The organism is [Zimmermannella] faecalis ATCC 13722, from assembly GCF_000381765.1.
GTDB lineage: Bacteria > Actinomycetota > Actinomycetes > Actinomycetales > Microbacteriaceae > Gulosibacter > Gulosibacter faecalis.
In genome coordinates this window covers 1-115,343 of record NZ_KB907075.1, presented here as the reverse complement: position 1 = coordinate 115,343, position 115,343 = coordinate 1, and the positions used below count along the sequence as shown (strand labels likewise).

Genomic DNA, 115,343 nt, shown 5'->3' with positions numbered 1-115,343 from the left:
GTCGTGTTCCTCGCTCCACGCCGGAAAATCATTGTTGATCTTGCCATCGGCGTAGAAATCCATGCTCACGGTGCGGCAGGTGTCGACGGCGGATGCGATGGCTTCGTCGCTGAGCGCCTGGCCGGGCTCGAGCGTCCTCGAACCTTGGCCAGCGCATCCCGCCAGCAACGGCAGTGCGAGAGTGAGACTGATGAGGGCAAGGATGCGGCGGCGCATGACGACAATCTATGCCGAGGCACCGACACCGTTAGAACTACCCCTCGACCCGCGCCCCAAACCGCTCGGGCAGCGTCGCCGACCGCAACGCGCGGATCTCGGCGACGGGCAGCGTGAACTGGCCCTGCACATCCAGCGTCGCGTCTTCGCCGACTCCGTCGGTCACGCCGATGCGCAGCACGGGGAACCCGCGCGCCTCGCACATGTACGTGAACTTCACGTCTTCCTCACGCGGCACCGACACGAGTACGCGGCCGGTCGACTCCGAGAACAGCGCGGCGGCGGCGTCGAGGCCCTCGCGCTTGCAGAGCTCGTCGAGCACGACGCGGGCACCGACGCCGAAGCGTGACACGCATTCGGCGAGCGCGAGCGCGAGCCCACCCTCCGAAAGGTCGTGCGACGACCCGAGCAGCCCCTGACGCGAGGCGCCATCGATGAGGTCGGCGAGCGCCTGCTCGCGCTCGAAGTCAACCTGCGGCGGCAGCCCGCCGAGGTGACCGTGCACCGCATCCGCCCACAGCGAGCCCGAAAGCTCGAGGCGCGTCTCGCCGAGCAGGTAGAGGTTGTGGCCCTCGTCTTGCCACGCGCTCGGCACGCGGCGAGCGACGTCGTCGAGCTTGCCGAGCACGGCGACGACGGGCGTCGGGTGAATCGGCACGTCGCCGGTCTGGTTGTAAAACGACACGTTGCCGCCGGTCACCGGAATCGAAAGCTCAAGGCAACCATCGGCGAGACCCTCAACGGCCTCCTTGAACTGCCACATCACCTCGGGGTTCTCGGGCGAACCGAAGTTGAGGCAGTCCGAAACCGCCATCGGCGCGGCGCCGGTCGCGGCGACATTGCGGAACGCTTCGGCGAGCGCGAGCCGCGCACCCGCCCGCGGGTCGAGCTGCGCGTACCGGCCGTTCGCATCCATCGCGAGGGCAACACCCATGCCGGTCGCCTCGTCGACGCGCACGACACCGGCGTTCTCGGGATACGCGAACGCGGTGTTCCCGAGCACGTAGCGGTCGTACTGGTCGGTGATCCAGGCCGGGTCGGCCGCGTTCGGCGACCCGAGGATCGTGCGGAACTGCGCCTCGATCTCACTCGGGTTCGCGGGGCGCGGCAGCTGCTCGGCGGTGTCGGCCTGCAGCGCATCGATCCAGGTGGGATACGCGACGGGACGGTCGTAGACGGGCGAGTCGACCGCGACGGTGCGGGGATCGACATCGACGATGCGCCCGCCCTTCCAGTCGATCGTGAGTCGGCCCGACGTGTTCACCTCGCCGAGCACCGAGGTCTCGACGGCCCACTTGTCGGTGATCGCGAGGAACGCGTCGAGCTGGTCGGGGCGCACGACCGCCATCATGCGCTCCTGCGACTCGCTCATGAGAATCTCTTCGGCGGTGAGCGACGGGTCGCGCAGCAGCACGCTGTCGAGCTCGATGTGCATGCCGCCGTCACCCGCCGCGGCGAGCTCCGACGTGGCGCACGAGATGCCGGCCGCGCCGAGGTCCTGAATACCCTCAACGACCTCGTTCGCAAACAGCTCGAGGCAGCACTCGATGAGCACCTTCTCGGCGAACGGGTCGCCGACCTGCACTGCGGGGCGCTTCGTGGGGCCGCCCTCGCTGAACGTGTCAGACGCGAGGATCGACGCACCGCCGATGCCGTCGCCACCCGTGCGGGCGCCGAACAGCACGACCTTGTTGCCGGCGCCGCGCGCGTTCGCGAGGTGCAGGTCGTCGCGCTTCAGCACGCCAACGGCGAGCGCGTTCACGAGCGGGTTCACCTGGTACGTCTTGTCGAACCAGGTCTCGCCGCCGATGTTCGGGAGGCCGAGGCAGTTGCCGTAGAACGAGATGCCGCCGACGACGCCGTGTACGACGCGGCCCGTGTCGGCGTGGTCGATGTCACCGAAGCGCAGGCCGTCCATGACGGCGACGGGGCGCGCGCCCATCGAGATGATGTCGCGCACAATGCCGCCGACGCCGGTCGCGGCGCCCTGGAACGGCTCGATGTAGCTCGGGTGGTTGTGTGACTCGACCTTGAACGTCACGGCCCAGTCGTCACCGAGGTCAAGCACACCGGCGTTCTCGCCCATGCCGACCAGCAGGTGTTCGCGCATCTTGTCGTTCACCTTTGCGCCAAACTCGCGCAGGTACTTTTTCGACGACTTATACGAGCAGTGCTCCGACCACATCACCGAATACATCGCGAGCTCACCCGACGTGGGGCGGCGGCCGAGCAGTTCGCGAATCTTCGCGTACTCGTCAGCCTTGAGCCCGAGCGCCTCGTACGGCTGCTCCCGCTCGGGGGTCGCCTCGGCGTGCTCAACAGTGTCGGGAACGTGCTCGGTGCTCAATTCACGGCTCCTACGAAGGGGATGCGGTCGGCGGAATCGCCGACATCGAGTCTAGTCGGCACCTACCGCGACGGTCGTTCGTGCCGCCGAGGAACTTCAGCCTTCCAATGCAGTTGCGATCCATGGTTCCGCGGCCAAAATTCGGGTGACGAAAAGAACTGACAAAAATGTAGACAATCTTGTCGCCCATCGTTACGGTTGGTCTCACTGGCAACGGGGACAGGAGTCATAGATGACGACATGCGGTGTAGTTGGTCTCGGAGAAGCGGGTGCGTTGTTTGCACGTGGCTTCCGAGATGCAGGCTTTGAAGTGACGGGGTATGACCCGTTCACTCGGCTTGACGAAGACGGGATACGACAGGTCGATCAGGTCGCGGATGCGGTGGCCGGAGCGGATTTCGTCGTGTCGCTCGTAGGGGCCACTGCTGCTGCCGCCGTTGCCGAGGAAATCTTCCAAGTGTCGGCACCTGGCGTCATCTACGCAGATCTCAATACGGGCTCTCCCAAGCTGAAGGCCGATCTGGCTACACGCGCATCGGAGGCGGGCGCACGGTTCGTTGATGTTGCGGTGCTCGCACCCGTGCCGCGAAGTGGCGCAAAGACACCGCTCATGGTGAGTGGCGAAGGCGCGTCCGAGTTTGCGGAGCTGTTGGCTCCGGTCGGAACTCCGGTCGAGACCGTTGCGGGCGGCGCTGGAGCTGCGGCGGCGCGAAAGCTGATCCGGAGCGTCTTCATGAAGGGCCTCGCTGCAGTTGTGATCGAGTCGGTCGGCGCGGCGCAACTGGGTGACTGCGAGGAGTGGCTGCGCGCGCAGATTGCGAACGAACTCGCAGGCGACACCGCCCTCCTCATCGACCGATTGATTACCGGATCGAAACAACACGCTGCCCGTCGTATCCACGAAACGGAAGACGCCCGGGCATACCTCGAAGAGATCGGACAACCGCACTGGGCAACCGATGCGGCGCACTCCTGGCTGACGAAGCTGCACGAAGACGCAGCGAATCACACGACCAACGAATAGAAGGACTGAAGAATGGGAACGAGACGACTGCTCGTTGTGGGCGCGCACAGCGCCGATTTCGTCTGGCGCGCTGCCGGTGTGATTGGAAAGCACACGCTGGCAGGCGGTGAAGCCAGGGTGATCGCACTGTCCTATGGAGAGCGCGGAGAATCTGGCGAGCTCTGGAAGGAACCGAATCAGACCGTCGAGAACGTCAAGCGGCACCGTCATGCGGAGGCCGAGGCTGCCGCGGCGGCGGTGGGTGCGTCATTCGAGTCCTTCGACCTCGGCGACTATCCCCTCCACGTCAACGATGCGGCGATCGACCGCCTCGCCGATGTCATGCGTGACTACCAACCCGACGTCGTGCTCACGCACCCTGATAAAGACCCGTTCAACCCAGACCACCCCGTTGCGTACACGGCAGTTTCGCGTGCTCGACTGCTGACAGCCGGCGCGGTCGTTGAGGCGGGCTTCCGAACGGCACCGCCGAGCGAGTTCCTCGTGTTCGAACCGCATCAACCCGAGTTGTGTGGATTCGTTCCCAGCGTGTTCGTGGACATCACCGAGGTCTTCGACCGAAAGCGGGAGGCCATGGCGTGCATGAAGGCACAGTCGTATCTGCAGCAGTACTACGCAGAACGAGCCGAGCACCGGGGCAACCACGCGCGGAAAGTTACCGGTAACAAGGACATCCGACAGGCGGAAGCCTTCATGCGAATTGTGCCGAACGTTGTGGGGTCACTCTGATGAGCGATGTCTACGAGGACCTCGCCCGACTCGGCTCCACGACGGTCTACGAGGCGCGCGGGAGGAAGGGTCTGCTCGACGTCGACTTGATCCCGGTGATCCCCGGCGCGAAGGTCGCGGGCCCGATCCGTACTGTGCTGTGCGGCCAGGACGACAACCGAGGCGTTCACGAACTGTGCGCCCACATTCGCCCCGGCGAAATCGCAGTCCTCGCCATGCCTGAGTCTCGCCCCGTGGCGCTGATCGGCGACCTGCTTGTGACACAGCTCCAGGCGAACGGTGCCGTTGCCATCCTCACGGGCTCAAGCGTTCGGGACGTCGACACGCTTCGAGAAATGGGGCTCCCCATTTGGGCGAGGTGGGTTCGCGCACGGGGCGCGGGGAAGGACGTCCGCGGACGCGTTGATGCGCAGGTGACGATCGGTGGTGCGTCGATGGCAACCGGCGACGTGATCGTGCTCGATGACGACGGTGGCACCGTGATCCCCGCCGCAAAGGTTGACGAGGCCGTGGAACTCGGGCTCGCGAGAGAAGAGAAGGAGCGCGGGCTCCGGGAACGCTGGCGACGTGGCGAGCTTTCCTACGACGTGTATGGATTCCGATCTCAGGACGAAGGTGAACTGCAATGGACATCACAGTAGAGGGGCTCACGCTGCAGTACGGCGACAACGTGGCCGTGCGCGACCTTGATCTGGAAATCGGCGACGGGGAGTCGCTCGTGCTCCTCGGTCAGTCGGGCTGCGGCAAGACGAGCACGATGAGGTGTATCGCGGGTCTGGAGAAACCAACATTCGGGCGTATCAAAATGGGCGACGACGTGCTCTTCGACGCCGACCTTGGTACAGACAAGCCGCCGAACAAGCGAAACATCGGCATGGTGTTCCAGTCCTACGCGATCTGGCCGCACATGACGGTGTTCGAGAACGTCGCGTTCTCGCTCACGATGAAGCGCAAGTCGAAAGAAGAGATTCGAACGCGCGTCATGGAGACCCTCGAGCTGGTTGGGCTGGAAGGATTCGCCGACCGAGGGGCATCGCGGCTGAGTGGTGGCCAGATGCAGCGCGTTGCCCTCGCGCGGAGCCTGGCAATGCAGCCGTCCGTCATGCTCCTCGACGAGCCACTGTCGAACCTCGACGCGAGGCTCAGAACCCGGCTGCGTGCCGACCTTCGAGAGCTCCAGCAGCGACTCGGTCTGACGTCGATCTACGTCACTCACGATCAAGAGGAAGCGCTTGCACTCGCGGATCGAATCGCAATGATGCAGTTCGGCCGAATCGTGCAGATCGGCTCACCGCGTGAGATCTACGCGAAACCCCGGAGCGCCTCAATCGCCGACTTCCTCGGCGTCAGCAACGTGCTCGAGGTGGAGCAACTTGACTCGACGATGGTGCGAATCTCGGGTACGGATGTGGTGCTGCAGGTGCCCGAGTACGCGCGGATCGACGAAGTGCGAGCCTGCATCCGTGCCGAAGACATCGAGCTCGGCGGCGGTACGCCCGGTGCCAACCAACTCAAGGGCCGGATCACGACTCGCGAGTTTCTCGGCCCGACTGCGGTCTACCGGATTCAGATCGGTCCAGATGTACAACTTGAGGTAACCGGGTCGAAACGGCAGCTGTTGTCGCAAATTGAAGGCGACGAGGTCGACCTGAGCATCGACGTGGAGGCAATCCAGGTGCTGCCTGTCGACGTCGACGAGCCTCGGGCGGATGTACCAACGACGACCGTCGCCCAGGTCGGTGCAAAATGACGGTGACTGGAACTCCTCGGCTCACGTCTGCGGAAGAAGCCACCGAGCCTCACCACAAAGTGCAGTCGCCGAAGGGCCGCAAAGCGAGCGCAAACGTCAAGCGTGCGGTGTTCCCTGCGGTGCTCTACGCCGTGCTTGCCGTAGTCATCCTCTTGCCAGTCGCGCTCGTCGTGCTTTCGGCCTTTACGACGACGCCACCGCGCCCCGGGAACATCTCACTGACGAATCTCACGCTCGAGAATTTCCAGACCGTGTTCGGCCCGGGAACGGGTCAGGCGGCGGTGAACTCGGTGATTGTTGGGGCCGGGGCGTCGGTACTCGCGATCCTCATCGGCGGATTCCTCGCGTTTGTCACTGCGAGGACGAATGTGCGGGCGAAGAAGTTCCTCTATTTCGTGGGACTCGTCCCGATGTTCCTGCCTTCGTATGTCGGTGCACTGGCGTGGGCCGTGCTGGGTGGCCCGAACGCCGGACTCATCAACATCCTGGCGCGTGATCTTGGCCTGCCGCAGTTGATCGACATCTTCAATATCGGCGGCCTGATCTTCGTACTAGCGCTCTACTACGCGCCCTATGCCTTCCTACTCATCCACTCGTCGTTGAGCCTCATGAGCCCGGATCTTGAAGAAGCCGCGCGGATCCATGGGGCGAAACCGGGAGCGGTGGTGCGAAAGGTGACCCTGCCGCTCGCACTCCCCGCGATCCTGGGTGCCGCGATTCTCATCTTTGTGCTCACGGTCGAGAACTTCCCGGTTTCGCAGATCATCGGCTCCGCGGGCGGGCTCGACACCCTGCCGACCTACATCTACCGGCTCATGAACTCGGCGCCGTCGCGGGCGAACGAGGCTGCTGCTGTGGCGATCACATTGGTGCTCATCGTGCTGATCGTGACGATGATTCAGCGTCGAATCGTCGCGCGCCGGAACTACACCACGGTCGCGGGCAAGGGGATGCGGCTCGGAGTAGTCGGGCTGGGCTGGTTCCGCCTGCCGGCGCTCCTCATTGGCCTCGTCTACTTCACCCTGTCGACTGTGCTCCCGATCGCGGCACTGCTATTCATCACGCTCCACGATTCACCGTACGTCGGCAGCGTCGTGGAGGCGTTCTCCGAGGGCCGCTTCTCTTTCGAGATGTTCGCGGATACGTTGACCTCCGAGCTGGTCCTCAACGCAACGATGAACTCGGTGGTGGTAGCCATCGTGGCCGCACTTGTCGGCACACTCCTCGCATTCATCGTCTCGTACGTGGTGAACCGGACGAAGCTGCCCGGCAAGGAGGGGCTTGGGTACATCTCCATGCTTCCTCTGGCGGTGCCGTCCATCGTCCTGGGCCTCGGCCTGCTCTGGACCTGGCTCATCATGCCGCTACCGGTCTACGGAACACTCCTGGTGCTGATGATCGCGTTTGTCGCGGCGCAGATGCCACAGGGGTATCAGGGCGCGAGCAGCTCGATTTTGCAGGTGCACGCCGACCTTGAAGACAGTGCAGTCATGCATGGTGCGAGCCGGTGGCGGGCGGTTGCGAAGATCACGGCACCACTGCTTCGAGTGCCGTTGACCTCAACCTTCCTGCTGCTCCTCATGCTCGCGATGCGAGAGCTCACCGTGCCGCTGTTCCTATTCACGACCGATACGCGATTGATCTCGATCGTGATCTTCGATGACTTCGAGAACGGGATTCTGCAGCGCAGCGCCGCAACGAGCCTCGTGTATTGCGTTGTCATCTTCATACTTGCCTACTTCTCGCAGAAGTTCGGCGCCAAGCAGAAAAACGACTAATTCATCCCAATCAGCACTATTCATCCAATGGAGGACGAATCATGAATCGCACATCTAAAGCGGGGATCGCGGTCGCCGCCGTCGCAACCCTATTGCTGTCGGCCTGCTCGAGTTCCGGGGGCGGCGGCAACGAAGAGTACGTCAATGAAAACGGCGACCTCGTCATCGACGGTCAGTTGATCGCCGACGCGGCTCTGCTCGAAGAAGCCCAGTCCGAAGGGTCATTGACGTTCTACACGGGCGGCAGCGAGGTGTCTGAGCAGCAAGCAGCCGACGCCTTCACCGAGGCCACCGGAATCGACGTCGAGATCGTTCGGCTCGCGCCAAACAAGCTGAACGAGCGAATCCTCTCAGAACAGGCCGCGGGCCAACTCGCCGCCGACGTGATCCGAATTTCGGGCGAGGACCTGATCAGCGGCATCTCCGAGGCCGGCACATTCACGCCGGTTGAGCTCACCGATGACGTCGCTGGCTCGCTGTTCGACACTGCGAAGTTTGAAGACGGCATGTACTACTCGAGTTTCGACCGCGTCTATAGCTTCGGCTACAACAACCAGATCATCGACGAGGCCGATGCCCCGCAGAACTGGGCAGATCTGACAGACCCTGAGTGGTCGGGGAAGATCGGCATCGTTCAGGTCGGCGCGGGTGGCAGCACCGCCGCCTTGACGCGCTTCCAGTTCGCAGAGCTGGGGGACGAGTGGATGGAAGACCTGGCGGCGAACAAGCCCCGGATCTATGACTCGTCCGCTGCCCTCACCGATGGTCTCGCCCGTGGCGAGATCTCGATCGGCGCGGTTCCCATTGCGACGGCCTACTCCGCAGAGCTCGACGGCGCCCCCATCACGATCGCGATGCCCGAAGAAGGTGCGGCCGCTTACCCGTTCTACCTTGGACAAACGGAGTCGGCCAGCCATCCCGCCGCCGCGCAGGTGTTCGTGAACTGGCTGCTGTCGAATAATGGACAGGCGCTCGCGGCGTCCCTTGGCGACTATCCGGTCAGTGAGGGCGCACCTACCCCGACGATCGGTGACGTCGAACTACCTGCCGCCGACAGTGACTTCGTATTCCGGGCATCGCTGGAAGAGTCGCTCGATAACCTTGAGTCCGACGCGGCGAAGTGGGCCGACATCTTCGGCTATACCGGCTAGGAACCGTGGCGGGGTCGGCGAGACGCCGGCCCCGCCACCACCGAGACATTACAACGGAGACAAATATGGACCTCGCGTCGAGAATTCGCGAACAGATCCTCGCCGGCGAACTCGTGCCGAAACAGCGGTTGGTTGAAGCCGACCTCTCAGAGGAATTCGGCGCTTCGAGAGCAGCAATCCGCGAGGCCCTCAGCGAACTCGCGGGCGAGGGGCTTGTAGAGCGCATCGCCAATCGCGGTGCGCGAGTGCGCGTCGTTGAGTATGCCGAAGCGATCGAAATCGCCGAGGCCCGCCGCGCGCTCGAAAGCTTGTGTGCGGGGAAGGCCGCTGAGGTCATCACAGACGACGAGATCGCGGAGCTGCGCGCAATCGGCGAAGCGATGAGCCGAGCCGTCGACGCGCACGACCGGGATTCCTATGCGGCGAGAAACAATGAACTCCACCGGCGAGTACATGAGATCTCGGGGCAGGCGACCGCGACCGGTCTGATCCGGCGCTTGCGCGGACAGAACGTGCGACAGCAGTACCGCCTGGCCCAGAAGCCGGGGCGCGCCGAGGTCTCGATCGGCGAACACCTGGAAATCATCGAAACGATCTGCCGCCGCGATGCGCGCGCGGCAGAAGCCGCGATGTCTGCGCACCTGAATAGCGTGATCGACGCGATGCGCGCGGTGCACGCGAAAGAATCTTCCGCCCGCTAACTCCCGGGCATTCTGAACATCTTGACGAAGGGAACGTATGTCTACGGGCATCCCCTGTTTCATCATTCGTGGCGGCACCTCGAAAGGTGCGTATTTCCTCGCTGAGGACCTCCCCGACAACGAGGGCGAACGCGACGATCTGCTCCTCCGGATTATGGGGTCACCAGACGCACGACAGATCGACGGAATCGGCGGTGCACACCCATTGACGAGCAAGGTCGCGGTGATCGGTGCCAACGACGGGGGAATTGACTACCTCTTTCTTCAAGTTGGCATTGACTCGGCGATCGTCAGCGACAAACAGAACTGCGGAAACTTGCTGGCAGGGGTCGGCCCGTTTGCGATCGAGCGAGGGCTGTGGCCAGCCGAGGAGGGCATCACCCGAGTGCCGATTCGGCTGCTCAACTCCGCAGGATCCGCAACCGCACAGGTGCAGACTCCCAATGGCCGCGTGGAATATGACGGCGACACTCGCATCGATGGTGTGCCAGGAACCGCCGCGGCAGTGGTTCTCGACTTCGCAGACACCGCGGGCTCATCCTGCGGCGCGTTGCTGCCGACCGGAAACCAGAGGGACGAGATCGATGGCACTCCAGTGACCTGCATCGATAACGGCATGCCCGTTGTCGTGGTCGCTGTTCAGGACCTTGGGGTCACTGGATACGAGTCGGTGGCGGAGCTCGAGTCGAATGTCGAGTTGTGTGCCCGCGTCGAGCGTCTGCGAATCGCAGCCGGCCTCCGTATGGGCCTTGGCGATGTGACTGACGCGACGGTTCCCAAGGTGTCACTCGTGGCAGCACCGAGATCGGGTGGCGCGATCAGTACACGGACGTTTATCCCCCATCGTGTGCACACCTCGATCGGAGTTTTGGGTGCGGCGAGCGTGGCCGCCGCGGCACTCCTCGATGGGAGCGTCGCGAATCCCCTGCTCGAGTACACCGGCTCTCGGATCGCCATTGAGCATCCGACGGGCGCCTTTGAAGTCGAAGTGGAGCTCAACGGAGAAACGGTGGTGCGAACGGCCGCAGTACGCACGGCGAGACCGATCTTCGACGGCACAGTGTTCCCGAGACCACGCCGGTAGCAGTCGGCATGAAGCCGGAAGGCCGACCAGCGAGGTTGCTGATCCTGCTCGTGCACGCGGTCATTGTGCAGATGATCAGTTACGCAATGCGGCCCGCGATCTCCTACGGATTGCTCGAACTCGGCGGCGGCGGAGGCTGGGTGGGCGCCGCTACGGCGTCATTCGCACTGCCGCCGCTCTTACTGGCGATACCTGCTGGCCGTCTCGTCGACAGAATCGGTGAGCGCGTCTCGCTGATCATTGGCGGCACCGCATTCGTACTCGCGTGTGTGGTGGCTTGGGCCGGGAGCCACTCAGCGATCCTTCTCATTGTCGCGACGATGCTTCTCGGCATCGGCGTGTTGTTCTCCGTCGTGGGAGAGCAGACCTGGGTTATGCGGGATGCGACTACTGGGAAGCTCGACAACCTCTTCGGCGTGTATACGTTCGCGACCTCGTCGGGGCAGATGCTTGGTCCAGTGCTCCTGATGCAGCCCGGGGCCCAGGATTCGTCACCAAATCTGCAGGTCGTTTCGCTCATCGGGGTTGGTCTCGCAGCGATTTGTACGGCGATGTCCTGGTTCATCAAACCGACTCAGCGGGGGACATCGACAGAATCCTCAACCGCAGGGATGCTGCCTGAGGCGTGGCGCCTGCTCCGCAGGAAGGGCGTCATTCGGGCGCTGATGGCGAGCAGCCTGGTGCTGACCTCCCTCGACATCCTGCTTGCCTATCTGCCGATGCTCGCGCAGGAGCGCGGCTTCAGCCCGGTCATGCTCTCGATCTTCCTCATGGTGCGAGGCCTCGCGACCATGATCTCGAGGCTCCTGCTCGGCCCGATGACGACGAGATTCGGCCGCCGCGGCACGCTCGTCTGGACGGGAGTCGCGGCAGCGATCGCACTCGTGATCGTCGCATTGCCGGTGCCCCCGGCGCTGCTCGCGGCAGCATGCGCGGTTTACGGGTTTGCCGCAGGGGCGGTCCAACCGCTCACGATGTCTTGGATGACGCTTGTGACGCCACGTGAGCAGCGCGGCACGGGGGCCTCACTGCGACTCGTGGCCAACCGTGCCGGGCAAACGGTCATTCCCATTGTCGTCGCAGGCGTGTCGGTCGCATCGAGCGCGATGGCGGTGTTCCTCGTGACGGGAACGTCCCTGTTCATCGCGTCGTGGCTCTCCCGTGCGGCTCCCAACGACACGACTGAGGAGTGACTACCGGTTCCCGAGCAGCGCGACGAGCGTGATCGTCTCGCCGTCGACGCGGTAGAGCAGGCGCACGTCGTCGCGGCTGCTCGGCAGGCCGCCGCCCGACTCCACCGAGCAGTTGGATGCGCCCGAGCAGTCGGTCTTCGAGTAGTCGATGCTGACGGGCGACACCTCGGCGTAGACGCTCGCGGCCGAGCCGCCGCCGTGCGAGATCGGGTCGGCCCAGTCGGCGGCCACCGCGGAATCGTCGGTCACGGGCGTCACCTTCGACGACCCGGCCGACGACGTGATCGTGAAGATGCCGGTGCCGTCCGACGTGTTGCCCCACTCGAGGGCCTGCCAGTCGTTCTCGCTCGGCTCATCGCACCAGTTCGAGCACATCGTGACGACGTCGGAGAAGTTCGACGCCACCTCGTCGATGCCGGCCGACGAGAGCTCGACCGTCGCCTCGGCCGCGATCGCCTCAAGCGACCCGGGCGCATCCGCCTTCGCATCGCCGACGAGCACGGGCACGAGCACGGGATCGCTCGTCACCTCGACGAGGTCGGAATCGACCGACACGACGTACTCGTACGCCCCCGGCAGCGATGTGAAGGTCGACTCGCCCGCGATGTCGCCGTTCGTCGGCGTCACCTCGAACCCGGCGTCGGCGTACGTCGAGCCGGAGCCCGACTCGAGCCCCGACGCCTCGGTGAGCGCGTTCGTGATCTGCCAGTGCGGGTCGCCGCCGCCGGTCGTGAGATACCGCAGCTGGGCCTCCCACACGCCGCGGGCCTCGCCCACCTGATACGGCACCTCGACGGTGAGCGAGGCGCCGTCAAACGCGCCCGCGCCGTCGGCGACGTGCAGCGTCGTGGTGCGCTGCGGCGCGACGTCGGGAATCCGCACGTCGAGGTCGTCATAGTTCGGAATCATCTCGGCGAGCGCCGCCTCATCGCCCGAGTCGATCGCGGCAAACAACTCGTCGATCGCCTCCTCGACGGGCGGGGCGTCGGCGAACTTCTCGGGCAGCTCCTGCGTGACCTCCTCGTCGACGCCCGAGCCATCGGCGTCGGCCGTGCAGCCCATCAACAGCAGCGCGCCGGCGGCGGCCATCGCGGCCGGCGTCGCGAACCATCGCCCGCGTCCCAGACGGTGAAAGCGACGGGAACGGCGGGTGGGGCTGGTCACGAGGGTCCTTTCCTGGGCGGGCAATCCCTCGCACCCTACCGACGCGCGCGACCCGTTTCGTCGCACTCCAGCCGTATCCCGACGCACGACTCGACGATGACGAGGCGACGATCAGGCGACAACCAGCCCGCTACTCGTCGTCGCTGTCGTCGACCGGCCCGCGGCCGTCACCAAACGCCGCGACGCGCGCCGCGGTGCGCTCGCGAGCCCGCGCATCCGCCCCGTCGAGCTGCCACTCGCGCAGTTCGCCCTCGCCCGCGATGAGCTCGGGCCGGTGCGACGCGACGAGCACGATGCCCGGATACGCGGCGAGAATCTCGCGCAGCCGGTCGCGCCCCGCGGCATCGAGCGCCGCGTCGAGGTGCTCGAGCACGAGCAGGGGCGGGGTGCCGACGAGGGCCCGCGCGAGCTTGAGCCGCGCGACGTCGCTCGAGGTCCAGGGCGCCCCGTCGTTCTTCAGCTTGCGGGCGAGCCCGCGCGAATCGGCGTCGACGCGGCCCTCGAGCCCGACCTCGCGCACGACGCGGCGCAGCTCGTCGTCGCCGACGTCGGGGTCGCGGTACCCGATGAGCCGCCCGACCGACCCGCGCTCGAGCGGCAGCTCGTTCGACGCGAACCCGACGAGGCTGCGGCGGAACCGCGCGGGCGCGAGCCGCAGGTCGAAGCCGCCGAGGCGCACGGTCGCGCGCGCGTCGTCGTCCAGCTCAGCGTCAGTCTCGCCGCCGAGCAGCTCCCGCACGGTGCGCCGCACGAGGGCCGGATGCGCCGAGCGCAGCAGCACGCGATCGCCCGGCTCGGCGCGCAGGCCGGGCACGTCGACGCCGCCGGGCGCGAAGCCCTCGACGAGCAGCTTGCCGAACCCGTCGTCGGGCGCCTGGTCGCGCATCCGCCGCTCGTGCTCTCGGCGCCAGGCGCGCTCGCGGTCGCGCTCGCGCGCCTCGAACTCGGTCGCCTCGGCGAGCATGGGGGCGAGGATGCGCCGGGCCGCGCGATAGTTCTGGCGGTACTCGACGACGCGGCCGAGGTCGGCCATGGGCGTCGACATGACCCCGAGCAGCGTCATCGCCGACGCGACGGCCGCCGCCGACACGTGGCCGAGCAGCGCGAGCAGCACGACTGCGGCGGTGCACAGCGACGCGGTCGTGATCGTGAGCGCCCGCACGAGGCCCGTCACCTGCGCGCGGTCGACGGCGGCGTCGACGACGCGGGCCGAGGCGCGGTCGACGGCGCTGAGTTCGCGGCGCACGGCCCCCGCGACTCGCACCGACTCGCCCGCGCGGGCCGTGTCGGCGATGTGACCCGACATGCGTCCCCGCTGCCGGCGCAGGCGCCGTGCCCGGTCGTGCGCGGCGCGCGCGAGCCGCGGCAGCACGAGCGCCATGGCCCCGATCGGCACCGCGATCGCGAGGGCGACGGCGGGCTGCGTCGCCGCGAGCACCGCGACGACCGTGCCGATGAGTGTGAGGCCCGTGCACAGGGGAACGATGCCCTGGGCGATCCAGTTGCGCACGGCGGTGAGGTCGTTCGAGGCGCGCGTGACGATGACGCCGAGCGAGCGGTTACCGATGTCGCCGAGCGCGGCCGCAACGAGGCGGCGGCGCTGCTCGAACACGTAGTCCTGGCCGAGTGCCTCGGCGACGATCCGCTCGCTCCAGCGGGCGATGCCGACGCCGAAGACGGCGCCGACGAGCCCGACGAGCGCCGCCCACGCGAGGTCGTTGCCGGTCGCGGGGCCCGCGCTCGCGAAGCCGAGCACGGCATCGACGCAACCGGCCATGACGAGCGCGAGCACCGCCTGCGCCGCGCCGAGCCCGACGAGGCCGACGAGCATCCCGCGCCGCCGGCCCCGCCACACGGGCGGCATCTTCGCTGCCACGCCGGCGCCTACTTCGTGCGCTCGAGCAGCGCGACGGCCCGCTCGGGCGCGGCGAGGTCATGCGTGCCGATGACCGGCACGTCGAGGCTCGCGAGGGCCCGCTCGGCCTCGGCGGTCGCGAGGGGCGACGAGGTCAGCACGCCCGTCGCGACGCTCACCCGCAGCCCCGCCTCCTGCAGCTCGCGCACGCCCGCGAGGGCGCCGAGCGCGTCGGTCGCGGCGAACACGACGTGATCGACCGCGGCCTGGAAGTCGGGGTCGCGCAGCAGCTGCGCCGTCTCGTGCTGGAACACGCCGTCGGCGATCTCGATGACGACCGCGTCGGGGTCGTCGGTCGCGAGCTGCTCGATGAGCCCGAACGTGAGCGCGCGAATCTGCGGCATCGCGAGCTTGAACGTCGTGCCGTACCCGAAGTCGCTGAAGTCGAGCACGCGCTCGGCGCCGCCGTCGGCGTAGAGCGTCGGATCGTTGCCCGCGCCCGTGCCGGTCGCCTTACCGGCGCTCACCCGCAGCCCCGACTTCGTGAGGCCGTTGATGAGCGTCGCCATCGCGGTCGACTTGCCCGAGTTCATCGACGTGCCGAGCACTGCGATCACCTCGGGGCGGGCGACCCCGCGCGAGTCGACGGGGCGGATGGGCGCCCCGGTCGACGACGCCCGGTACGGCGCGTAGTCGGCGAGGTTGACGATGCCGCGCGCGTCGGCGACGAGGCCGAGCGGCTCGAGCTGCGTCGGCGAACCGATGCGGTCGTGCTGCGCGGTGACGGTTCCGGCGATGCCGCCGGCCGCGACGAGGTGGCACGGCTCGAGCTCGCCGGGCACGTGCGCGAGAAACTGGTCGGCCGCGTAGCGGTTGCCGTAGGCGACCATGACGAGGTGGTCGTCGAACAGAATCGCCTTGCGCGACTCGGGCGTCTCGATGCGCTTGTGGTTGCCGATGCGGGTCACGCGGGCCACGACGACGTCGCCGGCGCGAGGATGCACGCCCGGGCCCGCGACGAGCTCGAAGGCGTCGGGGTCGACGGCGATCGCGTCGGCGACGAAGCGGGTCGTGTACGCGGCCTGCACGCGGTCGGGGAGCGGGCGGCGGGACGTCGTGGTGGCGGTCGCAGCGGTGCTGGTGGCGGTGTCGTGGGCGGTGGCTGCGGTGGTGTGGCCGGTCGTGCGGCTGAGCGTCGTGGTCATGGTGTCGGCCTTTCGGTTTCGGCTCGGAGCCGGGTGGGTGGCCGGGGAGCATCCGACCTGTTGGTAGTGAATCGAGGGGCGATGAAACCCGAATTGGGCGGTGATGAGAGGGCTCTCACGAAGCGCGTGAGAGCCCCGGAACGGCCGACAGCGCAGGAACATTCGTGACGTACGGCAGATACGCGACGCCCGACGTGTTGTACGAGAACTTGATGCCCATAATCACGCGGATGCCGACGTGCATGCCCCACGCGGCGACCGCGAAGAGGTAGCCGAGCCGGCGGTCGATGAGGGAGAGCGGGGCGCCGAGCTCGACGGCGAGGGCGCCGGCCGCGAGCAGCCCGATCTGCGTCTGGCTGCGGTACGTCGCGGCCGCGAGCCGGGGCGCGGGCGTGCCGAACGACTCCTTGCGAATCGCGTCGGCGGCGATCTGGTCGCGCAGCGTGTCGCCGCTCGCCCAGGCCCAGCCGCGCGGGCTGCGCACCTTCGCGACGCCCGAGATGAGGTAGACGGCGCAGGTCGCGACGTTCATCGCGGTCGCGATGCCGCCGTAGTGCCGGGCGGGCTGGGCCGGGCGGCGCGCGAGCAGCGCATCCACCGACCACGCGTCGGCCGCGCGGCTCGTGCCGAGCACGACCTGGTGCATCGTGAGCGTGTTGTCGTTGTGGAAGATCATGCCCCACGAGTTGCGGTAGCTGATCGTCCACAGCTGCAGCGCCGCATTGAGCGGGCCCGTGATGCGGTGCGCGATGCCGAGGGTCGCGGCGGCGTTCGCGAGCTGCGCCGCGTCGAAGAGGGCGTCGGCGACGCGCGGCGGCAGCGGCCGGCGCAGCACGCGCACGACGCCGACGGGCGCGAAGCGCGAGGGGTCCTGCCGGTGGAGGTTCCGCAGGGTCGGGCGGCGGCGCAGGTTGTGGATGCCCGAAAATAGCCCGACGCCGATGCGCGAGATCGCAGGGCGGGCGGGATGCGTGACGGGGCGAAGGCGGCGGGTCACGGCGCGCACGAGCGGCATCATGCGGCGGCCCTCGCGGTGCGACGGGTCGCGTGCCGCACGATCGCGCGGCCGCCGACGGCGCACTCGGAGTGCACGATCTCGGAGCGCGGGGCGCGGATGCCCGGGGTCGCGTCGGTGCCGAAGTAGTCGGCGAACACGAAGCGGGAGCGCACGACCTCGACCCGCACGATGGGGTCTGCGTCGTGAGCGTCGGAGTCGGTGACGTCTGAACCGGCGGCGAGCGCGTCGGCGTAGGTCTGCGCGACCTCGGCAGCGCGGCCGGCCCGCACGGCGCGCGCGATCTGCTTGCGCACCTGGTTGAGCCCGCCCGCGCCATAGAGGCGGTAGTGCGGAATCACGCGGCGCCCGCTGGCCGTGAACCCGACGACGTGCGGCAGCCAGAGGCGGCCGCGGCGGTCGGTCGAGAACATCGGATACGTCGAGAGCGGGAACGAGTCGCGGTCGAACTTCGCCGCGTCGACCTGCCCGCGGGAGCCGCGGTAGTGGCGCAGCGGGGTGAGCAGCAGGCCCGCGAGGGCGGCGTAGCCGAGGAGCGGGAGGGCGTCGCGGGCGGTGACGTGGTCGGCGCTGGCCGAACCTGGGAGGGGAGCGGCAGGTGCACGCATGGGGTGTCCTTTCGACGGTGAGAGGAGGCGGTGTGAGATCTGGGCGCGCTGGCCGGCCGGTACTGGACGGCGCTACCGGTTCGCGCGGGCGAAGTCGGCGAGCACAGCGTGCGCCGCCCAGTAACCGGGCATGCCGTGCACGCCGGGGCCGGGAGGGGCCGCGGCCGAGGCGAGGTACGTCGCGGCGCCGAGGCGGTACGGGTTCGCGGCGACGCCGAGGCGCGTGAGCAGCTGCCCGCTGGTCATCGCACCGGCCGCGATGTCGCCGCCGACGAGATTCGGGTTCCAGGCCTCGAGCTGCGCGGGCGGCGTGACGCGCCGGAACACGACCGTGTCGCGGAACCCCGGCGCGAAGCGTTCGAGCTGCCGCTCGATGCGGTCGACGACCTCGTCGTCATGCCAGTCGGCGTAGCCGTGCGGCACGTGCGCGTAGCCCGAGAGCACGACCCCGTCGCCGTCGCTGCGGGTGCGGTCGGCCGCCTGCTGCTGCGTCATGAGCACGAAAGGCCGCTCGGGGAGGCGGCCCGCCGCGACGTCGGCCTCGGCGCGAATCACCTCGTCGGCGTCGCCCGCGACGTGCACGGTGGTCGCCTCGGCGACCCGCGGGTTGGTCCAGGGCGCGGGCTCGCGCAGCAGGTAGTCGACCTTGCACGCGGCGGCGCCGTGGCGCCAGCGGGCGAGGCGCCGCGTCGGCAGCTCATCGGTGCCGCCGAGGCGCGCGATCTGGCGCGGCGTGAGCGCGAGCACGGTCGCGTCGGCGCCGGGCAGGTCGCGCAGGTCGGTCACCTCGTGGCCGAGGTGGAGCCGCGCGCCGGCGAGCGTCGCGACCTCGACCAGCGCATCCGTGATCGCCCCGCTGCCGCCGCGCGCGACGGGCCAGCCGTGGGTCATGCCGAGCGCGCCGAAGAGCGCGCCGAACGCGCCCGTGAGCGGCTGACCGAGGGGCGCGAACGCGTGCGCGGCCGAGCCCGCGAACAGGGCACGGCCCTCGGCCGAGCGAAGCCTGCGGTTCGCGATCGCCGCCGCGGGCGCGAGGGCGGTCGGCGCGAAGCGGGCGAGCTTCGCGAGCGTGCGGGGGCGCCCCGCGAGCCGCGGCGCGGGCTGCAGCAGCGCCGCGACGGCCTCGTCGATGTGGTCGGTGAGCGGGCGGTGCAGGCGGCGCCACGCGGCGGCGTCGCGGCCGAGGTCGTCGGCGGTCCAGTCGAGGTCGTGGTGCAGCAGGCCCGCGCGCCCGTCGTCGAGCGGATGCGCGAGGGCGAAGGGGGAGTGCCGCCACTCGAGGCCGTGCTCTTCGAGCCGCAGCTCGCGAAACGCGGGGCTCGCGATGCCGAACGGATGCGCGGCGGCGCCGAGATCGACGCGCGTGCCAGGGCCGAGCGCGTCGGTCGTCGAGGCCGAGCCGCCGGGCTGCGCGGCCCGCTCGTAGATGTCGACCTGCCAGCCCGCGCGGGCGAGGAGGGCGGCGGCCGTGAGGCCGTTCGGGCCGGCGCCGACGACGACCGCGCGGCGCCCGGCGGTCTCGCGCGCGGCGGTCGCGGCGTCGAGGGTGTACTGGTGCATGCCATCGACTCTTCCCGCGCGCGATGAGGCGCGCGTGAGCCGAGTATGAGAGCCGCATGAGACGCGGCGGGCGTCCAACCTGAGCTACGCGCCGAGTGACGACGTGAGCACGAACGCGAACAGCGCGATCGTCGATCCCGCGAGGGTGAGCGGATGCGTCGCGGTCCAGTGCGCGACGCCCGTCAGCTCGGCGTCGGGCTGATCGGGGCCGGCCTCGAGGCGACGCCCGAGCGGCGGGCGGCGGTGTACGAACCAGTCGAACGCGAGCGTGCAGAACGGCGGCACCGACGCTGCGGCTCCGAGCAGTAGCGCCCACCACGGCCAGCGGGCGTGGCGGGTCGCGACGATGACCGCGAAGAGGTACGCGACGAAGGCGGTGCCGTGGAGCGACCCGGCCCACGAGATGAGGGTGCCGCCGAGCTCGTCATGGCCCGTCGCGCGCACGACGATCGACGCGATGAGGAACGCCCACGTGCACGCCTCGATGACCGAGGTGACGCGAAGCAGACGGGCGGGATGCACCCGCCAAGCCTACCGATTCGCGGCGGCCCGCCGCGCGTTCGCGACCGTCGTGAAGCCGATCGCCGCGATAACGATCGCGATGCCGAGCCACTGCAGCACGGTGATCTGCTCGGCGAGGAACACGACGCCGCCCACGACCGCGACGAGCGGCTGGATGAGCAGCAGCATCGGCCCCGTCGTGCCGTCAACGCGGGGGAGCGCGCTCGACGTCGCGATCCAGCCGACCACCTGCGCGAGCAGCGCGAGGGCGATGAGCACGAGCAGGTGCTCGAGCGGCGGCGTGAAGTTCGGGGTGCCGAACGGCGTCGCGACGAGCGTGCCGACGACCATCGCCGACGTCGTCGACAGGAACACCTGCGTGCAGGCGTGGCCCGTCGGCCGGGCTCGCGCGATCACCATGACGTAGCCCGCGTAGGCGAAGCCGCCGGCAACCGCGAGCATGACGCCGAGGAACACCTGGCCCGAGAACGAGCCCTGCTCGAGCGCGCCGCTGAGCAACACGACGCCGGCGAGCATGAACGGAATCGCGATGACGAACGGCCGCGCCATGCGCTCGCGGAAGAACAGCAGCGCCATGAGCGGCACGATGATGACCTGCAGATTACCGGCGACCGTCGCGATGCCCGCGCCCGCGAGGTAGACGCCGGGGATAAACAGGCCCACGTCGAGGCCGAAGAACACGCCCGCGAGCAGGTGCATCGCCATGCCCTTCCATCGCATCCGACCGTTGAGCCGCCACTCGAGCACAGCGAAGATCGCGAGCGGAATGAGCGCGATGCTGAAGCGGAAGAAAATCGTCGTCGCCGCGTTCTCGCCCGACATCTTCGTGAGCAGCGGCCCCATGCCCACCGCGAGCGAGCCGAGCACGACCACGAGCCTCGCGTCGAGCTTCGTGAGGAACGCGAAGAGGTCCTTCGGCACCCGCTTGCCGGCCGCGCGCAGGCGCCGGCGCTCGGCGGCGGGGATCGCCGTCGTGAGCAGCATCGTGGTCGTCGGCACGACCGGGAGGACGTCGCTGACCGGCTCTACCTGCCGCTCGTTCGGCTTCGCCCAGTGCGATCGATCGCTGCGCTCCGGCTGCTCCACCATGGCTCCCTCTTCTCTCGACGAATGAATGATGTCACCCCGCCGATTCGCGGCCAAAACGGCCCCGAAATTGCCTGCACGAACCTGCCACGCGAACTACCTGCCACCCGCGGATTTTGCTCATCCGATCGGCTGACTCCCCAGTGTTTACCAAGGATGTGGGGGTGCCAGATCGTGCCACGCTGCAGCTTCCGGACACGGCTCGAAGCTGATCTTGTTGGCCACTTGGTCGCCGGGGGAATCTCTAACCACCTCGAGGGGCACACCGCAGCACAGCCCCCGAGCAACCACCGGCCAGCAGGCCACAAGCGAAAGGCAAGAAATGTTCAAGAACTTCACTCCCAAGCGTCTCGTGGCCGTAGCCCTCCTCGCCGGCGGCTTCGCCGTCGCCGCGCCGACCGTCGTGAACGCGGTCGAGCAGCCCGTCGACCTCGCGGCCGGCGTCATCGACGCGAGCACGGTCACCGACGTCGCCTCGGCCCCGGCCGTGTGGGAGTGGGACGAGTGGGAGTAACCCCGCATCGACCGTAGCGCTGAACCGCGCACCGCACCGAAATAGCAACCAGAGAAAGGAACTTCGATGACCACGCTGGAATCGCCCGCACGGCACCACGCATCGGCGGCCACGACCGCACCGGCCGCCCCGAAGCCCACCCCCGCCATCGCGATCGACCACCTCGTGAAGCGCTACGGCGACTTCACCGCCGTCGGCGACGTCAGCCTCAGCATCGAACCCGGCGAGATCTTCGGGCTCCTCGGCCCGAACGGTGCCGGCAAGACGACGACGATCGACCTCATCGTCGGCCTGCGCGAAGCCACGTCCGGCACCCTCCGCGTGCTCGGCCTCGACCCGGTCGCTGACCGCGCCGAGTTCACCGCGCGGGTCGCGGTGCAGCCGCAGGAGGCGAACCTCTACGACAACCTCACGGTGCTCGAGACCCTGGAGCTGTTCGCCTCGTTCCACGACGCGCCCCGCGGCGTCGACGAGATGGCCGAGCTCATCGGCCTCGACGACCAGCTGAAGGTGCGCGCGAAGAAGCTCTCGGGCGGCCAGCGCCGCCGCCTCCTCATCGGCGTCGCGCTCATCGGCGACCCCGAGGTCGTCGTGCTCGACGAACCCTCGGCCGGCCTCGACCCGTCGGCGCGGCACGAGCTCTGGCAGCTCATCACGAGCCTGCGCGGCCGCGGCACGACCGTGCTGCTCACGACGCATCACATGGATGAGGCGAGCGCGCTCTGCGACCGGGTCGCGATCATGGTCGACGGCGCGATCGTCGCGATCGACGCCCCCGACGAACTCGTGCGGGCCCGCTCGACCGGCCGCCGCGTCACCTTCACGGTCGCCGATGATGTCGACCTCGCCGTGCTCGAAACGCTCCCCATCGTGAGCGACGTCAGCGTCAGCCAGACCGCCGGCGTGCGCCGAGTCGCCGTCTCGACCGCCGACGCCGACGACCTCGTCGTCGAGCTCGCCCAGCGCGGCATCCGCACCCGCGACCTCGCCATCGCGACCCAAAGCCTCGAAGACGTATTCCTCGACCTCGCTGCCACGAGCGACTACGCCTCCCGCATCTCCGAGCAGCGCACCAAGGGAAGGAAGAACCGATGACCACGCTCGCCGCAGCACCCCGCCCCGCGACGAAATCGAACTCCGCGTTCGCCGAACTCACGGCGACCAACGCGAAGGAGCTCCTTCGCGACGGCAAGACGATGTTCTTCATCGTGTTCTTCCCGCTCTTCTTCCTCGGCCTGTTCGGGTTCCTCGGGTTCATGATCGACAGCCAAAACGACGCGCCCGTCGTTGAGGTAACCGCCTCGGCCGAGAGCGAAGCCGTCGTCGCCGAGCTCGAAGCCGCCGGCATCGAGGCGAGCGTCGCCGACGGCGCGACCCCGGCCGACGGCACGACCGCGCTCGTCACGATTGACGGCGACACGGCACAGGTCGTGCTCGACTCCGAGGCCCAGCCCCAGTGGCGCCCGCTCGTCGACGCCATCTCGGCGACCGGCATCGCGAAGCCCGACGTCACGACCGGCTACGAAGACGGCAGCCCCGTGTTCGATCCGCTGAAGAACAGCCTCGCCTCGATTGTCATGGTCTCGTTCCTCACGCTCGCCCTGCTCGGCACCGCCGTGCCCGTGGTCGGGCAACGCGGCAAGGGCATCCTGCGGGTGCTCGGCACGACTCCGCTCAAGCGCACGACGTACATCGCCGCGCAGTCGCCCGCCCGCCTCGTCATCGGCGTGCTCCAACTCGCGATCGTCGTGATCGTCACCGCCGCCCTCGGCTACCTGCGCCCCGCGACCATCCCGAGCCTCGTGATCACGTCGCTGCTCGGCCTCGGGATGCTCTTCGCGATCGGCTACCTCATCGGCTCCCGCGCCCGAAACCCCGAGTCGACGACGACGATCGTGTCGCTGCTCATCCCCGTCGCCCTCATGCTCTCGGGCTCGATCTTCCCGCTCAGCATGTTCCCCCCGGCCGTCGCCGACGCCGTGTCGTGGCTCCCCACGACCGTGCTCGCGAACGCCCTCTCGGTCGACCTCGTCGGCGCCGAGTCGGGCACGAGCACCCTCCTGTACTGGGCATACCTCGCCGGCGTCGGCATCGTCGCCGCCGTGCTCGCCGCCGTCGCCTTCCGCTGGGACCAGGGGGAGCAGCGATGACCACGACGACGCAGCCCACGACCAGCCAACCCACCACGACCCAGGCCACCACCACGCAGCCCACCACGGCACAGGCCGACCTCGGCGGCCTCGCCCAGCTCGACACCCTCGTCGGCCCCTACGGTGTCGTCAACGGCGTCAGCCGGCTCCCGAACCACGCGGGCGAACCCGCCTTCCCGATCTACGTCGCGAGCCTCGGCGACCTGACGCCGCTCAACGCGAACGTCGCAGAATCGACCGGCGGCGGCTCCACCCGGGGCACGATCGACGGCGCCGGCGGCGCACTCGACGAAGAGAAGGCCTCGCGCCTCTGCCTCGCCGAAGCGATCGAGCGCTACGCCTCGTGCTTCGTGCCCGAAGACGAGCTCATCTGGGCGACCGCCGACGAGCTCGGCGACGAGGCGGCCGACCTCACCCGCTTTCCCGAGTGCTCCGAGACCGAACTCGCGAACCCGCGCTCGTTCATGGCCCCGATCGACACGAGCGCCCGCATCCGCTGGGTGCGCGGCTGGTCGCTCACCGAGGGCCGCGCGAAGTGGGTGCCGGCCGTGAGCACCTGGCTGCACATCAACGCCCGCACCCACGCCGAGCGCTTCACCTCGCCGATCTCGACGGGATGCGCGACCCACACGTCGCTCACCCGCGCGGTGATCAACGGGCTCGCCGAAGTGGTGGAGCGCGACTCGATCGCCCTCACCTGGCTGCAGCGCATCTCGTGGCCGAAGCTCGAGATCGACGTCGACGACGAGCGCCTCGCGCCGTTCCGCCGCCGTTACGAGCGCAGCCACGTCACCACCCACTTCTTCGACGCGACGACCGACACGGGCATCCCGACCTTCTACTCGGTCGACGTCACGCCCGACAACGAGGTGCTCGGCCAGCTCGTCATGTGCAACACGTCGCTCGACCCGATCGACTCGATCGCGAAGATGTACCGCGAATCGGCCTCGTCGCGCATCGCGATGCAGTCGAGCCGCGAGCAGCCCGACGACGTCGACGAGTTCGTCTCGGTGTTCCACGGCGCGAGCTACATGGGTTCGCCCGAGCGCCGGAGCGAGTTCGACTTCCTGCTTGACTCCACCGAGACCCGCAAGCTCTCGGAGGTGCCCGACCTCACCTCGGGCGACGACGAGCAGGAGCTGCAGGAGATGGTGCGTCGCCTCGCCGCGATCGACGCCGAGGTGCTCGTGGTCGAGATCACGACCGAAGAGGCCAGGGCCGCAGGATTCCGGGTCGTGCGGGTCATCGTGCCCGAGCTCATGCCCCTCTCGTTCGTGCACACCGCCCGCTACCTCGCGCATCCGCGCCTCTACTCGGCGCCCGCGAAGCTCGGCTACCCCGTCGCCGACGAAGCCCACATCAACCCGCTCCCGCAGCCGTTCGCCTGACCGACCGCACCGAAGCAGAAAGGAATCACCATGCGAGTGCACCTCGTCACCACCGGCGCCGCCGCCCGCGCGATCGCCGACCAGCTCAGCACCGAACTGCGTGCGGCCGGCGACCTCGTGATCGTCACCGAACTCTCGGCCGCGACCCCGCTCGACGCGTCGTTCTGGCCCACCGCCGACCTGCGCATCGTCGCCGCCTGGCGCGACAGCGCCGCCCTATTCGAGGCGGCCGACCGGCTCGCCCACGAGTCGGGCACGCCCTACACCCAGATCGTGTTCGAGCACCCGCGCCTTCGCGTCGGCCCGACGATCGTGCCGGGCGGCCACGGCGGGCCGGCCGCGACGAGCGGCGGCTGCCACGTCTGCTTCACGAAGCGGCAGCGCCAGCACAACCCCGGCATCGACCGCGCGGCCGCCCTGTGGCGCCACTACGAGGCGAACCCCGACGCCGGCCCCGAGGGCTACCTCACAACTCACGTCGCGCTGGCGACGGCACTCGTCGACCGCGTCATCGCCGCCGCCCGCGAGGGCACGCTCGATGCCGAGCGCAACCGCGTGCACCTCCTGCACCTGCTGCAGGGCGGCATCTCGAGCAGCGAGCTCATTCCTCTGCACGCCTGCCCGCGCTGCGGCACGGCCCGCCCCGACGCGAGCTGGCACGAGCTCGAGCTCGAACTCGCCCACCTCGCGGTCGCCCCGAGCGGCGTCGCCGCAGAAGGAGTCCACCACCATGGCTAACGGAGTACTCGGCGCCACCGCGATGAGCGTCGCCGCGAAAAACGACCCGCAGTTCCGCCTCCCGACCCTGCCCCGCATCGCGCCCGGCATCGTCATCGTCCCCACCGACTCCGGCGTGCTCGTCGAGGGTGGCCCCACCCGGCAGCTGCTCGGCGGTAAGGGCGCCCAGCGCGTCATGCGCGACCTCGTGCCCCTGCTCGACGGCACCCGCGACATCGAGACCCTCGCCGCCGAGTTCGACGAATCCGAGGCCACGACCCACGCCGCCGTTTCGCTCCTCTACGCGAGCGGCCTGCTCGAAGACGCCGACGGCGAGCCCGAGATCGCCAGCGAGGGCTCCGCGGCGCACCGCTACTACGCCCGCTCGATCGACTCGACCCGCGTCAACACCTCGGGGGGCCACGCCCTCGAGCGGCTCGCGGCCACGAGCATCCACCTCGTCGCCGGCGACGACCACGACGACGCGGTGCTCGCCGGCGCGATCGCGAAGCAGCTCGAGCTCGGCGGCATCGGCCGCGTGACGGTCGCCGACTTCGACGAAGACGAGACCGAGCACGCGACCCCGCTCGACGACGCCCACCTCGTCGTACTCGTCGGCGACACCCCGCCGGTGCGCCGGGCCGCGGCCACCGCCACGACGCTCGGGATCCCAGCGTTCCCCGTGAGCGTGCACGGCCGCCACGCCTACTACGGCCCCGTCGTCGACGAGACCTACACCGCGAGCTTCGCCGAGATCGCCGACCAGATCGCGGGCGAGACGCCCGTGCCGGCCGAGCGCGACGACCACGCCCTCGTCGCCGCCCTCGCCGCGGCCGACATCCTCTCGCTGCGCTCCCGCGTCGGCGCCATGCTGTCGAAGCAGCAGCTCATGCGGCTCGACCTCGAAACGCTCGAACAGCGGGGCCTCGTCGCCACCCGCGTGACCCGCGACGGCATCCCACTCGCCTACGCCTTCGAGGCCTCGACCGCCTTCGCGCCGCGCCACCTCAGCAACCCCCGCGACCACCAGGTGCACTACAAGGAGTCGAACATCGCGCTCCAGCGCGAGTCGAAGCTCTGGCCGAGCGCCCCGACGCTGCCCCTGCCGGCGCCCGCCCGGGTCGACGTCGACTGGCCCGAGCCCGGCGCCGAGGCCAGCGCCACGACGCTGCGGCTGCCCGCGCTCACCGACGTCATCGTGCGCTCGGTCGGCAACCGCAACCTCGGCACCCCGCTCGAGGGCAAGGTGCGCCGCTGGGCCCCAAGCGGCGGCAACCTCGGCTCGGTGCAGGCCTACCTCGTCGCACGCGACGTCGAGGGCCTCGTGCCCGGCGTGTACGGCTACGACCGCGGCAACGACGCGCTCGCGATGCTGCCCTGGGCCGACCCCGAGACGGCACTCGCCGGCGTCGACCCCGACGCGGCCGCCGTGCTCATCTACACGGGCGCCCTCGCCCGAGTCGGCAGCAAGTACGCCGCCTTCGCGTGGCGCATCCTCCACCTCGACGCGGGCGTCGCGGTGCACCACACGCGGATGCTCGCGGCGGCCCACCGACTCGAGTCGCGCGCCGCCGGCGCGTGGGACGACGAAGCGATCGCCGACCTGCTCGCGATCGACCAAGACGCCGAGCCGATCACCGCGGTCGTCTCGCTGCGCACCGCACCCCGAGGAGCACAGTCATGACCACGACCCCGTTCACCACCGTCACCGAGCTGCGTGCCCAGCACGAACTCGTCACCGACCTGCAGCGCGCCGTGCGGCTCGACGCCGCGCGCTTGACCCAGCTGCCGCATCCCGCCCCCGAGCGCGACCCGCTCACCGAGGGCGTGACGGGCACCGAGTCGCTCGCCCCGGTCGCCGCAGGCACCGCCGAGGTGGCCCGGCAGCGCACCTTCGACGAGGTGCTCGAGCAGCGCGTCTCCGACCGCTTCTACAGCGACGAATCGGTGTCGCCGGCCGCGCTCGCCCGCATCGTGCGCGCCGCCCGCGACTTCGACCGCTCCACCTGGCAGGACGACGCGCAGGCCGACCTCGGCCTCGACTTCCTCGTCGCCGCCCGCAGCGTCGACGGCGCGGCCCCGGCCATCTACCGGCTCGTCGACGACACGTTCATGCCACTCGCACTACTACCCGAGCGAGGCGCCGAAGATCTCGTACTCCAAATCGAGTTCGCCTACGCGCCCGTGATCCTCATCGCGCTCGCCCCGTTCGCCAACCTGCTCGCCCGCTGGGGCGACCACGGCGAACGCCTCGCGAACACGCGCGCCGCCGCGGCCATCTCTGCCGCGCTGCACGAGGCCGCCTCGCTCGGAATTGCGGGGAGCCCCTTCGCGGGCTTCCTCGCCTCAGGACTCCGCCGGCTCATTGACGCCGACGGATACGCGAACGCCCAGATGTTCGCGGCCTCATTCGGCCACCCGGCCGAGTGAGCACTCACGAAAACACCCCCAACGAAAGGAAACCAATCATGGCAACCACCACCGCATCGCCCGACGAGTTCTTCTCGACCGAGCTCGAGGGCATTGAGGTCGGCGAGCTCCCCACCGACGCCGCGCTCGCGTCGCTCTCGAGCGCCTCAACCGCCGGCAGCGCCTCCTGCCCCGCCTCGTCGGCGAGCACCGCCGGCACCGTCGGCTCCTGGGGCTAAGCCGGGCGCTTCCCCGCAATCACCAACACCAAGAAACAGAAAGCAGAAACCATCATGGCCAACAACCAGAACCCGATCAACGACTTCATCGCCACCGACCTCGACGCCGACCTCGCGATCGACGCACTCGACAGCCAGACCGCACTCGGCACCTGGGGCACGGCCGGCACCGCGGGGAGCGCATCGTGCCCCGGCTCGACCGCCAGCTCGAGCTCGACGGCTTCGTCGGCCGGCTAAACGAAGAAATGGCCACCTCGGTCAACGGCAATCGACGAGGCGACCATCTCAAGTAATCGCAATCACACCTTAACAATTCACACCACAACCACAACACCCCATTTCGAAAGGACACAGAAAAATGACTGAAATCAACGGAGAGACCCAGGACCTGTTCGCCGAGGACATCGCGGTTGACGCGCTCGACAACGAGGTGGCCGCCGGCTTCGCGACCGCCGCATCCGCCGCCAGCGCCGGCAGCGCATCCTGCCCGGCTGCGAGCGTCTCGACCGCGGGCAGCTTCTCGTCGGTCGGCAACTAGCCGCGCCGACCCCGAGCGCATCCGAGCCGGCGGGGCGGGCCGACCCCGTCGCCCCGCCCCGCCGGCTCCGGAGCCCCGCACTGCCCATCTCACAGTGCCGATCTCGCTGAAGGAGAGAACCCATGAGCACCCCAACCATCACGCCCCGCCACGCCGGCGGCGACCACGACCATGACCCCGTCGTGGCGTGGTTCCGCGACGCCAGCCCGCAGCTGCGCGACGATGCCACGCTCATCGGCGGGCTCGACGACCGCCCGCTGCTCTACCTCGAAGAGACCGGCCGCTACGTGTCGATCGGCACGAGCGTCGTGCCGCTGCTGCCGCTGTTCGACGGCACCGCGACCGGCGACGACCTCATCGCCCGATTCGCCCACGCCGGCGACACCGACGCGGTCACCGCGAAGCTCGCGAAGATCACGCACGGCCTGCGCCAGGCCGGCGCCCTCACCGAGGAGCCCGAACAGGTCGGCGGCCGCGCCGGCGTCGCCCGCTTCATGCGGCGTGAACACCTGCTGCGGCTCCCGCTCACCCGCAAGATCGGCGACTTCCTCGAGCCGCCCGTCGCGCTCCTGCGCAAGATTCCCGGCAAGCACCTCGCCCTCGCCTGGAGCCTGCTCGCGCTCGTCGGCCTTGCCATCGGCGGCACCGCAATCGCCACGGCGGGCGGCGGCTGGCAGCCACCCTCGCACCTCTGGGTGCTCTACCCGCTCATGTTCACGCAGATCGCGTTCCACGAGCTCTCGCACGCCCTCGTCTGCCAGTACCTCCGCGCCCCCGTGCGCGAGGCCGGCGTCGGGCTCATGCTCTACGTCATGCCCGTCGGCTACGTCGACCGCACCGACGCCTACCGGGTGCGCGACCGCAAGTCGCGCGCGTTCATCGCGCTTGCAGGCCCCGTCAACGACCAGCTCTGGTTCGGCGTCACCGGCATCATCGCGATCACCCAGCAGGGCACCGAACTCGGCCACCTCGCCTTCACGTACCTCATCTTCCAGGCGTTCCTGACGCTCATGAACTTCAACCCCGTCGCGCCCTCCGACGGCTACCACATGGTGAGCGCGCTCTCGGGCGCGATCAACTTCCGCGGGCAGGCCCTCTCGTACCTCACCCACCTCGTGCTGCGGCTCCCGCTCACGCCCGAGCTCGAGCGCATCTCGACGAGCCGCCGCCGCTGGTTCGTGGTCTACGCGCTCGGCTGCGTCGCGTTCTTCGTGATCCTCGCACTCGCCGCGAGCCGCACCGTGCTCACCCTGATCGGAGCGCTCCAGTGATTCGCCACGCACTCCAGACCGAGACCCGCCCGAACGCGGCCGACTGGCGCCTCGCGCACAGCGTCGACGAGGCCCTGCGCGTCGACCGCGTCGCTGGCCTCACCGCCGACCGGCTCGCGATTGCGATGCCCGAGGCCGACGCGGCCGGCGCCGCGCTCGACGCGATCGCGGCCGGGCTCGACGAGCTGCGCGAGCCCGTGAGTGACACGCTCTTCTCGCTCGTGCCGCTGCTCGAGCACGATCGCGACCTGCGCCGCACCGCGCTCGGCGCCCGCCGCCAGACGCAGAAGCCGCAACCGAAACCGATCGCGCAGGGCGACCTCGACGCCCTCTCGGCCCGGCTGCGTGACGCCGACCTCGACCCGGCGCCGCTCCTCGAGTGGGCGCGCCTGCTCGACGCCCGGGCCGCGCTCGAGGCCGACCACGACGCCGCCTTCACCCGAGAGCTCGCCGCGGCGACGGGCACCCTCGAAGCCCTGCGGGCCGACGACGAGTTCCTCACCGCCGTCGCCGACGCGAGCCCCGCGCTCGCGGCCGCGCCCGGCAAGAGCGCGCTCACGCCGTCGCGGCACACGACCCGGAGCATCCTCGCCTACGCCGGCCGCTCGGCGCTGAAGCCGAGCCCGTTCGGGCGGCTCACGCGGGTGGGATACGCGCAGGGCACGACCTCGCCCGACGCCGAGATCGCCGAGATCTCCCACAGCTACGCCGCTGCCTGGCTCGACGTCATCGCACGCGACGAATACGGCTGCGTCGCGCTCGAGGTCGAACCGCTCGACACGGGCGGCCTGGATGCGCGCACCGAGCCGATCGCCGTCGCGAACCTCACCGAGACGCCCGACTTCGTGTGGCGCCGCACGGCCGAGGTGCAACTGCGCGGCGAGGCCGACCTGCTCGACTGGCTGCGCGGCCTCGGCCGGGTGCCGGTCGCCGACCTCCTCGACGCGATCGGCGGCGAGCGCCCCTTCGACACCTACCTGCACCTGCTCGGCGCCGGGTTCGTGCGGCCCGTCGCGCCCTGGGCCGCCGGCGACCGCGAGGCGCTCGCGACGCTGAGTGCCCGGCTCGAGGCGGCGGTGCCGATGCACCCGATCGCCGCCGAGCTCCGCGTCATTCTCGACGACACCCGCACGATGCTCCGCACAACCGGCCGCGCCCGCGGCCGCGTGCGCGCCGAGCTGCAGCGCGAGGCCGAGCGTGCCCTCGCCTCGCGGGGCGTCGGCAAGGGGCGGCGCCGCTTCGAGGTGTACCTCGACGTCGCGCCCCGCGAGGTCGCTCGCCCGCTGCCGCCCGCGCTCGTGCCCGAGCTCGACGCCATCGCCGAGCAGCTCACGCCGCGCGCCCGCACCGGTGCCTACCGCATCGTCGTCGACGACTTCGTGCGCCGCTACGGCCGGGGCGGCACCGCGCCCTCCCTCTGGGAGTGGCTCGTGCGCGCCGCGTTCGACGACGGCCTGCAACAGCGCTTCGCCTCGGGCGAGGCGTCGGCCCCCGATATGCTCACGCGCGCGCTGCCGCGCGGCGCGTCGATGCCGCGGCCGAGCGCCGTGCTCGCGTTCCAGGTCGCCGACGGCGACGAACCGCGGGCCGTCATCAACCAGGTGCTCCCCGGCCAGGGCGGCCTCGTCACCCGCTTCGCCCGCCTCCACGACGGCGCCGACGGGCTCGCGACCGGCCTGCGCGAGCGGGCCGAGGCGCTCGCGGCACCCGCGCTCCCGTTCGAGGTCGTGCCCTCGGCCGACGTCAACGGCATGCAGGCAGCTGCCGCCGGCACCCTGCCGCTGCTCGTGTGGCCGACCGAGCGGCCCGTCGCCGCGTATCCCGACGACGCCGTGCGGGCCGACGCGCTGTCGGCGCGCCACGACGTCGCGAGCGATTCGATCGTCCTCACCGACGCGACGGGTGCGGTGCGCGCGCCGCTCTACCTCGGCCTCGTGCCCGCCCACCTCGGCGACGGCCCCGAGCGCATGCTCTCGGTGCTCGCCGACCCCTGGCACCGGCCCCGCGTTGGCCTGCCGACGTTCCCCGTGCTCGGCGACGCCACCGAGATTCGGCAGTTCGCCCGCCGGGAGTCGGGCCGCGTCGTGCTGCGCCGTGCCGCCTGGACCGTGCCGACCGCCCAGCTGCCCGAGCACGAGGCCGACCCGGCGACGCTGCTGCGCACGTTCGGTGCCTGGCGCCGCGAGCAGGGCCTCCCCGACGAGGTGTTCGTGCGGGTCGTGCGCCAGCAGCTGCGCCTCGGGTCGACCGCCCGCAAGCCCGTGTGGGTCGACCTGCGCAGCGCGCACGCGCTCGAGCACCTCTACTCGCTCGTCGACGACGACACGGCCGGCCTCGAATTCACCGAGGCGCTCCCGGCGTCGGGCGAGCATCCCCGCGGCGGCGATGGGCGTCGCCGCGCCGTCGAACACCTCGTGTTCGTCGACTGGCAGGAAGGAGCCGCAACATGACGCAATTCGCCGCAGCCCCGCCGCAGCCGCGCCTCGACGCCTCGCGCTGGTGGTTCGTGTGCCTCTACACCGGCGGTGTGAGCGCCACCGACAACGTGCTCGCCGGCACGCTGCCGCCGCTGCTCGCCGACGCGCGCCGCACCGGCGCGAGCCGCTGGTTCTTCATTCGCTACTTCGACGAGCGCGGGCCCCACATCCGCCTGCGCGTGTTCGGGCCGGGGGAGTGCATGCGCCACCTCGTGCGCTCCACCCACGACCTGCAGGTGCAGCTGCGCCACACGGTCGAGAGCACGACGGGCTCCGATATTGAGCTCGTGCCCGGCGCCTCGAGCGCGCTCACGGCCGGTTCCGACGTGCAGATCGGCGTGTATCCGAGCGTGTACGAGCCCGAGACCGTGAAGTACGGCGGCATCGAGGCGATGGACTTCGCCGAGCAGCTCTTCGAGTTCTCGTCGGAGCTCGCGCTGTGGGCCGTGCAGTGGCACGCGAAGGGCGATGGGCGCGATCCGCTCGCCTCGCTGCTGCTCGCCGACACCGCCGGTTCGCTGCTGCTCGGCCGCGGCGCCGAGACGTGGTCGCAGCGCCGGCGCCTCGGCTGGGCGAAGTACTGGTCGACGCACACCCGGTGGTGGACCGGAGCCGACCACGACGGCGGCGCGCTCCGCGACCAGCTCGAGCTGCGGGCACTCACCGAGCGCGACGAGTTCTTCGACCGGATGCGCCGGGTCGCGACCGACCCCGACGTCGACGCCTGGCGTCGGCGCTGGATCACCGCGGTCGACGACTACCTCGGTGCCGTCGCCCCGCTCGGCGCGAATCGCACGCCGCAGCACCTCACGTTCCACCACAGCCACATGCTCATGAACCGCCTCGGGTTCCTCCCGCGCGAGGAGGCCCTGCTCGGGCTCCACGCCCGGGCCTGGATCACCGAGGTGGTGCAGGGCGAACCCACCCGAAACCGAACCACACCGCTACGAAAGGTCTCAGCATGAACACCAAGAACCCCACTACCCGCATCCTCATCGGCGCAATCGGCGTCGTCGCGCTCGGCATTGCCGCGATCTCCGCACTCATCACCAACCAGGTGCTGCCGGTCACCTACATCGGGCTCATCATCGGCATCCTTGCGACCGTCGCCACCGTGGTTGGATTCGTTCGTGGTCGCAAGCTCTCGAGCGGCATGATCTCGGCGCTCGTGACGCCGGCGGTCGCGGTCGCCGCGCTCACCCCGGTGTTCAGCTACGCGGTCGGCGTGGCGTTTGCCGTGATCGCGGTGATCTTCGCCGTTGAGATCATCGTGCTGCTCGCCGTCCGCGGCAAGCACCCCGCGAAGGGTCAGCTGCGCCATGGCTAATCACTCCAACTCCTCCGACGCGGAGCGCGCGTGGGCCTCGCAACTCTGGCCCGACGACGACGCCCCACCGCGACCGAAACTCCCGCCCAACCCCGACATGAAAGCTGACGACGTCTCGGCAGACGAGTCGACCCCGAGTCAGCCCACAGACTGAACATCCCACGCCCCCATCGCCGCCGCAACGTGCCCTGGCTACTATTGCCACGAAACAGGCGGCGAGCGAAGGGGGCGTGGATGCTGAGCCAGCACGCCACCACGCTGTACGAACACGTGAGCAGCCAGGCCGACGCCACCATCGAGCGGGCGTCGGTTTCGCTTGGGCTGCGCATCACCGAGGTCGAGGCCGCCTGGCAGGAGCTCCTTGAGCGCCGGCTCATCATGCCGGCCTACGAGGGCGCCGACACCTGCATCGCGGTCGCCCCCGAGGTCGCGCTCGTGCAACTCGTTGACGACGACGAGCGGCGCATTCAGGAGCTCCGCACGCAGGTCGCCGAGCAGCGCAGCGAGCTCCTGCCGCTCGCGCCCCTCTACCGCGAGGCGCGCGACGGCCTGCTCGCGACGTCGCAGGTTGAGATCGTCGACGACCGCGACACCGTGCAGCGGCTCATTCTCGACTTCGGGCGCCGCGTCACGAGCGAGGTGCTCATCGCGCAGCCCGGTCGCGGCGCGACCGTCGAACTCCAAGACGAGTCCGACGTGAAGGACCGCGAACTGCTCGAGGCGGGCGTCGCGCGGCGCACGCTCATGCACGACCGCCGGCGCGACCACGTGCCGACGGTGCGCTCGGTCGAGCGGCTCAGCGAGCTCGGCGCCGAGTTCCGTACCGTGCCCGTGCTGCCGGTGCGGATGCTCGTGTTCGATCGCAACAAGGCGATCGTCTCGCGCCACCGCACGAAGAACGACCCCGCGGCCCTCATTATTCGCGACCCCGACGTCGCCATGGTGTTCGCGCGCCTCTTCGACACGGCCTGGGACTACGCGACCCCGTTCGAGGTGTGTCCCGAGGCCGAGACGGCGGCGGATGCGGTGCGCCTGTCGGCGACGCAGCAGGCAATTCTCGAGGGGCTCGCGGCCGGCATGACCGACGAGGCCCTCGCGGGCCGACTCCAGCTCAGCGTGCGCACCTGCCGGCGCCACATCTCGACGCTCTTCGAACTCCTCGGTGCCGAGAGCCGGTTCCAGGCGGGCGCGCTCGCCGCGCGGCGCGGCTGGCTGTAGCGCGGCTGGCTGCCGCGGCTGTAGGGCCGCGCTAGCCGACGAGCTCGCGCACGAGCCCCATGAACATGCCGCGACCGTCGATGCCCGAGCGCATTCGCTCGGCAATGTCGGGGCCGTAGCCCGGCTCGACCGCGTGCTCGGGGTGCGGCATGAGCCCCACCACGTTGCCCACCTTGTTGCGCAGGCCGGCGATGTCGTTCATCGAGCCGTTCGGGTTCACGCCGAGGTAGCGGAACGCCACCTGGCCCTCGCCCTCGATGCGGCGCAGCGTCTCGTCGTCGGCGATGAACGCGCCCTCGCCGTTCTTCAGCGGAATGACGATCTCTTCGTCCTGCTCGTATCCGCGGGTCCACGGGGTGTCGATGTTCTCGACGCGCAGGCCCTGGTCGCGGCACACAAACCGGCCGTGGTCGTTGCGAATGAGGCCGCCGGGCAGCAGGTGCGACTCGACGAGCATCTGGAACCCGTTACAGATGCCGAGCACGGGCAGGCCCTTCGCCGCCGCATCCTTCACCTCGCGCATGATCGCCGAGTGCGAGGCGATCGCGCCGCAGCGCAGGTAGTCGCCGTAGCTGAAGCCGCCGGGCAGAATCACGGCCTCGACGCCCTGCAGGTCGTGGTCGCCGTGCCAGAGCGCGACGGGCTCGCCGCCGCAGATCTCCACCGCGCGGGCGGCGTCGCGGTCGTCGAGCGAACCGGGGAACGTGACGATACCGACGCGCACTATTCGGCCTCGCCCTCGAGCGCCTCGGCCGCCTCATCGGCGACCTCGATCGAGATGACGTCTTCGATCACGCCGTTCGAGAGCAGGTCGTCGGCGAGCTGCGCGACCTCCTGCATGAGCTCGGCGGTCACCTCGCGGTCGGTGGCGATCTCGAAGCGCTTGCCGATGCGCACATCCGTGAAGTGCCCCTGGCCAGCCGCGGCGAGCGACCGCTGCACGGCCTTTCCGGCCGGGTCCAGCAGTTCCTGCTTCGGCATGACCTGCACGACGATCTTCGGCATCGAATCTCCTTGAGATGTTCGGTGGGGCGAGGCGGATGCGCTGGCTCGGCACGCGCGCGACTCGCGTTCGCGCCGCAGAACCAATCTCGCCCATCCTACTCGTGGCGCGACCGCCTTCAGCCGGAGTGCGCAACAATTGCCACGGACACTTGGAGGAAACATGTTTGGACGTCGGCAAAATTCAGGGACCGCGCCCGGCGATCGCGACGCGCGCGCGACGTCCGACGGCGACGACTTCGACGAGACGCGGCGCGAACACCGCCGCGAGCAGGAGCGCCAGGGGCGCCTCGTCACCCCGGCGCGGCCCGCGCAGCTCTGGGTCGACAGCGTCGGCGTCATCGCGACCCGCTCGCTGCAGGGGATGCTCATCCTCGCCGCCGCCGCGATCGTCGTCTTCGGCCTGCTGCGGGTGTCGATCGTCGTCGTGCCGCTGCTGCTCGCGCTCATCGTCGCCTCGGCGTTCGAGCCCGTCATCGCGTGGCTGAGCCGCAAGCGCTGGCCCCGACTGCTCGCGACGATCGTCGTGCTGCTGCTCGTCGTGGTCGTGCTCGGCGGGCTCATCTGGATCGTCGTCGCGCAGGTCATGAACCAGTGGGACGACCTCGCGAGCACCGCGGTCGAGGGCTTCAACCAGATGGTGTCGTGGTGGAACGACTCGTTCCCGCAGTTCTCGCTCGACAGCGACCGCCTCGACGAGCTCTGGGGTACCGCGCAGTCGCTGCTCGAGAACCTCAACTACGGCGCCGTCGGCAGCGGCCTCGCCACCGGCCTCTCGGCTTTCGGCACCTTCGCGACCGGCGTCGTGCTCTTCGTCGTCGTGCTGTTCTTCTTCCTCAAGGACGGCCCGAAGATCTGGGGCTTCATCATTCGCCCCCTGTCGACCACGAAGCACCGCCGCGCCGAGCTCATGGGCGCCCGCGCCGTCGGCGTCATGGGCGGCTACGTGCGCGGCACGGTCATGGTCGCGCTCGTCGACGCCGTGTTCATCGGCCTCGGCATGCTCATCCTCGGCGTGCCGCTGTGGCTGCCGCTCTCGCTCGTCATCTTCATCTTCGCGTTCATCCCGATCGTGGGTGCGACGATGGCCGGCATCATCGCCGCGCTCGTCACCCTCGTGACGAACGGGCTCGTGCCCGCCATCGTCGTCGCGATCATCGTCGTCGTCGTGAACCAGCTTGAGGGCAACCTGCTGCAGCCGGTCGTGCTCGGCAAGTCGCTGAAGCTGCACGAGCTCGTCGTGCTCATCGCGCTGACGACCGGTACCGTGCTCGGCGGCATCATGGGCACGCTGATTTCGGTGCCGCTCACCGCCGTCGGCTGGGCGCTCGTAAAGGCGTGGAACGAATCCCTGCCCGAACTTGAGGCGCAGCGGGAAGACGACACGATCCGCGCCCGCCTGCGCGACCGCTGGCGCCGGGAGGAGTAGGGGCCCTGCCCCGCGTATCCGGACATTTGGCTAACTAGCCCGAAAACCGGGGGTCCTCGACACGTACGTGCTGAGGACCCCCGTTTTTCGGGCTAGTTAGCGGCGGCAGCGGCGCGGATACGCGAGGCAAGGCCGCGCGCCGGTCGCCTACCGCGTCGGTCGCCTACTCGGGGTCGGCGGTGAGCCGCTCGATGAGCTCGCGGTACTTCGCGGCGGTCTGCTCGACGATCTCGTCGGGCAGGCGCGGGGGAGTGCCCTCGCCGTTCCAGTTCTCTCGCAGCCAGTTGCGCACGATCTGCTTGTCGAACGACGCGAGTCGCTCGGCGAGCGGGCTCGTGTCGTCGTTGTAGCGGCGCTTGTCCCAGTACCGCGACGAGTCCGAGGTGAGTGCCTCGTCGGCGAGCACGATCTCGCCGCGCGAGTCGAGGCCGAACTCGAACTTCGTGTCGGCGAGCACGAGGCCCTGCTCGGCCGAGATCGTCGATCCGGCCGTGTAGAGCCGCAGTGACAGCTCGCGCAGGGCGGCCGCGTGCTGCTCGCCGACGAGCTCGACGGTGCGGGCGTACGAGATGTTTTCGTCGTGCTCGCCCTGCGGCGCCTTGTAGGCGGGCGTGTAGATCGGGGCGGGCAGGCGGTCGCCGTCCTCGAGTCCGGCGGGCAGCGCGACGCCGCACACCTTGCCGGTCTCGCGGTACTCGGCGAGGCCCGAGCCGGTGAGGTAGCCGCGCACGACGCACTCGATGGGGAACATCTGCAGCTTCGCGACCCGCATCGACCGCTCGGCGATCTCGGGGTCGAGCTGCGCATCCCAGCCCTCGGGCTCGCGCAGGTGGTTGCCGGTCGGCAGCTGCGAGAACCACCAGCGGCTCAGCTGCGTGAGCATGCGGCCCTTGCCCGGAATCTCGGGCTCAAGCAGATGGTCGAACGCCGAGACGCGGTTGCTCGCGACGACGAGCAGCACGTCGGGCTCGGCCTCTGACTCGTACACCTCGCGCACCTTGCCGGTGTAGACGTGGCGCCAGCCGGGCAGCTGCGGGGCGGATGCGGTGGCGGCGGGCGCCGAGGCGGGCTCGGGCTGGGTTTCGGCAAGCTGGGTTTCGGTCAGCTGCGTCTCGCCGGTCTGCGCGGCGACCGCAGCGGCGATGGGGGTCTCCATGCGCACGGTCGGCTCGTCCCAGGCCTCGCTCGGCGCCTCGACCTCGGGCTCCTGCGGCTCGACGGGTGCGCCCGCGGGGAGCGTGTCGGCGGCCTGGATCGCGATCGAGTCGGTCGTCGCGGCGTCGTCGCGGGCCGCCGAGAGTGAGATCGAGCCCGAGCGGGCGAGCTGCGAGTCTTGCAGCGCGGCGCCGAGCTGCGCGATGTCGGTGCGGAACTGGCCGCCCTCGAGGCGAATCAGCCCGAGCGCGGCGTACGCGCCGCGGCGCGCCGCCTGCAGTGTGTCGCCGGTCGCGACGACGTTGAGCACGCGGCCGCCGGTTGCGACGGTCGCCTCGTCGGCGACGCCGGTCGCGGCGTGGAGCACGCGGGCGCCGGTCGCTTCGGCGTCGTCGAGGCCCGCGAGTTCGCGGCCCGAACGCACCTTGTCGGGGTAGCCCTCCGACGCGAGCACAACCGTGACGGCCGCGCCGTCGCCGATCGCGAGGTCGCGGTCGTGCGAGCCGAGGGTGCCGTTTGCCGACTCGAGCAGCAGCGGCGACAGTGGCTCGGCGAGGCGCTCGAGCACGACCTGCGTCTCGGGGTCGCCGAAGCGCGCGTTGAACTCGATGACGCGGATCCCGGCCGCCGTGACGATGAGGCCGCAGTAGAGCAGGCCCTGGAACGGCACGCCGTCGGCGCGCATTGTGTCGACGACGGGCTGCGCGACCTGCTCGACGACGAGATTCATGAACTCGCGCTCGCCACCGAACTGGTCGATGAGGAACGGCACCGGCGTGTACGCGCCCATGCCGCCGGTGTTCGGGCCGGCGTCGTTGTCGTAGAGGCGCTTGAAGTCCTGTGCGGGCGGGAGCGCGCGCACAGTCTCGCCGTCGCTGAAGCAGAAGAGCGAGACCTCGCTGCCGTCGAGGAACTCCTCGATGAGCACGGGGCCCTGCGCGAGCCAGTGCTCGGCGTGGGTGATCGCGTCGGTGCGGTCGTCGGTGACGATGACACCCTTGCCCGAGGCGAGGCCGTCGGCCTTGATCACGTAGGGGGCGCCGAACTCGTCGAGCGTCGCGATGACCTCCGAGAGCTCGGCGCGCTGCACGGCGCGGCCGGTCGGCACGCCGGCGCGCTGCATGATGTCCTTCGCATACGCCTTCGAGCCCTCGAGGGCGGCGGCCGCCTTCGACGGGCCGAACACCGGCACGCCGAGCTCGCGCACCGCATCCGCGACGCCCGCGACAAGCGGCGCCTCGGGGCCGATCACCAGCAGCTCAACCGCCTCATCGCGCACGAAATCGGCGATGAGTTCGGGGTTGGTCTGGTCGATGCGGATGCGCTCCGCGACCGACTCCATGCCGGGGTTGCCGGGGGCGACGACGATTTCGTGGGCGTTTTCGCGGGCCAACGAGGCGACGAGGGCGTGCTCGCGGGCACCGGAGCCGAGTACCAGAATCTTCACTGCTCCAGGGTACCGGCAGGGCTGGCGCCTGCCCACTGCGGCGCGATCCTGCGGGCGATCCGGCAGCCGATAGATACTGGGTACATGGCTCGTGCAACCATCTCCGACCCCGACGGCCAGGCGGCGATCGACGCGTGGCGCGCATCCCACGCGGCAGGCGAGGCGACGCCGCGGCCCCAGCTCGCGACCGCCGTGCGCTATTCGCTGCAGCTGCTCGCCGAGCGCGCGCCCGGGCACGCGGTCGAGCTGCGGGTGCCGCCGTTCGGCGCGACGCAGTGCATGCCGGGGCCCGGTCACACGCGCGGTACGCCCCCGAACATCATCGAGACCGACGCCGACACCTGGCTCGCGCTCGCGACTGGCGAACTCGCGTGGGCCGACGCCGGGCCCGCGCTGCGCGCATCCGGGGTTCGTGCCGACGTCTCGGCCGCGCTGCCGCTGCTCGGGCGGCGGATGCGAGAATAGACACCATGCCTGATCCCGCAACTCCCGCATCGAACCCCACGCCCGGGCAGGGCGACGAGTACGCACAGCCGCAGCAGGATGCGCGGGTCGAGTTCGACGCGCGGGCCTCGTCGGAGCAGTCGCTCGCGGGGCTCTCGACGGCGGGCGAGTCGCAGGCCGAGTCTGAGGCGGAGGCCGACGCCGACGCAGCCGACGCAGCCGACGCCGAGGCGCCGAAGGGCACGTCGGCCGATCTCGACTACGTTAAGCCCGAACCCGAGTACATCGCGGTGGAGCTCGCGCCGGGCGCCGAGGTCGACGACCGTGGCCCGACGGCCGTGACGACGAACCTGCGCCGCGGCGTGAACATGCGCGGCTGGCTCATTCTCGGGCTCGCGCTCGGGGTGGTGCTCGCGTTCGTGCTCACGTACTCGTTCCCCGAGCCCGAGCAGTTCCTGCCGGGTGAGCAGGAGTTCACGCGCGGGCAGGTGCTCGGCTTCTTCCTCGTCTTCGTCACGGCGCTCACGACGATCGTCGTCGTCGGAATCGCCGGCATCATCGACTGGATTCTCGGCCGCCGCACCCGCAAGGTCACGCTCACCCGCGCCGATTAGCGTCCCTCTCGGAGCGGGGCCGGATACGCATGGGTTGTAAGAAAGGCACGGCCGCGGGGCCTCCGGACGGGGCAGTTGTGACAACCCATGCGCGCGAGGGCGCGCCTACGACGTCTGCGCGGTCTCGAGCCAGGCGAGGTATTCGGGGGTCACGGTGCCGGTCACGTACTCGCCCGTGAAACACGAGAGATCGAGCTGGGTGACGTTCGACCCGTCGGTGATCGCGGCAAAGAGGTCGTCGACGTCCTGGTAGACGAGCGCGTCGGCGCCGATCACCGACGCGACCTCCTCGACCGTGCGTGCCGAGGCGACGAGCTCCCCGCGGGTCGGCATGTTGATGCCGTACACGTGCGGGTAGCGCACGGGTGGCGCCGCCGAGGCGAACACGACCTTCTTCGCGCCCGCCCAGCGCGCCATCTCGACGATCTCCTTCGACGTCGTGCCGCGCACGATCGAGTCGTCGACGAGCAGCACGTTCTTGCCCTGGAACTCGCTCGGCAGGGCGTTGAGCTTCTGGCGCACCGACTTCTTGCGGGCCTTCTGCCCGGGCATGATGAACGTGCGGCCGACGTAGCGGTTCTTGTAGAACCCCTCGCGGTAGGGAATCCCGAGGGTCTGCGCGAGCTGCATCGCAGCCGGCCGCGCCGAGTCGGGGATCGGCATGACGACGTCGATCTCGCTCACGTCGAGCTCGCGCTCGATCTTGCGCGCGAGCTTCTCGCCCATCCGCAGGCGGGTGTCGTACACCGAGATGCCCGACATCGTCGAGTCGGGGCGCGCGAGGTAGACGTACTCGAACGAGCACGGCGCGAGCGTCGTCTCTTCGGCGCACTGGCGCGAGTACATGCGGCCGGCGTTCGTGATGAAGATCGCCTCGCCCGGCTCGACGTCGCGCACGACCTCGTAGCCGCCCGAGTCGAGCACGAGGCTCTCGGAGGCGACGACCCACTCCTCGCGGCCTGCCTCGTCGTAGCGGCGGCCGAGCACGAGCGGGCGGATGCCGAACGGGTCGCGGAACGCGAGCATCCCGTACCCCGACACGAGCGTGATCGCGGCGTACGAGCCCTCGACGCGGCGGTGCACCTCGGCGACGGCGTCGAACAGCTCGTCGGGGGTGAGGTCGGCGCCCGAGATCTGGTCTTGCAGCGCGTGCGCGAGCACGTTGAGCAGCAGCTCGGTGTCGCTCGACGAGTTGAGGTGGCGGCGGTCGATGTTGAACAGCTCGTCGGTGAGCTCGCGCGTGTTCGTGAGGTTGCCGTTGTGCACGAGCACGAGGCCGTACGGCGCGTTCACGTAGAACGGCTGCACCTCGTCTTCGCTCTTCGCCGAGCCGCTTGTCGCGTAGCGCACGTGGCCGAGGCCGACGTTGCCGAGCAGGTTGCGCATGTCGCGCGTGCGGTAGCCCTCGCGCACCTGGCCCTTGAGCTTCACCATGTGGAAGGTGTTGCCCTCGGCGGTCGCGATGCCGGTGGAATCCTGGCCCCGGTGCTGCAGCAGCAACAGGGAGTCGTAGATCTGCTGATTAACCAGGCTGGTCGAAACATGACCGACAATGCCGCACACGGGAGAGGCCGCTCCTTCGGGAGGGGGAGATTTGCGCGTCTATCTTCGCACCTTCGCGGCCCGGCGCGCGCGCTCCGAGGTCAAGCGCCGCAGGTGCGGGTCAGATCGGTCGGCCATGATGGCGACATGAGTGGGCGACAGGTGCAGTGGGAGGGCTTCTACAACGCGCGCGATCTCGGCGGTCTGCCGCGGCGCGGCGGGGGCGTGACGGCGCGGGGTGGATACGTGCGGTCGGCCGACCTGCGCTTCGCGACCGAGGCGGGGCTCGAGCGGATGCGCGAGGCGGGAATCGGCACGGTCGTCGACCTGCGCAACGGCTTCGAGACGCGCGCCGAGGCGCGCAATGAGTTCGAGGAGCGCGCGAACGCCTACCGCGTGCCGCCGACGCCCGAGGCGCCGCTGCCCGACGGCGTGTTTGGGGTGCGGGAGCCGCTCGACTCGGTCGACGACCTCGAGTTCTGGGTGCGGATGCGCGAAGAGGGCAGGCTCGGGTCGCCGCGCTTCTTCACACCGGTGTTGCGCGAGCAGCCGGAGCGGGTGGCGGCGGTGCTGCGCGCGATCGCGCACGCGCCGGGTGGCGTGCTGTTCCACTGCGCCGTCGGCCGCGACCGCACGGGCCTCGTCGCGTTTACGCTGCTCGCGCTCGCCGACGTCGAGCCCGAGGCGATCGCCGCCGACTACGAACTCAGCGTCGCGGGGCTCGCGCCGTTCTTCGCGCGGCTCGACTACCCCGACCCGGCCGAGCGCATCGCGGAGCTGCTCGCGAGCCAGGGGCACACGATCGCGTCGGCGGTCGCCGAGCAGCTCGACGGCTTCGACGCGTGGGCGACGCTGCGCGATGCGGGCCTCACCGACGCCGAGCTCGCGCGGCTGCGCGGGCGACTCGTGCCGGAAGAAGCGACCGAAGGCTCGCGCGAGGATGCGGCCGCGCAGGCGCCCGTGCCAGCATCCGAACCGGCGCCTGACGTCGACCCCGACCCGGCGCATCCGACCACCGGGTCGATCCCGTCGTGGGGCCACCGCCTGCGCCGGTAGGCTGGAACCATGAGCGATGACCTGTATTCGGCGTCTGGTGTCGACACCCGCGCGGGCGACCTCGCGGTCGAACTCATGAAGCAGGCCGTGCAGGCAACGCACGGCCCCGAGGTGCTCGGCGGCGTCGGCGGATTCGCCGGCCTCTTCGACGCCTCGCGGCTGCGCGAGTTCCGCAAGCCCCTGCTCGCGACCTCGACCGACGGCGTCGGCACGAAGGTCGCGATTGCGCAGGCGATCGACAAGCACGACACGATCGGCCAAGACCTCGTCGGCATGGTCGTCGACGACATCATCGTGGTCGGCGCCGAGCCGCTGTTCATGACCGACTACATCGCGTGCGGCAAGGTCGTGCCCGAGCGCATCGCCGCGATCGTCGAGGGCATCGCGAAGGCCTGCGCCGCGACCGGCACGGCCCTCACGGGCGGCGAAACCGCCGAGCATCCGGGTCTCCTCGGTGTCGACGACTACGACGTCGCGGGCGCCGCGACGGGCGTCGTCGAGGCCGACCGCGTGCTCGGCGCCGAGCGCGTGCGCGACGGTGACATCGTCGTCGCGCTCGGGGCGTCGGGTCTGCACTCGAACGGCTACTCGCTCGTGCGCCGCATCCTCGCCGACCGCGGCATCGACGTGCGCGACCAGGCCGCCGACTTCGGCACCACCTGGGGCGAGGCGCTGCTCGAACCCACCCGCCTCTACACCGGTGAGCTCGTGCGCATGCTCGCGCGCGACGACCTCGACGGCGCCGTGCACGCGCTCTCGCACGTCACGGGCGGCGGCATCGCGGCGAACCTCGCGCGCGTGCTCCCGCGCGGCAGCTGGACCCAGCTCGAGCGCTCGCGGTGGTCGCCGCTGCCGGTGTTCCGCGTGCTCACCGACCTCGCGGGCGCCTCGCTCGAGTCGGTCGAGGCGACCTGGAACCTCGGCATCGGCATGTTCGCCGTCGTCGCCGCGAACCGCGCCGACCACTTCGTCGACGTCGCGCGCGAAGAGGGCCACGAGGCCTGGATCGCCGGCCAGGTGACGATCGGCGAGCGCGACCTCACGGGCTTCGAGCAGGGCGCGAAGGGCGTCGACGGCGGCGCGGTGCAGCTCGTCGGCCACTACCGCAGCGCGTAACCGCGGCGCGCGCGGCTAGCGCTTCGGGGCGTCGAGCACGCGCTGCGCGGCGCGGTGCCCGACGAGCAGCTGCGAAATCGCGCCCGCACCGGTGCACGTGACGGCGGTCGCGCCCGCGACGAGGAACGGCACGACGGTCGTGCCGAGGAACATCGTCGCGATGCCCGCGATCATGCCGAGCCCGTTGAGCACGAGCGCCCACGGCCAGGCGGCCTCGTGCGCCGCCAACCACGCGGCATCGGATGCGCGGGTCGCGTTCGTGCGGATCCCGCCGAGCGAGTTCGCGTCGATGCGCCCGACGATAACGAGGCGGATCGCGGCGATCGCGGTGAAGTTTCCGACGGCAAGCATGAGCCCCAGGATGATCGCGAGGGCGATCCCTGGGGCCTGCAACGACTCCATGCGCGGGTCAGCTACGCGCGCCGGCGCTGGTCGTAGTCGTCGCCTTCAGACTCGTAGTCGCTGTCGTCATCGAGATACTCCGACCACTTCGACAGCTCGTCTTCGGCGCTCTCGGCTGCGGGAATCGGCTGACCGCCGCCTCCCTGGAGTTCGCGTTGCAGCTGCTCGTAGTCGGTCTCGGGGATGTTGTACTTCAGCTCCCGAGCGACCTTGGTGTGCTTCGCCTTCTGACGGCCACGCCCCATGCGCAACCCCCCTAATAGCTATCGTGCCGGTCGGAGGCACCGACGCAGCACGGAACGACATACAAAAATACTTGGGCCAACACTACCACGCATGGCATTCTCGACCGCCGTGCGGGGCGGGTTCCGTACCATTGAGGCGACGGCGCGCGAGAGCTCCAGATCGGCGCCGCAGCCCCGTTCAATTCCAGCCCTCAGGAGCGCCAGTGCCGGCCGATCGCGAGATAGATATCGCCGTCATCGGCGCGGGCGCGGCCGGGCTCACGGCGGCGTACTCGCTGCGGGCGCTCGGGCTCAACGCGCTGCGCGACTTCATGGTGTTCGACGCGCAGCCCGCGCCGGGCGCGACATGGCAGCACGCCTGGAGTTCGCTGACCGTTGGCCGAGCGGTCGAGCTCGGCGAACTGCCCGACATCGCGGGGCAGGCCGACCTCGGCCTGAGCTTTCGCGACCTCGACCCGTCGCGGCGCGTGCACGAGGCGGTCGGCGCCACCTGGCGGTACTACCAGGACGCCTACGGCCTGTTCGTCGCCCACGGGATGCGCGTGACGAGCGTGCGCTCGCGGCCGCGGCGCGACGACCTGCGCCTCACGGTGCGGGGCCCGACGGGCGCCGAGCGCGAGGTGTCGACGCGCGTGCTCATTAACGCGACCGGCAGCTGGTCGAACCCATTCGTGCCCTGGTATCCGGGGCAGCTCGAGTTCGAGGGGCCGCAGCGGCACGCCTACCGCATCGAGCGGTTCGGCGAGTTCCGCGACCGGCGCGTGCTCGTCGTCGGCGGCGGCCGCAGCGCGGTCGCGGTGCTGCTCGAACTCGAGCGGCGCGGCATCCGCACGCTCTGGTCGACCAGGCGCACCCCCGACTTTCCGACGCGGCCGACCTTGGGCATCCGCCACCGCCGCTCGTACACGGTGCACGAGCTCGCGAACGCGAACCTCTCGAAGGTGCGACGGATGCTCGAGCGCGGCACCCGCATGCCGAGCGACGTTTCGGTGCGGGGCCTGCCGATGTCGCGCGCGATCTTCGAGGCGCAGCGGCGCGGCACGCTCGTGTCGCGCGGCCCGATTGAGCGGCTGCTGCCGGGCGGGGTGCGCTTCGTCGACGGCACGGTCGAGGCGGTGGATGCGGTGGTCTGGGCGACGGGCGGGCGCGAGTCGCTGCGGCACCTCGCGCCGCTCGGGCTGCGCGACGCCGGCGGCTCGCCGAAGATCTCGGGCGGCTGGTCGCGGCGCGACGACCGCGTCGCGTTCCTCGGCTACGGCCCGGGCATCGACCCCGTCGACTCGCTCGACGAGGCCCTCGAGATCGGGCAAGACGCGATCGACCGGCTCGCGGCCCCGAGCGTCGAGGTCGCGCGCGGCATCATGACTCGGTAGCGCGCAGCTCGTTGAGCATCCGGGCGCGCAGCGCGAGCACGTCGGCCTCGATGCGGGCGACCGCCTCGGGCGTGAGCGTGCCGGCCTCGGCCGCGCGGCGGGTCTCGGCGCGCACCGCGAGGCGCAGGGTTTGCGTCACGGCGTCGACGCGCTGCACGAGGTCGCGGCTGGGGTTGGGCTGCGCTTCGGTGTTGGGCGGCGCGGATGCGGTGGGCGAGTGGCGCGCGTCGGTCGCGTCGAGCGCGCGGAAGGCGGCCTGCCCGCGGTGCACACGCTCGGTGAGGTCGTCGCGGAGCGCGGCGCGTGCCGCGGCGAGCTCCTGTCGGGCGGCCGCCGCGCGGGAGCGCACGGAGTCGTCGCTCGCGAGGAGCGCCGCGACCTCGGCCGATCGCCGCGCAACCTCGGCGTCGCCCACCGACGTCGTCGAGTAGAGGGCCGTCGCGCCCGTCGTGCGGGCGACGGCGCCGCCCGCGACGAGGTCGTGGAGCAGCCGCGAGAGCGCGGATCCCGCGACCTCGTAGCCTGGCCCCTCTTCGGAGCCGGCACCGAGCCGCTCGCGGAGCGCGTCGCGCACCTGCGTGAACTCGCGCGGCCGCTCGCCGAGCAGGGCGAGCACGACGAGGCGCAGTTCGTCGTCGCGAAGAATGCCGGTCATGCGTCGTGCTCCCCTCGGGCGGTGCGGAATCCGGTGAGGTCAGGGCCGTTCTCGTCGGTGCTGCCCCCGTGGGTGCCGTCCTGGTCGTCGGCGGGTTCGGCGCCCGCGGTTGCGTCCGGCTCCCCATCGGCATCGGCCGCCGGCTCGCCGACCCGGCGCACGCGCGGCGCGTGCGAGAAGTCGACGGGCGAGTCGCTGACCCGCCACGCGGCCGAGGTGGTGCCGGGCGCATCCTCGGCTGGCCCATCCGTCTCTGCTGGCCCATCCGTGCCGTTGGGTGCCGCCGAGTCGCTCGGCAGGTCGGCGCCGACGACGCTGATCGTGCCGCCGACCGAGTTGAGCCGCAGCTCGAGCACGGGCCCGTCGCCCTGCGCGGGCTCGCGGTGGCGGCGGCCGTGCAGCGGGTCGACCCAGTCGTCGCCGAGGTGCGCGCGGGCCGTGACGGTCTGGATGTTGTAGCTCGGGTTCGTGCCCTCGGCGAGGCGCACGGTGAGCTGGCCCGTGACGCTGCTGTGCGCGAGCGAGCGGGCGTCGGGGCGCTGCGAGTCGACGACGGCGGTGCCCGACACCGTGTTGCCCGAGTACTCGTCGAAGGGCGCGGCGACCGTGATGTCGCCGGTCGTCGTCTTCACGTCGAGGCGCCCGCGGTGATCGCGCGCACTCACGTCGCCCGAGACCGAGCTGAGCGAGAGCGCGCCCTCGGTCGCGTCGGCGAACTGCTCGCCGCTCACCGTCGCGAGGCTCACATCGCCCGCGACGCCGCGCACGAGCACCTCGGCCGAGGTCGTCTTCACGGTGACGTCGCAGCGGCGCGGCACGAGCACCGCGACGTGCGCCTCGGGCGGGTCGACGAGCGTGCGCATCGACTCACGGGGCTGCTGCCAGTCGAGCTGCGGATGGTCGATGCGCAGCTCGTCGCCCTCGAGTGACACCTTGAGGTCGCGGCCCGTGAGGCCCTCGACCTCGACGCGCGCGGTCGGGTCGTCGTGCGCGACGACGCTGACGCTGCCGCCCATGAGGCTCACGCGCGCCCGGCGCACGAGCCCGAGGTCGATCGTCTTCGGCGCGTTCACTCGCCAGGTCTCGGTGGCCATGTCGGCTCCCTCCCTGCGGCCGCTCGGCCGCGCTGCTGCGGGTGTAGTTGCAATTGGTGCGGTTAGTACCCGGTCGTATTGCGCATCGGCGCGAACCGGTGGAACAGCCGGTCGAACGCCGCGACGTCGCGCGGCTCGCCCGTCACGCGGCCCGCCTGCGCGAGCGCGGTCGCGGTCGTGTCGGACTCCCAGACGCGAGCGAGCTCCGCGACGTCGAGCGTTACCTGCGGCGCCGCATCCGTCGCCTCGGCGCTGCCGCGGCTGTCGCGCGCCGCGATGTGCCAGGTGCCGTCGGCGTGGCCGAGCGAGTCGGTGATTCGCACCGTCACCTCGCCGTCGGTGTCGAACGAGCGCGCCGCGACCGCGCGGGGCACGTCGAGAATGCGCAGCCAGTGCAGGTCGCCCACGTCGTCGATGCGCACGGCCCGCTCGTCGACGAGCGCTGGCAGCAGCGGGTCGGATGCGGTGACGTAGTAGTCGAGGCGCTCGATGAGGTCCATGCTCGCGAGGGCCTGCCAGAGCGCGAGCTCGACGCCGAAGTTCGCGCCGACGACCTTCTGCACGTGCACCTTGCGCGGGTGATCCCAGCCCCGGTGCTCGAACAGCGCGAAGCCGTCGACCGTGCCCGACTCGTCGAAGTGTGCGATCGCGCGCAGCTTCTTCGAGGGGCCCTCGGCCTCGGAATCCCACTGCCCCGTGTCGCCGAGGAACGTGCGGTGATACGGCAGCACCGACCCGACGTTTGCCGCGTGGAACGCTCGCACGACGCGCCAATAGTGCGGCTCGAGGAACGACGGCGCGATCCACTCGACGCGGCCCGCAGCGACCGGCGCCTCGTCGCGCAGCCGGAACTTCGCGACGTCGATTTTCGCCTCGGCACCGTGGGCGACCGGCGCGAACCCGAATCGGCCGTAGATCGTCGCCTCGCTCGCGCTCAGCGTCGCGAACGGGATGCCCGCGGCCTTCGCCGAGGCGAGCTCGCGCGTCATGAGCTCCCGCAGCACGCCGCGGCGCCGGTGCGCCGGGTTGACGCCGATCGTGTTGATGACGAGCGTCGCCGCGTCCTCGGCGCCCGCGTTGTAGTGGCCCGAGAACGCCGAGAACCCGCCCGCGATCGCGTCGCCGGACGGCGTCGACGCCGTCACCATCGCGAGGCGCGCGCCGTCGGCACGCCGATTGTCGCGGAACGCCGCGACCTGCGCATCCGTCGACGGGGCACTCAGCAGCGTGAGCTGAAACACCTCGAGGTACTCGCGCCACCGCGGGTCGTCGTCGGGGGTGTCGAGCGGAAGGATGTCGAAGCGATAGGAATCGTGCACCCGGCAATTGTGTCGCCCGCGCCTGGGCGCGAGTCGACCCCGCGGCCCGCGCCGCGTATCCGCCCTTGTCGCCCGAATTGGCCCGAACCTGAACGTGCGCGTGGGCACCCCGTCGCTGTGGAAAACTGAACGGGTGCACGGTCTCGCCAAACTCAGCCTCGCCAACCGCGCGCTCATCGCGCTCATCACCATCTCGATCGCCTTCTTCGGGGCGCTGCTCATGACGAACCTGAAGCAGGAGCTGATCCCGTCGATCTCGCTGCCGCAGGTGTCGATCATCACGACCTACCAGGGCGCGTCGCCCGAGGTCGTCGACGAAGACGTCTCGCAGCCGGTCGAGTCGGCGCTGCAGGGGCTGCAGGGGCTCGAAACCACCTCGACGACGTCGACCGACGGGCAGTCGGTCGTCTCGGCGAGCTTCGAGTTTGGCACTGACATCGTCTACGCCGAGCAGCGCATTCAGCAGGCGCTGAACCGCATCGACGCGCAGCTGCCCGATGACGCCGAATGGAACGTGCTCTCGGGGTCGATCGACGATCTGCCCGTCGTGCAGCTCGCGTTTACTGGCGGCGGCCCGGCCGACCTCGCCGACCGCGTCGAGCAGCTCGCGGTGCCCGACCTGCGCGGGCTCGACGGCGTGCGCGCCGCCGACCTCTCGGGCGACCGGCCGCAGCGCATCACGATCGCGCCCGACCTCGAGGCGCTCGCCGCGAACGGCCTGACGCCGCAGGACATCACCGACACGCTCGACGACGCCGGCGTGCTCGTGCCGGCCGGCACGCTCACCGAGGGCGACGAGACGCTCACGGTGCAGGCGGGCGACCTGCTCGGCTCGGTCGACGACCTGCGCGAGACCCCGATGCCGGTGTCGAGCGACAGTGACGGCACGCAGCCCGATCCCGCGGCGCCGGCCGCGCCGGCGGAGCCCGTGACGCTTGGCGACGTCGCCGAGGTCACGCAGGAGTCGGCGCCGGTCACCTCGATCTCGCGCGTGAACGGCGAAGACGCGCTCACCGTCTCGGTGACGAAGCGCCCCTCGGCGAACACGGTCGAGGTGTCGCAGGCGGTCGCCGAGGCGCTGCCCGCGATCGAGGCCGCGCTCGGCGACGACGTCGACGTCACCGTCACGCTCGATCAGGCGCCCTTTATTCAGCAGTCGATCGACACGCTCATCACCGAGGGCCTCCTCGGGCTTGCGTTCGCGGTGCTCGTCATCTTCTTCTTCCTCTTCTCGGTGCGCGCGACGCTCATCACGGCGATCTCGATTCCGACCTCGCTGCTCGTGACGTTCATCGCGCTCACGTTCCTCGACTACTCGCTCAACGTGCTCACGCTCGGCGCGCTCACGATCGCGATCGGCCGCGTCGTCGACGACTCGATCGTCGTCGTCGAGAACATCCGACGGCACCTCACGATGCACCCGTCGGCGTCGCTGCGCGGCGGCGAGCGGGCGCGCATCATCGTCGAGGCCGTGCGCGAGGTCGGCATGGCGATCACCGCGTCGACCCTCGTGACGGTCGCGGTGTTCCTGCCCGTCATCTTCGTCGGCGACGTCACCGGCGAGCTGTTCCGGCCGTTCGGACTCACGAGCGCCGTCGCTCTCCTCGCCTCGCTGTTCGTCTCGCTCACGATCGTCCCGGTGCTCGCGTACTGGTTCCTCGGTGGTGCCCGCGTGCGGGCGGCGAAGAAGGCGGATGCGGTGCGTGAGGATGCGGTGGCGGAGGTCCCTTCGGACGCTCCGGCGGACGCCTCCGCCGACGCGTCGCCCGCGACCGGCAAGCACGCGATCATCACGCCCGAGTCGGCCGCCGCCGAGGCCGAGGCGAAGCGGGCGCTGCTCGTCGCCGACGACGCGAGCGCCGCATCCGACTCTGCCTCCGAACCCGACGCCCCCGAGGCCGAGGAACCCCGCAACTGGCTGCAGAAGGCGTACGAGCCGCTGCTGCGCGGCATCATCCGCCGCCCGGCCTGGGTGCTCGTCGGCGCCGTGGTCGTGCTCATCGGCACGGTCGCGCTCGTGCCGCTCATGAAGACGAACTTCCTCGGCTCGGCCGGGCAGAACACGTTCGCGATGACGCAGGAAGTCGCGCCGAACGCCTCCCTCGAGTCGAAGACCGAGCACGCCGAGCGCGTCGAGCAGGTGCTTGAGGGCACCGACGGCATCGAGATCGTGCAGGTGAACTACGGCGGCGGTGGCCTCGAGTCGCTGTTCCTCGGCGGATCGAACACGATCACGTGGTCGATCACGACCGACGAGAACGCCGACGCCGACGCGATTCAGCAGCAGCTGCGCGACGAATTCGAGCAGCGCGACGACGTCGGCGAGATCGAGATCGGCGCGTCGGCCGGGTTCTCGACCGACGTGACCGTGCGCGTCGCCGCGCCCGACGCCGAGACGCTGACCGACGCATCCGATGCCGTCGTGCCCGCGCTCGAGGGCGTCGAGGGCGTGCAGCAGGTGACGAGCAGCGTCGATGAGACGCGCCCGTTCGTCGAGCTGAACATCGACGCGACCGAGGCCGCGAAGTACGGCCTCAACGAGGTTGCGATCGGCGGGCAGGTCGCGCAGGCGCTGCAGCCGGTGCCGGTCGGGTCGATCATGATCGACGGCACGTCGCTGCAGCTCTACTTCGTCGGGTCGGGCGAGGCACCCACCTCGGTCGACGAGCTGCGCGAGCTGCCGATTCCCGTCGGCGCCGGCACTGTGCCGCTGAGCGACCTCGCCGACGTCGAGGTCGTTGACGGTCCGGCCGCGATCACCTCAACCTCGGGCACGCCGTACACCGAACTCACGATCGTGAGCGACAACGACGACCTCGGCGGGCTCAGCGGCGACATCACCGAGGCGCTCGACGGTGTCGAGCTGCCGGGCGGCGCGACGGTTGAGCTCAGCGGCTCGGCAGCCGACCAGCAGGAGGCGTTCGAGCAGCTCGGACTCGCGCTACTCGCCGCGATTCTCGTCGTGTACATCGTCATGGTCGCGACGCTGAAGAGCCTGCTGCAGCCGCTGCTGCTGCTCGTGTCGGTGCCGTTCGCCGCGACGGGTGCGATCGCGCTGCAGGTCGGCACCGGGATCCCGCTCGGCGTCGCGTCGCTCATCGGCGTGCTCATGCTCATCGGCATCGTCGTGACGAACGCGATCGTGCTCGTCGACCTCGTGAACCAGTACCGGCGCCGCGGCGACGACGTGCCTACCGCGACGTTCGCGGGCTCGACGCGACGTGTGCGGCCGATCGTCATGACCGCGCTCGCGACGATCCTCGCGCTCACGCCCATGGCGCTCGGCATCACCGGACACGGCGGGTTCATCTCGCAGCCGATGGCGGTCGTCGTGATCGGCGGGCTCTTCTCGTCGACTCTGCTCACCCTCGTCGTGCTGCCCGCGCTCTATGTGCTCGTCGAGGGCCGCCGCGAGCGCCGCGCCCGCCGCCGCGCCGAACGCAACGAGGCCCGGTTGCGCGAAGCCGGGCTCGCGTAGCGGAGCGCTGCCCGCGCCCGCCCATGGCGCTCGCGGGCGGCGCGGCGTGCGGTCGCTACCCTAGAAGTCGAGCAACCAGGAGGTGCCGAATGGCCCGAGGCTACAAGGCCCCCTCGAACTACGAGCCGCGCAAGAAGAAGGGCGGCAAGTTCGCCGCCTCCAAGTTCGGCGCAGCGAAGGGCGGTGCTGCGAAGGGCAGCACCGGCAAGGGCGGCGCCGGCAAGGGTGGCCGTCCCGAACCGTCGGCGCGCCCGAAGGCGACCCCGCCCGAGCCCCGCGGCGCCGCAGCGAAGCGCGGCGACGCCAAGCGCACCAACGCCCGGAACAGCGACACCCGAAACGCCCGCGCCACCGACACCAAGCGCGGCAACACGCAGCACACCGACACCAACCACACCCCCGACCGCCGCGCGCCGCGCCTCGAGAGCGACCGCGTGTATCCGCCCCTCGAGGCCCGCGCGATCACGGCGGCCGAGGCCGAGGGCATCACGTTCGCCGACCTGGGGCTCGGCCCGCGCATCATCCGCGAGCTCGCGAAGCAGGGGGCTGAGACGCCGTATCCGCTGCAGGTCGCGACGATTCCCGACTCGCTCGCGGGCCGCAATGTGCTCGGCCGCGGCCGCACGGGTTCGGGCAAGACGATCGCGTTCGGCGCGGCCCTCGTCGAGCGCCTCTACCTGCTGCGCGGCAACCGCGGCCGCGCCGAGGGCCGCGCCCCGCAGGCACTCGTGATTGCGCCGACCCGCGAGCTCGCGCTGCAGATCGACCGCACGATCCAGCCGCTCGCCCGCGCGATCGGCCTGTTCACGACGCAGCTCTACGGCGGCGTGCCGGCCTCGGCGCAGCGTGCGGGCCTGAAGCGCGGCGTCGACATCGTCATCGGCACGCCCGGCCGCCTGAACGACCTCGCCGACCGCGGCGCGCTCGACCTCAGCCAGATCGTCATCACGGTGCTCGACGAGGCCGACATCATGAGCGACATGGGCTTCATCGAGCAGGTGAACAGCATCCTGTTCCGCACGCGCCCCTCGGGGCAGCGGATGCTCTTCTCGGCGACACTCGACAGCCAGGTTCGTGGCCTGGTCGAGCGCTACCTGCCCGACCCGGCCGTCTACGAGGTCGCCGACGACCGCGCGGCGATCGACCACCGCATCCTCGCCGTGCGTCGTGATGACAAGGACGCGGTCGCGGCCGAGCTCGCGGGCGCGGGCGGGCGCGTGCTCGTGTTCGTGCGCACGAAGCTCGGCGCCGACCGGCTCGTCGACGCGTTCGCCGAGCACGGGGTTGCGTCGCTCGCGCTGCACGGCGACCTGTCGCAGGAGGCGCGCACCGCGAACCTCCGCAAGTTCCAGGCGGGCAAGGTCGACGTGCTCATTGCGACCGACGTCGCGGCGCGCGGAATCCACGTCGATGACATCGACCTCGTCGTGCAGTTCGACCCGCCGACCGGGCCGAAGACGTACGTGCACCGCGCGGGCCGCACGGGCCGGGCGGATGCGCGCGGCACGGTCGTCACCCTCGTGACGCCCTCGCACCGTGACCGGATGCGCGGGCTGCTCGCCGAGGTCGGGCTCGATGCCCCGGTGGTCGCGGCCACGCCGGGCGGGCCGGAGCTTGCCGAGTTCGCGGCGAGCGGGGCCCCGGAGACCGCGGCCCCGGAGACCCAGGCGGACAGCTAACCTCCGAGCAGCACCCCACCGACGAAGCACGCTGCGAACGCGACGAGCCCCGCGGCGAGGAACACCCAGTCGAGGGCGATGAAGCGCAGCGGGTGCCGTTCGGTGCGGGTCGCGGCGTAGCCGAAGCCGCGCGCATCCATTGCGAGGGCGACGCGGTCGGCGTGCCGCATCGAGCCCGCGAGCAGCGGCACGAGCGAGGCGCGGTGCCGCCGCAGCCAGCCGCCCGGTCCGTGCCCGAACGCCATGCCGCGGGCCCGGTGCGCGCGGCGAATGTTCTCGAGCTCGTGGCGGAATCGCGGCACGAACCGGAACGCCGCGATGCCCGCGTAGCCGAACCGGTACGGCACGCGCAGGTGCTGCACGAGCGCGCGCACGAAGTCGGCGCCCGAGGTCGATGCGCCGCTCAGCATCGCGAGGGCGAACAGCGCGATGAGCCGCAGCGAGTTCGCGAGCCCGTGTTCCCACGTGCCGAGCGTGAACTCCCACGCACCGATCGCGAACAGCACGGGCGTGCCCTCGCCGAGCACGGGATTGACCCAGACGCCGAGCGTCACCGAGAGCACGAGCGCGAGCACGGGCACGCCGACGAGCAGGGCGACGCGGGTGCGCCAGCGCAGGCGGGTGCCGGCGACGAGCAGCACGAGCGCGACGGCGGCGACGAGCGCCGGCACGCGCCAGCCGCCGACCGTGAACAGCGCGATCATCGGCACGAGCGTCACCACGAGCTTCACGAGCGGGTGGATGCGGTGCAGCAGCGGCAGCCCGAGGCGTCGCGACTCCTCGAGGGTCGCGCGGTCGAAGCGCGCGTCGATGCGGGCGAGCTCGCGCTCGCGGGCACTCGCGGCGTCTTGGGCCTGAGTGGAGACCGACGCGGTTGCCTCGGCCGTCGGCTGCGTGCGCGGGCTCACGGCGCCGTCGCAATCGTCGTGGGGAGCTCCCGCAGCCGCATGATGCCGCCGAGCGGCTCGGGCAGCCCCCGGAACGCGGCCGCGACCGGCGGCAGGCCGAGCCCGACCCGCTCGAGGCTGTCGCCCGCGAGCACCTCGTGCGTCGGGCCCGCGGCGACGAGCGCGCCGTCGGCGAGCACGAGCATCCGGTCGGCCTCCTCGGCCGCGAGCTGCAGGTCGTGCGTCGCGATGAGCACGGTCGTGCCGCCGTCAACGAGCTCGCGCAGCATCGCGACGAGCTCGGCGGCCCGCGCCTCGTCCTGCCCGAACGTCGGCTCGTCGAGCACGAGCGTCCGCGCGCCCGACACGAGCGCGGTCGCGACCGAGAGCCGGCGCTTCTGCCCGCCCGACAGCACGAACGGATGCTGTTCGGCGTGCGCCGCGAGATCGAAGCGTTCGAGCGACGCGGCGACGCGGGCGTCGATCTCGTCGGCGTCGAGCCCGCGGCTGCGCAGCTCGAGGGCGAGCTCGTCGCGCACACGGCCGGTGAGGAACTGCTGTTCGGGGTTCTGGAACACGATGCCGACGCGATCGCGCAGCGCCCGCTCGGGGAGGCGCGCGGCGTCTTTGCCGTCAACGAAGACCTCGCCGGGCGGCGGGGGAGTGATGCCCGTGAGGGCGTGGAGCAGCGTCGACTTGCCGGCGCCGTTCGGCCCGACGAGCGCGGCGAACGAGCCCCGCGGCACCGAGAGCGTCACGTCGCGGAGCACCTCGCGGCCGCCCGCGCGCACCGTGAGGCCGCGGGCACCGAGGGCCTCGGGGGTGGCGGCGTCGGTGCGGGCAGCTGGGCGAGCGAACTCCGTCACGGCGACCGGCGCGGGCTCAGCGCCAGGCTGGTCCGAAGCTTCGCGCCCCAACCCCGCCTCGAGCATCCCGCGCAGCTCCGCGACGGTGAGCGGCAGCCGCGGCAGCCGCATCCCGGCGCCGCGCAGCCGCAGCCCGAGCTGCGTCGCGACCGGCAGCCACACGCCGAGCCGGGCGAGCGTCGCGGCCCCGTCGACGAGCACCTCGCGGGGCGTGCCCGTCATCGCGGGCCGGCCGTCATGGTCGAGCACGAGCACGCGCGTCGCGATGCGCAGCGCCTGGTCGAGGTTGTGCTCGATGAGCACGATGCCGATGTCACCGCGGGCACGGATGCCGTCGAGCACGTCGTACACCTCGGCGGTCGAGCGCACGTCGAGGTTCGCGGTCGGCTCGTCGAGCACGAGGCAGGGCGCCTCCTGCGCGACCGCCGCCGCGATCGCGAGCCGCTGCCGCTCCCCGCCCGAGAGGTGCTCGGGGGCGTCGTCGCGACGATTCCAGAGGCCGACCGCCCGCAGCGCCCGCTCGACCCGCGCATCCACCTCGGCCGCCGGAACGCAGAGATTCTCGGGCCCGAACGCGACCTCGTCGGTGACCGTGCCGGCGATGATCTGCGCGTCGGCGTCTTGAAACACGGTCGCGACGCGGGCGCTCGCCTCGGCGAGCCGCAGGTCGTCGAGCGCGTCGCCGCCGAGCTCGACCCGGCCGTCGACCTCGGCCCACACGCTCTTCGGCACGAGCCCGTTCAGCGCGAGCGCGAGCGTCGACTTGCCGCTGCCCGACGGCCCGAGCACGAGCAGCACCTCGCCCGCCGCGACCTCGAACGACACGTCGACGGGCGTCGGGCGCGCGGCATCGCGGTGCGTGACGGCGAGCCGATCGCAGCGCAGCAGGGGGATGCTCACGACGCGCTCGGGCGCTCCCGGCCGCGGCGTTCGTCGCGCTGCAGCCCGCGGGCGACGCCGGCGCGGTCGAGGGCCCCCGCGAGCCACACCCCGACCATCGTGAAGATGATGGGCGACACGAGGAAGCAGCCGACAATGAGGATGCTGCCGACCGGCGTGTAGTCCTCGCCGCCGAGAATGCCGAACGCGGCACCGGCCGTGATGCCCGCGCAGAGCAGACCGCTCACGAGGAACAGCCAGCGCGCCCACACCCGGTAGCGCGCGATCGCGAAGGGGAGCTCCTGCACGACGCCGATCATGAGGCTCGTGAGGAACGCCATGAAGAAGATGGGCTGGAACGGGCTCGCGATGAGCCCCGACAGTGCGGTCGTGAGCAGGCCGACGCCGGGCCGGTGGAACAGCGCCTGCGCCGTCGCGCCGGGCAAGAAGTAGAGGCCCATCGTGAGGCCGTACACGAACGGCACCGTGTTCACGGTCACGAGACCGAGCCAGGCGTGTGCGGTGAAGAGCACGCCGCCGGCGACCGCGATTGCCGCGCACGTCATGAGCAGACGCGTACTGATGTTGTTCATGGAGACCTCCCCACGAGTCTACGGCGCGCGCCGATCTCAGAACGGACAAATTCAAAAGAACACACCACGGAAATTTGCCCGAACTCCAGGTGCTGGTTACCAAGCGTGGCTACGGTTGCCGCATGCGAGGGAGCACTCGCGCCAGTCAGGGCTTGGAGGTAGACGTGGCGCCAACGTCGGTCGTGATCGTTGAACCCCACCTGCTGGTGCGGGAGGGGTTCTCGCTGATTCTTGGCGCGCATCCCGACTTCTCGGTCGTCGGCACGGCTGACAGCGTCGACGCGATGGTGCCGCTCGTGAACGCCGAGCACCCCGAGCTGCTCTGCGTCGCCGCGAAGTTCGACGACGGCACGACGGTCGTGGACGCGCTCGAGCGGCTCCTGCACGTCGAGGGTGCGCGCCCGCGCGTGCTGCTGCTCACGGGCAAGCGCGACGACGAGGTCGTCGAGGTCGCGACCCGACGCGGCGTCGTCGGCGTGATCTCGAAGTTCTCGACGCCCGAAGACATCGTGCTCGCGGTGCGCGCGGCGGTGCGGCCCGACGCGGCGCCCGCGGCGCGGTAGCGGGCCTGCCGGCTGGCGGCGGGCTGACTGGGCCAGCGGATACGCGGCGAAAGTTCCGCTCCCGTACCACGCGCATCCCCGCGATTCTCAGTGATTCGACACTGACCGCCGGTACGTTGCTAGGCAGATGTTGCCGTTCGAAACACCTGGGGGATCATGCTGCTCGAAGTCCAAAATGTGAGCCACTGGTATGGCGAACGGCAGGTGCTCAAGGATGTGTCGTTCACGGTGTCGGGAGGCCACCTCACGGGCTTCGTCGGCGCGAACGGTGCGGGCAAGACCACGACGATGCGCACGATTCTTGGGCTCGTGCGGCCCCGCGCCGGCCAGGTGCTGCTCGACGGCAAGCCGATCACCGACGCCGATCGGGCCCTGTTCGGGTACATGCCCGAGGAGCGCGGCCTTTACCCGAAGATGAAGGTGCTCGAGCAGATCGTCTTCTTCGCCGAACTGCACGGCGTGCGCCGCGACGTCGCGACCCGCCGCGCGACCGACCTGCTCGAGCGGCTCGAGCTCGGTGAGCGCGCGAACGACAACGTCGAGTCGCTTTCGCTCGGTAACCAGCAGCGGGCGCAGATCTGCACGGCGCTCGTGCACCGCCCCGACTTCCTCATGCTCGACGAGCCGTTCTCGGGCCTCGACCCCGTCGCGGTCGACGTCGTGCTCGCCGCGCTGCAAGAAGAGGCGGCCCGCGGCGTGCCGGTGCTGTTCTCGTCGCACCAGCTCGACGTCGTCGAGCGGCTCAGCGACGAACTCGTCATCATTTCGCAGGGCGAGATTCGCGCGACCGGCTCGCGGCAGGCGCTGCAGGAGCAGCACTCGCGCGGCATGTACCGGCTCGACGCCGACGACACGCAGTGGCTCGGCGAACAGCCCGACGTCGAGGTGGTCGACCGGGATGCGGCCGGCACCGTCGTGCGCATCTCGGCCGCCGACGACGCCGCGGCCGAGCAGCGCGCGCAGGAACTCCTCCGCGAGGCCGTTGCCCGCGGGCCCGTGCGCCGCTTCAACCGTGAGCTCACGCCGCTCGCACAGATCTTCCGGGAGGTGCGCTAATGACGCAGCAGACCACATCCACCCCTGCCGATGGTTCGGTGGCCCGGCGCATCACGACCGCCGAGGGCGTGCGCCTCATCGCGAAGCGCGAGATCGGCACCGCCCTGCGCTCGAAAGCGATGGTGTGGAGCTTCATCTCGGTGGTCGCCTTCGTCGCGCTCGCGATCTTGGGCGGCCGCTACTTCGGCGACTTCATGTCGGGGCTCACGAGCGGCGGCAGCGAAGACCAGACCATTGGCACGACCATCGACTCGGAGCAGCTCCCACCGGGGCTCGTCGACGGCGCGATCGTCGAGTACGCCTCGATCGATGAGGCCGTCGCCGACGTCGAGTCGGGCGACCTCGACGCGCTGATCACGACCGGTGCCGACGCCGCGGGCATCGAGCTGTTCGCCGACGACGGCACGCCGTACGACGCCGAGTCGATCGCGCAGGCGCCCGGCTACGTGCTCATCGGCCTCGACGGCGTGCCCGAGTCGCTCTCGCAGGGGCTCACGCTCTACCCGGTCACCGCCTCGCTCGAGGTGAGTGATGAGGGCATCCCGCAGTTCCTCATGATGTTTGTCGCGCTCGCGTTCGGGCTCGTGTTCTTCCTGTCGATCATGCTGTACGCGCAGCGACTGTCGCAGTCGATTGTTGAAGAGAAGGCGTCGCGCATCGTCGAGCTGCTCGTGTCGACCGTGCGGCCGAGCACGATCCTCGCCGGCAAGATCGTCGGCGGCACCGTCATGGCGATCACGCAGGTCGTGCTCATCGTTGCGGTCGCACTCATCTGCCTCTCGATCACCGGCAACCTCGCCGAGATCCCCGACATCGGGGTGGCGCTCATCTGGTTCGGCGTGCTCACGCTGCTCGGGTTTATGTTCTACGCGAGCATGTACGCCGCGCTGTCGGCGACCGTGTCGCGGCCGGAGGACGTCGCGAGTGCCACCGCGCCGCTCACGTACCTGCTGATGATTCCGTACATCGGCCCGATGCTCGGGTTCCAGAACGACACCTTCATGTGGTGGCTCTCGTACATCCCGTTCTCGTCGCCGGTCGCGATGCCGCTGCGGCTGCTGCAGGGCAACGCCGCGTGGTGGGAGCCGGTGGCCGCGACCGCCGTCATGGTCGCGTTCGTGGTCGGCGTCATCTGGCTCGCGGGGCGCATCTACCGCAACTCGGTGCTGCGCACCGGCGGCAAGGTGAAGCTCTCCGAGGCCCTGAAGTCCCAGTAGCGCCCCGGCCCCCCCCGCCCCGCCCTACCCATCCCATCCCGCCCCGCCCATCCCACACCTAATCACCCCGACGAGACCTGACGAGCCCGACGAGACCTGATGGCATGCCGTCAGGTCTCGTCCGAGCGATCAGGTCGCGTCGGGCTTGTCAGGTGCGGTGCGCACGGATGCGCGGGCGGGCTCAGGGCGCGGGGGCAGCGACCTCGTGAACGTGAGCTTTTGCGACCAGTCGGGCCGATCGAGCACGTTTGACCTAGCAACGGCAAGTGATCCACGAGGCGGCGTCTTGCTGAGGCGGTCGAGCGCAGCACGGATACGCGTGACGATTACTTCTGGCCGGCTCAGGTCGTCCCAGCCCCACCGCACGATCTCCCAGCCCGCATCGCGTAGGGAATTCTCGCGGTTCTTCTCACGCATGATCGCGCCCGACGAGTCTTGCCCGGGGCGCAGGAGCCGACCATATTTCGATCGACCGTCGAACTCGCCGAGCAGTCCGCACGCGAGCCCGAAGTCGGCCCGGGCTAGCCACCTGCCGTGCGCGTCAAGGACGTTCGGCTGCAGCGTGTCCCACGCGAAGCCGCGTTCGAGCAGGAGTGCGCGGCTGCGCGACTCGCCGATGCTTTCGCTGCGCGCATCCGCGTGTTCGCAGACCCACCGCAGCTTGCGTGCGTGCGGTGCGCCCGGAACGGCGAGGTCGCGCAAGTCGGCGCCCCACTGCAGCGCAACGTCGGCTACCGCGAGGAGTTCGTCGGCGGGCAGTACGACTGCGAGGTCGCGCACGGTGCGACGCAGCGTGGTCACACGCGCCCCGGCTCGAAACTCGGCCTCGGTCTCGTCGAGCCGCGCCTCGCTCGTGCGCACCCACTCGTTTGCGCGACCGAACCACGGTCGCGTGAACTGCACCTTCGTTCCCAGGCGTTTGCGCGTCAGCGGCAACCCGTGGAGCACCGCCGCGCTGATGCCTGACACGACGCCCTGGTGGTTCTCGCGCGCGGCCGCGAGCGTGCGCGCCGCGTGAAGCAGTTCGGCGGAGGGCCGCGGATCGGCCGCCTGCACGTAGTAGCCCGGGTATACCTGGAGAAACTCGCTCGCCCGCGCGAGTCGCAGCGACTGGCGCGCGCTCGCGTCGAGCGGCGCCGCCGTTTCGCCGGTCTCGTAGATCATCATGCGCAGATTCCAGCCCATCTGGCTCGCGACTGTCGGTGGTCCGCTAGATCCTGTGGAGAACCGAGCTTCACCCTCGGCCTGTGGATAACCCCGAGCGTGCGCCCCTGACGCTCTCCTCCTCCTCTTCCTCCTCTTCCTCGCTCGCTAGCTCGCTCTCTCCCCCCCCGCCCCGCACATCCACCCCTGATCATCCCGACGAGACCTGACGAGCCCGACGAGACCTGATGGCATGCCGTCAGGTCTCGTCCGAGTAGTCAGGTCTCGTCGGGCACGTCAGGTGCGGGGCACGCGGATACGCGGACGCGCGAGGGCAGCGCGTGCGAGGGCAGGCGGGCGTGGGCAGCGAGGGCGAGGGTAGGGAGACAGTACGCCGAGACTTGTCGACACCTTCCCAGGATCCGCCGCGCAGTTTGTAGGGTCGTGCCAACCACGCGAGCGGCGCAACGGGCGCGATTGTTGCGCCCGCGCATCCCCGTACCCGCCTGCGTGGGGCTGACTTAGCGTTGAGTCACGCGTGCGCCGAGGCCCGCATCCTCGCCGCGCCGCTCCCGCAACTCCGCCCCTCTGCTTTGGGCCACTGCGACCCGCAGCAGACCCCGCCGCGAGCGGATCAGGAAAGGTGACCAATGACTGACATCACGACTGAGCCCCGCACCGACAACGGTGCCGACCACGACGACGACCACGACCTCGAAACCGGCACGAGCGTCTCGGGCATCGACCGCGACGCGATCTACGCCGCGATTCTCGGCACGTGGCCCGAGCTGCGCGAGCGCGGCCGCGAGATCTCGGCGATGCCCGAGTTCTGGCGCGACGACAGCCTGAACATGCCCGAGCACCGCAAGCGCGTGTTCGAGCAGATGCACAAGCTCGTCGAGGTGGGCACGCCGAAGCTCGCGTTCCCGAAGAGCGTCGGCGGCCACGAGAACCACGGCGGCAACCTCGCCGTGTTCGAGCAGCTGCTGCTCGCCGACCCGTCGCTGCAGATCAAGTCGGGCGTGCAGTACGGCCTGTTCGGCTCGGCGATCATGCACCTCGGCACCGAGGTGCACCACAAGCGCTGGCTGCCGGGCGTCATCGACCTCAGCATCCCGGGCGCGTTCGCGATGACCGAGTCGGGCCACGGCTCGAACGTCGCCGCCCTCGCGACGACCGCGACCTACGACGAATCGACCGAAGAATGGGTCATCAACACCCCGTTCCGCAACGCGTGGAAGGACTACCTCGGCAACGCCGCGAAGGACGGCGTCGCGGCGGTCGTCTTCGCGCAGCTCATCACGAAGGGCGTCAACCACGGCGTGCACGCGTTCTACGTGCCGATCCGCGACGGCGAGGGCAACTTCCTCGAGGGCGTCGGCGGCGACGACGACGGCGTGAAGGGCGGCCTGAACGGCATCGACAACGGCCGGCTCCACTTCACGAACGTGCGGATTCCGCGCGACTACCTGCTCAACCGCTACGGCAGCGTCGAGCCTGACGGCACGTACTCGTCGCCGATTGAGTCGCCCGGACGCCGCTTCTTCGTCATGACCGGCACGCTCGTGCAGGGTCGCGTCTCGCTCGACGGCTCGGCGGCCGTCGCGCAGCAGGCGTCGCTGCAGATCGCGGTGACCTACGCGAACCAGCGCCGCCAGTTCGACAACACGCGCTCGGGCCGCGAGACCGTGCTGCTCGACTACGGCCGCCACCAGCGCCGCCTCATTCCGCGCATCGCGACGGCGTTCGCGGCGACGTTCGCGCACGACGAGCTGCTGCGCGAATTCGACGCCGTGTTCTCGGGCGCGGGCGACACCCCCGAGCGTCGCGCCGACCTCGAGACCCTCGCCGCCGCGCTGAAGCCGCTGTCGACGTGGCAGGCGATGGACACGATGCAGGAGGCCCGCGAGGCCTGCGGCGGCGCCGGCTTCCTCGCCGAGAACCGCATCGTCGGCCTGCACCACGACTTCGACGTCTACACGACCTTCGAGGGCGACAACAACGTGCTGCACCAGCTCGTCGGCAAGCGCCTGCTCGACGACTACGCCGCGAAGTTCAAGGGTGTGGATGCGCGGGGCCAGGCCCGCATCGTCGCCGGCCAGGTCGCGGGCAAGGCGTTCCGCGAGATCGGACTCGCCCGCCTCGGCGGCACGGTCGGCGACCTCGGCAACTCGGCCCGCTCGGTCGGTTGGCTGCGCGAGCCCGAGAACCAGCGCGAGCTGCTCGAGGCCCGCGTCGAAGAGGTCATCGCCGAGATCGGCATGGAGCTCGGCAAGGTCGCGAAGGCCTCACCGGCCGAGCAGAACGACGTGTTCAACGCGAACCAGGACAAGCTGATCCGCGCGGCGCGCGCCTACGCCGAGCTGACGCAGTGGGACGCCTTCACCCGCAAGCTTGAGACGTTCGACGCGGGGTCGGAGACCCACCGCGTGATGACGTGGCTGCGCGACCTCTTCGGGCTCTCGCTCATCGAGCGCGACCTGCAGTGGTACCTGCTCGCCGGTCGCCTCACGACGCGCCGCGCGCGCCTCGTGACGGGCTACATCGACCGCCTGATTCAGCGCCTGCGCCCGCTGTCGCAGGAGCTCGTCGACACGTTTGGCTACTCAAACGAGCAGCTGCGCGCGAAGATCTCGAACGGCCAGGAGCTCGAGCGCCAGGAGGAGGCGAACGCGCACTACGTCGCGCTTCGCGAGTCGGGCGAGGAGCCGCAGGACGAGCGCGAGATCTACCGCCTCAAGCGGGGATCGCGCCGCTAGGCGCTCCCGCGACTTCGCGTAAGGCTGGGCGGGTGGCTTGGGTGATGGAATCCCCAAGTCACCCGCCCAACTTCTGCGCGAGTCGGGGGTGCGATCTCCCGAAGGCCCCGCATGTTGGGGTTTCCAGCAAGTCACACGAGTGACCGACCAGTGATGCGCGCGCGATGGCGTCCGACGGCGGCCAACGCGTTAGATTAGCGACATGACCTTCAACGACGATGCGAAGCTTGACTCGGGCAACGTGCGCAAGCGCCGCGGCGGCACGGCGGCGGTCGCGGGCGGCGGTGGCGTCGTTGTGCTGCTGCTCGGCCTGCTCTCGACGCAGATCTTCGGCGTCGACCTCACGCAGTTCTTTGGCGCGGGCCAGGGCCAGGAGCAGTCGGCGAACGACGAAGACATCTCGTGCACCGGTGCCGAGGCGAACGAGCAGCGCGACTGCCGCATGGAGGGCGCCGCGGTGTCGCTCGAGTCGTACTGGGCGGCGCACGCCGACGAGATCGGCATCGCCGACTACCGCGACCCGACCGTGATCCTGTACGAGGGCCAGACGTCGTCGGCGTGCGGCACGGCCTCGAACGCGGTCGGTCCGTTCTACTGCCCGACCGACGAGCAGATTTACATGGACACGTCGTTCTTCGACATCCTCGTTGACCAGTTCGGCGCGTCGGGCGGCTCGCTCGCCGAGATGTACGTGCTCGCGCACGAGTGGGGCCACCACGTGCAGAACCTTGCCGGGTTCCTGACGCCCGATCGCCAGCGCGACACGGGCGCGAACGGCGGGCAGGTGCGCATCGAGCTGCAGGCCGACTGCCTCGCGGGCGCCTGGATGGGCGACGCCGCGAACTCGACGAACGCCGACGGCGAGCAGGTGCTTGAGGCGCCGACGCGCGCCGAGATCGAGACGACGATCAGTGCGGCCGAGTCGATCGGTGACGACCACATCATGGAGCAGCAGGGCATGGAGGTACAGCCCGAGGCCTTCACCCACGGCACGAGTGAGCAGCGCACCACCTGGCTCATCACTGGCTACGAACAGGGCGTCGGCGCCTGCGATACGTTCTCAGTGCCCGACAGCCAGCTGTAAGACCACCGTCCGCTCGAGGAATCTATGACCTTCACCCTCTTCTTCGCTTTCCGCATCGTTGTTGTCGGGCTGTCGATCGCGATCGCGGTCGGCGGCGCGGCGCTCATCGTGTACGGCGTTACGCGGCTCGTGCGTCGCCGCGAGGCGATGCGGCAGCACGAGCCCGGCTACTCGCGCCCGGTCGAGAGCGAGGGTGCGAGCGGTGAGGTGCCCGAGGGATTTGAGGATGCGCCACGCTGGCTCGACGCCGATGTCGCGCCCGAGCATGAGCGCGCGGCGCACAGCGTGCCCGATCCTCGTGCGGGCATTCGGGAGTCGCGCCGTGGCGGCGTGATGTCGATCGCGGCGGGCGTGCTGCTCGTGTTTCTCGGGGTTGTGCTCGCGACGCAGACCTGGGCCCTCATCGGCTAGCCCCCGACCTACTCCCGCAGCGCAAGTACCTCGAGCACCTCGTCGCCGTACTGCTCGAGCTTCGAGCGGCCGACGCCCGAGATGCCGGCGAGGGCGCCGAGGGTGTCGGGTCGCTCGATTGCGAGCTCGCGCAGGGTGGCGTCGTTGAAGACGACGTAGGCGGGCACCGACTGCTCGCGCGCCGTGTCGCGGCGCCACTCGCGCAGTCGCTCGAAGCGGGCGACCTGGTCGGGCTGCATCGACTCGAGCTCGGCGGCGCGCGACGCTCTCGACGTCCGCGAGGCGCGCACGCGCTGCTCGCGCACATCGGTGCGGAGCTGCACCTGCTCGCCGCCCGCGAGTACCGAGGCGCCGCGCTCGGTCATGCGCAGCACGCCGTAGTCGCCGGTAGCGCGGATCACGTTCATCGCGAGCAGCTGCCGCACGACCGAGCGCCAGCCCGGCTCGTCGAGCTCGGTGCCGATGCCGTAGGTCGTGAGCTCGTTGTGGCGGTTCTGCGCGATGCGGTCGGTATCGCGGCCGAGCAGGATGTCGATGAGCTGTCCCGCGCCGAACGAGCGGCGCTGGGCGCGGTCGATGCGCACGATCGTCGAGAGGAGTTTCTGCGCGGCGACGGTGCCGTCCCAGGTCTCGGGCGGGGTGAGGCAGTTGTCGCAGTTGCCGCACGGCTGCGACGTCTCGCCGAAGTAGTCGAGCAGCATCTGGCGGCGGCAGCCCGCGGTCTCACAGAGTGCGAGCATCGCGTCGAGGTGCAGCGACTGCTGCCGCTTGTAGAAGTCGTCGCCCTCGCCCTGTTCGATCATGCGGCGCTGCTGCACGACGTCTTGCAGCCCGTACGCGAGCCACGCGGTCGACGGCAGTCCGTCGCGGCCCGCGCGGCCGGTCTCTTGGTAGTAGCCCTCGACCGATTTCGGCAGGTCGAGGTGCGCGACGAACCGCACGTCGGGCTTGTCGATGCCCATGCCGAACGCGATCGTCGCGCACATGACGAGTCCCTCTTCGCGCAGGAACCGCGCCTGATTCGTCGCGCGCGTCGTCGCGGGCATGCCGGCGTGGTAGGCGAGGGCGGGAATCCCGCGGTCGCTGAGGTATTCGGCGGTCTGCTCGACCGACTTGCGTGAGAGGCAGTAGACGATGCCGGCGTCGCCCTCATGCTCGGCCTTGATGAACTTCATGAGCGAGTCGCGCGCGCGGTCTTTCGGCACGATGCGGTACTGGATGTTCGGGCGGTCGAAGCTCGAGACGAACTTCGCGGCGTCGTCGAGCCGCAGCCGCTCGACGATCTCGTCGCGCGTCGCGAGGGTCGCGGTGGCGGTGAGCGCGGCTCGCGGCACGTCGGGCCACTGCTCGTGCAGGATGCTCAGCTCGAGGTAGTCGGGGCGGAAGTCGTGGCCCCACTGACTCACGCAGTGCGCCTCGTCGATCGCGAACAGCGACACCTTGCCCCGCTGCAGCAGGGGAATCGTCGCGCGTAGCCGCTCGGGTGCGAGGTAGAGGAGGTCGAGTTCGCCGGCGACGTACTGCTGCTCGACGAGGCGCCGCTCGTCGGGGTCGAGGGTCGAATTGAGGTATGCGGCGCGCACGCCGAGCTGCGCGAGCGCATCCACCTGGTCTTGCATGAGCGCGATGAGTGGCGAGATGACGACGCCGGTTCCCTCGCGCACGAGGGCGGGCACCTGGTAGCAGAGCGACTTGCCGCCGCCGGTCGGCATGAGCACGAGGGCGTCGCGTCCCTCGACGAGCGCGTCGATGATCTCTTGCTGCTGGCCCCGGAACTCCGGGTACCCCCAGACGCGTTCGAGAACCTGCTGTGCCGTTGCCATGCGCACAAGCCTACGGGCGGCCGGCGACACGGCGCCCGGCCGTCCACAGGTAGGTGAGGCTGGTTAGCCGCGCTCGACGGGGAAGCCCTCGGACTCCCACGCCGCGATGCCGCCGTCGACGTTCGTCGCCTGCTTGCCGTAGCGCTCGAGGAAGTCGACGGTGCGCGCCGATCGTCCGCCCGCATGGCACATGATGTAGGCGCCCTCGGCGGGGACTTCGTCGATTCGGTCGGCGATTTCGCTGAGCGGAATCACCTTCGCGAACGGAATGCGCACCTCGGCGACCTCGTCGGGCTCGCGCACGTCGATGAGCGTGATGTTGTCACCAAGTTTGTGCAGCTCTGCAACGGAAATAGTCTCCATGACCGAAGCGTAGACCCGCAGCCTGAGCAGGCGAAGAATCCGTGTAGCAGGGGCTCGGAGGCTCGACGACATCGCGGGTCATGCGGGGTCACTCGGCGATATCCCGTGCCGCTCGTGAGAAACATCAGCCGATCGGAGGCTGTCGCGCCGCCGCGCGTCACACTCCGGAGTGAGATTCGAGCAACGGCGAACTCGATTTCGCCTGAGGCCTGAGAAATGTCGTGGGCGGCCGATAGGCTTCGAACGAACTCCCAGCGAGCCCGTTTTGCGTGGCCGGCTGCGGGGCGACCCACCAGATCTCATGAAGCGTGGTGACCACTGACGCCGCGCGCGAAGGAGCAGCAGTGAGCGACAGCTACTCGAACCAGCCGCAGGGTGGTTATGGCCCGCCGCAGGGCTACGGGCAGCAGCCCGGCCAGCAGGGCTACGGGCAACAGGGCTACGGCCAGCAGCAGGGCTACGGCCAGCAGAATCAGAGCCAGCAGGGCGGCGGATACGCGCAGCAGCCCGGCGGCAACGGCCAGCAGGGCTTCGGTCAGCAGGGCTTCGGCCAGCAGCAGGGTTATGGCCAGCAGCAGGGCTTCGGTCAGCAGCAGGGTTACGGCCAGCAGGGCCAGCCCGGCTACGGCGGCCAGCAGCCCGGCGGATACGGTCAGCAGGGCGCGCCACAGCAGGGCTTTGGCCAGCAGCAGTACGGCCAGCCCGGTCAGCCGCCGCGCCCGAAGCCGCAGCCGGTGAAGAGCTCGGTGCTCGACTGGGTGCGCGACATCGCGGGTGCGGTGCTCCCGCTCCTTGCGCTCGTGATGGTGTGGCACTTTAGCTTCGACAGCGGCAAGATCGCGCTGACGGCGACCGTCATTGCGCCGCTCATCACCGCCCTCGTCGCCGCGCTCGGTGGCATGCTGCAGGTTGTCTCGCGGTTCGGCGTGCTCGGTATGCCCCGCAAGACGGTCTACCTCATTCGCGCGGCCGCGCAGGTGCCGCTCGTCGTGACATTCCTCGTCTATTTCGTGTTCGAGGTCGTGTTCTCGTTCCAGGCGGCCGACTCGCTCGCCGGTGACATTCCGTTCGTCGGCCTCGGCGCGGGTGCCGCGGTGGCGCTCGCCGGCGCCGCGTTCAACCTCCAGAGCCGCGACTACGAGCTGAACGAGAGCGGGCAGCCGAACAAGCTCGCCGACGTCGCGCGTCGCAGCCTGAACTTTGGCTTCATCGGCGTCGTCGGCATCGGTGCGCTCGCCATGCTCATCGGCGGGTTCCTCGCGATCGGCGAGATCAGCGACCAGGTCGGCGGCTACGTCGAGTTCAACGGACTCCCGGCGATCCTCAGCTTCGTCTTCGGCGCCCTCGTCGCGATCGGCCTCGTGGCGCTGCCCGCGCTGCTGTCGGCGCTCGGGTCGGAACCCGCGCGAATCGCGAGCATCGCGATCGGCCTCGCAGCCCTCCTCGCCTGGATCATCGACGGCACGATCGGCCTCAGCTTCTCGCTCGTCGGCGTCGAGACGAGCAACACCTTCGGCATCGTGGCGGGCTCGATCTCGTCGCTCCCGTTCGCGCTCGTCGCGGCGGCGCCCCTCGGCATCTCCGCGCTCTCGCCCGAGGCGGAGCGCTCGACGAAGCGCATCGACGCGACCACCCGCTGGTTCTCGGCGCTCGGGCTCTCGCTGCTCGCGATCGCGATCTTCGGGGTCGGCGCGGTGCTGTTCGCTATCACCGCGTTTATCCCGACGTTTGAAGAGGCCGAGCTCAGCGGCGGCCGCACGACGATGACGGTGATCTTGCTCGTGCTGTCGCTCATCATCGCGGGTGCGGCCACCTACGGCTACCTCGCGTTGCGCGGCAAGGCCTCCGCGCCGCAGCAGCTGCAGGGCCAGCAGCAGTTCGGCGGACAACCCCAGTACGGCGGACAGCCGGCACCGCGCCCGGCGCAGGGACCGACGCAGATGTTCCTGCTCATCATCACGGGCGGCATCGCGGTGCTCGGCCTGATCGCAATGATCTTCGGCCTCATCGAGCAGCGCCTCGACCGCCTCAACTCGGCGAGCGTGCTGCCCGCGGTGTACTTCCTCGCGTTCACGGTGGTGCTCCCGCTCGTGCTCGCGGCGGCCGTGCTCTTCCTCCCGAGCCTCAAGCAGCACTTCGCCGCGACCGGCACCGCACTCAAGGTCGGCGGCCAGGGCGGCCAGCAGGGCCCGCAGGGTGGGCAGTACGGTCAGGCGGGTCAGCCCGGCCCGCAGGGTCAGTTCGGCCAGCCCGGCCAGCAGCAGGGTCAGCCCGACTACGGCCAGCAGCAGGGCCAGGGCGGCTATGGCCAGCAGCAGTCGGGCTTCGCGCAGCAGGGCTACGGCCGGCAGAGCTTCGGCCAGTACACCGGTGCCCAGGATGCCCAGCAGGGCCAGAGCAACCAATACGGTCAGCAGGCCCAGACCAACCAGCAGGTTCAGTTCGGCCAGTTTGGTCAGAACACCCAGCAGGGCAACGACAACCAGCAGGGCCAGCAGGGCCAGTACGGTCAGCAGGGGCACCAGCCCGGCGGATACGCACCGCAGGACTCGCAGCAGGGTCAGGGCAGCTTCGGCAGCCAGCAGTCGGGCGGCTACGGGCAGCCCCAGCAGGATTCGCAGCCGAGCCAGGGCGGTTACGGCCAGCCCAGCCAGTACGGCCAGCCCGCATTCGGTCAGGCATCGCCGTTCGGCACGCAGCAGGAGTCTGCGTCGTCGAGCGCGCAGGCCTCGACTGACGACGTCGAGTCGACGAACGAGTCGGCCGGCGTGCCCGAATCCGACTCGCAGCACTCGGCAACGCCGAGCTACGGCCAGCCGCCCGTGCCGCCGTCGGCACCCGCGTTCGGGGGCTTCGGCTCGCAGCCCGAGGCATCGGCACCGACCGAGGCCCAGGAATCTGAGGCGGACGCTCCCGCTGCCGATGAGTCTGCCGCAGACGCCGCGACCGACCGCAGCGAGCAGCCGACGCAGCACGCCTTCGGCGCGCCGTCGTGGGCCGGCTACGGCGCCACGGGTTCGTCGGCGACGTCAGAGACGCCCGCCGAGCCCGAGGCCGTGCAGCCCGCTGCGGAAGCAACGGAGCCCGAGGAACCGGCCGCCGACGAGCAGGCGCTCGCCGACACGGTCGCGGCCGAGCCGACGATCGGCGCGGAGGCCGACTCGGCGACTGAGCCGGCAGCGGAAGCGTCGACCGAGAACGGCTGGACCCCGGGCTGGAGCACGGGTTCCGAGACCGCGTCGTCGACTGACGAAACCGCGACCGAAGGAGCCTCGACCGCGGACGCCGCAACCGACGAGGCCGCACCGGCCGAGCCCGCACCGGCCGAGGACTCCGGCTACAGCTACGGCTACCAGCCGACCGTGAACTTCGGTGCCGGTGACTCGGCGCAGCAGGACGCCGCCGAGGTTGCGCCGGCGGACGAGCAGCCTGCCGAGCCGCAGGCTCCGGCCGAGGTGCCGCAGCCGACCGAGGCTCAGCAGGCCGCGTCGGAGGAGGCAGCCGCGGAGCAGGCCCAGTCGGAGCAGGCAGATGCACAGCAGGAAGGGTCCTCGTCGTCGTACGACTCGGGGTACAGCTACGGCTACCAGCCGACCGTGAACTTCGGCAGCGGCGACCAGGCCCAGCCTGCCCAGGCCCAGTCGGAGCAGGCCCAGCCTGAGCAGCCCGCCGAGGCGGAGCCGCAGGAACAGCAGGCCGCGCCCGACCTGCCCGCGCTCGCCCGGCGCGCGCTCGACCCGAGCGCATCCGCCGAGGAGCTCGAGCCGATGAAGGAGCACCGCGAGCTCTGGCCGTACCTCGCGACCGCGCCGTCGGCGTCGCCCGAGCTGCTCGACTGGCTCGCGCAGACCGACGACCCGACCGTGCTCGCCTACCTCCGCAACCGCGGCCACCAGGCGTAGCCAAACGAGGGCGGGCGGGGCGCACCCAACGGTGCACCCCGCCCGCCCTCGTTTCCGGGCCAAGCGCCTACGCGCCGGGCACCGCGAGCAGCTTCCGCAGCGTCGGGTGCAGCGGCGAAATCGGGAGCTCCGCACCGTCGATCGAAACGATCGGCGCGAGGATGCGCCCCGACGAGAGCAGCCACGCGCCGCGCACGCCCGCGAGCGCCTCGCGCTGCAGGTGCGCGAACCGCACCTGCAGTCCGGCCTCGGGCGCCGCATCCACGAGGGTGCGCAGCGTTGTCGAGGGCAGAATGCCGTCTTGCCGCGGGGTGACGAGCTCCCCGTCGAGGTCGACGACGAGCGCCGAGGTCGGCCCCTCGAGCAGCAGCCCCGAGGGCGTCACGAAGATCGCGTCGTCGGCGCCGTGCGCCTTCGCCCACCGCTTCGCCGCCATGTTGATGCCGTACGACAGGCTCTTCGCGCCTGGTAGCAGCCACGGCAGCTCGGAGGTCTCCTCGGCCTCGTGTCCGCGATCGAGCACGACGACGCGCACGCCCTCGCGCTCGCGGCGCACCGAGTCGGGCACGGGCTGCATCATCGCCCAGCACGTCGGCTCGCCGCCGTGTTCGGGGCCGCGAGTCTCGACGAGGCGCACGGTCGCCTCGGGGTGCGCCTCCCAGTCCCAGGCGTCAACGAGCGCGTCGACGGCCCGCGCGTAGCCGGCGAGGTCGGGCTCGGGCAGCGAGAGGATGTGCGCCGACGTCGCGAGCCGCTCGAGGTGGGCCTCGAGGTCGGTCACGCGCCCGTTGCGGCACGACGCGACGTCGAAGACGCCGTCGCCGCGCACGACGCCGAGGTCGTCGGCGCGCAGCAGGGGAGTGTCAACATCGACGAGGGAGCCGTCAAGCAGCGCGACGAGCTGCGGTACTGAAGCGGTCATGGCTCCAGCGTAGGGCGCATCCGGTGCCGCCCGTGACGCGGCATTGCCACCGCATCGGGGTCGCATCGATTCCCCTCAACCTCGCGGCCTAGGCTGGCAGTCATGCGCTTCACCTCGACCTTCCTCGCGGCCAAGCGCCCGCCGTGGCTGCAAGTGCTGAAGACGCTCATCGCGATCGCCCTCGCGTGGGCCCTGTGCACGTACGGCCTCAAGATTGAGATGCCGGTGTTTGCGGCGATCGCGGCGCTGCTCGTCGTTGCCCCGAACCTCGGCCAGACCGCGAGCAAGGGCATCGAGCGCACGTTCGGCGTCATCGCGGGCGTGCTCATCGCGACCCTGTTCGGCGCGCTGCTCGGCCACACGGCGCTCGCCGCGATCATCGCGATCGCCGTGTCGCTCGTCATCGGCTGGGTGGCACGCACGAGCCTCGGCATGCTCAACCAGATGGCGATCAGCTCGATGCTCGTCATCGTCATGGGCGGCGGCAGCATCGGCTTCGCGCTCGACCGCATCATCGAGACGATCATTGGCGCCGTCATCGGGTTCCTCGTGAACCTGCTCATCGTCGCGCCCGTGCACGTCGAGCCCGCGCGCGAGCGGGTCGCCGACCTCGGTCGCGAGATCTCGGCGTCGCTCGGCCGCCTCGCCGACGCGCTCGAGACGCGGCAGACGGCGGGCGAGCTCCACGGCCTCATGCTCGAGGTGCGGCTGCTGCGACCCATGGTCGAGGCGACGCGCAACGCGATCGCCGAGGCGCGCGAGTCGCTCACCCTCAACCCGCTCGGGGCGAAAAAGCGGGAGCTGCTCGACGAAATGGATGCGCTGGTCGAGGATCGCCTGCGGCCGATCGTCACCGAGGTGATCGGCATGACGCGCGCGTTCTACGACCACTACGACGACTCTCTCTGCGAGGAGCCGATGGCGTTCGACATCGCCGAGCAGGTGCGCCGCTGCGCCCACGACGTGCGGCTCGCGGTGCACCTCGCCGACGTGAACCCCGAGCCGATGACGTCGGCGATTCCGGCGCTCACGGCCCCGCTCGAGCTCGCGGCGCCGCGCGGGCAGCGCTGGATTCTCATCGGGTCGCTCATGGAAGACCTGCGCCGCATCCGCGAGTCGCTGCTGCTCGACGACGAGGCCGACGCCGACACGACCGACGACTAGCCCGGCGACGAGCCCCAGCGACGCCGCCCGCCCGCGAAATTGCCGCAACCGGCAAGTGTCGCCATACTGGCCTTTTATGGCGCTGCTGCGGTGCCGAGACGAAGGGATGTGGCGATGTCGGGTTCGGCGCCGTTCTGGAACCGATCGCGCGTGTTCGCCCTCGTCTCGATGCTGCTGCTCGCGGCTAGCCTGCGCGCGGGCGTGACCGCGTTCGGTCCGCTCGTGACCCGCATCGGTGACGATGTCGGTCTCGACGCGACGACGCTCGGCGCGCTCGCGGCACTGCCGGTGTTTGCGTTCGGCATCTTCGCGCTGCCGACGGCCCGCTTTGCCCGCGCGCTCGGCTTCGACCGGCTCGCGCTCGTCGGGCTCCTCGTCGTCGCGTCGGGCCTCGCACTGCGCCTGCTCGTGCCGGCCTGGGCGCTCTGGATCGGCACGGGCCTGCTCGGCGTCGGCATCGCAACCCTCAACGTGCTGCTGCCGGTGCTCGTGAAGCGCGACTTCCACCCCCGCGCGCCGCTCGTGCTCGGCATGACGACCTGCGTCATGACGGCTTGCGCGTCGCTCGGCGCGGGCCTCGCGGTCGTCATCACCGAGGCCACGGGCGGGCAGTGGCGAATCGCGCTCGCGGCGTCGCTGCCGGTCGCGCTCGCGTGCGCGGCCCTGTTCCTCGTGCGGTCGAAGCGCGGCGACCACGCGGCGAACCTCGCGGCGGCGGGCGGCTCGACCGTGCGGCTCGCGCGCTCGCCGATCGCGTGGTCGGTGTGCGCCTACATGGGCCTGCAGTCGATGGTGTTCTACACGTTCACGAACTGGATGCCGACGATCGAGCGCGCGCAGGGCATCGACGAGGCAAGCGCGGGTTTCCACCTCGCGCTCGCGCAGATGGTCGGCGTGCCGTTCGGTTTCCTCGCGGCCTGGATCATGAACCGCGCCCGCGACCAGCGCATCATCGCGGTCGGCTACCTGCCGCTCACGCTCATCGGCCTGCTCGGCGCGATGTTCGTGCCGCAGTTCATCCCCGTGTTCACGGTGATGATCGGCATCACGACCGGCATGATGCTCCCCGTCGCGATGGGGCTCATCTCGGAGCGCACCGCGACGGCGGCCGACGCCGTGCGCATGTCGGGCATGGCGCAGTCGATCGGCTACGTCGTCGCGGGGCTCGGGCCGATCATCGCGGGCGGGCTCTTCGAGGCCACCGGCGGGTGGATGGCCGGGCTCGGGCTGCTCGTCGCGGTCGTCCTCGGGCTCATGGTCGCGGGGGTCTTCGCCGGGCGCGATCGCACGATCGGCGAACCGGCGCCCGCGCGGTAACCAGCGCTACAGGAACGACTCGAAGTTGAAGAACGCCTTGTTCCACTCGACGACCTGCGTCTCGGCGAACAGGCCGGCGACCGCGTAGGGGTCTTCGGCGGCGAAGCGCTGCGCGTCGTCGAGCGAGTCGGCCTCGACGATGAGGAGGCTGCCGGTCGGGTTGCCCTCCGCATCCTTCTTCGCCCCCGCCGCGAGCAGCCGGTCGACGTTCGCGGTGAGGAACTCGAGGTGCGTCGGGCGCAGCTCCATGCGCAGTTCGACGCTGTTCGGCTTGTCGACGGTGATGATGGCGTACGGCACGGCGGCTCCTCGCTCGAATGGATGGATACCCGAAGCGTACCGAGCACCGGCGAGACGGCGCATGGTTGCGAATCCAACTCGCTGAGTTGCGCCGCGCATTTTTCCGGACTTGACTGGGAGTCGGCACAACCGTGCCCGGCCGCCACGCCGCATCCAGGCGTCGCCGGGCCACCCAGAAGGAGACCCCCGTGGGCAAGCTCAGGAACCTCATCTCGGTCGACGCGATCGAGCTCGATGTCGCCGCCGACGACTGGCGCGCCGCCGTCATGGCGGCGGGCGACCTGCTCGTGCAGACCGGCGCGACGCAGCCCGCGTACACCGACGCGATGCTCGCGACGATCGACGAGCACGGCCCGTACATCGTCATCGCACCCGGCTTCGCGCTCGCGCACGCCCGGCCCGACGAGTCGGTCGAGCGCACCGGCCTCTCGTTCGCGCGCCTCGCCGCGCCGGTCGAGTTCGGGTCGGATGACAACGACCCCGTCACGATCGTGATGGGCCTCGCCGCGGCCGACGCGACGCAGCACCAGCAGGCGCTCGCCGCGCTCGCGGGCGTGCTCGCCGACGGCGACAAGCGCGCGCAGCTCGACACCGCAGCCACCCCCGAGGCCGTGCTCGACGTGCTCGCGAGCGGCGACGCGACCGGCGCGATCAAGACCGTCAGCCCGGCGAGCGCCGCAAGCGCGGCGAAGCCCTCGGCCGAGCCCGCACAGGACGACGTCGACCTCACCGGCACCGTCGCGTCGAAGGGGCACATCCTCACGGTGTGCGGCAACGGCGTCGGCACGAGCATCTTCCTGAAGAACACGCTCGAGCAGGTGCTCGGCAAGTGGGGCTGGGCCCCGTTCTTTACGGTCGAAGCGACCGACACGATCTCGGCGAAGGGGAAGGCCAGCGAGGCCGACCTCGTGCTCACCTCGGGCGCGATCGCCGACTCGCTCGGCGACCTCGGCGTGCCCGTCGAGGTGATTCGCGACTTCACGTCGCAGCAGGAGATCGACGGCGCCCTGCGCCGCCGCTACGCCGTGTAGTCGCGCGCCGCGCGCATCCAAACCCCTTCGTCTTCTACTAGTTGGAGCACATCATGGACGTGATCTACGCGATCGCGCAGTTCCTCGTGAACGAGATTCTTAGCGTGCCGGCGTACCTCATCGGCATCATCACGGCCGTCGGCCTCATCGCGCTGCGCAAGAGCGTCGGCGCGGTCATCGGCGGCGGCCTCAAGGCGACCCTCGGATTCCTACTCATCGGCGCGGGCGCGACGCTCGTGACGGCGTCGCTCGACCCGCTTGGCGTCATGATTCAGGGCGCGCTCGGCGCGCAGGGCGTCGTGCCGACGAACGAGGCGATCGCGGGCATCGCGCAGGCCGAGTACGGCGCGCAGGTGTCGTGGCTCATGATCCTCGGCTTCGTCGTCGCGCTGCTGCTCGCGCGGTTCACGCCGCTGCGGTACGTGTTCCTCACGGGGCACCACATGCTGTTCATGGCGACGATGATCACGATCGTCATGGCCTCGGCGGGCATGGACACCTGGCTCGTCGTGGGACTCGGCGCCGTGCTGCTCGGCGTGCTCATGGTGTCGCTGCCGGCGCTCGCGCAGCCGTGGATGAAGAAGGTCACGGGCGACAGCTCGATCGCGATCGGCCACTTCGGCACCGCCGGCTACATCGCGGCCGGTGCCGTGGGGCGCCTCGTCGACCCGAAGGGGAAGAGCCCCTCGACCGAAGACATCAAGGTGCCCGAGGGCCTGCGGTTCCTCCGCGACTCGATGGTCGCGACGGCGCTTTCGATGGTGCTCATGTACGTCATCGTCGCGGTGATCTACCTGCTGCGCGTCGGCGAGGAGACCGCGTTCGAGGCGTTCGGCGGTGCGACGAACGTCGGCAACTTCCTCATGCAGGCGGTCACGCAGGGCCTCGGCTTCGGCATCGCGGTCGCCGTGATCCTCTTCGGTGTGCGCACGATTCTTGGTGAGCTCGTGCCCGCGTTCCAGGGCATCGCCGCGAAGGTCGTGCCGGGCGCCGTGCCCGCGCTCGACGCGCCGATCGTGTTCCCGTACGCGCAGAACGCGGTGCTCATCGGGTTCATCTCGTCGTTCGTCGCGGGCCTCGCGGGGCTGTTTTTGCTCGGCGCCTGGCTCGGGCCGGCGCTCGGGCTCGCGGTGATTCTGCCCGGCCTCGTGCCGCACTTCTTCACCGGTGGTGCCGCGGGTGTGTTCGGCAACGCGACGGGTGGCCGCCGCGGCGCCATCGCGGGTGGCTTCGTGAACGGTCTGCTCATCACGTTCCTCCCGGCGCTGCTCATGCAGGTGCTCGGCAGCTTCGGCTCGGCGAACACCACCTTCGGTGACGCCGACTTCGGCTGGTTCGGTATTCTCATCGGCTACGGCGCGAAGGGCGGCGCCGTGCTCGGCGCGATCTTCCTCGCGCTCATCGGCCTCGCGATTCTCGTCGCGGCGATCGTCGTGCAGAAGCGCGCCGTTGACGGCGGCTGGGATGCGGCGCCCGCCCGCGCGGCCGGTGTCGAGGCGGTCGTGGCGGCCTCGGGCAGTGGGGCGGATGCGCAGTCTGGCTTGGGCACCTCGGCGCGCGAGTACGCCCGCATCGCCCCGCCGGCCGGCGCCCCGCGCCCGCCCGCGAAGCTCGACGGCTAGCAGTACGTCGCCGAGTGCGCCGCTACGCGAGTCCCGCGGCGTACTCGGTGAGCGCGTCGCGCACGAACTCGGCGCCCGCGGGGGAGACGCGCGTGTAGTTCGCGGCGAACCGCGGGTCGTCGACGTACATCTGCGCGAGCCCGCGCAGGGCGTCGGCGGTTACCTCGCGGCCGCCCCACGAGCGCTGCAGCCAGTGGTAGTGACGCTCGGCAACGGCCTGCGCCGCGGCCGAGCCGGGCTCGACGCCCGCCTCGAGCTGCGCATCCCAGGCGTCGTTCAGCGCCGCGAGTTCGGCGCGAAACTCGGCCTGCCCAGCCTCGCCGAGCCCGGTCCACCAGTCGTTGCTGCGGTCGGCGGCCTCGTCGCCCCAGCGCTCGCGCACCTCGGCGTCGTACTTCGTGTGGTCAAAGCCTGCGAACATGTCGTTCGGCATAATTTCCTCCTCATTCGTGATCGCGGTGATGGTCGCATCGATCGCGGCGATCTGGCGGCGGATGCGCGCCCGCTCCCGCGCGAGCCGCTCGCGCAGCTCGACGAGCGCCTCGCGGTCGCTGACGTCGCCGTCGAGCACCTCGCGGATCCCCGCGAGGTCGACCCCGAGGTCGCGCAGCGCGAGGATGCGCTGCAGCCGCACGAGCGATCGCTGCGAGTAGTAGCGCAGGCCGCCGTGCCCCACCCGGTCGGGTGGCAGCAGGCCGATGTGGTCGTAGTGGCGCAGGGTGCGCGACGTGACGCCGGTGGCGGCGACGACCTCGTTCGTTGACCAGTCCACGGTGCTCCTCCCTCGTGCCGCAACTCGATGCGCTGACGACGCTATCGGTTGACGTTACGTCAAGCGCAAGCCGGGTGTGCGCATCCGTTTGCCCGGTACCCTGGCGGCATGGCGAAACAGCGAGTGCGCGGGTACGTGTCGGGCGTCGTGCAGGGGGTCGGGTTCCGCTACTCGACCGCAAAGGCGGCGCGCGAGCTCGGCCTCGCGGGGTACGTGCGCAATCTCTTCGACAGCCGCGTCGAGTTCGAGGCCGAGGGAGAGGCGGATGCGGTGGCCCGGCTCGTCGAGTGGGCGCACGAGGGCCCGCCGTCGGCGACCGTCGAGTCGGTCGAAACGAGCGAGGTCACGCCGCGCGGGGGCGACGAGTTCGAGGTGCGCGCGTAGGGCTGGCGCGGGCTGGCGCGGCCTAGCTATTCGGTGGGCTCTTCGAGGCCCGTGCGGAGCACCTTGCGGGCCGGGTCGACGGGGCCCGCGACGTCGTCTTCTGACGCGCCGTACACGTGCGGGCGCAGCACGACGACGTCGTGCAGGTTGCGGTAGCGCTCGTCGTAGTCGAGGCCGTAGCCGACGACGAACTCGTTCGGCACGTCGAAGCCGATGTAGCGCACGGGCACGTCGACCTTGAGGCGCGAGGGCTTGCGCAGCAGCGTGCAGATCTCGACCGAGGCGGCGCCGCGCGACTCGAGGTTCGCACGCAGCCAGCTCAGGGTGAGGCCCGAGTCGATGATGTCTTCGACGATGAGCACGTCGCGGCCCGTGAGGTCGGTGTCGAGGTCTTTCAGGATGCGCACGACACCCGACGAGACGGTGCCCGAGCCGTATGACGAGACGGCCATCCAGTCCATCTCGAGGGGAATCTTCAGTTCGCGGGCAAGGTCGCTGACGACCATGACGGCGCCCTTGAGCACGCCGACGAGCAGCGGCGTGCGGTCGACGTAGTCGGCCTCGATATCGCGCGCGAGTTCGGCGATGCGCTCCTGGATGTCGTCGCGGGAGAGCAGCAGTTCGCGGACGTCGTCGGCGATATCGGTTGCGCGCACGGGATTCCTTTCGCGGGGAAAACTACGGGTTAGCGTTCGTCGTCGGGGTGGCCCGCGTAGCCGAACAGCAGTCGGCCGGCGTTGCGCTCGACGCGGATGCCGGGCAGGTCGATCGGGCCCTGGCCGCGCCACTCGGTTGCGAGGGCCGCGACCGCCATCGTGTGCGCGCGGGTGAGCGAGACACCGAAGCCCTGCTCGGCGACGGCGCGGCAGATGCGCTGGCGCAGGGCCGCGGGCTGCGTGACGAGGCCGCCGACGTCGAGCGTGACGCGGCCGTCTTCGTCGGTGTCGACGATCTCGCGCGCCCACTCGAGGGCGAGGGAGTCGAGGGTCTCGGAGTCTTCGCGCAGGGTCGTCGCGGTGCGGGCGAGGGCCTCGGCGATGCCGGGGCCGAGCTCCGACTCGAGCACGGGCATGACGTTCTTTCGAATGCGTACGCGGCGGTACGACTCGTCGTCGTTCATCGGGTCGTGCCACGGCTCGAGGCCCTGGTCGGCGCACGCCTGCTGCGTCGCCTCGCGGTGGATGCCGAGCAGCGGACGCACGAGCGGCCCGTTCACGACCGCCATGCCGTGGAGCGACTTGCCGCCCGAGCCGCGGGCGAGCCCGAGCAGCACAGTTTCGGCCTGGTCGTCGAGCGTGTGGCCGAGCACGACCCACGACGCGCCGACCTCTTCGCGCACGCGGTCGATCGCGCCGTAGCGGGCCGCGCGGGCCGAGGCCTCGGGGCCGGCACCGTCGTCGACGACGTCGATGCGTTCGACGAGCACGGGGTCGAGCCCGAGCTCGCGGGCTTGCTCTGCGGCACGGTCGGCCTGTTCGGCCGAGCCGGGTTGCAGCTGGTGGTCAACGATGATGGCGCCGGCGCGAAGGCCTGCGCGCGGTGCCTCAAAGGCGAGTCCGGCGGCGAGCGAGAGGGAGTCGGGGCCTCCCGACAGTGCGACCAGCACGAGGTCGCCCTCGACGGCCACGCCGCGCAGCGAGTTGCGCACGGCGCGCCGAATATCGGCTACCGGCGGAGTTAAGCGGGGTCGATCTGTCACACACCCAGGGTACTCGGCACTTGGCCCCAAATGTATCGGGGCGGCACAGGTGGATACGCGTGCACGCTCGCGCGCGACCCTCGCGCGGCCACGCCCCGCGTATCCTCGGCGCCGTGGCACGCACAGCCGGTACTCTGGTGCCGTCCTGCGCGCACGCGCCTCTCTCACTTTCAGGAGCAGAATTGAGCACCTACGACGTCGTCATTGAGATTCCTCGTGGCAGCCACAACAAGTACGAGGTTGACCACGAGACCGGCCGGGTTTTCCTCGACCGCGTGCTGTTTACCCCGTTCGTGTACCCCGTCGACTACGGCTTCTTCGAGCACACCCTCGCCGACGACGGCGACCCGCTCGACGCGCTCGTGCTGCTCGAGTACCCGGTGTTCCCCGGCGTCGGCCTGAAGGTGCGCCCCGTCGGCGTGCTCCACATGTCTGACGAGGCCGGCGGCGACGACAAGATTCTCTGCGTGCCGCACAAGGACCCGCGCTTCGCGCACCTGCAGGAGCTCGAGGACGTGCCCGAGAACACCCGTGACCAGCTCAAGCACTTCTTCGAGCACTACAAGGACCTCGAGCCCGGCAAGTGGGTCAAGGTCGACTCGTGGGGTTCGGCGGCCGACGCCGAGGCGATCATCGAGCGCTCGCTGAAGGCCTACAAGCCGGCCGAGTAGCGCATCCCGGCGCTGAGCCGATACGCGACGCGGGGCGCGGATCCGAGTGGATCCGCGCCCCGCGTCGTTGTGCGTGCGGTCTGTGGTTGCCGGCTTAGTAGTAGATGCCGCGGGCGGCGAGCCAGCCGACGGGGTCGACGGCGCCGTTGTTCACCATGAAGTGCAGGTGGCAGCCGGTCGAGGGGCCGGTCGTGCCCGCGTAGGCGATGATCTGGCCGGCGGCGACGCGCTGGCCGGGGTAGACCATGATGCCTCCTGGCATGATGTGCGCGTTGCCGAGGGTCGTGCCGTCGTCGAGCTGGTAGTCGACTCGGTTGCCCCAGCCGTCGAGCCACGCGGCGTAGGTGACGGTGCCCGCCGAGACCGCGTAGATCGGGGTGCCGCAGGTGCCGCCCGGCACGACGAAGTCGGTGCCGTTGTGCAGGCGCGAGTAGCCATACACGGGGTGGATGCGCCAGCCGTAGGGGCTCGTGATGTAGGCGTTGTAGCCGAGCGGGGGCACGTAGCCCGAGCCGGTCGGCGCCTCGCTGCCGCCACCGCCGCCACCGCCGGAGGAGCCGCCCGACGAGCCGCTCGAGCCCGAGGAGCCGCCCGACGAGGCGTTCTGGTTCGCCTGGGCCTGCGCCTTCTCGGCGGCCGCCTGGGCGGCTGCGGCCGCTGCGGCGGCCTCTTCGGCGGCCTTGCGCTGCTCTTCTTCGATGCGCTTGCGCTCTTCTTCGCGCAGGCGCTCGCCCTCTTGGTAGTCGGCCGCGACGACCTCGCGGTGCTCTTCGAGCGGGGCAAGCATGGCCTCAAGCTCGGAGCCCTTTTCGGTCTTCTCGTCGCGGGCGGCCTGCAGGTCGAGCTGTGCGTCGACCGCGGCCTGGTAGTTGGCCTGCGCCTCGGCCTCGAGCTCTTCGAGCTCTTCGAGGGCGACCTGCGCCTGGTCGGCGAGCGAGTTCGCGTTGTTGCGGGCCGCGACGGCGTTTTCGTAGACGGCGCCGTTCTGCGTGCCGAGCTTCGAGAGCGTCGACATGCCCATGAGGAACCCGTCGGCGTCGTCGGGGTTCGTCAGCAGCTCGACCGTGGGGTCGACGGGCACGCGGTCGGCCATGGCCGCGACGTAGCCGGCGGCCTCCGACTCGGCTTCGTCGGCCTCTGCCGCGGCGGCGTCGGCCTGGGTCTGCAGCGAGTAGACCTTCTCGCCCTGGCTGGTCGATGCGGCCTCGGCCTGCGAGTACGCGGCGCCCGCAGCCTCGGCGACCTCTTCGGCCTCGGCGACCTGGGTCTCGAGCTCCTGAATCTGGCCGTTGATCTCGTCGATCAGGGCGTTCTGTGCGTCGATGTCGTTCTGGGCGGCGACGACGTCGTCCCAGGTCGCGTAGTCGTCGAGGTCTTTCGCGTTCGCGGTGATCGCGCCGTTGCCGACGAGCCCGACGATGAGCAGGGCAGTTGCGCCGATCGTGAATCCCGACCGGTTGGCGCTGCGGCCACCGGCCCGGCGGCGGGACTTGAGCGAAGTCATGCGGACCTTTCTTCGGCGCTGCGTGGCGGGTCTCGGGGTGGTGTGCGTGTCGCGGCAGTGCGACGGATGCGCGCCACACTCCTCAACGTTGGGCTTCAGATTTCGCAGTGGAGCACAAAAGTCACACAGTTAACATCGGCCACACTAGCCTCTTCATTACGGTTTTGTAACCCGGGAGCCCCGGTTTTCCGTGGATTTCCGTGGGAAGTTGGACGTTCGGCGGCCCCGCGTCGCGAACTCTCGGCGAATCTGAACTTGCGCGCGGGCATTTGTTCCTACTAGGCTCTTCATTCGGCGGTCATGCCGAAGCAGCTTTCGGCCCCATCGTCTAGTGGCCTAGGACACTGGCCTTTCACGCCGGCAACACGGGTTCGAATCCCGTTGGGGTCACGGTGGCGACACCGGGAAAAAGCTGTTAAGTTAAACCGTCCGAAAATTTCATATGAGGCCCTGTAGCGCAGTTGGTTAGCGTGCCGCCCTGTCACGGCGGAGGTCGCGGGTTCAAGTCCCGTCAGGGTCGCGGAGTAGCGGCGCCCTCGTCGAAAGACGAGGGCGTTTCTTCCACAGCGACAAGCTGTTTGGCTCTGTAGCTCAGTTGGTAGAGCGTTCGACTGAAAATCGAGAGGTCACGGGATCGACGCCCGTCGGAGCCACCACTGAGACGCCCCCGCGGAAGCGGGGGCGTTTTCGTTTCCCAGGCCGCGTCCGCCGCGGCTCACGTCACGCGGTAGGCGGTGTAGCGGACGGCATCGGGGTCGCGCACGCACGAGGCGACGAAGATCGCGTGCTCGAGGCGCGCCAGCGCGGGTGCTGAGGTCTCGATCGTGATCGCGGTGCGGAAGTAGTACCGATCGGGGTCGACCTGCTCGCCGCGCTGCAGGGCCTCGAGCGCATCCGCAGGACCGGTGCGCACACCGTTTACGAGCAGGTAGAGCAGCTCGCCGTTGGTGGTGCGAGCCGTGTACCGGCCGTCGATCTCCATCGCGCCGTCGGGGCGCACGAGCTGCCAGTCGGCGCCGCCGGGCAGGATCTCCGCCTCGACGTCGCCGGTGAGCTGGCCGCCGACGATCGGGATCACGCGGCGGTGCCCGGCGCGGGTCACGCCGTGGTCGTCGAGTGGCCCGAGACGCACGGCGACGTCGAACGCGGGCTCAAGCGTCGGGACCGTGGGGCTTGGGGTGGTGGGGTGGGGATTAGCGGTCATTGTTCCTCCAGGTTGGCGCGACGAGGTCGGCGAGCAGTTCGAGCTGCACCGCGATGATCTCGCGGCCGACGGCGCGGGCGTCGGCGCCGAGCTGGCCGAAGACGTGGGCGCTGATGACCCCGACCAGGCCGCTCCAGGCGGTCATCGCGCGGGTGGCCGTCGCGTATCCGCTCTCGAGTTCGAACTCGGCGAACACGTCGTCGAGCAGTGCCCGCATGCCGGGCGTCGTCGCCGGGGTCGCGGGCTCGTCTTGGCCTGCCGCGGCCCGGGCTGCGAGTTCGAGCACGTGCCGCGTGACGCGGGTGCCCTGCTCGTTCGTCGTCGCGGCGGGCGCGTCGTAGTCGCGCACGGGGGTGCCGTAGAGGAGCGTCCAGCGTTCGGGGTTCGCGATCGCCCAGTCGGTCATCGCCTCGCCGAGCGCGACAAAGGCCGCGCGCGGGTCGTCGACGCCGCGTATCCGTGCCTCGACCGCATCGCCGAGGTCGGTGTACGCGTCGACGATGAGCAGCGTGAGCAGGTCGTCGCGGCTGCGCACGTAGCGGTAGATCGCCGATGAGACGACGCCGAGCCCGCGTGCGATTTCGCGCACACTGAGGCTGGCGACGCCCTGCTCGGCGAGCTGCGCGTTGCCGAGCTCGACGATGCGCCGCATCATCTCGGCGCGCGCGGCGGCGCGCGAGGTGGGCTGCTGCTCGGTGGCCATGCCGTCATTGTCGCACAAACGAGAGCAGTGCTCTTGACAGTGTTGCGAGAGCAGTGTTCACTGAAATCGCTCAATCAGAGAGCACTGCTCACAAATTGGAGGACCCCATGCGCTATCTCGTCATCGGCGAAGGCCAAATCGGACGCGAACTCATCACCCACGCAGTCGCCGCGGGCGACGAAGTCACCGTGCTGCGCCGCAGCCCGAAACCTGAGACCCCGGGCGTGCGCCGCGTCACGGGCGACGTGCTCGACCCGGCAGCGCTCGCATCGGCGCTCGAGGGGGCGGATGCGGTGCTCGCGTGCTTCCACGCGCCCTACGACGCGCGCAAATGGGCGGTCGAACTCCCGCCGCGCGAGCGGGCCGTGCTCGACGCGGCCGACGAGCACGACGTGCCGGTCGTGTTCCCCGAGTCGATGTACGGCTTCCAGGGCGCGGCCACCAACCTGCGCGAGGGCGCCGCGCCCGCGCCGCTCGATGCGAAGGGGCGCATCCGCATTGACTTGCTCGCGGCCCGCCGCGCGCACCGCGCCCGCACGGTGAGCGTCATCGCCGCCGACCTCGTCGGGCCGACGACGGTCGGCACGTTCGGCTCGGTCGCGTGCGCGATGGTGCTCGAGCGCGTCGCGCAGGGCCGTCGCGCGATCGTCGTCGGCGATCCCGCGGCCCCGCACTCGCTCACGTTCGTGCCCGACCTCGCGCTCGCAATGCTCCACGCGGCACGTAACGCCGCCTCCCTCACGGGCGACGCCCGCGACGCTGTGCTGAACGCCCCGAGCGCGCCCGCGCGCAGCCAGGCCGAGCTCATCGCCGCCGCCTCAGAACTCGCCGGGGAACGGGCGAAACGGCCGATCGTCGTGCCGCGATTCGCGCCGCGCGCGCTCGCCCCGGTCGTGACGTTCGCGCGCGAACTCAACGGCATCGGCGACCTCTGGTACCGGCCATGCGTGCTCGCCCCGGGCGTGCTCGAAACCGAGCAAGGCCTCGCGCCGACGCCGTGGACCGACGCCCTCCGCGAGACGTGGGCCGCGATCGGCGGCGAAGTCGCCGAAAATCAGCGACACTAGAGGGGTCGAACTGGAGGGGGTGGCATGAGCGAGCACGAACGCGAGCAACGACAGGTGGATACGCCGATCGCCGAGGCGGTCGCGGCGAGCCTTGCTGCCGAAGCCGCTGAGCAGCCCGCCGAGCAGTCCGCGCCCGCCGCCCCGGCTGAGCCGACCGAGCAACCCGAGCCTGCGGAGCAGCCCGAGCCCGCCGCAGCCACACCCTCGGCCCCCACGCCCTCGGCCCCCACGCAGGTCTCGACCGCGACGGGGGAGACGCCGTCCGAGTCGGTCGAGGAGGGCATCACGATCGCGCAGGCGGCCGCGCGCCTCGCGATGAAGAACCGCATCCTCATCGACATTCTCGCCTCGGGCCACGAGTTCGAGCACAAGCGTTACATGCACGTCGCGATGCAGATTCTCACCGAGCTCGCCGACGAGAGCGACGCCGAGGTCGCATACCTCGAGCAGATGATCAAGCGCGCGAAGTCGCTCGGCTTCAAGTCGACGGGCATGCACGACTACCGCCGCAGCGACATCTCGAACCTGAAGACGCGCAAGCAGCACGCCGAGGAGGTCTCGGCCGAGCTGCGCCACCGCGCGACCGACGAGGCGACGCTCACGCACCTCGTCGAGGTCTCGCAGAAGGCCGCGTGGCGCGAGGTCGCCCGCAACATCGAGTACAACCTCGAGTCGGAGTTCGCGACTCCGCCGGTCGAGCCCGACGAGACGGGGGAACGCGCCGACCGCATCTCGGAGGTCATTCGCCTCGACCTGCCGAAGCTCGAGCGCGACCAGAAGCGCCTCGCCCGCAAGCGCCGCGCCGCCGAGGCAGAGGCCGAGCGTGCCAAGGAGCGCGAGGCGAACAGCACGAAGCGCAAGGGATTCTTCGCGCGACTCTTCCGCCGCGGCTAGGCGCTGCACAGAAGGCAAGCCGCAGAAGGCAAGCCTCAGCGGAGTACCCTGGCCGCGTGAACGGCATCGACGTACTGACCGACCTCGCCACCCGCCCGCGCGACCTCGTCGCGAACCTGCGAGGGAGCATCCGCCCGGCCGACCTCAACGCGCACCCGGGCGGCCACGACAACTCGATCGCCTGGCTGCTCTGGCATACGGGCCGCGAGCTCGACGTGCAGGTCGCGCACCTGCACGGCGGTGACGAGGTGTGGCCGCGGTTCCGCGATCGCTTCGGGCTCGGGGAGCTCGGTGACACGATTGGCTACGGGCACTCGCCCGCCGAGGCGCGGTCGATCGTGTTCGACAACGCCAGTGACGTGTTCGAGTACATCGAGGCGTGCGTCGACGACCTGCTCGAGTATCTCGCGACGCTCGCCGACGCCGACCTCGACGAGGTCATCGACACGAACTGGACGCCCCACGTCACCCGCGGCGTGCGGCTCGTGAGCGTCGTCGACGACGCGGTGCAGCACCTCGCGCAGGCGGCCTACGTGGTGGGGATGCGCGGTGCAGAAGATTCTTCACCCAGGGGGTGAAACGGGCGCGGTAAGCTGAGGCGTTCAGCACCTACGTTCTGCAGGAGACCCCATGACCGACCGGCGCAACGCCCTCGTGATTGAAGACGACGACGATATCCGCCGGCTCCTGGAACTCGTGCTCGAACGCAGCGGTTTCGACGTCGAACACGCCGCCACCGGCCGCGAGGGCGCCGACGCCGCGGTCGCCCGCGAGCACGACCTCGTGACAGTCGACCTCGGCCTGCCCGACATCGACGGCGGCGAGATCGTGCGCGAGATTCGCCCGAGCGTCGCCGGCAAGATCGTCGTCATCAGCGCCCGCGCAATGGAGAAGTACCGCGCCGCGAGCCTTGACGCGGGCGCCGACGCGTTCCTCACGAAGCCGTTCCGTCCCCGTGAGCTGCGCGAGCAGCTCGAGTCACTGCTCGCGTAGCGCCAGCGCCAGCACCAGCGCCCGCCCGGCGCCAGCGCCCTACGGCGCCCGCGTGTCGATGTCGAGGTAGCGCGCGCGGATCTCGACGACCGTATCGGCCCCCACGCGCGCGATCTCGGCCACCGAGCGGCGGCACGCGTCGAAGTCGACCGTCGCGTGCTCGTCGCGCTCGGCCATCACTTGCCGCCCGTCGATCTCGACGACCTCGCGCACCGCATCCGCGTGCTCGGAGACGAGCTCGGTGAACCCCTCGGCGGCGACGCGCAGGCGGGCCGCGCCGAGCATGGCTGCGGCGACCCGGATGCTCCCGATCGCGTCGTGAATCGCTTCGAGCCGTTCGCTCGCGACGGCGAGGCGCAGGTTGCCGAGGCGGCGCGGCCAGATGAGCGCAAAGCGCGAGACGATGTCGCTGAGCGCGGCGTCGTCGCCCTCGAGGTCGAGCGTGAGCTCGTCGAGCACGGCCGACTCGATGACCGGGATGCGCCGCAGCGCGGGCGGCGTCGTGGGGGCGATCATGACGGCGTCTTCGGCGTTGCGCCGCGTCTTCGCCCACGAGTTGCGGCCCGTCGCGAGGCGGAACAGGGCGCGCGGGTAGTAGAGGTACGTGAGGTAGACGTAGCCGACGTAGGAGATGCCGTAGAGCACGCCCGTGACGGGGTGGATCGGCTCGCCCGCGCGGCGGCGGTAGAGGATGCCCCAGATCGCGTACGGCGCGATGAGGAACAGCACGCCGGTGGCGAGCACGATCCAGTCGCCGACGTTGCCGGCGAGGCCGAGCCGACCGTCGATGATCGCGAGCACGGTGAGCAGCGGCACGAGCAGGAGGTTCAGCATCGCGAGCACGGGCTGCGCGATGAAGTAGTGCGTTTCGAGCCAGCCGCCAGCCGTGAGCTCGTGGCGGCGGCCGAGCCGCGCGATGTTCGGCGCGCACTCGAGCACGCCCTGCGCCCAGCGCGTGCGCTGCGTGATGAGCCGACCAAAGTACGGCAGGGCCTCCTGCGAGACGTGCGCGACGCGAACGTAGGCGTTGCGGTGCCCGAGCGCCATGATGTTGAGCCCGAGCTCGAAGTCTTCGCTGAGCTTCGTGCCCCACGGCTCGCCGTGCGCCTGCGCGAGCTCGTCGAGCACGCTGAGCCGCGTGAACTGGCCGTTGCCGCCGAGCCCGACGGTCTTCGGGCGCGAGCGGAACAGCTGCATCGCCGAGTTTGAGGTGCGGAACTCGATGTCCTGCATGCGCACGAGGAACCGGCCGAGCGCGTTGAGGTACCACCCCGAGCGGCCGCGAGGCTGCCGGTCGTCGCGGTTCTTCATCCACACCTCGACCTGCGCAGCGCCGTTGCCGGGGTCGCCGAACGCCTGCGGGCCGGCGAGCATCGCGAGGGCGTCGTCTGACATGAACCCGTCGGCGTCGAGCACGCCGACGATGACGCGGGAGCGGTCGACCTCGGGGCCGACGTGGCGCGCGACCTCGCGGTAGGCGTCGTTGAGCGCCTTGCCCTTGCCGAGGCGAGCGTTCGGGAGCGTGCGGGAGATGAGGTGCACGCGGTCGTCGACGTCGATGAGGTCGCGCACGAGCGCGGCGGTCGCGTCTTCTGACGCGTCGTCGATGACCCACACGTGGCAGTTCGGGAACGTCGTGCGCGCGGCCGAGACGGTCTCGGCGATAACGGCCTCTTCGTCGCGGCAGGGCACCAAGAAGTGCCACTCGTACTCGCGCGGATTGCCGGGGGTGCCGTCGTTCGGCCGCAGGTACGCGAAGATCAGCAGGCTCGCGTAGGCGAGGGCGAGGGAGGCGGTGATCGTGACGACGATCACCGCGATGTCGCGCCACAGCGTCTCGCCGAAGGCGCCGTACACACCCGAGAAGCAGAAGATGAGCGCCGCGGCGACCCCGTAGGCGAGGGAGATGAGCAGGCCGATGAGCACGTAGGAGCGCTCGCGGCGTGGGGTCCGGGAATACGGCGTCGGGGAATGTGGCGTCGTGTCGGGGAGGGTCACTCGGCGGACTCCGTTCGGGGATGGGACTCGTGGGGAGAGACGAGTGGGGGTTCGAGCGGGGGCTCGAGGGGGATTCGGATGCGCATCGTCGTGCCGCAACCGGGCTCTGACTCGGCGGTGATGGTGCCGCAGTGAGCGTCGAGGATGCGGCGCACGACCGTGAGGCCGAGGCCGGTGCCGCGCTGGGAGGAGGCGCGGGCGGTCGTGCCGCGGAAGAACGGCACGAACAGTTGACTGAGCTCGCGCGGCGTCATGCCGGGGCCGTTGTCGATGACCGTGACCTCGGCGACGCCGTCGTGCGCCGTGACCTCGATCGCGACGTTGCCACCGTCGTTTCCGTACTTGATCGCGTTCATGACGAGGTTGTCGAGCACCTGCGCGATGCGGCGCTGGTCGGCGTCGATCACGACCCGGTCGTCGGCGGAAACCTCGATGTGCATGTCGCGGCGGCGGAGGGCCGGCTGCATCGACTCGGCGATCTGCTTCGCGAGCGAGTCGAGCGAGAACTTCGAGCGGGTGAGCATGAGCCGGCCGGCCTGCGCCTGGCGCTCGAGCAGGAGGTCTTCGACGAGCCCGAGCAGCTGCTCGGAGTTGCGCTCGATGACGTCGAGGTAGTCGCCGAGCGGTGAGCCCGCGAGTTCGGCGCGGCCGCCCTGCAGCGCGTGGAACTCCTCGGTCGCGAGGTCGGCGTAGCCGAGGATCGACGTGAGTGGGGTGCGAAGCTCGTGCGAGACGGTCGAGATGAAGTCGTCGCGCTGGCGCAGGAGCGCCTGCATCTCGGTGACGTCGGAGGCGAAGATCATGACGTGCCCGTCGAGCGGGCCTGGGCCCGAGAGTGGATACGCGCTGAGCGAGATCGCGCGCTGGTCGTCGCCGGGGTCGCCGAGCAGCACGAGCTCGTTGTGGGTGGTCGTGCCGGCCATTGCCTTGCGAATGGGGTTCTCGGCCGGCAGGAAGGGGGTGACGCCGTCGGCGTGGTAGCCGTCGATGCTCAGGATGATCGACCCGGCCTGGGTGCGCACACCGCGGGTCTGCGACTCGACGATCTCTTCGGCGGCGGCGTTGCGCAGAATGGTGCCGCCCTCGGCGTCGAGCACGTTGACGGCGACGTCCATGCTGTTGAGGGTGCTGTTGAGGAGCTCGGCGGAGTGGTTCGCCATCTTCGCGAGCCGTTCCTGGTCGGCGAGGGCCCGCCGCAGTCGCCCGTCGATGCCGATCATGAGCGCGCCGATCATGAGCGTCGCGAACGGCAGCATGCACACGAGCACGATCTGGGGGAAGTCGACGATGCTGCCGAACGTCAGCGTCGGCACCGAGATCGTCACGATGATGAGTCCGATTGCGACGGCGAGGCCGCGGCGCCCGTGCGAGAGGATCAGCCAGGTGGCGGGGAAGAACACGAGCAGTGAGAGCGCGGCGCCGTCGGGCAGGGTGGATGCGCGGCTTGCGCCGACCGCGAAGAAGTTGAGCGCGACGACGACATCGTCGATGTGGAGGCGCTCCGGCAGGTGCGGTTCGGCGATTGAGAGCGTGGTTGCGACGACGAGCAGGCCAAAGCCCGTGAGCATGAGCCAGGGGTGTGTGTCGTCGCGGTAGGCCAAGAGCATGAGGTCGGCGAACGCGAGAAATACGGCGAACGCTGCCTGCTGCACGACGGTGAGGGCCCGGCGTTCCCCTGCCTCGAAGGCGCGACGGAACAGCGTCGTGACAGAGGTGCGTTCGGTCATGCGTACCAGGGGTCGGACGGAACAGCGCCGCTGCCGTCAGCGAGGAGGGGTGGGAAGAGCGAAACAGGGCAGGTGGAACAGTGTCTGCAAGCTTATATGCGGGGTGAGGCGAGGGGGTGACGGATATTGGTGTACCGGGTGGTACAGCATCGGGGATGAAAAACGCGCGCCATCACGCTTTTTCTTGAAGCGCGCTCTGGTGTTTTTCCGCCCGCAAGGGTAATAATTGGCGCCAGGAGATTGCCCAGGGTACAAAACACGCCCGGGCTGAATCGATTACGACCAGGGTTGCCGGGCCGCCGTATGGCTGCCCGCGGCACCTCCACGCTCGCGACGTAAACACCGTCGAGCGTGCCGCATCGCCTCGAGGCGAAGCGCGACCCCCGAAATCATTCGAACCCACGCAGCGCCGCACCTCCCCAGCGTCGCCGCCAGGAGGTATGGGTTCTGCCTACCAGCTCACCAGCTCGCACAGTTAGATCACCACTTGACGCTTGAATCGTTCTGGATCGACGTTCCCGTGCTCACGCGCCACAGATTTGCCCAAATCTGGAGCGATCTGCCGAGCCTGACGGTGCTTGCGGCGTTCCCGGGATGGGGTCGAACGACGCTGCTCGACCAGTGCGTCGCCTACCTCGAGACGAACGCGCGGGGTACGCGCATCGACCAGGTCGTGACGCGCTCACAGCTGCAGCGCTCGTTGCACGAGTGTGCCGAGTCCGCCGAGTCGTCCGCGTCGGTCGGCAACGACGATGCCCGGCGTCACGTCGTGATCGCCGACGGCCTCATCGCGGCGAGTGATGACCCGCTGTGGGCTGAGATCAGCGCGGCGCTGGCCGCGTATCCGCACCTCCGCGTCGTGACCACGAGCGTGGATACGCCGGCGGCCGAGTCGATCGCGGGGGTCGAGACGCTCACGCTCACCGAGCGCGAGCTCGCGTTCACCCGCGCCGAGGTCGAAGAGCTCGTCGAACTCGTGACCGGCCGCCGACAGACCGCGATGAGCGCGCTCGTCGGCGACGGGCTCTATGGCCAGATCGGCCTCATCGCCCGCCAGCTGCGCGCACGGCTCGTGCGGTCGAACGGGGCGGTGTGGGATGCCGCCGAGATCGCGCCCGAGGTGCAGGCGCTCGAGCTGACGAACCGGCGCCCGACCGTGTTGCCGCCGATGCAGAGTCACCTGCTTGAGGCGCTCAACGCGGTGCGCGAACTGCGCTCGTTCTCGAAGACGCAGTTGAAGGTGTTCCTCGAGCACTACGGCGAGCTCAGCAAGGTTGGCGCCGACGAGGCGTACGCGCGGTTTCGGCAGCTGCCGTTCTTCGTGCGCTCGACCGACTTCGAGGTGAGCGAGGAGCGCCTCGTGTGGGCGCCCGTCGCCTGGCGCCAGCTCATGCAGCAGAGCACGGCGGAGTCGCGTCGCGCCGGGTTCGAGCGCGGGCTCGCGTCGGCGCGGTCGCAGGGTCGACTCGTCGGCGAGCTGTTTTATCTTGTCTCGTTGGAACGGTTCGACGAGGCGAACGACCTCGCCGCGAACCGGTACCACCACCTCATCGGGGTGCTCGAGCCGACGACCGCGACGCTGCTGAGCGACACGATGATCGACGGGAGCGCGTATCCGGCCCTCGCGATCTTGCGGGCCGAAGTGCGGTTCATTAACGGCGCGTCGGTACGCGAGTCGCGCGACGGCGTCGAGGTCGCAGTCTCGACGCTGGAGCAGCGCACCGCGACGTCGGCGATTGAGGAACTCTCGCGCACAACCCTGCTCGCCTATGGCACGTTGGCGCTCGGCGATCGGGCCCGCAGCCGTCGCTATCTCGCATATGTGATCGAACTGATGGGCGGCCAGATCGCGTCGATCGCGCAGTCGCAGCCGCGGGAGGTGCGCGCGCAGATCGCCGGGCACGCGAGCCTGCTCGTGTGGGCCGCGCTGATGGCCGATGAGCCGTTGCTGAGCCTTCGATTCGCGCGCGAGTCGCGGCGCTACAGCAGCGTCGGCGATCACTCACACGCCGAGCGGCTCGACGCGCTCGTGACGCTCGAAGACCTGCTCGGGCTGCGCTCGACCGGCGCGAGCTCGGTGCCGGCGGGGTACGGCATCATCGGCAACCTCATTGCGCTCCGCCACCTCGACGAGGGGCACGACGAGCGGGCGCTCGACGCCATCGGCGTGCAACAGCCGCCGCGCGTCGCAACCGCGGCGAAGACGTCGCACATGCTGCTGGGGCTCGTGGTGCGCGCGATCGCGCAGCCGCAGTCGGTGACGCAGCGCGAGATCGACGCGATCGTGCGCAACGGCGTCTCGGTGTGGGGCAGCGCCGAGCCGACGCACCTCGCCGCGTTCGGCCTCATGAGCACGCTCGCGATGACGGGGAACAAGGAGGCCGCGGCCGACCTCGCCGAGGCGCTGAGCCCCGAACGCCACCTGTGGACCGACCTCGCACGCGTCATCTGGGCACAGTGGTGCGGCGAGTTCCAGCAGTCGATCGCCGAGATCGACCCGAGCGCGATCGTCGAGGCGCCCCGCTTCGCCGTGCTCGCGCGGGTGCTCGTCGCGGCCTCGCAGCTGCGGCTCGATAACCACGACCTCGCGGTGATCCAGCTCGCGGCCGCCTGGCAGGACTACGAGGCGCCCACGCTCGTGCGGTTCGCCCTGCGGTTCGTGCCCGAGGCGTCGTTCGCGGCGTTCCGTGAGCTCGCCCCGCGGCTGCCGGACGGGCTCGTCGAGGTGCTCGACGCCGCCGTCGGCGACGTACGCTCGATCACGTGGCAGATGACGCAGCCGCTCACCCGCAGCGAGCGCGAGATCATGACACTGCTCGCGGGCGGGCTCAAGAACTCCGAGATCGCGAAGGCGCGGCACGTCACGGTCGGAACCGTGCGCTCGCAGCTGAAGAGCATCTATCGCAAGCTCGGCGTATCCGGCCGCGCGAGCGCCATCGCGCAGGTGCGCGGGCAGGGTGCGCCTGCGGTCAGCGATGACCGCGGTGCCGCGGCGGGCGATGCCGACCCAACTTCGGGCAGCTCGAGTGGCTCGGGCTCGAGCGGTTCCGGTGGCGCGACGACCGGATCTCCCTGGCAACTCGCCGCCGACGACTGATCGGGGGCGCGCTCGCGGCATGACGCTGCGGCGAACGGCGGTATCGCATGCGGTACCGCCGTTCGCCGTTTCATGCACCCGCTCGGCGAGGCGCTGCGTCCTGCGGCGGCGCAGCGACGTGCCGAAAACGGGTGGGGGACACGTGTCGTGAAGAGGGGGGATGCGCGCAGCGACGAGGGTGATGCCGCTGGGGGATGCCGGGTGATGGTCAATCGTGGGGGAGGGGGGATGCTCGGGCGTAGTAGATATCTCCCCTTTCTATTCTGTGGGGGAATTTGACGGGTGATCAGACTCCGAAAGTGCTGTGAAAACGGATACAAACTCCTAACTTGAGATTCGTTCTCGCCGAGCTGCCGCATCGGGCGGCCGGGATCGCGCCACACCGTTCTGGTGGGCATCCATAGGCGAGCGCGATCGAGTGAAGGAGTTCAGCATGTCGCGACGTCACGCTGTCGACCGCCGTGGGGGCGGTGCACGGATGCTCCGTGCGGCGCTGTTCGCGACCCTCTTCGGCGGACTCCTCGCGGCACCCATGGGCCTCGCCTCCGCCGCTACCGAAACTCCGGCGGCAACCCCGAGCGCGACGCCGACCTCTACCCCCACGGCTACCCCCGAGCCCACCACCGACGACTCGACGTCTACCCCCACCCCAACGACGACCGACACGCCGACCCCCACTGAGACCGCCACGCCGCGCCCACAGCAGAAGAACGCCGTTCAGCAGCAGATGAGCGTGCAGGCGGCGGGCTATGTGCCGACATGCGCGCCCGGATACGTCTACAGCCTCGATGCTGGATCCGGTGTCATGCGCCAATCGGTGAGTGGATCGAACGGCTCGACGAATACGTCGGTCGACTTTGGTTCCGGAGAGTTCTACAACGGGCTCGGTATCGGCAAGGACGGTTCGTCGATCTTTGCCGTGCAGCGGAACAACGGATCGAACTCGAACTCCTGGGTCAACGTAGTCAAGTACGACCCAGCGACTGGAACGTCAACCGTGGTCGCGAAGGAATTCAGCGTCGTCCGGAACAGCACCGGCACCGGCATCATCGCTGGTGCAGTCAACCTCAACAACGGCAACTATCTGTTCGGTGGGTTCACCGCGACCACATTCCGGCTCTGGGAGTACAGCGTCTCGACCGGTCAGATCACCTACAAGGGTGCGTTCAATACGGGCCAGTCGTCCTCTGGCAACGGCGATATGGCCTTCGACGCGGCTGGCAACCTCTACGTGATCTGGCATCAGAACAACACGCGCAAGGTCGCAATCAGCGTGGTGTCGGCATACAACCTCGCGAATCCGGCCAATGGCGTGATTACTGCGTCCAACTCGAAGACCATCGAGCTTGGCGGCAACTCGGTACCGGCATCGGTGAATGGCATCGCGTTCGACGGCGACGGCACCGCCTACCTCGGCACTTCAGACACGTTGTTCCACTACACACCTGGCGACTGGCAGCCGGTCGATCCGAAGACGACGACGATGTCGAGCGGCAGCGGCGACCTCGCGAGCTGCAACTCGCCCGCGACGCTTACCGTGCACAAGAACATCGTCGGAAGCCGCGTCAATAATGCCGACCAGTTTGAACTTGCAATTCGGTACAACAACGCAGAAGTTATCTCCGACACCACGACCGGATCGGCCTCGGGAGTTCAGAACGAAAAGGCCGGCCCCTACCCGGCAATCGCGAACCGCACCTACACGATCACCGAGTCTATGGCGGATGGTTCGAGCAGCACACTGACCGACTACTCGACCACCTGGCAGTGCTTTGACGGCTCGACGGTGCTCGCCTCGGGCAACGGCGCGACGGGCACGGTGACGGTCCCGCAGCGTTCCGGCGCAGCCGTTGACTGCACGTTCACGAACACCCCGCTCGTTGCGAACGTCGAGATCAAGAAGACGGTGCAGGACGAGAACGGCAAGAACCCGACCGCGGGTGAGGGCTGGAATATCTCGATGAACCGCGCTCCGACGAACGGATCGTCGCAGAACCCCTCCCCGACGAGCCAGACGACGGGCACGAACGGCACCGTCAACTGGAAGGTGAACTTCGCCTCGACCAACGGCAGCACCACGCTGAATATCGCCGAGACGCAGAAGCCTGAATACTCCTTCGTGAGCGGAAAGTGCGTCATCACGCCGCTCAGCGGCAGCACCCGCACGGTGACCTTCACCAACGAAGACGGGCAGGTCCCGAACGTCAAGCCGGGCGACACCGTCAAGTGCGAGTACGTGAACAAGAAGCAGCCGACCGAGCTCACGCTCATCAAGGCGTTCGACCTCAAGTACGGCGCACCCGGCAACGCGACCGACTGGACGCTCACAGCGAAGCCCGCATCGGGCAGCACGCTCACCTACGCGAGTGAACAGACGCATCAGGTGAAGCCCGGCGAGTACACGATCGGTGAGACGGCGAAGCCCGGCTACGACCTGAAGTCGGTCACATGCAAGCTTGCCGACGGCACGGCGCTCACGGTCACGAACAACAAGGTCAACGTGCCCGAAAACAAGGCGGTCACCTGCACCCTCACGAACGCCGACCTGCCGGGCTCCGCGACCTGGCAGAAGGCCGACGAGCAGGGCAACCTGCTCGGTGGCTCGGAGTGGGAGCTGAAGGGTCCCGATGGCGCGACCGTCGCGATCACCGACTGTGAGGCGGCCAACGCGAGCGCGTGCACCGGCCCCGACAAGAACCCGGCCAAGGGTGAGTTCAAGCTCGACGGACTGAAGTGGGGCGACTACACCCTCACCGAGACGAAAGCCCCGGTCGGCTACCTCAAGCGCGACGAGGCCCTCACGTTCACGATCGGCGCCACGGCACTCACCGCCGACCTCGGCAAGGTGACGAACACGCAGACCGATGCCCTCACGATTCCGCTCACGGGCGGGCTCGGGCAGGACGCGTTCCTCATCGGCGGCGGAATCCTGCTCGCCCTCGCGGCCATCGCGATCGTGCTGCGCCGGCGCCGGGCAACCAGCTAGCGGGCATCCGCACTCGCGTACCCCACCCCACTCGCGTACCCCACCCTCGTATCCCCTTCACAACTTCTCCATCACGACTTGAGCCGCGACGCGACTCGACCACACCTCTGCGATGCCTCGCAGACATGAAAGGAACCGAAATGATCAGGAAACACTCCCGCGTGCGGTTCGTAGCCTCGGCTGCGGCGGCGCTTGCGGTCGGCGCGGCATCGCTCCTCGGCGGCACGGCCGCAAACGCGACCGAGACCCCCGACTACGGCAACATCAACACCGACGCGACTGGCTCGATCGTCATCCACAAGCACGAGCACCAGGTCGGCGACGACGCGCAGGCGGGCAACCCGAACGGCGACTCGAACATCACCTCGCCCGGCGTCGACGGCGTCACGTTCACGGCCTTCAAGCTCGACGGCCTCGACCTCACGAAGCAGGCCGACTGGGAGAAGCTTGCCGACCTCACGGCGAACGCCGACTGCTCGGGCACGAACGCTGCGGGCATCACGAAGGGCGCGGTGGCCGGCGAGGCCACGACCGCGAACGGCGGCCAGGCGACGATTAGCGAACTCGACGTCGCCGCGTACCTTGTGTGCGAGACCGGCGCGACCCCCGAGTCGAACGTCATCGACCACGCGACCCCGTTCATCGTCACGATTCCCCGCCCCGACAACGGCGGCTGGATCTACAACGTGCACGCGTACCCGAAGAACGGTGTGACCGACATCACCAAGGAGGTCGTGACCCCCGCGACCTACGGCCTCGGCACGGTCATCGACTTCCCCGTGACCACCAAGGTCCCGACCGTCGCCGACAACGGCGAGTTCACGCACTTTGTCGTGGCTGACAAGCTCGATGACCGCCTCGGCTCGCCCGCCGTCGCGTCGGTGACGAGCGGCGACACTACCTTCGTCGTGGACGTCGACTACGAGGTCATCACGAACGGCCAGAGCGTCCGCGTTGAGTTCACCACGGACGGTCTCAAGAAGCTCGCAGCCGACTTCGAGAACCAGAACGTTGTCACGACCTTCCAGGGCACCGTGAACTCGATTGGCGAGGGCACCATTACGAACTCGGCGACCGTCTTCGTCAACGACCCGTTCGACGAGAACGGCACGAACGGCATCCCCTCGAACGAGGTTGTCACCAAGTGGGGCGACCTGCGCGTGCAGAAGATCAACGACCAGAACCCCGCCACCGCGCTTGAGGGCGCAACCTTCGAGGTCTACGCCGCTGTCACCCCCTACGCCGACGACTGCTCGGCCGCGACCCCGACCGGCAACGCGATCTCGATCAAGGGCGCGACGACCTTCACCTCTGACGCGACCGGCCATGTCGCCGGCATCGACGGCCTCTTCGTGAGCGACACGGAGACCGGCGAGCAGGCGCAGCGCTGCTACGTCATCAAGGAGACCGCGGCCCCCGCTGGGTACGTGCTCCCCGAGGGCGACGCGGCGTTCACCGCGGTCACCGTCAAGGCCGGCACCACGAACGTCGCCGACTGGGACGTCAAGGTGAAGAACAGCCAGGCTGGCGTTCCTGAACTGCCGATGACCGGTGCGCAGGGCCAGATCATCATGGCCGTGACCGGCGGCGCGCTCCTCGCGCTCGCGGTCGGCCTCGTGCTCGCCCGCCGTCGCCAGGCGACCTCGGCCGAGTAGTACCCCCCAGCACGGGCCGGTGTTCACTCGCCGGCCCGTGCTGCGTATCCTCAACCCAGGTCCTTCCCCCAGGTCCCTTCACCCCCATGTCCCTTTAACCCAAACCCCTCTCGAGACTCAGGAGATCGCGTGGCCGGTAGGCACTTGGCGGATACGCCGGTCGCGACGCGACGCTGGCGGCCGACTTGGCTCACGGTCGCGATCATCCTGATTGCCGTCACCGGCCTCACGGTACTCACGTACCCCGCCGCCGCACAGTGGCTTTCGTCGTACAACCAGTCGGGCATTCTGCGCGACTACGAGGCGATCGTCGACAACGCCGAGCCGGGCGCCGCCGAGCAGCTGCAGCTGGCGCACGAGTACAACGCGGCGCTCACCTCGGGGGTCGAGCTCGAGGCGAACGCGAACGTGCCGACGGGCAGCGGCTCGCTCGCCGACGGCACGCTCGAGTACGACCAGATACTCCGGGCCGACGACTCGGGCCTCATGGCGCGCATCAAGATCGACAAGATTGACGTCGACATGCCGATCTATCACGGCACGAGCGACGACACCCTCATGGAGGGCGCCGGCCACCTCGAGGGGTCGAGCCTGCCGGTCGGCGGCACCGGCACGCACTCGGTGATCACGGCGCACCGCGGGCTCGCGAACGCGACGATGTTCTCGAACCTCGACCAGGTCGGCGTCGGCGACACCTTCACAATTGAGGTGTTCGGCGAGGTGCTCACGTACCGGGTCATCGAAACGAAGGTCGTCGAGCCCGAAGACACCGACTCGCTGCGCGCGGTCGCAGACAACGACCTGGTCACCCTGGTGACCTGCACCCCGCTCGGCATCAACACGCACCGAATCCTCGTCACGGGCGAGCGGGTAACGCCAACCCCAATCGCCGACCTCGAGGCGGCGGGCGCGAACCCCGACATTCCCGGTTTCCCCTGGTGGGCGGTGCTCTACGCGGGCGGGCTCGCGGTCGCGGGCATCGCACTGTGGCGCATGGGCCTTGCGGATGCGCGGGCGGCCGCGAAGCGCGCGAAGCAAGAATGAGAGTTTGCCCGGCGCGCACGGGATCCATAAACTCAACCGATTAAGTCCCAAGCTGACAAAGAAGTCACGCTCACCTGGGATTTTGCGGCAAATGTTGACTCGACCGCCCCGGTTCGCTAGTCGATGGGGGTGACGGCCGGGGGGCACAATTATCGGATTGCATGGACTTGCCGCCCGGGGTGGGGGATAGTGGCAGTGCCACGGCAGGTGGGGACCTGCCGGAGCGAGTGTAGGGGCTCGCCGCTCGTGCGCGGGGCGGAATCACGCGCAACCAATCGAAAGGGCGACGTAATGGCGATCGCTCGGTTGTAGGACGTGGTCGACGAATGTGGGAACCCGATTGTCGCTTCGAGGTGCCGAAGCTCGTGCGGCACCGGTTCGACTCGACGTGGCGGTCACTGCCACAGCTCACGGTGCTCTCGACGCTGCTCGGCTGGGGCCGCAGCACCTGGATCGAGCAGTGCGACACATACCTGCGCGCGCACGACCCCTCGCTCGAACTCGAGTGGGCGTACACGCGCGCGCAGCTGAAGGCGCTGCTCACCCGTGACAGCACGACGCCCCGCGTCGTGTTCGGCGACGCGCTGCTCAGCGCCGCCGACGACGTGCTCTGGCGCGACATCGTCGACGCGCTCGAAGAGCGGCCGAACATTCGCCTCGTGCTCTCGAGCGTCGACGTGCCGCTACACAGTGTGCTCGGCGACCTCGACTATCGCGTGTTCACCGAGCGCGACCTCGCCTTCACCCCCGCCGAGGTGAGCGAGCTCGTGACGCTCGCGACGGGCATCGAGCAGGAGGCCCTCGCGGTCATGCTCGCCGACGGCCTGCGCGGCCAGATCGAGCTCATCGCGCGCCGGTTGCGCACGCACCTGCAGCGGGGCGGGCAGCGTGGCTGGTCGAACGCCGACAGCTCGCCCGAGGTACACGCGCTCAACCTCATCCGCCGCCAGCCCTCGGTGTCGCTGCCGCGGCTGAGCAAGGTGTGGCTCGTGCTGCAGAAGGCGAAGGAGCTGCGCTCGTTCTCGGTCGGGCAGCTGCGCACGCACGTCGACGACCCCGAAGTGCTCGAGGGGCTCAACCTGCACGAGGTGTTCGAGCGATTCCGCAACTTCCCATTCTTCAGCCTCGCGGTCGACGCCGAGTCGGGCGACGAAGTGCTGCTCTGGCACCACACCGCGTGGCAGCAGATCGCGTGGGACGCCTCGCCCGAAGAACGCCACGAGCACCTCGAGCGGGCGCTCGCGACAATGCAGGTCTCGGGCGGGCTCGTCGCCCAGCTCTACTACCTCCTGCTGCTCGGCCGGCTCGAAGAGGCCGACGAGATGATCTCGAGCAACCTGCAGTACCTCATGACGTCGCTCGACCCGGTGACGGTTGAGACGATCGGCGAGGCCGACGTCGACCCGGCCGCGTATCCCGCCCTCGCGGTGCTGCAGGCCGAGGTGCGCCTGCGCTCGGGGCTGCGGGAGTCGACGCTGCGCGACGCGCTCGAGGTCGCGTTCACCGCACTGCGCGCCCGCACCACTACGACGCCCGAAGAGGGGCTCGCGCGCGCCGCGATGCTCGCGTTCGCATCGTCGATTATCGGCGACCGCAGCCGCGTTCGCCGATACCTCGACTACGCCGACGAGCTCGCGAACGCGATGCCGCGCTCCCGCCCCGACGTGCTGCCGCGCATGCAGCGCTCCCGCGCGGCCGAACACCACCGCATGCTCATGCGCGCCTCGCTACAGCTCGACGACGTGCCGCGCGGGCTGCGCACGATTCGACGCGGCGTGCGGTTCAGCCACCCCGCCGACAGCGGGCACGTGAGTCGCCTGCGCTACATCGAGGGCCTCGAAGACCTGCTCGGAATGCGCTCGCTCGCGGGCAGCGTGAGCCCGAACCTCGACGGGGTGTTTGACCTCGCCGTGTCGTTCCGCTTTCTCGAAGAGGGTGACGACCACTCGGCGCTCGACTTCCTCTCACCGGTGCGGAACATCCAGCTCCCGCTCGGGTCGCACTCGCTTGCCGACGCGCACATTCTGCTCGTGCGTGCGCTCGCGGCGCCGCACGAGCTTTCGGGGCGCGACGTGACGCATCCGATCGAGGCGAGCGTGAACCTCTGGAACGATGGGGTGCCGAGCACGAACGTCGTGTTCGCGGCGATGGTCGCGAGCGCGAGCCGGGGGCGCACGAGTGAGGCCGAGGCGCTGATTCCCCTCGTGGCCGAGGAGCGAGACGGATACGCGTGGCTTACGCGGTTCATCTGGGCGCAGTGGAACGGCGACTTTGTCGGCTCGTTGCAGGAGCCGGCCCCGCCGGAGTTCGACCGCATGCCCCGCTATTTCGTGCTCGCGCACGTGCTGCACGCGGCCTCGCAGCTGAAGCTCGAGCAGCCGCACTTTGCCGTTGAGCAGTTACTCGAGACGTGGCGGGCGGTCGATGCGCCGCGACTGTTCCGGTTTTCGCTGCGCTTCGTGCCGCCCGAGGTGTACGCCGAGATCGCGGCGCTCGCCGACGAGCTGCCGCCGGGCCTCGCGGCCGCGATCCACGACGCGCGTGGCGATAGCCGCCACATCGCCTGGAAATCGACGCTCGCGCTCTCGCCGAGCGAGGCCGAGGTGGTCGCCCTGCTCGGCCGCGGGCTGAAGAACCAAGAGATCGCCGATGTCCGCCACGTCACCCTGGGCACCGTGCGCACGCAGTTGAAGAGCATCTACCGCAAGCTCGGCGTCAACGACCGGGCTGGCGCGCTTGCCGAGGCCCGCGGCCGTGGGCTCATCGAGCCGAGCGGCGAACTCTCCGCGTCATAGTTCCACCCGGTGGGGGTACCGCGGGGGATGGATGGGGGAGGCGCGAGGGGGGATTCTTCGCCCCTGAGTCGTTTCACCACGTCCCGTCGGCAATAGTTGGTGACCGAGCGCGCCACGCCATTCGGCGAGCGACGCGGTCACAACTTCAACCGACGCACACGCGTCGAACCGGTACAACGACATCCCCTTCAGCGTTGTTACCTCCCGCCGGATCCCCGGTTGTCCCGTGGCAGTTCCCCTCCTGCCCGCGCTCATCTGACGAAACCCGCAGTGCTGCAACCAAGAGGATGTGAACTGAATGCTGAACACCAAGAGCTGGAATGACACGTTGGTTGCCCCGCGCGACCAGTCGCTGCAGCAGCGCCACTCCTCCCTCCTCATCCGTGACCGGTACGTCGCCATCTGGCAGGACCTTCCCCAGCTCACCGTGCTCGCCGCCCTTCCAGGCTGGGGCCGCACGACGTGGCTGCACCAGTGCGACGACTACCTTGCCGAGCACCTTCCCGAGGTCGAACGTCACCGGGCGGTGACCCGCCGGCAGCTCGCGACGCTGCTCGCGCAGGAGCCGCCGGCCGAGGGCATCCGCGTCGTGTTCGCCGACTCGCTCGTGTCGGCGGCGAACGACGAACTCTGGGCCGAGATTCGCGATGCGCTCGTCGCCGACCAGTCGCTGCGGCTCGTGCTTTCGACGGTCGATACCCCGTCGGCCGACGTGACCCGCGAGGTCGAAACGCTGACGCTCACCGAGCGCGAGCTCGCGTTTGACAGGGGCGAGGTCGAGCGTCTCGCGACGCTCCTGACGGGGCGCGACGAGGTCGCCGTCGACGCGATCGTCGGCGAGGGGCTGCGCGGGCAGGCCGAGCTCGTCGTGAATCGACTCACCGCGTTTGCCGCGAACGTCACTCCCGCGGCCTGGAAGTCGAGCCTGCACGCGAGCGACCCGGTTTCGTACGACGAGTTTCGCCGCACCGCGACCGCCGAGCCGAGCCTGCTCTGGCGTGTGCTCGAGCGGATGCGCGACCTCTACGCGTTCTCGGCGCGGCAGCTGCGGTTGCACGTCGCTGAGGGTGATGTCGGGCTCGACCTCGATGCCGTGTACGAGCGGCTCGCGATGCTGCCCGTGTTCGAGCACACGACGAACGCCGAGACCGGCGAGGCGCAGCTCGAGTGGCAGCCGTCGGTGTGGGCCGAGCTGCACGCCGAGATGAGCCCTGAGCAGCGGCGCGAGGGCGACGCGCGGGCGCTTGCAACCGTGCGCGCGCACGGCGGCAACCTGCAGCAGCTCCACTACCTGCTGCGGCTCGGTCGTGCCGACGACGCCGAGCGGCTCGTGGGCGACCGGTACCACAGCCTGCTCATTGCGCTCGACGGCACGATGGCGCGCTACCTTGCCGAGGTGCGGGTGGATACGCCGCGGTACCCCGCGCTCGGGCTCCTGCAGTCAGAGGTGCGGCTCGGGCTCGGCAGCACGCGGCGCGAGCTGCGCGACCAGCTCGAGCAGTCGCTGTCGACGCTGCGCGGGCAGACTGCGTCGAACGTCGAGGACGAGTTTCGGCGGGCGGCGCTGCTCGCCTACGCGTCGAGCGTCGTCGGCGAGCGGTCGCGCACCGCGCGGTACCTCGAGTACGCGGCGGAGCTTTCCGAGGGGATGCTCGAGGTCGCGGCGCAGGATCGTTCGCCCTCGTCGCGGGCGCGCGCGGCGGGCTACTACACGCTGCTCTCGTGGACGGCCGGCCAGGTCGACGCGCCCCTGCTCTCGCTTCGGTTCGTGAGCGAGGCCGTGCGGTACGGCAGTGAGAGCCAGGCGATGCAGGTGTGGCGGCAGACGTCGCTCGAGTGCGCGCAGGCGCTGGTCGGCATGCCGGCGGCGGGCTGCCCGGCGCTGCGCTACCTCGACGACGGCAACGATCGCGCCGCGCTCGAGGTTGCGCGGTCGATGGGCAACGGGCCCCTCGTCGTGCCGTCGAACACGTACGACGACGCGGTGCGGGTGCTCATTCGCGGGTTCGTCGACCACGAGCGGCTCTCGTCGCGCGACGTGACCCAGGTGGTGCTCCGCAGTGCGGGGTACTGGCGCGACGGCGTGCCGAGCTCGCTCGTGGCGCTCGCCGCGGTGGCCGCGTGCGCGAACCTCGACAACCGTGACGAGGCCTCGCGCATCGTCGCGCTCGTCGAGGGGCAGCCGAACGTGTTCGCCCGCCTCACCCGCATGCTGTGGGCGCAGTGGAACGGGGAGTTCCAGCGCGCGCTCGACGAGTGCGACTATTACGAGCTCGACGACCTGCCGCGCTTCGCCGTGATCGCTCGCGTGCTCACCGCCGCGTCGCAGCTGCGGCTCGAGAAGGAGGAGCTCGCGGCCGACGTGCTCGCTGAGGCGTGGCGCGACTTCGAGGCGCCCGACCTCATGCGCTTCGCGCTGCGGTTCGTGCCCGAGACGGTGTTCCAGGGCTTCCTCGCGATGCGGCAGCTGCCGGTCGGCCTCGCCGAGGTGCTGCGTGACTCGGCCCACGATGTGCGCAACATCAGCTGGACGACGCCGCTGCGCCTCACCCGCAGCGAGGTCGAGGTGGTGCAGCTGCTTATGCGTGGGCTGAAGAACCAGGAGATCGCGGATGCGCGGCACGTCACGTTCGGCACGATCCGAACGCAGCTGAAGAGCATCTACCGCAAGCTCGGCGTGAGCGACCGCAACGGTGCGCTGGCCGAGGCGCGGGCGCACGGGCTGCTGCAGGCGCCGGCGCCCGAGGTGGCGCAGTTCCAGGTCGCCGGTGGCGGCGTCGCGGATGCGTTCCCGCAGCGGATCGCGGCCGGGCGCTAGCTAGGTAGGTAGGCGGCCGGCCGCTACGCCGGGTATTCAAACCGAACGCGGCGCTTCGCGACGTCGGCCTCGACGAGCCGCACGCGCACGTGCTCGCCAGCGGGCACGTCGCCGCGGCACTGCGCGATCACGGGCGGTTCGGTGACGAATACTTCGGCGTGGTGGTCGCCGTCGCCGCCGCGCAGGAGGCCGGCGTCGAACTCTTCGCCCACCGCATCCTGCAGCGCGACGGCCTCGGCGAGGTTGATGCACTCGTTCTCGATCGAGCCAGCGATGCGACCGGAGTTCTGCAGGAGTCCCGGCAGCTCGTCGAGCGCGGCGACGATGTCGGTGGGCACCTCGCCCGTGACCCGCGCCGTGCCGTCGAGCGCGACCCAGTCGCCGCCGTACGCGAGGCAGATTTCGCTCACGAAGCGGTCGCCGAGGCGGCGGATGGGCGCGGTCGCGTGCGCATACTCGCTCGCGACGCCGGCGTGCCAGGCCTTGTCGTGATCGTGCTCGGGGTCGAAGTCGGTCTCGGGGGTGAAGGCGAGGTACCCCGAGCCGCGCAGGAGCTTCGTCGCCGCCGAGTTGAGGGCGAGGGCTCGCGGGTCGGTCGGGTCGAGGCTCGCGAGAATCTCGCCGGGCAGTTGCTCGTCGGTGGTCTCGACCCCGAGGGCGTGCGCCGCCTGCCGGAACTGGCGCACCGTATCCGCGTCGGGCGCCGGCAGGGTGCGCAGCAGACCCGTGCCGCCGGCGAGCATGATGCGGGCGGCGGCGATGCCGGTTGCGAGGGAGCAGTGGGAGTTCCAGTTGTCCATTCGGGTGCGGGGCTCGAGGCGAAGCTGCCAGCGGCCGTCGATGCGCACGAGGTCTTGTTCGGGCAGCTGCAGCTCGACGGCGCCGCGCTCGCGGGAGCGTTCTTCGCGCACGCCGCCGAACTCGGGCAGCGCCTCGATGGGTTCGGGCAGCAGGTGCCCATGGTCGAACGTCGACTGCAGCGACGGGTAGTCGAGGCGCTCTCGAACGTGCACGAGGGCGCGGCGAACCCGTGCGCGGGTGAGCACGCCGTTCGCGTCGGTCTCGATCTGCCAGAGCACGGCTGGGCGGTCAACGCCTGCGACGAGGCTCGCGGTGTGTTCGGTGAGCGCGCGGGGGTAGAGGGGGATGCTCCCGTCGGGCAGGTACTTCGTCTCGCCGCGGGTGCGTGCCTCGGCGTCGAGGGGCGAGCCGGGCGCGACGAAGGCGCCGACGTCGGCGATCGCGTAGTAGAGCGTGTAGCCGTGGCGGTCGTGCTCGGTGCCGCGTTCGATGCGAACGGCCTGGTCGAGGTCTTTCGAGCCGGGCGGGTCGATCGTGACGAGGTGGAGGTCGCGCGCGTCGAGGCGGTCGTCGGCGAAGCGGTCGGTGGCGTCGGCGGCCTCGCGCTCGAGCTCGGGGCTGAACGCCTCGGTCACCTCGTACTTCTCGCGGATCGCGTCGAAGTTGAGGTCGGCCATGCTCTCGGGGTTGTCGGTAGCTGGGCTTTCTGGGGCCTGGCCGCCGTCGGTCGCTGGCGTGGCTTCGGTGCGCTCGCTCATGTCGGGAGGCTACCCGAGGCGACTGACATACGATCGGAGCACTATGGGCAGCAGCACTCGCGCGCGCACGGCGGCGGTCGTCGGTTCGGGGCCGAACGGGCTCGCGGCGGCGGTGACGCTCGCGCGGGCGGGTGTGCCCGTGACGGTGTTCGAGGCGGCCGCGACGATCGGCGGCGGCACCCGCACGGCCGAGGTCGTCGAGCCGGGCGTGCTGCACGATGTGTGCTCGGCGATTCATCCGATGGCGTTCGCGTCGCGGTTCTTCCGCGAGTTTCGGCTCGCCGAGCGGGTCGAGTTCGTTGTGCCCGAGGCGTCGTACGCGCATCCGCTCGATAGTCGTGATGCCGCCGTCGCGTATCGCGACCTCGAGCGGACCGTTGCGGAGCTCGGCGTCGACGGGGTCGCGTACGGGCGGCTGCTGCGGCCGCTGCTCGATCGCGCCGATGGGGTGTTCGACTTTGCGCTCGGCGGGAGCATGCTCCGGTGGCCGCGCGATCCCCTCGCGGCGGTGCGGATGGGCTTGCGCGCGCTGCAGCAGGGGAGTGGCCTCTGGAACGCGCCGTTCCGCGACGATGCCGCGCCGGCGATGCTCACGGGGGTCGCCGCCCACTCGATCGGGCGGATGCCCTCGCTCGCGACGGCCGCGGTCGGGCTCACGCTCTCGCTTGCGGGGCACGCGGGCGGATGGCCTGTGCCGGTTGGCGGGTCGGGCGAGATTTCGCGCGTGCTCGCCGAGGATCTCGTGGCGCACGGCGGCACGATCGTGACCGGTCGGCGCATCACCGACCTGCGGGAGCTCGCTGGATTTGATGTGCGGGTGTTCGACACATCGGTGCGCGATCTCGCGCGGATTGCGCATACCGGGCTGCCGGGCTCGTATCTGAGGGCGTTGGATCGCTTCCGGTTTGGGAACGGCGCCGCGAAGGTCGACCTCGTGCTCGATGGACCGATTCCGTGGCGCGACCCCCGGGTTGCCGCGGCGCCCACCGTGCACCTCGGTGGCACGCGCGCCGAGATCACGGCCGCCGAGGGCACGGTTGCGCGGGGGCGGCATGCCGAGCGGCCGTACGTGTTGCTCGCGCAGCCGACCGAGTTCGACCCGGCCCGGAATGCCCCGGGTGTGCACGCAGTGTGGAGCTACACGCACGTGCCGAACGGGTCGACGCGCGATGTCACCGAGCAGGTGATCGCGCAGCTCGAGCGGTTCGCGCCGGGCGTGCGCGACCGGATCCGCGCATCCCGCTGCACCACCGCCGCCGAGCTCGGCGAGTACAACGCGAACTACGTTGGCGGCGACATCTCGTCGGGCGCCGTCGTGCTGCGACAGCTACTTGCCCGCCCCACCCTCACCCCCGACCCCTGGCGCACCCCCGGCGAGGGCATCTACCTCGCGTCGTCGGCGACCCCGCCCGGCCCCGGCGTGCACGGACTCAGCGGCTGGTACGCCGCCCGCAGCGCCCTGCGGCACTCCTTCGGCATCGACCCCGACTCGGTTTCCCTCGCGTAGTCGGTGCGGCCTCACTCGCGTCGTCGCGGGCCCTCTAGGCGTTCGAACTTCCGCTCGAAGCGGTCGCCCGTCAGCCTGTGTTCAACATTGACAACAGTGATGTTTCCGCGCGGGTCGTTGTAGATAGTCTCCAGTGGGGGAATTCTGGATTCTGGGCTGCTGGCGCGCTACATCCACGCGTTTGCATGCAAATTAAACGATTAGTTCGAACGGAAATACAGCTCTCTGTGTTTCGCGTATACCCCCGGGTGACGTCTCGAGTGCGGTCGGCGAGCTGCCGCTGTGCCGCGCCAGGAAAGGCTGCACGCCGCTGACAGATCGGTGTGCAATTTCGATTGCGCGCAAAATTCGCTCAAGGGGGATGACGCAGGGTGAGAAAGAACTTGCGCTTTCCTGAGAGTTCGATAATGCTGAGTGTCAGGTGTCGTTTCCTGTGAAGCGCATGTAAGTCACGCACAAGCGAATTGCCGCAAGGCCTACTCGGTGTGCCTGAAAACATGCGCTCATTGGTGATGCCAGTACGACCTTGACGGGTACTCGAACGTCGCGTGTCGTGCGCCACTTGCTGCTGTTGGTCAAAGACGGATCCCCAGAAAGAGACGTACCCGTATGCGTGCTGAGCCCCGCCGAAACTTGAGCGACCCCTCGAGGTCTCCCGAAATGCGAGCAACAGAGCCGCGAGCAACGCGCGCGACGAAACAGCGACCGGGCAGGATGCGGTGGCTCGGAGGGCTCGCAGCCGGCGTCGCCGCAGTGCTCGCGTTCGCGTCGACCGGGCTCACGACGACCGCCGCGGCGGCCGACGCGGTGTACTCCGAGGCGTACGCCGAGGTGCTGAACCTCAACGCGATCGGCGCCGACGTCGCTGAGGCCGCGTCGGCGCACCAGCAGTTTCCGCCCGCCGCGAGCAACGGGGCCAAGTACAACCAGCTGAACGTCGCGCTGCTGAACGAGATCATCCAGGCCGACCTCGGCGGCACGCTGAACGGCATCCCCCTGATCTCCGACGCGAACGGCAGCGGCCTGATCTACCTCGGCGAGCTCGGTGCCGCGCACAGCTACGCGAGCGCGGCTGACGAGACGACGGCAACGGCCTCGTCGGGTGTCATTACCGAAGACGGTGCGATCGCGGTGAGCCCCGAGCAGGCGACTGGCGACCCCGCGCGGGTGAACCTCACGTCGCTGCTCGACCAGCTGACCGTGTCGGACCTCACCGACGCAATCATCGACGAGGCCTCGCTCGAGATCGGCGCGCTCGCCTCGCGGATCGAGAAGTCGAACGGCACCGTGACGCCCGAGTACGTCGTCGCCGGTGCCGACCTCGTGATTTCGAGTCCGCTCGTCGGCGGTCTTGTGACCGACCTCGGGGACACCGTGGATGGTCTCGGCACAACGCTGGATGGGCTGCTTTCGACCGACGGGACGCTCGGCACACTCATCTCACAGCTCGAGGTACTGAACATCAACCTTGGACTCCTCGGCATCCCCCTGGCAACGGTCGCCGTTGACGACGCAACGGTGGGCGTTACCGGCATTGATTCCGCGCTCACGTACGTCAACGAACAAGTCCTGCAAGGCACGGTCGGCTCGGCCGACGGCCTCGTCACGATCAACCTCGGCACGGGCGAGATTCGCATCGACCTCGAGCAGCTTATGGAGGGCGGGCTCAACGGACAGCTCTCGAACACTCAGGTGCTCGACGCAGACTCGATCGAGCTCATCACAGATGGTGTGACCAAGGCGCTCGAGGACGTCGTCGACCAGGTGATCGTGGGGCTACTCGAGCGAATCAACCTCACGGTTAACGTCGAGGTCACAGCCGGCGCACTTTTCCTTCCGCTTGCCGACGGTAGCGTGAAAATTACGGGGTCGATTGCGCAGTTCCTCGGCCTCGTCGAAGAAGGACCCTCGACCAACGGAACCAACCTCCGGCTGCTCGGTTCGGTTCCCGCCGACGAGATTCTTACGCCGCTCGTCACCGGAGTGACGAACACACTCGGAACCTTCCTGCGCCCGACCGTCGACGGCGCGCTCGACACGACTGAAGCGCTCGTCGACACCGTGCTCGAGACGCTCGACCCCGTGCTCGAGGGCGTGCTCGACCAGCTCGTGCAGGTGACGCTGAACAAGCAGAGCACGACGTCGCTCGAGGGCGGCACTGCGCAGTACTACGTGACGGCGCTTGCCGTGACGCTCCTCCCTGGGGCTCCCATCCTCGAGCTGCCGCTCGCAACCTCGGCCGTGCACGCGCTCGATGCCGAGGCAGCCGACGTCACGATCACCTCGCCCGAAGAGGGCGAGCGGTTCGCGCCCGGCACCGTGCACGTCACCGGTACGGGTACGCCGAACCAGACGGTCGACGTGACCCTGCAGGGCACGACGCACACGGTGCCGGTCGACCCTGACGGGAACTGGGCGACGAACTTCGCCGGCGTGACCGCGGGCGAACACACCATCGAGGCGACCGACGGGCTCACCGACGACGAGGTGAACATCGTCGTGCACGACCCGGTCGTCATCGAGGCGCCCGAAGATGGCGCCGAGCTCGAGCGGGGCAGCGTCACGGTTTCGGGAACGTCGACGCCGAACGTCGACGTGACGGTCACCCTCGACGGCCAGACCACGACCGTCCGAGCGGACGGTGATGGCGCGTGGTCGGCGACGTTCGACGACATTCTGGTTGGGCAGCACACCGCCACCGCGACTGATGGCGTCGTGCCGGCTGACCAGGTGACGTTCCTTGTCGCCGAGCCGGCTGAGGCTGCCGAAGTCGTGATCACGTCGCCGGGCGAGGGCGAGCTCTTCGCCCCTGGCTCGGTCACGGTCGAGGGCACCGCTGAGCCCGGCGTAACGCTGGACGTGGAGCTGAACGGTGTCACGCAGAACCCCGTCGTGGCTGACGACGGCACCTGGACGACGACCTTCACCGACGTGCCGGTTGGCAACTTCTCGATTACGGCGAACGACGAACACACGCTCGACACTGTCGACATCATTGTGACCGACGGCGTTGCGATCGAAACGCCGGCCGATGGCAGCACGGTGCCGGAGGGCACTGTCGAGGTCGCCGGAACCGCCGACCCGGGCGCAACCGTCGCCGTGACGCTCGGCGCCACGACTGAAACGGTCATCGCGAACGTAAGCGGTGAGTGGACGACTTCGTTCCCGAACGTCGCGCCCGGCACCCACACGGTGACTGCGACCGACGTGCGCTACACGGGTGACGAACCGCAGTGGACGACCGAGAGCGACTTCACGGTGGTTGACGCGGTCGAGATCACGGCGCCCGCCGATGGCACGACCGTGCCGACCGGTACCGTGCCGGTCTCGGGTACGTCGTCGCCGAACGCCGAGGTGAGCGTTTCGGTCAACGGCGGCGAGTCGGTGACGGCTCTCGCGGATGACAACGGCAACTGGTCGACCGAGGTTGAGCTGGCAACGCCCGGCGAGTACACGATCACCGCGACCGACGGCCTTTCGAGCGACGAGGTGACCGTGACGGCCATCGCGCCGGTGGTCATCGACTCGCCCGAGCCCGGTGCCGAGGTTGCAGCGGGCACCGCGACCATCACTGGTACCGCAGAGCCCGGCGCATCCGTCACCGTGACGCTCACGGGTGGCGCTAGCCAGACCGTGACCGCCGACGACATCACTGGCGCCTGGAGTGCCGACTTCACCGTCGTCACCGGCGACTACGACGTGGTCGCGACCGACGGTGTGACGCAGGACACGACGAACTTCGTCGTTCCCGCGCCCGACGCGGCCGTGACGATTACGTCGCCGACTGACGGCCAGGCGTTCCCCGCGGGCACCGTCACGGTGACCGGAACGGGCCAGCCGGGCGCGGTCGTGACCGTCGACCTTGGTGACGGCATTGACCTGCAGACCGCGACCGTCGACACTTACGGCACGTGGTCGGTCGACTTCGCCGACGTCGAGCCGGGGGCGTACACCGCGACTGCCACCGACGGTGCGACGGAGGACTCCGTCGACTTCACGGTGCGCAACGCAGTGGTGATCTCGACGCCCGAGGACGGCGATCAGCTGCCCGCTGGCAACGTGACCGTGACCGGTACATCTGAGCCTGGCGTCGAACTCCACGTATTCCTTGCAGAAGGGCCGGAGGCGCCACCGCAGGAACTCGTAGTTGAGGCTACTGACAACGACGGCAACTGGTCGGTCGCGTTCCCTGACGTCCCTGCTGGTGACTACCTTGTGCTCGCCACTGATTTGGTGAGCGCCGACCGGGTCGACTTCGAGGTTGTTGACGCGCTCGCGCCGGTCGTGATCGTGTCGCCAACCGACAACGAGGAGATCACTGGTACCGACGTGACCGTCACGGGCACCGGCGAGCCGGGCACCGAGGTGCTCGTGTGGCTCGACGACAACGACGATGCGGCGAAGACCGTCGACGTCGACGACGAGGGCAACTGGACTGCACAGTTCACCGGTGTTGAGCCGGGCACGCACGTCGCTCACGCGGAAGACGGAAACACTGAAGACTCCGTGACCTTCACGACCGTTGCCGAAGGCACGACGGACCCGGATGCTGCTGCGGACCCGGATGCGGCGGCGGACCCTGATGCGGCTGCTGACCCGGATGCTGCGGCTGATCCCGATGCTGCTGCCGACCCGGATGCAGCGGCCGACCCGGACGCTGCCGCGGATCCGAACGCTGCTGCGGACCCGGATGCGGCTGCGGACCCTGACGCTGCCGCGGACCCTGACGCGGCGGCTGATCCCGATGCTGCTGCGGACCCGGATGCGGCTGCGGACCCTGACGCTGCCGCGGATCCTGATGCTGCTGCGGCTTCGGACGCGAACGTGAACGCTTCGGCGTCTGCTTCGGCCTCGGCCAACGCGGATTCGAACGCGAACGCAGCTGCCCAGGCGGCGGCGCAGGCTGCCGCGATGGCAGACGCGGACTCGGTGGCGTCGGCTGCGGCGGACGCTACGGCTCAGGCTGCTGCTGAGGTCGCCGCAACCGCGGACGCCTCGTCGACCGCTTCTGCGGATGCGTCGAGCGACCCGAACGCGGCGTCGCAGGCCTCGGCGCAGGCTGCAGCGAACTCGGCTGC

At 69.8% G+C, this 115,343-nt stretch carries 93 protein-coding genes and 3 tRNA genes (1 of these 96 running past the window's edge); 60 read left to right on the top strand and 36 right to left on the bottom strand.

Annotated elements, in window-relative coordinates:
- Together G328_RS0103250 and purL are read right to left on the bottom strand one after the other, a co-directional pair.
- A protein-coding gene (locus G328_RS0103250; protein WP_019617912.1) for a hypothetical protein crosses the window boundary here: on the bottom strand, window positions 1–216 show its 5' portion. It extends 165 nt beyond the left edge of the window; 216 of the gene's 381 nt are visible here — the first part of the coding sequence; its start codon is at window positions 214–216; the stop codon falls past the left edge of the window.
- 37 nt (window positions 217–253) lie between these two features.
- Window positions 254–2,563: a phosphoribosylformylglycinamidine synthase subunit PurL gene (purL, locus tag G328_RS0103245; protein ID WP_019617911.1), complete on the bottom strand. Its 2,310-nt coding sequence runs from the start codon at window positions 2,561–2,563 to the stop codon at window positions 254–256.
- 232 nt (window positions 2,564–2,795) lie between these two features.
- On the opposite strand from purL, the gene G328_RS16115 reads away from it, so the two are divergent.
- The 9 genes from G328_RS16115 to G328_RS0103200 all read left to right on the top strand — a co-directional run bounded on the left by G328_RS16115 (window position 2,796) and on the right by G328_RS0103200 (window position 11,973).
- Window positions 2,796–3,587 carry an NAD(P)-dependent oxidoreductase gene (locus tag G328_RS16115; RefSeq protein WP_040904696.1) on the top strand — a complete coding sequence of 264 codons (792 nt, stop codon included), beginning with the start codon at window positions 2,796–2,798 and terminating at the stop codon, window positions 3,585–3,587.
- Between the two features lie 12 nt (window positions 3,588–3,599).
- Window positions 3,600–4,316, top strand: a complete 717-nt coding sequence (locus G328_RS0103235; RefSeq protein ID WP_040904694.1) for a PIG-L deacetylase family protein — start codon at window positions 3,600–3,602, stop codon at window positions 4,314–4,316.
- Complete coding sequence (locus tag G328_RS0103230) at window positions 4,316–4,957, top strand: RraA family protein (RefSeq protein WP_019617908.1); 642 nt, start codon at window positions 4,316–4,318, stop codon at window positions 4,955–4,957. The genes G328_RS0103235 and G328_RS0103230 overlap by 1 nt, the downstream gene beginning before the upstream one ends.
- Complete coding sequence (locus G328_RS0103225) at window positions 4,942–6,066, top strand: ABC transporter ATP-binding protein (RefSeq protein WP_019617907.1); 1,125 nt, start codon at window positions 4,942–4,944, stop codon at window positions 6,064–6,066. The genes G328_RS0103230 and G328_RS0103225 overlap by 16 nt, the downstream gene beginning before the upstream one ends.
- A gap of 59 nt (window positions 6,067–6,125) precedes the next feature.
- On the top strand, window positions 6,126–7,844 hold the full coding sequence (locus G328_RS0103220) for an ABC transporter permease (RefSeq protein ID WP_019617906.1): 1,719 nt from the start codon (window positions 6,126–6,128) through the stop codon (window positions 7,842–7,844).
- A 41-nt stretch (window positions 7,845–7,885) separates the two neighbouring features.
- On the top strand, window positions 7,886–8,995 hold the full coding sequence (locus G328_RS13985; RefSeq protein WP_019617905.1) for an ABC transporter substrate-binding protein: 1,110 nt from the start codon (window positions 7,886–7,888) through the stop codon (window positions 8,993–8,995).
- Window positions 8,996–9,060: 65 nt separating this feature from the next.
- Window positions 9,061–9,696, top strand: a complete 636-nt coding sequence (locus tag G328_RS0103210; protein WP_019617904.1) for a GntR family transcriptional regulator — start codon at window positions 9,061–9,063, stop codon at window positions 9,694–9,696.
- Between the two features lie 37 nt (window positions 9,697–9,733).
- The gene (locus G328_RS0103205; RefSeq protein ID WP_019617903.1) at window positions 9,734–10,780 is read left to right on the top strand and encodes a 4-oxalomesaconate tautomerase; all 1,047 of its coding nucleotides are present in this window, start codon (window positions 9,734–9,736) and stop codon (window positions 10,778–10,780) included.
- A 35-nt stretch (window positions 10,781–10,815) separates the two neighbouring features.
- Complete coding sequence (locus G328_RS0103200; protein WP_019617902.1) at window positions 10,816–11,973, top strand: MFS transporter; 1,158 nt, start codon at window positions 10,816–10,818, stop codon at window positions 11,971–11,973.
- On the opposite strand, the gene G328_RS0103195 is transcribed toward G328_RS0103200, so the two are convergent.
- From G328_RS0103195 to G328_RS13965, 8 genes are all read right to left on the bottom strand, one after another.
- Window positions 11,974–13,137, bottom strand: a complete 1,164-nt coding sequence (locus G328_RS0103195; RefSeq protein ID WP_154651508.1) for a hypothetical protein — start codon at window positions 13,135–13,137, stop codon at window positions 11,974–11,976.
- Window positions 13,138–13,267: 130 nt separating this feature from the next.
- Window positions 13,268–15,013 carry an ABC transporter transmembrane domain-containing protein gene (locus G328_RS13980; protein WP_222828647.1) on the bottom strand — a complete coding sequence of 582 codons (1,746 nt, stop codon included), beginning with the start codon at window positions 15,011–15,013 and terminating at the stop codon, window positions 13,268–13,270.
- Window positions 15,014–15,021: 8 nt separating this feature from the next.
- Window positions 15,022–16,197: a hypothetical protein gene (locus tag G328_RS0103185; protein ID WP_019617899.1), complete on the bottom strand. Its 1,176-nt coding sequence runs from the start codon at window positions 16,195–16,197 to the stop codon at window positions 15,022–15,024.
- A gap of 115 nt (window positions 16,198–16,312) precedes the next feature.
- Complete coding sequence (locus tag G328_RS0103180) at window positions 16,313–17,215, bottom strand: hypothetical protein (RefSeq protein WP_235619840.1); 903 nt, start codon at window positions 17,213–17,215, stop codon at window positions 16,313–16,315.
- Window positions 17,212–17,820 (bottom strand): hypothetical protein, encoded by a 609-nt coding sequence (locus tag G328_RS15680; RefSeq protein WP_019617897.1) that lies wholly within the window; start codon window positions 17,818–17,820, stop codon window positions 17,212–17,214. The genes G328_RS0103180 and G328_RS15680 overlap by 4 nt, the downstream gene beginning before the upstream one ends.
- Before the next feature lie 72 nt (window positions 17,821–17,892).
- Window positions 17,893–19,380 (bottom strand): phytoene desaturase family protein, encoded by a 1,488-nt coding sequence (locus G328_RS0103170; protein WP_019617896.1) that lies wholly within the window; start codon window positions 19,378–19,380, stop codon window positions 17,893–17,895.
- 84 nt (window positions 19,381–19,464) lie between these two features.
- Entirely contained in the window at window positions 19,465–19,902 is a 438-nt protein-coding gene (locus G328_RS15675) for a DUF3817 domain-containing protein (RefSeq protein WP_019617895.1), read from the bottom strand.
- Between the two features lie 9 nt (window positions 19,903–19,911).
- Window positions 19,912–20,991 (bottom strand): DMT family transporter, encoded by a 1,080-nt coding sequence (locus tag G328_RS13965; protein WP_019617894.1) that lies wholly within the window; start codon window positions 20,989–20,991, stop codon window positions 19,912–19,914.
- Between the two features lie 319 nt (window positions 20,992–21,310).
- Here G328_RS13965 and G328_RS0103155 point away from each other — a divergent pair, with 319 nt between their 5' ends.
- The 15 genes from G328_RS0103155 (at window position 21,311) to G328_RS0103085 (ending at window position 35,236) form a co-directional block, all read left to right on the top strand.
- On the top strand, window positions 21,311–21,502 hold the full coding sequence (locus G328_RS0103155) for a hypothetical protein (RefSeq protein ID WP_019617893.1): 192 nt from the start codon (window positions 21,311–21,313) through the stop codon (window positions 21,500–21,502).
- Window positions 21,503–21,568: 66 nt separating this feature from the next.
- The gene (locus G328_RS0103150; protein ID WP_019617892.1) at window positions 21,569–22,597 is read left to right on the top strand and encodes an ABC transporter ATP-binding protein; all 1,029 of its coding nucleotides are present in this window, start codon (window positions 21,569–21,571) and stop codon (window positions 22,595–22,597) included.
- Window positions 22,594–23,652: an ABC transporter permease gene (locus tag G328_RS0103145; RefSeq protein WP_019617891.1), complete on the top strand. Its 1,059-nt coding sequence runs from the start codon at window positions 22,594–22,596 to the stop codon at window positions 23,650–23,652. The genes G328_RS0103150 and G328_RS0103145 overlap by 4 nt, the downstream gene beginning before the upstream one ends.
- Complete coding sequence (locus G328_RS0103140; protein WP_019617890.1) at window positions 23,649–25,040, top strand: YcaO-like family protein; 1,392 nt, start codon at window positions 23,649–23,651, stop codon at window positions 25,038–25,040. Before G328_RS0103145 ends, G328_RS0103140 begins: the two co-directional genes overlap by 4 nt.
- A gap of 30 nt (window positions 25,041–25,070) precedes the next feature.
- A complete protein-coding gene (locus G328_RS0103135) occupies window positions 25,071–25,778 on the top strand; it encodes a TOMM precursor leader peptide-binding protein (RefSeq protein ID WP_019617889.1) in 708 nt (235 codons plus the stop codon).
- Window positions 25,771–27,441: a nitroreductase family protein gene (locus G328_RS0103130; protein ID WP_019617888.1), complete on the top strand. Its 1,671-nt coding sequence runs from the start codon at window positions 25,771–25,773 to the stop codon at window positions 27,439–27,441. Before G328_RS0103135 ends, G328_RS0103130 begins: the two co-directional genes overlap by 8 nt.
- Window positions 27,438–28,187: a nitroreductase family protein gene (locus G328_RS0103125; protein ID WP_019617887.1), complete on the top strand. Its 750-nt coding sequence runs from the start codon at window positions 27,438–27,440 to the stop codon at window positions 28,185–28,187. The genes G328_RS0103130 and G328_RS0103125 overlap by 4 nt, the downstream gene beginning before the upstream one ends.
- A 38-nt stretch (window positions 28,188–28,225) precedes the next feature.
- The gene (locus G328_RS0103120; RefSeq protein ID WP_019617886.1) at window positions 28,226–28,405 is read left to right on the top strand and encodes a thiocillin family RiPP; all 180 of its coding nucleotides are present in this window, start codon (window positions 28,226–28,228) and stop codon (window positions 28,403–28,405) included.
- A 54-nt stretch (window positions 28,406–28,459) separates the two neighbouring features.
- Complete coding sequence (locus G328_RS13960; protein ID WP_019617885.1) at window positions 28,460–28,642, top strand: thiocillin family RiPP; 183 nt, start codon at window positions 28,460–28,462, stop codon at window positions 28,640–28,642.
- Between the two features lie 121 nt (window positions 28,643–28,763).
- The gene (locus tag G328_RS0103110; protein ID WP_019617884.1) at window positions 28,764–28,943 is read left to right on the top strand and encodes a thiocillin family RiPP; all 180 of its coding nucleotides are present in this window, start codon (window positions 28,764–28,766) and stop codon (window positions 28,941–28,943) included.
- Window positions 28,944–29,065: 122 nt separating this feature from the next.
- A complete protein-coding gene (locus tag G328_RS0103105; protein ID WP_019617883.1) occupies window positions 29,066–30,214 on the top strand; it encodes a M50 family metallopeptidase in 1,149 nt (382 codons plus the stop codon).
- Window positions 30,211–32,664 carry a lantibiotic dehydratase gene (locus G328_RS0103100; protein WP_019617882.1) on the top strand — a complete coding sequence of 818 codons (2,454 nt, stop codon included), beginning with the start codon at window positions 30,211–30,213 and terminating at the stop codon, window positions 32,662–32,664. The genes G328_RS0103105 and G328_RS0103100 overlap by 4 nt, the downstream gene beginning before the upstream one ends.
- Window positions 32,661–33,656, top strand: a complete 996-nt coding sequence (locus tag G328_RS15670; protein WP_019617881.1) for a thiopeptide-type bacteriocin biosynthesis protein — start codon at window positions 32,661–32,663, stop codon at window positions 33,654–33,656. Before G328_RS0103100 ends, G328_RS15670 begins: the two co-directional genes overlap by 4 nt.
- The gene (locus G328_RS0103090; protein ID WP_019617880.1) at window positions 33,653–34,018 is read left to right on the top strand and encodes a hypothetical protein; all 366 of its coding nucleotides are present in this window, start codon (window positions 33,653–33,655) and stop codon (window positions 34,016–34,018) included. Before G328_RS15670 ends, G328_RS0103090 begins: the two co-directional genes overlap by 4 nt.
- A 234-nt stretch (window positions 34,019–34,252) precedes the next feature.
- On the top strand, window positions 34,253–35,236 hold the full coding sequence (locus G328_RS0103085) for a LuxR C-terminal-related transcriptional regulator (RefSeq protein ID WP_019617879.1): 984 nt from the start codon (window positions 34,253–34,255) through the stop codon (window positions 35,234–35,236).
- Between the two features lie 31 nt (window positions 35,237–35,267).
- On the opposite strand, the gene purQ is transcribed toward G328_RS0103085, so the two are convergent.
- Window positions 35,268–35,960, bottom strand: a complete 693-nt coding sequence (gene purQ / locus G328_RS0103080; protein WP_019617878.1) for a phosphoribosylformylglycinamidine synthase subunit PurQ — start codon at window positions 35,958–35,960, stop codon at window positions 35,268–35,270.
- Window positions 35,960–36,241, bottom strand: coding sequence for a phosphoribosylformylglycinamidine synthase subunit PurS (gene purS / locus G328_RS0103075; protein ID WP_019617877.1), 282 nt, complete (start codon window positions 36,239–36,241; stop codon window positions 35,960–35,962). Before purS ends, purQ begins: the two co-directional genes overlap by 1 nt.
- A gap of 160 nt (window positions 36,242–36,401) precedes the next feature.
- On the opposite strand from purS, the gene G328_RS0103070 reads away from it, so the two are divergent.
- Window positions 36,402–37,667, top strand: coding sequence for an AI-2E family transporter (locus G328_RS0103070; protein ID WP_019617876.1), 1,266 nt, complete (start codon window positions 36,402–36,404; stop codon window positions 37,665–37,667).
- A gap of 163 nt (window positions 37,668–37,830) precedes the next feature.
- Here G328_RS0103070 and purD read toward each other — a convergent pair whose 3' ends face one another.
- Window positions 37,831–40,269 (bottom strand): phosphoribosylamine--glycine ligase, encoded by a 2,439-nt coding sequence (purD, locus tag G328_RS16110; protein WP_019617875.1) that lies wholly within the window; start codon window positions 40,267–40,269, stop codon window positions 37,831–37,833.
- Window positions 40,270–40,353: 84 nt separating this feature from the next.
- Here purD and G328_RS0103060 point away from each other — a divergent pair, with 84 nt between their 5' ends.
- Both G328_RS0103060 and G328_RS0103055 read left to right on the top strand, forming a co-directional pair.
- Window positions 40,354–40,734, top strand: coding sequence for a sterol carrier family protein (locus tag G328_RS0103060; protein ID WP_019617874.1), 381 nt, complete (start codon window positions 40,354–40,356; stop codon window positions 40,732–40,734).
- A 5-nt stretch (window positions 40,735–40,739) separates the two neighbouring features.
- A complete protein-coding gene (locus tag G328_RS0103055; RefSeq protein ID WP_019617873.1) occupies window positions 40,740–41,327 on the top strand; it encodes a hypothetical protein in 588 nt (195 codons plus the stop codon).
- Window positions 41,328–41,432: 105 nt separating this feature from the next.
- Here G328_RS0103055 and purF read toward each other — a convergent pair whose 3' ends face one another.
- Entirely contained in the window at window positions 41,433–42,890 is a 1,458-nt protein-coding gene (purF, locus tag G328_RS0103050) for an amidophosphoribosyltransferase (RefSeq protein WP_019617872.1), read from the bottom strand.
- Window positions 42,891–43,016: 126 nt separating this feature from the next.
- Between purF and G328_RS13945 the strand changes: the two genes are divergently transcribed.
- Together G328_RS13945 and purM are read left to right on the top strand one after the other, a co-directional pair.
- Window positions 43,017–43,925, top strand: a complete 909-nt coding sequence (locus tag G328_RS13945; protein ID WP_019617871.1) for a tyrosine-protein phosphatase — start codon at window positions 43,017–43,019, stop codon at window positions 43,923–43,925.
- A 9-nt stretch (window positions 43,926–43,934) separates the two neighbouring features.
- Window positions 43,935–45,041, top strand: a complete 1,107-nt coding sequence (gene purM, locus G328_RS0103040) for a phosphoribosylformylglycinamidine cyclo-ligase (RefSeq protein WP_019617870.1) — start codon at window positions 43,935–43,937, stop codon at window positions 45,039–45,041.
- A gap of 15 nt (window positions 45,042–45,056) precedes the next feature.
- Here the strand turns inward: purM and G328_RS13940 are convergent, their stop codons facing one another.
- On the bottom strand, window positions 45,057–45,443 hold the full coding sequence (locus G328_RS13940; protein WP_019617869.1) for an SdpI family protein: 387 nt from the start codon (window positions 45,441–45,443) through the stop codon (window positions 45,057–45,059).
- An 11-nt stretch (window positions 45,444–45,454) separates the two neighbouring features.
- Window positions 45,455–45,688, bottom strand: coding sequence for a DUF3073 domain-containing protein (locus G328_RS16585; RefSeq protein WP_019617868.1), 234 nt, complete (start codon window positions 45,686–45,688; stop codon window positions 45,455–45,457).
- Between the two features lie 203 nt (window positions 45,689–45,891).
- Between G328_RS16585 and G328_RS13935 the strand changes: the two genes are divergently transcribed.
- Window positions 45,892–47,061: an NAD(P)-binding domain-containing protein gene (locus tag G328_RS13935; protein ID WP_019617867.1), complete on the top strand. Its 1,170-nt coding sequence runs from the start codon at window positions 45,892–45,894 to the stop codon at window positions 47,059–47,061.
- Here G328_RS13935 and G328_RS0103020 read toward each other — a convergent pair.
- The 3 genes from G328_RS0103020 to G328_RS0103010 form a co-directional block, all read right to left on the bottom strand.
- Window positions 47,048–47,716 (bottom strand): hypothetical protein, encoded by a 669-nt coding sequence (locus tag G328_RS0103020; protein ID WP_019617866.1) that lies wholly within the window; start codon window positions 47,714–47,716, stop codon window positions 47,048–47,050. The two genes, G328_RS13935 and G328_RS0103020, sit on opposite strands and share 14 nt — an antisense overlap.
- Window positions 47,713–48,810, bottom strand: a complete 1,098-nt coding sequence (locus G328_RS0103015) for a DUF4097 family beta strand repeat-containing protein (RefSeq protein ID WP_019617865.1) — start codon at window positions 48,808–48,810, stop codon at window positions 47,713–47,715. Before G328_RS0103015 ends, G328_RS0103020 begins: the two co-directional genes overlap by 4 nt.
- Before the next feature lie 62 nt (window positions 48,811–48,872).
- Window positions 48,873–50,129, bottom strand: a complete 1,257-nt coding sequence (locus tag G328_RS0103010; RefSeq protein WP_019617864.1) for a GNAT family N-acetyltransferase — start codon at window positions 50,127–50,129, stop codon at window positions 48,873–48,875.
- Between the two features lie 133 nt (window positions 50,130–50,262).
- On the opposite strand from G328_RS0103010, the gene G328_RS0103005 reads away from it, so the two are divergent.
- Both G328_RS0103005 and G328_RS13930 read left to right on the top strand, forming a co-directional pair.
- Window positions 50,263–53,607: an efflux RND transporter permease subunit gene (locus G328_RS0103005; protein WP_019617863.1), complete on the top strand. Its 3,345-nt coding sequence runs from the start codon at window positions 50,263–50,265 to the stop codon at window positions 53,605–53,607.
- A gap of 89 nt (window positions 53,608–53,696) precedes the next feature.
- On the top strand, window positions 53,697–55,286 hold the full coding sequence (locus G328_RS13930) for a DEAD/DEAH box helicase (protein WP_235619839.1): 1,590 nt from the start codon (window positions 53,697–53,699) through the stop codon (window positions 55,284–55,286).
- On the opposite strand, the gene G328_RS13925 is transcribed toward G328_RS13930, so the two are convergent.
- The 3 genes from G328_RS13925 to G328_RS0102985 are packed head-to-tail and all read right to left on the bottom strand — an operon-like array spanning window position 55,283 to window position 58,511.
- Complete coding sequence (locus G328_RS13925) at window positions 55,283–56,194, bottom strand: energy-coupling factor transporter transmembrane component T family protein (RefSeq protein ID WP_019617862.1); 912 nt, start codon at window positions 56,192–56,194, stop codon at window positions 55,283–55,285. The two genes, G328_RS13930 and G328_RS13925, sit on opposite strands and share 4 nt — an antisense overlap.
- Entirely contained in the window at window positions 56,191–57,939 is a 1,749-nt protein-coding gene (locus G328_RS13920) for an ABC transporter ATP-binding protein (RefSeq protein ID WP_019617861.1), read from the bottom strand. The genes G328_RS13925 and G328_RS13920 overlap by 4 nt, the downstream gene beginning before the upstream one ends.
- Window positions 57,936–58,511 carry an ECF transporter S component gene (locus tag G328_RS0102985; RefSeq protein WP_019617860.1) on the bottom strand — a complete coding sequence of 192 codons (576 nt, stop codon included), beginning with the start codon at window positions 58,509–58,511 and terminating at the stop codon, window positions 57,936–57,938. Before G328_RS0102985 ends, G328_RS13920 begins: the two co-directional genes overlap by 4 nt.
- A 164-nt stretch (window positions 58,512–58,675) precedes the next feature.
- On the opposite strand from G328_RS0102985, the gene G328_RS0102980 reads away from it, so the two are divergent.
- The 3 genes from G328_RS0102980 (at window position 58,676) to G328_RS0102970 (ending at window position 61,347) form a co-directional block, all read left to right on the top strand.
- Complete coding sequence (locus G328_RS0102980) at window positions 58,676–59,074, top strand: response regulator (RefSeq protein WP_019617859.1); 399 nt, start codon at window positions 58,676–58,678, stop codon at window positions 59,072–59,074.
- Between the two features lie 159 nt (window positions 59,075–59,233).
- Complete coding sequence (locus G328_RS0102975) at window positions 59,234–60,130, top strand: ABC transporter ATP-binding protein (protein WP_026339617.1); 897 nt, start codon at window positions 59,234–59,236, stop codon at window positions 60,128–60,130.
- Entirely contained in the window at window positions 60,130–61,347 is a 1,218-nt protein-coding gene (locus G328_RS0102970; protein ID WP_083919521.1) for an ABC transporter permease, read from the top strand. Before G328_RS0102975 ends, G328_RS0102970 begins: the two co-directional genes overlap by 1 nt.
- 129 nt (window positions 61,348–61,476) lie before the next feature.
- Here the strand turns inward: G328_RS0102970 and G328_RS15660 are convergent, their stop codons facing one another.
- The gene (locus tag G328_RS15660) at window positions 61,477–62,514 is read right to left on the bottom strand and encodes a hypothetical protein (RefSeq protein ID WP_154651506.1); all 1,038 of its coding nucleotides are present in this window, start codon (window positions 62,512–62,514) and stop codon (window positions 61,477–61,479) included.
- A gap of 626 nt (window positions 62,515–63,140) precedes the next feature.
- On the opposite strand from G328_RS15660, the gene G328_RS0102960 reads away from it, so the two are divergent.
- The 3 genes from G328_RS0102960 (at window position 63,141) to G328_RS0102950 (ending at window position 66,744) form a co-directional block, all read left to right on the top strand.
- Entirely contained in the window at window positions 63,141–65,249 is a 2,109-nt protein-coding gene (locus tag G328_RS0102960) for an acyl-CoA dehydrogenase family protein (protein ID WP_019617855.1), read from the top strand.
- Between the two features lie 202 nt (window positions 65,250–65,451).
- A complete protein-coding gene (ypfJ, locus tag G328_RS0102955; RefSeq protein WP_019617854.1) occupies window positions 65,452–66,333 on the top strand; it encodes a KPN_02809 family neutral zinc metallopeptidase in 882 nt (293 codons plus the stop codon).
- A gap of 24 nt (window positions 66,334–66,357) precedes the next feature.
- Window positions 66,358–66,744, top strand: coding sequence for a hypothetical protein (locus G328_RS0102950; RefSeq protein ID WP_019617853.1), 387 nt, complete (start codon window positions 66,358–66,360; stop codon window positions 66,742–66,744).
- Window positions 66,745–66,752: 8 nt separating this feature from the next.
- Here the strand turns inward: G328_RS0102950 and recQ are convergent, their stop codons facing one another.
- Complete coding sequence (recQ, locus tag G328_RS0102945) at window positions 66,753–68,567, bottom strand: DNA helicase RecQ (protein ID WP_019617852.1); 1,815 nt, start codon at window positions 68,565–68,567, stop codon at window positions 66,753–66,755.
- 63 nt (window positions 68,568–68,630) lie between these two features.
- Window positions 68,631–68,930, bottom strand: a complete 300-nt coding sequence (locus G328_RS0102940; RefSeq protein WP_019617851.1) for a rhodanese-like domain-containing protein — start codon at window positions 68,928–68,930, stop codon at window positions 68,631–68,633.
- A gap of 344 nt (window positions 68,931–69,274) precedes the next feature.
- On the opposite strand from G328_RS0102940, the gene G328_RS16580 reads away from it, so the two are divergent.
- On the top strand, window positions 69,275–72,832 hold the full coding sequence (locus G328_RS16580; RefSeq protein ID WP_026339616.1) for a DUF7937 domain-containing protein: 3,558 nt from the start codon (window positions 69,275–69,277) through the stop codon (window positions 72,830–72,832).
- Between the two features lie 67 nt (window positions 72,833–72,899).
- Here the strand turns inward: G328_RS16580 and G328_RS0102930 are convergent, their stop codons facing one another.
- Window positions 72,900–73,754: an aminotransferase class IV gene (locus G328_RS0102930; RefSeq protein WP_019617850.1), complete on the bottom strand. Its 855-nt coding sequence runs from the start codon at window positions 73,752–73,754 to the stop codon at window positions 72,900–72,902.
- 102 nt (window positions 73,755–73,856) lie between these two features.
- Between G328_RS0102930 and G328_RS0102925 the strand changes: the two genes are divergently transcribed.
- Together G328_RS0102925 and G328_RS0102920 are read left to right on the top strand one after the other, a co-directional pair.
- Window positions 73,857–74,918, top strand: coding sequence for an FUSC family protein (locus tag G328_RS0102925; RefSeq protein WP_019617849.1), 1,062 nt, complete (start codon window positions 73,857–73,859; stop codon window positions 74,916–74,918).
- Window positions 74,919–75,032: 114 nt separating this feature from the next.
- Window positions 75,033–76,235, top strand: coding sequence for an MFS transporter (locus G328_RS0102920; RefSeq protein WP_019617848.1), 1,203 nt, complete (start codon window positions 75,033–75,035; stop codon window positions 76,233–76,235).
- A gap of 6 nt (window positions 76,236–76,241) precedes the next feature.
- On the opposite strand, the gene G328_RS0102915 is transcribed toward G328_RS0102920, so the two are convergent.
- Window positions 76,242–76,535, bottom strand: coding sequence for a YciI family protein (locus G328_RS0102915; protein WP_019617847.1), 294 nt, complete (start codon window positions 76,533–76,535; stop codon window positions 76,242–76,244).
- Window positions 76,536–76,723: 188 nt separating this feature from the next.
- Between G328_RS0102915 and G328_RS0102910 the strand changes: the two genes are divergently transcribed.
- Window positions 76,724–77,566, top strand: a complete 843-nt coding sequence (locus G328_RS0102910) for a PTS sugar transporter subunit IIA (RefSeq protein ID WP_019617846.1) — start codon at window positions 76,724–76,726, stop codon at window positions 77,564–77,566.
- Window positions 77,567–77,619: 53 nt separating this feature from the next.
- Window positions 77,620–79,188, top strand: a complete 1,569-nt coding sequence (locus tag G328_RS0102905; RefSeq protein WP_019617845.1) for a PTS ascorbate transporter subunit IIC — start codon at window positions 77,620–77,622, stop codon at window positions 79,186–79,188.
- Between the two features lie 22 nt (window positions 79,189–79,210).
- Here G328_RS0102905 and G328_RS0102900 read toward each other — a convergent pair whose 3' ends face one another.
- Entirely contained in the window at window positions 79,211–79,960 is a 750-nt protein-coding gene (locus G328_RS0102900; RefSeq protein ID WP_019617844.1) for a MerR family transcriptional regulator, read from the bottom strand.
- Between the two features lie 108 nt (window positions 79,961–80,068).
- On the opposite strand from G328_RS0102900, the gene G328_RS0102895 reads away from it, so the two are divergent.
- Window positions 80,069–80,344, top strand: a complete 276-nt coding sequence (locus tag G328_RS0102895; protein ID WP_026339615.1) for an acylphosphatase — start codon at window positions 80,069–80,071, stop codon at window positions 80,342–80,344.
- Between the two features lie 26 nt (window positions 80,345–80,370).
- Here the strand turns inward: G328_RS0102895 and hpt are convergent, their stop codons facing one another.
- Window positions 80,371–81,000, bottom strand: a complete 630-nt coding sequence (gene hpt, locus G328_RS13905; RefSeq protein ID WP_019617842.1) for a hypoxanthine phosphoribosyltransferase — start codon at window positions 80,998–81,000, stop codon at window positions 80,371–80,373.
- A 29-nt stretch (window positions 81,001–81,029) separates the two neighbouring features.
- A complete protein-coding gene (gene tilS, locus G328_RS0102885) occupies window positions 81,030–81,992 on the bottom strand; it encodes a tRNA lysidine(34) synthetase TilS (RefSeq protein ID WP_019617841.1) in 963 nt (320 codons plus the stop codon).
- A gap of 233 nt (window positions 81,993–82,225) precedes the next feature.
- On the opposite strand from tilS, the gene ppa reads away from it, so the two are divergent.
- Window positions 82,226–82,714, top strand: coding sequence for an inorganic diphosphatase (gene ppa, locus G328_RS0102880; protein ID WP_019617840.1), 489 nt, complete (start codon window positions 82,226–82,228; stop codon window positions 82,712–82,714).
- A 94-nt stretch (window positions 82,715–82,808) separates the two neighbouring features.
- On the opposite strand, the gene G328_RS13900 is transcribed toward ppa, so the two are convergent.
- Entirely contained in the window at window positions 82,809–84,218 is a 1,410-nt protein-coding gene (locus G328_RS13900) for a M23 family metallopeptidase (RefSeq protein ID WP_019617839.1), read from the bottom strand.
- A gap of 317 nt (window positions 84,219–84,535) precedes the next feature.
- Between G328_RS13900 and G328_RS0102870 the strand changes: the two genes are divergently transcribed.
- The 3 genes from G328_RS0102870 to G328_RS0102860 all read left to right on the top strand — a co-directional run bounded on the left by G328_RS0102870 (window position 84,536) and on the right by G328_RS0102860 (window position 84,874).
- Window positions 84,536–84,608, top strand: a tRNA-Glu gene (locus G328_RS0102870).
- Window positions 84,609–84,664: 56 nt separating this feature from the next.
- Window positions 84,665–84,738, top strand: a tRNA-Asp gene (locus tag G328_RS0102865).
- A 60-nt stretch (window positions 84,739–84,798) separates the two neighbouring features.
- Window positions 84,799–84,874 (top strand) — tRNA-Phe (locus G328_RS0102860).
- A 59-nt stretch (window positions 84,875–84,933) separates the two neighbouring features.
- Here G328_RS0102860 and G328_RS0102855 read toward each other — a convergent pair.
- The gene (locus G328_RS0102855; protein WP_019617838.1) at window positions 84,934–85,422 is read right to left on the bottom strand and encodes a DUF3237 domain-containing protein; all 489 of its coding nucleotides are present in this window, start codon (window positions 85,420–85,422) and stop codon (window positions 84,934–84,936) included.
- Complete coding sequence (locus G328_RS0102850; RefSeq protein ID WP_019617837.1) at window positions 85,412–86,125, bottom strand: TetR/AcrR family transcriptional regulator; 714 nt, start codon at window positions 86,123–86,125, stop codon at window positions 85,412–85,414. Before G328_RS0102850 ends, G328_RS0102855 begins: the two co-directional genes overlap by 11 nt.
- 107 nt (window positions 86,126–86,232) lie before the next feature.
- Between G328_RS0102850 and G328_RS13895 the strand changes: the two genes are divergently transcribed.
- Genes G328_RS13895 through G328_RS0102830 form a run of 4 tightly spaced genes read left to right on the top strand, consistent with a single transcriptional unit; the run spans window position 86,233 to window position 89,079 of the window.
- Window positions 86,233–87,192: an NAD(P)H-binding protein gene (locus G328_RS13895; RefSeq protein WP_019617836.1), complete on the top strand. Its 960-nt coding sequence runs from the start codon at window positions 86,233–86,235 to the stop codon at window positions 87,190–87,192.
- Window positions 87,193–87,216: 24 nt separating this feature from the next.
- Window positions 87,217–88,086: a hypothetical protein gene (locus G328_RS13885; RefSeq protein WP_020722869.1), complete on the top strand. Its 870-nt coding sequence runs from the start codon at window positions 87,217–87,219 to the stop codon at window positions 88,084–88,086.
- 56 nt (window positions 88,087–88,142) lie between these two features.
- Window positions 88,143–88,664: a mycothiol transferase gene (locus G328_RS0102835; RefSeq protein ID WP_019617835.1), complete on the top strand. Its 522-nt coding sequence runs from the start codon at window positions 88,143–88,145 to the stop codon at window positions 88,662–88,664.
- A 52-nt stretch (window positions 88,665–88,716) separates the two neighbouring features.
- On the top strand, window positions 88,717–89,079 hold the full coding sequence (locus G328_RS0102830) for a response regulator transcription factor (RefSeq protein WP_019617834.1): 363 nt from the start codon (window positions 88,717–88,719) through the stop codon (window positions 89,077–89,079).
- Window positions 89,080–89,118: 39 nt separating this feature from the next.
- Here G328_RS0102830 and G328_RS0102825 read toward each other — a convergent pair whose 3' ends face one another.
- The gene (locus G328_RS0102825; protein WP_110463762.1) at window positions 89,119–91,077 is read right to left on the bottom strand and encodes a glycosyltransferase family 2 protein; all 1,959 of its coding nucleotides are present in this window, start codon (window positions 91,075–91,077) and stop codon (window positions 89,119–89,121) included.
- Window positions 91,074–92,804, bottom strand: a complete 1,731-nt coding sequence (locus G328_RS15650; protein WP_019617832.1) for a sensor histidine kinase — start codon at window positions 92,802–92,804, stop codon at window positions 91,074–91,076. The genes G328_RS0102825 and G328_RS15650 overlap by 4 nt, the downstream gene beginning before the upstream one ends.
- 487 nt (window positions 92,805–93,291) lie before the next feature.
- Here G328_RS15650 and G328_RS0102815 point away from each other — a divergent pair, with 487 nt between their 5' ends.
- The 6 genes from G328_RS0102815 (at window position 93,292) to G328_RS15640 (ending at window position 107,199) form a co-directional block, all read left to right on the top strand.
- A complete protein-coding gene (locus G328_RS0102815; RefSeq protein WP_019617831.1) occupies window positions 93,292–95,901 on the top strand; it encodes a response regulator transcription factor in 2,610 nt (869 codons plus the stop codon).
- A gap of 433 nt (window positions 95,902–96,334) precedes the next feature.
- The gene (locus G328_RS0102810) at window positions 96,335–98,887 is read left to right on the top strand and encodes a SpaA isopeptide-forming pilin-related protein (protein WP_019617830.1); all 2,553 of its coding nucleotides are present in this window, start codon (window positions 96,335–96,337) and stop codon (window positions 98,885–98,887) included.
- 140 nt (window positions 98,888–99,027) lie between these two features.
- Window positions 99,028–100,542 carry a SpaH/EbpB family LPXTG-anchored major pilin gene (locus tag G328_RS0102805; RefSeq protein WP_040904684.1) on the top strand — a complete coding sequence of 505 codons (1,515 nt, stop codon included), beginning with the start codon at window positions 99,028–99,030 and terminating at the stop codon, window positions 100,540–100,542.
- A gap of 129 nt (window positions 100,543–100,671) precedes the next feature.
- Complete coding sequence (locus G328_RS0102800; protein WP_110463760.1) at window positions 100,672–101,586, top strand: class C sortase; 915 nt, start codon at window positions 100,672–100,674, stop codon at window positions 101,584–101,586.
- Between the two features lie 326 nt (window positions 101,587–101,912).
- Complete coding sequence (locus tag G328_RS15645; protein WP_019617827.1) at window positions 101,913–104,381, top strand: helix-turn-helix transcriptional regulator; 2,469 nt, start codon at window positions 101,913–101,915, stop codon at window positions 104,379–104,381.
- A 298-nt stretch (window positions 104,382–104,679) separates the two neighbouring features.
- Window positions 104,680–107,199 (top strand): helix-turn-helix transcriptional regulator, encoded by a 2,520-nt coding sequence (locus G328_RS15640; RefSeq protein WP_019617826.1) that lies wholly within the window; start codon window positions 104,680–104,682, stop codon window positions 107,197–107,199.
- A 23-nt stretch (window positions 107,200–107,222) separates the two neighbouring features.
- Here G328_RS15640 and G328_RS0102785 read toward each other — a convergent pair whose 3' ends face one another.
- A complete protein-coding gene (locus G328_RS0102785; RefSeq protein ID WP_222828644.1) occupies window positions 107,223–108,758 on the bottom strand; it encodes an RNB domain-containing ribonuclease in 1,536 nt (511 codons plus the stop codon).
- A 43-nt stretch (window positions 108,759–108,801) separates the two neighbouring features.
- On the opposite strand from G328_RS0102785, the gene G328_RS0102780 reads away from it, so the two are divergent.
- Together G328_RS0102780 and G328_RS0102775 are read left to right on the top strand one after the other, a co-directional pair.
- Window positions 108,802–110,265 carry a phytoene desaturase family protein gene (locus tag G328_RS0102780; RefSeq protein ID WP_019617824.1) on the top strand — a complete coding sequence of 488 codons (1,464 nt, stop codon included), beginning with the start codon at window positions 108,802–108,804 and terminating at the stop codon, window positions 110,263–110,265.
- A 714-nt stretch (window positions 110,266–110,979) separates the two neighbouring features.
- Window positions 110,980–115,343 (top strand): choice-of-anchor G family protein (locus G328_RS0102775; RefSeq protein ID WP_019617823.1); only part of this gene is annotated, 4,364 nt, incomplete at its 3' end.

Excerpts from the sequence above, each read along its gene's own strand:
- G328_RS15645 (WP_019617827.1), top strand. The coding sequence starts at position 101,913 with ATGTGGGAACCCGATTGTCGCTTCGAGGTGCCGAAGCTCGTGCGGCAC.
- G328_RS0103180 (WP_235619840.1), bottom strand. The coding sequence starts at position 17,215 with ATGATGCCGCTCGTGCGCGCCGTGACCCGCCGCCTTCGCCCCGTCACG.
- G328_RS0103210 (WP_019617904.1), top strand. The coding sequence starts at position 9,061 with ATGGACCTCGCGTCGAGAATTCGCGAACAGATCCTCGCCGGCGAACTC.
- G328_RS0103090 (WP_019617880.1), top strand. The coding sequence starts at position 33,653 with ATGAACACCAAGAACCCCACTACCCGCATCCTCATCGGCGCAATCGGC.
- G328_RS0102960 (WP_019617855.1), top strand. The coding sequence starts at position 63,141 with ATGACTGACATCACGACTGAGCCCCGCACCGACAACGGTGCCGACCAC.
- G328_RS0103230 (WP_019617908.1), top strand. The coding sequence starts at position 4,316 with ATGAGCGATGTCTACGAGGACCTCGCCCGACTCGGCTCCACGACGGTC.
- G328_RS0102780 (WP_019617824.1), top strand. The coding sequence starts at position 108,802 with ATGGGCAGCAGCACTCGCGCGCGCACGGCGGCGGTCGTCGGTTCGGGG.
- G328_RS16115 (WP_040904696.1), top strand. The coding sequence starts at position 2,796 with ATGACGACATGCGGTGTAGTTGGTCTCGGAGAAGCGGGTGCGTTGTTT.
- G328_RS0102895 (WP_026339615.1), top strand. The coding sequence starts at position 80,069 with ATGGCGAAACAGCGAGTGCGCGGGTACGTGTCGGGCGTCGTGCAGGGG.
- G328_RS0102950 (WP_019617853.1), top strand. The coding sequence starts at position 66,358 with ATGACCTTCACCCTCTTCTTCGCTTTCCGCATCGTTGTTGTCGGGCTG.
- G328_RS0103130 (WP_019617888.1), top strand. The coding sequence starts at position 25,771 with ATGGCTAACGGAGTACTCGGCGCCACCGCGATGAGCGTCGCCGCGAAA.
- G328_RS13965 (WP_019617894.1), bottom strand. The coding sequence starts at position 20,991 with ATGGTGGAGCAGCCGGAGCGCAGCGATCGATCGCACTGGGCGAAGCCG.
- G328_RS0103225 (WP_019617907.1), top strand. The coding sequence starts at position 4,942 with ATGGACATCACAGTAGAGGGGCTCACGCTGCAGTACGGCGACAACGTG.
- G328_RS0102850 (WP_019617837.1), bottom strand. The coding sequence starts at position 86,125 with ATGGCCACCGAGCAGCAGCCCACCTCGCGCGCCGCCGCGCGCGCCGAG.
- G328_RS0103155 (WP_019617893.1), top strand. The coding sequence starts at position 21,311 with ATGTTCAAGAACTTCACTCCCAAGCGTCTCGTGGCCGTAGCCCTCCTC.
- G328_RS0103070 (WP_019617876.1), top strand. The coding sequence starts at position 36,402 with ATGTTTGGACGTCGGCAAAATTCAGGGACCGCGCCCGGCGATCGCGAC.
- G328_RS15680 (WP_019617897.1), bottom strand. The coding sequence starts at position 17,820 with ATGCGTGCACCTGCCGCTCCCCTCCCAGGTTCGGCCAGCGCCGACCAC.
- G328_RS16585 (WP_019617868.1), bottom strand. The coding sequence starts at position 45,688 with ATGGGGCGTGGCCGTCAGAAGGCGAAGCACACCAAGGTCGCTCGGGAG.
- G328_RS0103145 (WP_019617891.1), top strand. The coding sequence starts at position 22,594 with ATGACCACGCTCGCCGCAGCACCCCGCCCCGCGACGAAATCGAACTCC.
- G328_RS0103020 (WP_019617866.1), bottom strand. The coding sequence starts at position 47,716 with ATGACCGGCATTCTTCGCGACGACGAACTGCGCCTCGTCGTGCTCGCC.
- G328_RS13960 (WP_019617885.1), top strand. The coding sequence starts at position 28,460 with ATGGCCAACAACCAGAACCCGATCAACGACTTCATCGCCACCGACCTC.
- G328_RS0103110 (WP_019617884.1), top strand. The coding sequence starts at position 28,764 with ATGACTGAAATCAACGGAGAGACCCAGGACCTGTTCGCCGAGGACATC.
- purS (WP_019617877.1), bottom strand. The coding sequence starts at position 36,241 with ATGCCGAAGATCGTCGTGCAGGTCATGCCGAAGCAGGAACTGCTGGAC.
- G328_RS0102920 (WP_019617848.1), top strand. The coding sequence starts at position 75,033 with ATGTCGGGTTCGGCGCCGTTCTGGAACCGATCGCGCGTGTTCGCCCTC.
- G328_RS0103185 (WP_019617899.1), bottom strand. The coding sequence starts at position 16,197 with ATGACCACGACGCTCAGCCGCACGACCGGCCACACCACCGCAGCCACC.
- G328_RS13940 (WP_019617869.1), bottom strand. The coding sequence starts at position 45,443 with ATGGAGTCGTTGCAGGCCCCAGGGATCGCCCTCGCGATCATCCTGGGG.
- G328_RS0103125 (WP_019617887.1), top strand. The coding sequence starts at position 27,438 with ATGACCACGACCCCGTTCACCACCGTCACCGAGCTGCGTGCCCAGCAC.
- G328_RS0103105 (WP_019617883.1), top strand. The coding sequence starts at position 29,066 with ATGAGCACCCCAACCATCACGCCCCGCCACGCCGGCGGCGACCACGAC.
- G328_RS0103055 (WP_019617873.1), top strand. The coding sequence starts at position 40,740 with ATGCCTGATCCCGCAACTCCCGCATCGAACCCCACGCCCGGGCAGGGC.
- G328_RS0102940 (WP_019617851.1), bottom strand. The coding sequence starts at position 68,930 with ATGGAGACTATTTCCGTTGCAGAGCTGCACAAACTTGGTGACAACATC.
- G328_RS0103085 (WP_019617879.1), top strand. The coding sequence starts at position 34,253 with ATGCTGAGCCAGCACGCCACCACGCTGTACGAACACGTGAGCAGCCAG.
- G328_RS0102855 (WP_019617838.1), bottom strand. The coding sequence starts at position 85,422 with ATGACCGCTAATCCCCACCCCACCACCCCAAGCCCCACGGTCCCGACG.
- G328_RS0103150 (WP_019617892.1), top strand. The coding sequence starts at position 21,569 with ATGACCACGCTGGAATCGCCCGCACGGCACCACGCATCGGCGGCCACG.
- G328_RS0102925 (WP_019617849.1), top strand. The coding sequence starts at position 73,857 with ATGCGCTTCACCTCGACCTTCCTCGCGGCCAAGCGCCCGCCGTGGCTG.
- G328_RS15670 (WP_019617881.1), top strand. The coding sequence starts at position 32,661 with ATGACGCAATTCGCCGCAGCCCCGCCGCAGCCGCGCCTCGACGCCTCG.
- G328_RS0103120 (WP_019617886.1), top strand. The coding sequence starts at position 28,226 with ATGGCAACCACCACCGCATCGCCCGACGAGTTCTTCTCGACCGAGCTC.
- G328_RS13985 (WP_019617905.1), top strand. The coding sequence starts at position 7,886 with ATGAATCGCACATCTAAAGCGGGGATCGCGGTCGCCGCCGTCGCAACC.
- G328_RS0102830 (WP_019617834.1), top strand. The coding sequence starts at position 88,717 with ATGACCGACCGGCGCAACGCCCTCGTGATTGAAGACGACGACGATATC.
- G328_RS0103015 (WP_019617865.1), bottom strand. The coding sequence starts at position 48,810 with ATGGCCACCGAGACCTGGCGAGTGAACGCGCCGAAGACGATCGACCTC.
- G328_RS13885 (WP_020722869.1), top strand. The coding sequence starts at position 87,217 with ATGAGCGAGCACGAACGCGAGCAACGACAGGTGGATACGCCGATCGCC.
- G328_RS0102985 (WP_019617860.1), bottom strand. The coding sequence starts at position 58,511 with ATGAACAACATCAGTACGCGTCTGCTCATGACGTGCGCGGCAATCGCG.
- G328_RS13900 (WP_019617839.1), bottom strand. The coding sequence starts at position 84,218 with ATGACTTCGCTCAAGTCCCGCCGCCGGGCCGGTGGCCGCAGCGCCAAC.
- ypfJ (WP_019617854.1), top strand. The coding sequence starts at position 65,452 with ATGACCTTCAACGACGATGCGAAGCTTGACTCGGGCAACGTGCGCAAG.
- G328_RS0103140 (WP_019617890.1), top strand. The coding sequence starts at position 23,649 with ATGACCACGACGACGCAGCCCACGACCAGCCAACCCACCACGACCCAG.
- G328_RS15640 (WP_019617826.1), top strand. The coding sequence starts at position 104,680 with ATGCTGAACACCAAGAGCTGGAATGACACGTTGGTTGCCCCGCGCGAC.
- G328_RS0103170 (WP_019617896.1), bottom strand. The coding sequence starts at position 19,380 with ATGCACCAGTACACCCTCGACGCCGCGACCGCCGCGCGCGAGACCGCC.
- purM (WP_019617870.1), top strand. The coding sequence starts at position 43,935 with ATGAGCGATGACCTGTATTCGGCGTCTGGTGTCGACACCCGCGCGGGC.
- G328_RS0102785 (WP_222828644.1), bottom strand. The coding sequence starts at position 108,758 with ATGAGCGAGCGCACCGAAGCCACGCCAGCGACCGACGGCGGCCAGGCC.
- G328_RS0103135 (WP_019617889.1), top strand. The coding sequence starts at position 25,071 with ATGCGAGTGCACCTCGTCACCACCGGCGCCGCCGCCCGCGCGATCGCC.
- G328_RS13895 (WP_019617836.1), top strand. The coding sequence starts at position 86,233 with ATGCGCTATCTCGTCATCGGCGAAGGCCAAATCGGACGCGAACTCATC.
- G328_RS15650 (WP_019617832.1), bottom strand. The coding sequence starts at position 92,804 with ATGACCGAACGCACCTCTGTCACGACGCTGTTCCGTCGCGCCTTCGAG.
- G328_RS0102970 (WP_083919521.1), top strand. The coding sequence starts at position 60,130 with ATGACGCAGCAGACCACATCCACCCCTGCCGATGGTTCGGTGGCCCGG.
- G328_RS13945 (WP_019617871.1), top strand. The coding sequence starts at position 43,017 with ATGAGTGGGCGACAGGTGCAGTGGGAGGGCTTCTACAACGCGCGCGAT.
- G328_RS13930 (WP_235619839.1), top strand. The coding sequence starts at position 53,697 with ATGGCCCGAGGCTACAAGGCCCCCTCGAACTACGAGCCGCGCAAGAAG.
- G328_RS0102805 (WP_040904684.1), top strand. The coding sequence starts at position 99,028 with ATGATCAGGAAACACTCCCGCGTGCGGTTCGTAGCCTCGGCTGCGGCG.
- G328_RS0103235 (WP_040904694.1), top strand. The coding sequence starts at position 3,600 with ATGGGAACGAGACGACTGCTCGTTGTGGGCGCGCACAGCGCCGATTTC.
- G328_RS0103060 (WP_019617874.1), top strand. The coding sequence starts at position 40,354 with ATGGCTCGTGCAACCATCTCCGACCCCGACGGCCAGGCGGCGATCGAC.
- G328_RS0103205 (WP_019617903.1), top strand. The coding sequence starts at position 9,734 with ATGTCTACGGGCATCCCCTGTTTCATCATTCGTGGCGGCACCTCGAAA.
- G328_RS0102810 (WP_019617830.1), top strand. The coding sequence starts at position 96,335 with ATGTCGCGACGTCACGCTGTCGACCGCCGTGGGGGCGGTGCACGGATG.
- recQ (WP_019617852.1), bottom strand. The coding sequence starts at position 68,567 with ATGGCAACGGCACAGCAGGTTCTCGAACGCGTCTGGGGGTACCCGGAG.
- G328_RS0102930 (WP_019617850.1), bottom strand. The coding sequence starts at position 73,754 with ATGACCGCTTCAGTACCGCAGCTCGTCGCGCTGCTTGACGGCTCCCTC.
- G328_RS15660 (WP_154651506.1), bottom strand. The coding sequence starts at position 62,514 with ATGATGATCTACGAGACCGGCGAAACGGCGGCGCCGCTCGACGCGAGC.
- G328_RS0102905 (WP_019617845.1), top strand. The coding sequence starts at position 77,620 with ATGGACGTGATCTACGCGATCGCGCAGTTCCTCGTGAACGAGATTCTT.